General features: G+C 73.1%; 99 protein-coding genes (1 of these 99 cut by a window edge). 41 read left to right on the top strand and 58 right to left on the bottom strand.

Annotated features, from left to right (window positions below):
• Window positions 1-603, top strand: the 3' portion of a protein-coding gene (locus ACSUPR_RS27110) for an aldo/keto reductase (protein WP_436887609.1). 15 nt of this gene lie to the left of the window's left edge; 603 of the gene's 618 nt are visible here — the last part of the coding sequence; its start codon lies off the left edge, out of view; it ends in the stop codon at window positions 601-603.
• A 6-nt stretch (window positions 604-609) separates the two neighbouring features.
• Here the strand turns inward: ACSUPR_RS27110 and ACSUPR_RS27105 are convergent, their stop codons facing one another.
• A complete protein-coding gene (locus ACSUPR_RS27105) occupies window positions 610-1,233 on the bottom strand; it encodes a TetR/AcrR family transcriptional regulator (protein WP_436887607.1) in 624 nt (207 codons plus the stop codon).
• Between the two features lie 63 nt (window positions 1,234-1,296).
• On the opposite strand from ACSUPR_RS27105, the gene ACSUPR_RS27100 reads away from it, so the two are divergent.
• The gene (locus ACSUPR_RS27100) at window positions 1,297-2,703 is read left to right on the top strand and encodes a serine hydrolase domain-containing protein (RefSeq protein WP_436887605.1); all 1,407 of its coding nucleotides are present in this window, start codon (window positions 1,297-1,299) and stop codon (window positions 2,701-2,703) included.
• Here the strand turns inward: ACSUPR_RS27100 and ACSUPR_RS27095 are convergent.
• The 5 genes from ACSUPR_RS27095 to ACSUPR_RS27075 form a co-directional block, all read right to left on the bottom strand.
• A complete protein-coding gene (locus ACSUPR_RS27095) occupies window positions 2,654-3,415 on the bottom strand; it encodes an SDR family NAD(P)-dependent oxidoreductase (protein ID WP_436887603.1) in 762 nt (253 codons plus the stop codon). The genes ACSUPR_RS27100 and ACSUPR_RS27095 overlap by 50 nt on opposite strands.
• 77 nt (window positions 3,416-3,492) lie before the next feature.
• Window positions 3,493-4,257, bottom strand: coding sequence for an enoyl-ACP reductase FabI (fabI, locus tag ACSUPR_RS27090; RefSeq protein WP_436887601.1), 765 nt, complete (start codon window positions 4,255-4,257; stop codon window positions 3,493-3,495).
• Window positions 4,258-4,311: 54 nt separating this feature from the next.
• A complete protein-coding gene (locus tag ACSUPR_RS27085) occupies window positions 4,312-5,016 on the bottom strand; it encodes a beta-ketoacyl-ACP reductase (RefSeq protein WP_436887599.1) in 705 nt (234 codons plus the stop codon).
• A 185-nt stretch (window positions 5,017-5,201) separates the two neighbouring features.
• Window positions 5,202-5,861 carry a response regulator gene (locus tag ACSUPR_RS27080; RefSeq protein ID WP_436887598.1) on the bottom strand — a complete coding sequence of 220 codons (660 nt, stop codon included), beginning with the start codon at window positions 5,859-5,861 and terminating at the stop codon, window positions 5,202-5,204.
• The gene (locus ACSUPR_RS27075) at window positions 5,858-7,126 is read right to left on the bottom strand and encodes a sensor histidine kinase (RefSeq protein WP_436887596.1); all 1,269 of its coding nucleotides are present in this window, start codon (window positions 7,124-7,126) and stop codon (window positions 5,858-5,860) included. Before ACSUPR_RS27075 ends, ACSUPR_RS27080 begins: the two co-directional genes overlap by 4 nt.
• A 358-nt stretch (window positions 7,127-7,484) precedes the next feature.
• Here ACSUPR_RS27075 and ACSUPR_RS27070 point away from each other — a divergent pair, with 358 nt between their 5' ends.
• From ACSUPR_RS27070 to ACSUPR_RS27060, 3 genes are all read left to right on the top strand, one after another.
• On the top strand, window positions 7,485-8,252 hold the full coding sequence (locus ACSUPR_RS27070; RefSeq protein WP_436887594.1) for an ABC transporter ATP-binding protein: 768 nt from the start codon (window positions 7,485-7,487) through the stop codon (window positions 8,250-8,252).
• A 4-nt stretch (window positions 8,253-8,256) separates the two neighbouring features.
• Window positions 8,257-10,974, top strand: coding sequence for an ABC transporter permease (locus tag ACSUPR_RS27065; RefSeq protein WP_436887592.1), 2,718 nt, complete (start codon window positions 8,257-8,259; stop codon window positions 10,972-10,974).
• Window positions 10,975-11,143: 169 nt separating this feature from the next.
• The gene (locus ACSUPR_RS27060; RefSeq protein ID WP_436887590.1) at window positions 11,144-12,679 is read left to right on the top strand and encodes an MFS transporter; all 1,536 of its coding nucleotides are present in this window, start codon (window positions 11,144-11,146) and stop codon (window positions 12,677-12,679) included.
• Window positions 12,680-12,712: 33 nt separating this feature from the next.
• Here ACSUPR_RS27060 and ACSUPR_RS27055 read toward each other — a convergent pair whose 3' ends face one another.
• From ACSUPR_RS27055 to ACSUPR_RS27040, 4 genes are all read right to left on the bottom strand, one after another.
• Entirely contained in the window at window positions 12,713-13,132 is a 420-nt protein-coding gene (locus tag ACSUPR_RS27055) for a hypothetical protein (RefSeq protein WP_436887588.1), read from the bottom strand.
• A 256-nt stretch (window positions 13,133-13,388) separates the two neighbouring features.
• The gene (locus ACSUPR_RS27050) at window positions 13,389-14,207 is read right to left on the bottom strand and encodes a polyprenol monophosphomannose synthase (RefSeq protein WP_436887586.1); all 819 of its coding nucleotides are present in this window, start codon (window positions 14,205-14,207) and stop codon (window positions 13,389-13,391) included.
• 115 nt (window positions 14,208-14,322) lie between these two features.
• Window positions 14,323-15,129 carry a DeoR/GlpR family DNA-binding transcription regulator gene (locus ACSUPR_RS27045; RefSeq protein WP_436887584.1) on the bottom strand — a complete coding sequence of 269 codons (807 nt, stop codon included), beginning with the start codon at window positions 15,127-15,129 and terminating at the stop codon, window positions 14,323-14,325.
• A gap of 51 nt (window positions 15,130-15,180) precedes the next feature.
• Window positions 15,181-15,345, bottom strand: a complete 165-nt coding sequence (locus ACSUPR_RS27040) for a hypothetical protein (RefSeq protein WP_436887583.1) — start codon at window positions 15,343-15,345, stop codon at window positions 15,181-15,183.
• A gap of 104 nt (window positions 15,346-15,449) precedes the next feature.
• On the opposite strand from ACSUPR_RS27040, the gene ACSUPR_RS27035 reads away from it, so the two are divergent.
• Window positions 15,450-16,211, top strand: coding sequence for a 4'-phosphopantetheinyl transferase family protein (locus tag ACSUPR_RS27035; RefSeq protein WP_436887581.1), 762 nt, complete (start codon window positions 15,450-15,452; stop codon window positions 16,209-16,211).
• A 39-nt stretch (window positions 16,212-16,250) separates the two neighbouring features.
• On the opposite strand, the gene ACSUPR_RS27030 is transcribed toward ACSUPR_RS27035, so the two are convergent.
• On the bottom strand, window positions 16,251-17,411 hold the full coding sequence (locus tag ACSUPR_RS27030; protein ID WP_436887579.1) for an acyl-CoA dehydrogenase family protein: 1,161 nt from the start codon (window positions 17,409-17,411) through the stop codon (window positions 16,251-16,253).
• 526 nt (window positions 17,412-17,937) lie between these two features.
• Between ACSUPR_RS27030 and ACSUPR_RS27025 the strand changes: the two genes are divergently transcribed.
• Together ACSUPR_RS27025 and ACSUPR_RS27020 are read left to right on the top strand one after the other, a co-directional pair.
• Window positions 17,938-18,852, top strand: coding sequence for a LysR family transcriptional regulator (locus ACSUPR_RS27025; RefSeq protein ID WP_436887578.1), 915 nt, complete (start codon window positions 17,938-17,940; stop codon window positions 18,850-18,852).
• An 815-nt stretch (window positions 18,853-19,667) separates the two neighbouring features.
• On the top strand, window positions 19,668-20,993 hold the full coding sequence (locus ACSUPR_RS27020; RefSeq protein WP_436887576.1) for an ABC transporter substrate-binding protein: 1,326 nt from the start codon (window positions 19,668-19,670) through the stop codon (window positions 20,991-20,993).
• 49 nt (window positions 20,994-21,042) lie between these two features.
• Here ACSUPR_RS27020 and ACSUPR_RS27015 read toward each other — a convergent pair whose 3' ends face one another.
• From ACSUPR_RS27015 to ACSUPR_RS26990, 6 genes are all read right to left on the bottom strand, one after another.
• Window positions 21,043-21,702: a TVP38/TMEM64 family protein gene (locus ACSUPR_RS27015; protein ID WP_436887574.1), complete on the bottom strand. Its 660-nt coding sequence runs from the start codon at window positions 21,700-21,702 to the stop codon at window positions 21,043-21,045.
• A gap of 26 nt (window positions 21,703-21,728) precedes the next feature.
• Window positions 21,729-22,841, bottom strand: coding sequence for an AI-2E family transporter (locus ACSUPR_RS27010; RefSeq protein ID WP_436887573.1), 1,113 nt, complete (start codon window positions 22,839-22,841; stop codon window positions 21,729-21,731).
• Window positions 22,820-24,175 carry a sensor histidine kinase gene (locus tag ACSUPR_RS27005; protein ID WP_436887571.1) on the bottom strand — a complete coding sequence of 452 codons (1,356 nt, stop codon included), beginning with the start codon at window positions 24,173-24,175 and terminating at the stop codon, window positions 22,820-22,822. The genes ACSUPR_RS27010 and ACSUPR_RS27005 overlap by 22 nt, the downstream gene beginning before the upstream one ends.
• Window positions 24,176-24,375: 200 nt before the next feature.
• The gene (locus ACSUPR_RS27000; protein ID WP_436887569.1) at window positions 24,376-25,167 is read right to left on the bottom strand and encodes a TIGR03943 family putative permease subunit; all 792 of its coding nucleotides are present in this window, start codon (window positions 25,165-25,167) and stop codon (window positions 24,376-24,378) included.
• Window positions 25,164-26,231 carry a permease gene (locus tag ACSUPR_RS26995; protein ID WP_436887567.1) on the bottom strand — a complete coding sequence of 356 codons (1,068 nt, stop codon included), beginning with the start codon at window positions 26,229-26,231 and terminating at the stop codon, window positions 25,164-25,166. Before ACSUPR_RS26995 ends, ACSUPR_RS27000 begins: the two co-directional genes overlap by 4 nt.
• A 528-nt stretch (window positions 26,232-26,759) precedes the next feature.
• Window positions 26,760-28,310: an alanine/glycine:cation symporter family protein gene (locus tag ACSUPR_RS26990; protein WP_436887566.1), complete on the bottom strand. Its 1,551-nt coding sequence runs from the start codon at window positions 28,308-28,310 to the stop codon at window positions 26,760-26,762.
• Between the two features lie 215 nt (window positions 28,311-28,525).
• Between ACSUPR_RS26990 and ACSUPR_RS26985 the strand changes: the two genes are divergently transcribed.
• The gene (locus ACSUPR_RS26985; protein WP_436887564.1) at window positions 28,526-29,839 is read left to right on the top strand and encodes an MFS transporter; all 1,314 of its coding nucleotides are present in this window, start codon (window positions 28,526-28,528) and stop codon (window positions 29,837-29,839) included.
• A gap of 95 nt (window positions 29,840-29,934) precedes the next feature.
• Here the strand turns inward: ACSUPR_RS26985 and ACSUPR_RS26980 are convergent, their stop codons facing one another.
• The 6 genes from ACSUPR_RS26980 to ACSUPR_RS26955 all read right to left on the bottom strand — a co-directional run bounded on the left by ACSUPR_RS26980 (window position 29,935) and on the right by ACSUPR_RS26955 (window position 37,056).
• Window positions 29,935-31,689, bottom strand: coding sequence for a DEAD/DEAH box helicase (locus ACSUPR_RS26980; RefSeq protein WP_436887562.1), 1,755 nt, complete (start codon window positions 31,687-31,689; stop codon window positions 29,935-29,937).
• 321 nt (window positions 31,690-32,010) lie between these two features.
• Complete coding sequence (locus ACSUPR_RS26975; protein WP_436887560.1) at window positions 32,011-32,847, bottom strand: enoyl-CoA hydratase/isomerase family protein; 837 nt, start codon at window positions 32,845-32,847, stop codon at window positions 32,011-32,013.
• A 66-nt stretch (window positions 32,848-32,913) separates the two neighbouring features.
• On the bottom strand, window positions 32,914-33,120 hold the full coding sequence (locus ACSUPR_RS26970) for a helix-turn-helix domain-containing protein (RefSeq protein WP_436887558.1): 207 nt from the start codon (window positions 33,118-33,120) through the stop codon (window positions 32,914-32,916).
• Window positions 33,121-33,339: 219 nt separating this feature from the next.
• A complete protein-coding gene (locus tag ACSUPR_RS26965) occupies window positions 33,340-34,938 on the bottom strand; it encodes an ABC-F family ATP-binding cassette domain-containing protein (protein ID WP_436887557.1) in 1,599 nt (532 codons plus the stop codon).
• 222 nt (window positions 34,939-35,160) lie between these two features.
• Window positions 35,161-36,525 (bottom strand): AI-2E family transporter, encoded by a 1,365-nt coding sequence (locus ACSUPR_RS26960; RefSeq protein ID WP_436887555.1) that lies wholly within the window; start codon window positions 36,523-36,525, stop codon window positions 35,161-35,163.
• Window positions 36,526-36,648: 123 nt separating this feature from the next.
• The gene (locus ACSUPR_RS26955) at window positions 36,649-37,056 is read right to left on the bottom strand and encodes a YccF domain-containing protein (protein ID WP_436887553.1); all 408 of its coding nucleotides are present in this window, start codon (window positions 37,054-37,056) and stop codon (window positions 36,649-36,651) included.
• Window positions 37,057-38,012: 956 nt separating this feature from the next.
• Between ACSUPR_RS26955 and ACSUPR_RS26950 the strand changes: the two genes are divergently transcribed.
• A complete protein-coding gene (locus ACSUPR_RS26950; protein WP_014913398.1) occupies window positions 38,013-38,225 on the top strand; it encodes a WhiB family transcriptional regulator in 213 nt (70 codons plus the stop codon).
• Between the two features lie 132 nt (window positions 38,226-38,357).
• Here ACSUPR_RS26950 and ACSUPR_RS26945 read toward each other — a convergent pair whose 3' ends face one another.
• Both ACSUPR_RS26945 and ACSUPR_RS26940 read right to left on the bottom strand, forming a co-directional pair.
• Complete coding sequence (locus ACSUPR_RS26945) at window positions 38,358-39,665, bottom strand: phosphoribosyltransferase family protein (RefSeq protein ID WP_436887552.1); 1,308 nt, start codon at window positions 39,663-39,665, stop codon at window positions 38,358-38,360.
• A 127-nt stretch (window positions 39,666-39,792) separates the two neighbouring features.
• A complete protein-coding gene (locus tag ACSUPR_RS26940) occupies window positions 39,793-40,353 on the bottom strand; it encodes a GNAT family N-acetyltransferase (RefSeq protein WP_436887550.1) in 561 nt (186 codons plus the stop codon).
• A 296-nt stretch (window positions 40,354-40,649) separates the two neighbouring features.
• On the opposite strand from ACSUPR_RS26940, the gene ACSUPR_RS26935 reads away from it, so the two are divergent.
• A complete protein-coding gene (locus ACSUPR_RS26935; protein WP_436887549.1) occupies window positions 40,650-41,843 on the top strand; it encodes an MFS transporter in 1,194 nt (397 codons plus the stop codon).
• Window positions 41,844-41,962: 119 nt separating this feature from the next.
• On the opposite strand, the gene ACSUPR_RS26930 is transcribed toward ACSUPR_RS26935, so the two are convergent.
• The 5 genes from ACSUPR_RS26930 to ACSUPR_RS26910 all read right to left on the bottom strand — a co-directional run bounded on the left by ACSUPR_RS26930 (window position 41,963) and on the right by ACSUPR_RS26910 (window position 47,478).
• Window positions 41,963-42,670 carry a DNA primase gene (locus ACSUPR_RS26930; RefSeq protein WP_436887547.1) on the bottom strand — a complete coding sequence of 236 codons (708 nt, stop codon included), beginning with the start codon at window positions 42,668-42,670 and terminating at the stop codon, window positions 41,963-41,965.
• 30 nt (window positions 42,671-42,700) lie between these two features.
• The gene (locus tag ACSUPR_RS26925; protein WP_436887546.1) at window positions 42,701-44,140 is read right to left on the bottom strand and encodes a hypothetical protein; all 1,440 of its coding nucleotides are present in this window, start codon (window positions 44,138-44,140) and stop codon (window positions 42,701-42,703) included.
• A gap of 585 nt (window positions 44,141-44,725) precedes the next feature.
• Window positions 44,726-45,484, bottom strand: coding sequence for a hypothetical protein (locus ACSUPR_RS26920; RefSeq protein ID WP_436887544.1), 759 nt, complete (start codon window positions 45,482-45,484; stop codon window positions 44,726-44,728).
• A gap of 5 nt (window positions 45,485-45,489) precedes the next feature.
• Window positions 45,490-46,308, bottom strand: coding sequence for a hypothetical protein (locus ACSUPR_RS26915; RefSeq protein ID WP_436887542.1), 819 nt, complete (start codon window positions 46,306-46,308; stop codon window positions 45,490-45,492).
• Window positions 46,309-46,467: 159 nt separating this feature from the next.
• Window positions 46,468-47,478 carry a YihY/virulence factor BrkB family protein gene (locus tag ACSUPR_RS26910; RefSeq protein ID WP_436887541.1) on the bottom strand — a complete coding sequence of 337 codons (1,011 nt, stop codon included), beginning with the start codon at window positions 47,476-47,478 and terminating at the stop codon, window positions 46,468-46,470.
• Window positions 47,479-47,901: 423 nt separating this feature from the next.
• Here ACSUPR_RS26910 and ACSUPR_RS26905 point away from each other — a divergent pair, with 423 nt between their 5' ends.
• The 4 genes from ACSUPR_RS26905 (at window position 47,902) to ACSUPR_RS26890 (ending at window position 51,380) form a co-directional block, all read left to right on the top strand.
• A complete protein-coding gene (locus ACSUPR_RS26905) occupies window positions 47,902-49,599 on the top strand; it encodes a nitrite/sulfite reductase (RefSeq protein WP_436887539.1) in 1,698 nt (565 codons plus the stop codon).
• A 74-nt stretch (window positions 49,600-49,673) separates the two neighbouring features.
• On the top strand, window positions 49,674-49,868 hold the full coding sequence (locus ACSUPR_RS26900; RefSeq protein WP_436887537.1) for a hypothetical protein: 195 nt from the start codon (window positions 49,674-49,676) through the stop codon (window positions 49,866-49,868).
• A 2-nt stretch (window positions 49,869-49,870) separates the two neighbouring features.
• The gene (locus ACSUPR_RS26895) at window positions 49,871-50,572 is read left to right on the top strand and encodes a phosphoadenylyl-sulfate reductase (RefSeq protein WP_436887535.1); all 702 of its coding nucleotides are present in this window, start codon (window positions 49,871-49,873) and stop codon (window positions 50,570-50,572) included.
• Window positions 50,573-50,591: 19 nt separating this feature from the next.
• The gene (locus tag ACSUPR_RS26890; RefSeq protein WP_436887533.1) at window positions 50,592-51,380 is read left to right on the top strand and encodes a sirohydrochlorin chelatase; all 789 of its coding nucleotides are present in this window, start codon (window positions 50,592-50,594) and stop codon (window positions 51,378-51,380) included.
• Window positions 51,381-51,426: 46 nt separating this feature from the next.
• Here the strand turns inward: ACSUPR_RS26890 and ACSUPR_RS26885 are convergent, their stop codons facing one another.
• The 4 genes from ACSUPR_RS26885 to ACSUPR_RS26870 are packed head-to-tail and all read right to left on the bottom strand — an operon-like array spanning window position 51,427 to window position 58,009.
• Window positions 51,427-52,809 (bottom strand): lyase family protein, encoded by a 1,383-nt coding sequence (locus tag ACSUPR_RS26885; protein WP_436887531.1) that lies wholly within the window; start codon window positions 52,807-52,809, stop codon window positions 51,427-51,429.
• Window positions 52,806-54,782 (bottom strand): FAD/NAD(P)-binding protein, encoded by a 1,977-nt coding sequence (locus tag ACSUPR_RS26880; protein ID WP_436887529.1) that lies wholly within the window; start codon window positions 54,780-54,782, stop codon window positions 52,806-52,808. The genes ACSUPR_RS26885 and ACSUPR_RS26880 overlap by 4 nt, the downstream gene beginning before the upstream one ends.
• Before the next feature lie 13 nt (window positions 54,783-54,795).
• Window positions 54,796-56,367 carry a class I adenylate-forming enzyme family protein gene (locus ACSUPR_RS26875; RefSeq protein WP_436887527.1) on the bottom strand — a complete coding sequence of 524 codons (1,572 nt, stop codon included), beginning with the start codon at window positions 56,365-56,367 and terminating at the stop codon, window positions 54,796-54,798.
• A 34-nt stretch (window positions 56,368-56,401) separates the two neighbouring features.
• Window positions 56,402-58,009, bottom strand: a complete 1,608-nt coding sequence (locus ACSUPR_RS26870; RefSeq protein WP_436887525.1) for a zinc-binding dehydrogenase — start codon at window positions 58,007-58,009, stop codon at window positions 56,402-56,404.
• Window positions 58,010-58,616: 607 nt separating this feature from the next.
• On the opposite strand from ACSUPR_RS26870, the gene wrbA reads away from it, so the two are divergent.
• Together wrbA and ACSUPR_RS26860 are read left to right on the top strand one after the other, a co-directional pair.
• Window positions 58,617-59,228 carry an NAD(P)H:quinone oxidoreductase gene (wrbA, locus tag ACSUPR_RS26865; protein WP_436887523.1) on the top strand — a complete coding sequence of 204 codons (612 nt, stop codon included), beginning with the start codon at window positions 58,617-58,619 and terminating at the stop codon, window positions 59,226-59,228.
• A 151-nt stretch (window positions 59,229-59,379) separates the two neighbouring features.
• Window positions 59,380-61,737, top strand: a complete 2,358-nt coding sequence (locus tag ACSUPR_RS26860) for an ATP-binding protein (protein ID WP_436887522.1) — start codon at window positions 59,380-59,382, stop codon at window positions 61,735-61,737.
• Window positions 61,738-61,777: 40 nt separating this feature from the next.
• Here ACSUPR_RS26860 and ACSUPR_RS26855 read toward each other — a convergent pair whose 3' ends face one another.
• The 5 genes from ACSUPR_RS26855 to ispH form a co-directional block, all read right to left on the bottom strand.
• On the bottom strand, window positions 61,778-62,740 hold the full coding sequence (locus tag ACSUPR_RS26855) for a UbiA family prenyltransferase (RefSeq protein ID WP_436887520.1): 963 nt from the start codon (window positions 62,738-62,740) through the stop codon (window positions 61,778-61,780).
• Between the two features lie 41 nt (window positions 62,741-62,781).
• Window positions 62,782-63,939, bottom strand: a complete 1,158-nt coding sequence (gene ispG / locus ACSUPR_RS26850) for a flavodoxin-dependent (E)-4-hydroxy-3-methylbut-2-enyl-diphosphate synthase (protein ID WP_436887518.1) — start codon at window positions 63,937-63,939, stop codon at window positions 62,782-62,784.
• Complete coding sequence (locus tag ACSUPR_RS26845; protein WP_436887517.1) at window positions 63,936-65,798, bottom strand: 1-deoxy-D-xylulose-5-phosphate synthase; 1,863 nt, start codon at window positions 65,796-65,798, stop codon at window positions 63,936-63,938. The genes ispG and ACSUPR_RS26845 overlap by 4 nt, the downstream gene beginning before the upstream one ends.
• 65 nt (window positions 65,799-65,863) lie before the next feature.
• Complete coding sequence (locus tag ACSUPR_RS26840; RefSeq protein ID WP_436887515.1) at window positions 65,864-66,907, bottom strand: polyprenyl synthetase family protein; 1,044 nt, start codon at window positions 66,905-66,907, stop codon at window positions 65,864-65,866.
• Window positions 66,904-67,866, bottom strand: a complete 963-nt coding sequence (gene ispH, locus ACSUPR_RS26835; RefSeq protein WP_436892162.1) for a 4-hydroxy-3-methylbut-2-enyl diphosphate reductase — start codon at window positions 67,864-67,866, stop codon at window positions 66,904-66,906. Before ispH ends, ACSUPR_RS26840 begins: the two co-directional genes overlap by 4 nt.
• Window positions 67,867-68,193: 327 nt before the next feature.
• Here ispH and ACSUPR_RS26830 point away from each other — a divergent pair, with 327 nt between their 5' ends.
• The 5 genes from ACSUPR_RS26830 to ACSUPR_RS26810 all read left to right on the top strand — a co-directional run bounded on the left by ACSUPR_RS26830 (window position 68,194) and on the right by ACSUPR_RS26810 (window position 74,145).
• On the top strand, window positions 68,194-69,435 hold the full coding sequence (locus ACSUPR_RS26830; protein WP_436887514.1) for an IS701 family transposase: 1,242 nt from the start codon (window positions 68,194-68,196) through the stop codon (window positions 69,433-69,435).
• A 124-nt stretch (window positions 69,436-69,559) separates the two neighbouring features.
• On the top strand, window positions 69,560-70,726 hold the full coding sequence (locus ACSUPR_RS26825) for a 3-deoxy-7-phosphoheptulonate synthase (protein ID WP_436887512.1): 1,167 nt from the start codon (window positions 69,560-69,562) through the stop codon (window positions 70,724-70,726).
• Between the two features lie 28 nt (window positions 70,727-70,754).
• Window positions 70,755-71,525, top strand: coding sequence for a 2,3-dihydro-2,3-dihydroxybenzoate dehydrogenase (locus ACSUPR_RS26820; RefSeq protein WP_436887510.1), 771 nt, complete (start codon window positions 70,755-70,757; stop codon window positions 71,523-71,525).
• A gap of 50 nt (window positions 71,526-71,575) precedes the next feature.
• Window positions 71,576-72,259 (top strand): isochorismatase family protein, encoded by a 684-nt coding sequence (locus tag ACSUPR_RS26815; RefSeq protein WP_436887508.1) that lies wholly within the window; start codon window positions 71,576-71,578, stop codon window positions 72,257-72,259.
• Window positions 72,256-74,145 carry an anthranilate synthase family protein gene (locus tag ACSUPR_RS26810; RefSeq protein WP_436887507.1) on the top strand — a complete coding sequence of 630 codons (1,890 nt, stop codon included), beginning with the start codon at window positions 72,256-72,258 and terminating at the stop codon, window positions 74,143-74,145. Before ACSUPR_RS26815 ends, ACSUPR_RS26810 begins: the two co-directional genes overlap by 4 nt.
• 29 nt (window positions 74,146-74,174) lie before the next feature.
• On the opposite strand, the gene ACSUPR_RS26805 is transcribed toward ACSUPR_RS26810, so the two are convergent.
• From ACSUPR_RS26805 to ACSUPR_RS26795, 3 genes are all read right to left on the bottom strand, one after another.
• A complete protein-coding gene (locus tag ACSUPR_RS26805; protein ID WP_436887505.1) occupies window positions 74,175-75,491 on the bottom strand; it encodes an NDP-hexose 2,3-dehydratase family protein in 1,317 nt (438 codons plus the stop codon).
• A gap of 61 nt (window positions 75,492-75,552) precedes the next feature.
• The gene (gene rfbB, locus ACSUPR_RS26800; RefSeq protein ID WP_436887503.1) at window positions 75,553-76,506 is read right to left on the bottom strand and encodes a dTDP-glucose 4,6-dehydratase; all 954 of its coding nucleotides are present in this window, start codon (window positions 76,504-76,506) and stop codon (window positions 75,553-75,555) included.
• Window positions 76,503-77,510 carry a glucose-1-phosphate thymidylyltransferase gene (locus ACSUPR_RS26795; protein ID WP_436887501.1) on the bottom strand — a complete coding sequence of 336 codons (1,008 nt, stop codon included), beginning with the start codon at window positions 77,508-77,510 and terminating at the stop codon, window positions 76,503-76,505. The genes rfbB and ACSUPR_RS26795 overlap by 4 nt, the downstream gene beginning before the upstream one ends.
• Before the next feature lie 264 nt (window positions 77,511-77,774).
• Here ACSUPR_RS26795 and ACSUPR_RS26790 point away from each other — a divergent pair, with 264 nt between their 5' ends.
• Window positions 77,775-78,710 carry an oxygenase MpaB family protein gene (locus tag ACSUPR_RS26790; protein WP_436887499.1) on the top strand — a complete coding sequence of 312 codons (936 nt, stop codon included), beginning with the start codon at window positions 77,775-77,777 and terminating at the stop codon, window positions 78,708-78,710.
• Here the strand turns inward: ACSUPR_RS26790 and ACSUPR_RS26785 are convergent.
• Window positions 78,695-81,940: a BTAD domain-containing putative transcriptional regulator gene (locus tag ACSUPR_RS26785; protein ID WP_436887497.1), complete on the bottom strand. Its 3,246-nt coding sequence runs from the start codon at window positions 81,938-81,940 to the stop codon at window positions 78,695-78,697. The two genes, ACSUPR_RS26790 and ACSUPR_RS26785, sit on opposite strands and share 16 nt — an antisense overlap.
• A gap of 130 nt (window positions 81,941-82,070) precedes the next feature.
• Between ACSUPR_RS26785 and ACSUPR_RS26780 the strand changes: the two genes are divergently transcribed.
• Window positions 82,071-83,642 carry an MFS transporter gene (locus ACSUPR_RS26780; protein ID WP_436887495.1) on the top strand — a complete coding sequence of 524 codons (1,572 nt, stop codon included), beginning with the start codon at window positions 82,071-82,073 and terminating at the stop codon, window positions 83,640-83,642.
• A 99-nt stretch (window positions 83,643-83,741) separates the two neighbouring features.
• Complete coding sequence (locus tag ACSUPR_RS26775; RefSeq protein ID WP_436887493.1) at window positions 83,742-85,091, top strand: FAD-dependent oxidoreductase; 1,350 nt, start codon at window positions 83,742-83,744, stop codon at window positions 85,089-85,091.
• A 228-nt stretch (window positions 85,092-85,319) separates the two neighbouring features.
• Here ACSUPR_RS26775 and ACSUPR_RS26770 read toward each other — a convergent pair whose 3' ends face one another.
• The 5 genes from ACSUPR_RS26770 to ACSUPR_RS26750 form a co-directional block, all read right to left on the bottom strand.
• Window positions 85,320-86,252: an NAD-dependent epimerase/dehydratase family protein gene (locus ACSUPR_RS26770; RefSeq protein WP_436887491.1), complete on the bottom strand. Its 933-nt coding sequence runs from the start codon at window positions 86,250-86,252 to the stop codon at window positions 85,320-85,322.
• Window positions 86,249-86,872 (bottom strand): dTDP-4-dehydrorhamnose 3,5-epimerase family protein, encoded by a 624-nt coding sequence (locus ACSUPR_RS26765; RefSeq protein WP_436887489.1) that lies wholly within the window; start codon window positions 86,870-86,872, stop codon window positions 86,249-86,251. The genes ACSUPR_RS26770 and ACSUPR_RS26765 overlap by 4 nt, the downstream gene beginning before the upstream one ends.
• Window positions 86,869-87,609, bottom strand: a complete 741-nt coding sequence (locus ACSUPR_RS26760; protein ID WP_436887488.1) for a class I SAM-dependent methyltransferase — start codon at window positions 87,607-87,609, stop codon at window positions 86,869-86,871. Before ACSUPR_RS26760 ends, ACSUPR_RS26765 begins: the two co-directional genes overlap by 4 nt.
• 8 nt (window positions 87,610-87,617) lie before the next feature.
• The gene (locus ACSUPR_RS26755; protein ID WP_436887487.1) at window positions 87,618-88,739 is read right to left on the bottom strand and encodes a DegT/DnrJ/EryC1/StrS family aminotransferase; all 1,122 of its coding nucleotides are present in this window, start codon (window positions 88,737-88,739) and stop codon (window positions 87,618-87,620) included.
• A 78-nt stretch (window positions 88,740-88,817) separates the two neighbouring features.
• Complete coding sequence (locus ACSUPR_RS26750; protein WP_436887486.1) at window positions 88,818-89,924, bottom strand: nucleotide disphospho-sugar-binding domain-containing protein; 1,107 nt, start codon at window positions 89,922-89,924, stop codon at window positions 88,818-88,820.
• A gap of 199 nt (window positions 89,925-90,123) precedes the next feature.
• On the opposite strand from ACSUPR_RS26750, the gene ACSUPR_RS26745 reads away from it, so the two are divergent.
• The 3 genes from ACSUPR_RS26745 to ACSUPR_RS26735 all read left to right on the top strand — a co-directional run bounded on the left by ACSUPR_RS26745 (window position 90,124) and on the right by ACSUPR_RS26735 (window position 92,321).
• On the top strand, window positions 90,124-90,921 hold the full coding sequence (locus tag ACSUPR_RS26745) for a phytanoyl-CoA dioxygenase family protein (RefSeq protein ID WP_436887485.1): 798 nt from the start codon (window positions 90,124-90,126) through the stop codon (window positions 90,919-90,921).
• 6 nt (window positions 90,922-90,927) lie between these two features.
• Window positions 90,928-91,500, top strand: a complete 573-nt coding sequence (gene idi, locus ACSUPR_RS26740) for an isopentenyl-diphosphate Delta-isomerase (RefSeq protein ID WP_436887484.1) — start codon at window positions 90,928-90,930, stop codon at window positions 91,498-91,500.
• A 395-nt stretch (window positions 91,501-91,895) separates the two neighbouring features.
• Window positions 91,896-92,321 carry an Hsp20/alpha crystallin family protein gene (locus ACSUPR_RS26735; protein ID WP_436887483.1) on the top strand — a complete coding sequence of 142 codons (426 nt, stop codon included), beginning with the start codon at window positions 91,896-91,898 and terminating at the stop codon, window positions 92,319-92,321.
• A gap of 222 nt (window positions 92,322-92,543) precedes the next feature.
• On the opposite strand, the gene ACSUPR_RS26730 is transcribed toward ACSUPR_RS26735, so the two are convergent.
• From ACSUPR_RS26730 to ACSUPR_RS26720, 3 genes are all read right to left on the bottom strand, one after another.
• The gene (locus tag ACSUPR_RS26730) at window positions 92,544-93,728 is read right to left on the bottom strand and encodes an MFS transporter (protein ID WP_436887482.1); all 1,185 of its coding nucleotides are present in this window, start codon (window positions 93,726-93,728) and stop codon (window positions 92,544-92,546) included.
• Window positions 93,729-94,066: 338 nt separating this feature from the next.
• Window positions 94,067-94,435, bottom strand: coding sequence for a VOC family protein (locus tag ACSUPR_RS26725; protein WP_436887481.1), 369 nt, complete (start codon window positions 94,433-94,435; stop codon window positions 94,067-94,069).
• A gap of 28 nt (window positions 94,436-94,463) precedes the next feature.
• Window positions 94,464-95,081 carry a stage II sporulation protein M gene (locus ACSUPR_RS26720; RefSeq protein ID WP_436887480.1) on the bottom strand — a complete coding sequence of 206 codons (618 nt, stop codon included), beginning with the start codon at window positions 95,079-95,081 and terminating at the stop codon, window positions 94,464-94,466.
• Window positions 95,082-95,186: 105 nt separating this feature from the next.
• On the opposite strand from ACSUPR_RS26720, the gene ACSUPR_RS26715 reads away from it, so the two are divergent.
• Window positions 95,187-95,930 carry a MerR family transcriptional regulator gene (locus ACSUPR_RS26715; protein WP_436887479.1) on the top strand — a complete coding sequence of 248 codons (744 nt, stop codon included), beginning with the start codon at window positions 95,187-95,189 and terminating at the stop codon, window positions 95,928-95,930.
• Here the strand turns inward: ACSUPR_RS26715 and ACSUPR_RS26710 are convergent.
• Window positions 95,923-96,561: a stage II sporulation protein M gene (locus ACSUPR_RS26710; RefSeq protein WP_436887478.1), complete on the bottom strand. Its 639-nt coding sequence runs from the start codon at window positions 96,559-96,561 to the stop codon at window positions 95,923-95,925. The genes ACSUPR_RS26715 and ACSUPR_RS26710 overlap by 8 nt on opposite strands.
• 110 nt (window positions 96,562-96,671) lie before the next feature.
• Here ACSUPR_RS26710 and ACSUPR_RS26705 point away from each other — a divergent pair, with 110 nt between their 5' ends.
• Entirely contained in the window at window positions 96,672-97,412 is a 741-nt protein-coding gene (locus ACSUPR_RS26705) for a MerR family transcriptional regulator (protein ID WP_436887477.1), read from the top strand.
• Window positions 97,413-97,420: 8 nt separating this feature from the next.
• On the opposite strand, the gene ACSUPR_RS26700 is transcribed toward ACSUPR_RS26705, so the two are convergent.
• Window positions 97,421-97,915, bottom strand: a complete 495-nt coding sequence (locus ACSUPR_RS26700; RefSeq protein WP_436887475.1) for an ATP-binding protein — start codon at window positions 97,913-97,915, stop codon at window positions 97,421-97,423.
• A 131-nt stretch (window positions 97,916-98,046) separates the two neighbouring features.
• On the opposite strand from ACSUPR_RS26700, the gene ACSUPR_RS26695 reads away from it, so the two are divergent.
• Together ACSUPR_RS26695 and ACSUPR_RS26690 are read left to right on the top strand one after the other, a co-directional pair.
• Complete coding sequence (locus tag ACSUPR_RS26695) at window positions 98,047-99,009, top strand: helix-turn-helix domain-containing protein (protein ID WP_436887474.1); 963 nt, start codon at window positions 98,047-98,049, stop codon at window positions 99,007-99,009.
• Complete coding sequence (locus tag ACSUPR_RS26690) at window positions 99,002-99,181, top strand: DUF397 domain-containing protein (RefSeq protein WP_436887473.1); 180 nt, start codon at window positions 99,002-99,004, stop codon at window positions 99,179-99,181. The genes ACSUPR_RS26695 and ACSUPR_RS26690 overlap by 8 nt, the downstream gene beginning before the upstream one ends.
• 11 nt (window positions 99,182-99,192) lie before the next feature.
• Here the strand turns inward: ACSUPR_RS26690 and ACSUPR_RS26685 are convergent, their stop codons facing one another.
• Together ACSUPR_RS26685 and ACSUPR_RS26680 are read right to left on the bottom strand one after the other, a co-directional pair.
• On the bottom strand, window positions 99,193-100,005 hold the full coding sequence (locus ACSUPR_RS26685) for an alpha/beta hydrolase (RefSeq protein ID WP_436887472.1): 813 nt from the start codon (window positions 100,003-100,005) through the stop codon (window positions 99,193-99,195).
• A gap of 39 nt (window positions 100,006-100,044) precedes the next feature.
• Window positions 100,045-101,013, bottom strand: a complete 969-nt coding sequence (locus ACSUPR_RS26680; protein WP_436887471.1) for a helix-turn-helix domain-containing protein — start codon at window positions 101,011-101,013, stop codon at window positions 100,045-100,047.
• Window positions 101,014-101,065: 52 nt separating this feature from the next.
• Here ACSUPR_RS26680 and ACSUPR_RS26675 point away from each other — a divergent pair, with 52 nt between their 5' ends.
• Entirely contained in the window at window positions 101,066-101,470 is a 405-nt protein-coding gene (locus ACSUPR_RS26675) for a cupin domain-containing protein (RefSeq protein WP_436887470.1), read from the top strand.
• A gap of 19 nt (window positions 101,471-101,489) precedes the next feature.
• On the opposite strand, the gene ACSUPR_RS26670 is transcribed toward ACSUPR_RS26675, so the two are convergent.
• Window positions 101,490-102,449 (bottom strand): TIGR03557 family F420-dependent LLM class oxidoreductase, encoded by a 960-nt coding sequence (locus ACSUPR_RS26670; RefSeq protein WP_436887469.1) that lies wholly within the window; start codon window positions 102,447-102,449, stop codon window positions 101,490-101,492.
• Window positions 102,450-102,599: 150 nt separating this feature from the next.
• Between ACSUPR_RS26670 and ACSUPR_RS26665 the strand changes: the two genes are divergently transcribed.
• Window positions 102,600-103,256: a pyridoxine/pyridoxamine 5'-phosphate oxidase gene (locus tag ACSUPR_RS26665; protein WP_436887468.1), complete on the top strand. Its 657-nt coding sequence runs from the start codon at window positions 102,600-102,602 to the stop codon at window positions 103,254-103,256.
• On the opposite strand, the gene ACSUPR_RS26660 is transcribed toward ACSUPR_RS26665, so the two are convergent.
• The gene (locus tag ACSUPR_RS26660) at window positions 103,253-103,858 is read right to left on the bottom strand and encodes a TetR/AcrR family transcriptional regulator (protein WP_436887467.1); all 606 of its coding nucleotides are present in this window, start codon (window positions 103,856-103,858) and stop codon (window positions 103,253-103,255) included. The genes ACSUPR_RS26665 and ACSUPR_RS26660 overlap by 4 nt on opposite strands.
• 73 nt (window positions 103,859-103,931) lie before the next feature.
• Here ACSUPR_RS26660 and ACSUPR_RS26655 point away from each other — a divergent pair, with 73 nt between their 5' ends.
• The 6 genes from ACSUPR_RS26655 (at window position 103,932) to ACSUPR_RS26630 (ending at window position 112,089) form a co-directional block, all read left to right on the top strand.
• Window positions 103,932-105,116 (top strand): alpha/beta hydrolase, encoded by a 1,185-nt coding sequence (locus tag ACSUPR_RS26655; protein ID WP_436887466.1) that lies wholly within the window; start codon window positions 103,932-103,934, stop codon window positions 105,114-105,116.
• Between the two features lie 10 nt (window positions 105,117-105,126).
• A complete protein-coding gene (locus ACSUPR_RS26650) occupies window positions 105,127-106,017 on the top strand; it encodes an SDR family oxidoreductase (protein ID WP_436887465.1) in 891 nt (296 codons plus the stop codon).
• Between the two features lie 104 nt (window positions 106,018-106,121).
• Entirely contained in the window at window positions 106,122-107,753 is a 1,632-nt protein-coding gene (locus ACSUPR_RS26645; protein ID WP_436887464.1) for an acyl-CoA dehydrogenase family protein, read from the top strand.
• 353 nt (window positions 107,754-108,106) lie between these two features.
• Complete coding sequence (gene glgX, locus ACSUPR_RS26640; RefSeq protein WP_436887463.1) at window positions 108,107-110,275, top strand: glycogen debranching protein GlgX; 2,169 nt, start codon at window positions 108,107-108,109, stop codon at window positions 110,273-110,275.
• Window positions 110,276-110,382: 107 nt separating this feature from the next.
• The gene (locus ACSUPR_RS26635; RefSeq protein ID WP_436887462.1) at window positions 110,383-111,162 is read left to right on the top strand and encodes a dihydrofolate reductase family protein; all 780 of its coding nucleotides are present in this window, start codon (window positions 110,383-110,385) and stop codon (window positions 111,160-111,162) included.
• Window positions 111,163-111,324: 162 nt separating this feature from the next.
• Window positions 111,325-112,089: a GntR family transcriptional regulator gene (locus ACSUPR_RS26630; protein ID WP_436887461.1), complete on the top strand. Its 765-nt coding sequence runs from the start codon at window positions 111,325-111,327 to the stop codon at window positions 112,087-112,089.
• A 48-nt stretch (window positions 112,090-112,137) separates the two neighbouring features.
• On the opposite strand, the gene ACSUPR_RS26625 is transcribed toward ACSUPR_RS26630, so the two are convergent.
• Window positions 112,138-112,518: a hypothetical protein gene (locus tag ACSUPR_RS26625; RefSeq protein ID WP_436887460.1), complete on the bottom strand. Its 381-nt coding sequence runs from the start codon at window positions 112,516-112,518 to the stop codon at window positions 112,138-112,140.
• Window positions 112,519-112,781: 263 nt separating this feature from the next.
• Between ACSUPR_RS26625 and msrB the strand changes: the two genes are divergently transcribed.
• Window positions 112,782-113,219, top strand: coding sequence for a peptide-methionine (R)-S-oxide reductase MsrB (gene msrB, locus ACSUPR_RS26620; protein ID WP_436887459.1), 438 nt, complete (start codon window positions 112,782-112,784; stop codon window positions 113,217-113,219).
• The last annotated feature ends 107 nt before the right edge of the window (window positions 113,220-113,326 follow it).

The raw sequence follows: 113,326 nt of genomic DNA, 5'->3' as shown, positions 1-113,326 counted from the left end.
CTGGGCAACGGGCTGAAGGTGTCGGCCATCGGCCTGGGCGCGATGGGGATGAGCGCGTTCTACGGACCGGGCGACGAGAAGGAGTCCGTCGCGACGCTGCGGCACGCGGTCGACATCGGTGTCACGTTCATCGACACGGCCGAGGCGTACGGGCCGTTCGAGAACGAGAAGCTGATCGCCCGCGCCCTGGGGAGCCGGCGCTCGGAGGTGGTGCTGGCCACCAAGGCCTCCGCGGAGACCGACGACGACGGCACCGTGCACGGCCGCAACGGCACGCCCGCCTACATCCGGCGCGCCTGCGAGCGCTCGCTGCGCCACCTGGGCACCGACGTGATCGACCTCTACTATCTGCACCGGGTCGACCCGAAGGTGCCGATCGAGGAGTCGGTCGGGGCCATGGCGGAGCTGGTCCGCGAGGGCAAGGTGCTGCACATCGGGCTGTCGGAGGCGGCGGCCGGCACCATCCGGCGGGCGCACGCGGTACACCCGCTGACCGCGGTGCAGTCGGAGCGGGACGTGCGGCGGCTGGCCGACGCGGTCCCGGCCGCGGAGGTCAGCGGGGGCCGCGGCGAGCCCGAGGTCCCGGCCGGCACCGATCGCTGACGCCCGTCAGCGGCGGTACTGGCGGCACTCGCCGGTGAAGACCCCGTCGACCTCGGCCCGCAGGACCGCCAGGGCGCGGTCCCGCTCGCCGGGGTCGCGGTACAGGGCGGCGGCCAGGCCCTCGGTCGCGGCGGCCAGGCGGGCGGCGGCCAGGGCGGGGTCGGTGGCGGGGTCGACCTCGCCGCACTCGAACCCGTTGGCCACCGCGCGGGCGATCTCGGCGCGCAGGGCGGCGGCGGTGCGGGCGTCCACCTCGGCCAGGCGGGGGTTGTCCAGGGCGCGTCCGGCGAAGGTGCGGGTGACGCGGAACTCGCCGCGGCGGCGCACGTCCAGGGGCAGGTGCTCGGCCAGGGCGGCGGCCAGGATGTCGGCGATGGAGCGCTCGTGCCGGGTGCCCCCGGCGACGTGGTCGGCGACCCGGGCGGCGACGGCGGTGCCGACCCGCTCGAAGGCGTGCAGGAGCATGTCGTCCTTGGCCGGGAAGTAGTGCTGGACCAGGCCCACGGAGATGCCCGCGCGCTCGGCGGTGCGGGCGACCGTGACCGCGGCCAGGCCGTCGGCGGCGATGAGGTCGTACACGGCGTCGGCGATCTGGGCGCGGCGCCGGTCGTGGTCTGCGGTTCGTGGCACGGACTTGACCGTACCAGCATATGGTTATAACCATATGGGCATACGGTTATCGAAAGGACGCCGATGCGACTACCCCTCGCCCTGCTGCTCGCCCTGTCCCCCGCCCCGCCCTCCGAAGCCGCGGGCATCGGGGCCATGGACGCCCGGGCGGCGGAGCACGCCGCCGCGGTCGGCGTCCCCGGCCTGGCCTACGCCGTGGTGGGCCCCGACGGGGTGGAGCACGCCTTCCACACCGGCGTCGACGGCGCCGGGGAGCCGGTGGACGGCGACACCGCCTTCCTGTGGGGATCGGTGGCCAAGCCGGTCACCGCCACCGCCGCCGTCGTCCTGGCCGAGGAGGGGAGGCTGGACCTCGACGCCCCGGTCGGCGACCACCTGCCCGCCTTCGCCGGACACGGCATCACCGTCCGCGACCTGATGGCGCACACCTCCGGGATCCCCGAACGCGCCGCCTTCGCGGTGACCGACCACTACGGGCCGGACGCGATGGACCTCGACGCGCGGGTGGAGCACCTGGCCGGCGTCCGGGTCGCGGAGCCCGGGGTCCACGAGTACTCCAGCGCCAACCACCTGCTGCTCGGCGCGGTGATCGAGGAGGTCACCGGTGACCTGCACGGCCACCTGCGCGGGTCGGTGCTGGAGCCCGCCGGGATGGACGGCGCGGTCACCGGCGCGGAGGAGGCCCGGGCCGCCGGACTCGCCCCCGGGCACCGTTTCCTGTGGGGCCTGCCGGTGGCGGGCGCCGACGCCGGGAGGGTGGACGACGAGGGCGTCGCCTTCGGCTACCTCGGCGGGACCCTGGACGACCTGGCCGCCTTCGCCCGCCTCCAGCTGGACCCCGACCCCCCGCTGCTGGACGCCGACACCCTGGCCGGCATGCGCGAAGGCGTCGTGCCGGTGCCCGGATCGGCCCAGAGGTACGGGCTGAGCTGGCGGGAGACCACGCTGTCCGGAACGGAGGAGCCCCTGGTGTTCCACGGCGGCGCCACCCCCGGGTACGCGGCGATGGTGGTCCTGCTGCCCGAGCGCGACCGCGCGGTGGCGGTGCTCCAGAACGCCTACGCGATCGCGGCCGACGGGGAGATCCAGCGGCTCGCCTTCGACCTGGCCCGGATGCTCGCGGGCGCCCCCGTGGAGGAACCCGGGGGTGCATGGGCGCCCGCGGCCGCGGCGTGGGGGGCGACGGCCCTGACGCTGGGGCTGGGCGCGGCGGCCGTCCGGCCCGGCCGGGGCCGGACCCGGACCGTCCTCGGATCGGTCGGCGCGCTCGCCGCCGTCGCCGCCGCGGTCCTGCTGTCGTACATGGGGCCGCGGGCGTCCCTGCTGTGGTTCCCCGACCTCGCCGCGACCGCGGCGGTCGGCGGGCTGCTGGGCGCGGTCCTGGCCGTGCGCGGCCTGGCGCCCCTGCTGCGGGGCGGGATCAGACCCGGTCGAGGAAGCCGCCGTCCACCACGAGGTTCTGTCCGGTGACGAAGGACGCCGCCGGGGAGGCCAGGAAGGCGACCGCGCGGGCGACCTCCTCCGGGGCGCCCAGCCTTCCCAGGGGGATGCGCGAGCGGATGCCCTCGTAGAAGCCCGGGTCGTTCTCCCGGCGGCGGGCCCAGCCTCCGCCCGGGAACTCGATCGGCCCGGGCGAGACGGTGTTGACCCGAACCCCCTGCGGCGCCCAGGCGCGGGCCAGGGAGGAGGCGTGGTGGTTCAGCGCCGCCTTGACTGCCCCGTAGGAGCGGGCCCCGGCGGGCGGGGTGACGTGCAGCGCCGAGGTGGTGGAGATCAGCACCGCGGACCCGCCCCGGGCGGAGGCCGCCAGGTGCGGCTCGGCCGCCTCGGTGAGGCGCAGGAACGGCACCAGGTCGGTGTCGAAGGCCCGCTCCCACTGGTCGGGGGTGGGCGCGCTGCCGCCGGAGACGTTGGAGACCAGGACGTCCAGCCCGCCGAGGTCGGCGGCCGCGTCGGCCACGAACGCGGGCAGCGCGTCGTGGTCGCGGACGTCCAGGGGGAGGGCGAACACCCTGACGCCCTTGGAGCTCAGCTCCCCGGCCGCCTCGGCCAGGGGCACCGCGTCGCGGGCGCACAGCGCCAGGTCGGCTCCCTCGTCCGCGAAGGCCTCGGCGATGGCCCGGCCGATCCCCCGGCTGGCCCCCGTCACCATGACCTTGGCGCCCGACAGTCCCAGATCCATGTCCGCGTCCCCTCCCGGTGAAACGAGTGCGGTCGGCCCCCGGAGCGGGGACCGACCGCGTCAACCTAGCAGGGCCCTCAGGCGCCGGTGGAGTGGAACCCGCCGTCCACGTGGACGATCTCGCCGGTGGTGGCCGGGAACCAGTCCGACAGCAGCGCCACGACGGCCTTGGCCGCGGGCTCGGGGTCGCTGACGTCCCAGCCCAGCGGGGCGCGCTCGGGCCAGTGCTTGGCCAGCTCCTCGAACCCGGGGATGCTGCGCGCGGCCATGGTGCTCAGCGGGCCGGCCGAGACCAGGTTCACCCGGATGTTCTGGTCGCCGACGTAGCGGGCCAGGTAGCGGGCGGTGGAGGTGAGCGCGGACTTGGCGACGCCCATCCAGTCGTAGATCGGGTAGGAGACGCTGTTGTCGAAGTCCAGCGCCACCACCGAGCCGCCGTTCTTCATGAGCGGGCTCAGCGAGGTGGTCAGCGACTTCAGTGAGAACGTCGAGGTGTGCATCGCGGTGGCCACGTCCGACCACTGCGTGTTGAGGAAGTTGCCGCCCAGGGCGTCCTGGGGGGTGAACCCGATGGAGTGGACGATGCCGTCCAGTCCGTCGACGTGCTCGCCGACGCGCGCCGCCAGGGTGCCCAGCTGCTCGTCGTCGGTGACGTCCAGCTCCAGGACCGGGGGAGGCTCGGGCAGGCGCTTGGCGATGCGCTCCACCAGGCTCAGGCGGCCGTAGCCGGTGAGGACGACGGTGGCGCCCTGCTCCTGTGCCAGGCGGGCGACGTGGAAGGCGATGGAGGAGTCGGTCAGCACCCCGGTGACGAGGATGCGCTTACCTTCGAGAAGTCCCATGGTGTCGGGTTGTCCGTCCTGTTTCTGCTCTGCTGTGCGGTGGGCTGGGCCGGCTCAGTGGCCCATGCCCATGCCGCCGTCGACGGGGATGACCGCGCCGCTGATGTAGGCGCCGCCGGGCCCGGCCAGGAAGGCCACCGTGCGGGCGATGTCCTCCGTGGTGCCGTAGCGGCCCAGGGGGATGTTCTTCTTGATCTCGGCCTGGCGCTCCTCGGGCAGCGCGGACGTCATGTCGGTCTCGATGAACCCGGGGGCCACGACGTTGACGGTGATGTTGCGCGAGCCCAGCTCGCGGGCGAGGGAGCGGCCGAAGCCGACGAGACCGGCCTTGGAGGCGGCGTAGTTGGCCTGGCCGCCGGAGCCGAGCAGGCCCACCACCGAGGAGATGAGGACGATGCGCCCCGAGCGCTTGCGCATCATGCCGCGCACGGCGCGCTTGGCGACGCGGAAGGCGCCGGTGAGGTTGGTGTCGAGCACCGACGAGAAGTCGTCCTCGCTCATGAGGGCGAGGAGCTGGTCCTTGGTGATCCCGGCGTTGGCGACGAGGACCTCGACGGGGCCCTGCGCCTCCTCGACCTCCTTGAAGGCGGCGTCGACCTGGGCGGAGTCCGTGATGTCGCAGCGCACCCCGAACAGCCCCTCCGGGGGCTCGCCGGACCGGTGGGTCACGGCCACGCTGTCGCCGCCGGCGGCCAGTTCACGGGCGATGGCCAGGCCGATACCGCGGTTGCCGCCGGTGACCAGTACCGAGCGGGACATAGGGGCTCCTGTTCTACCCGCGGCCGTCCATGGGCGGACGCGGCACGTGACGGGGTCGGGGATCGCAATGCAGCGTACCGAGGCCGCGGGGGGTGGTCGCAATGCGGCCGGGTACAGGACTCCTCCCCGGCTTCCTGTGGGATTCCGACATGCCCGCCCCGGACCGGGTGACGGGGGTCACCCGGTCAGGCCCAGCCCGCGTCGTGGGCGAGGATGGCGGCCTGCACCCGGTTGGACATGCCGAGCTTGGCCAGGATGCGGCTGACGTGCGCTTTGACCGTGGCCTCGCGCATGCCCAGGGCGCGGCCGGCCTCGGCGTTGGACATGCCCTGGGCGATGGCGACCAGGACCGCCCGCTCGCGTTCGCTCAGCACCTCCAGGCGCCGCCCGGCGGTGGCCCGGCCCTCGGCGGAGTCGGCCGGGGCCGGGGCCGCGAAGCGCTCCAGCATGCGCTTGGTGACGCTGGGGGAGAGCATCGCGTTGCCCTCGTGGACGGTGCGCACCGCGGCGATGAGGTCGCGCGGCGGGGTGTCCTTGAGCAGGAAGCCGACCGCCCCGGCGCGCAGCGCGCCGTGCACGTACTCGTCCAGGTCGAATGTGGTCAGCAGCACCACGTGCGGCGGGTCGGGCAGGGCGGCCAGCCGGGCGGCGGCGGTGAGGCCGTCCACGCCGGGCATGCGGATGTCGAGCAGGACCACGTCGGGGGCGAGCTCCTCGGCGAGGCGGATCGCCTCGGCCCCGTCTCCGCCCTCGCCGACCACCTCGATGTCGGGCGCGGAGTCCAGGATCATCCGCAGTCCGGACCGGACCAGTTGTTCGTCGTCGATCAGGACGGTGCGGATCACGGAGCGGCCTCCTCGGCGCCTGCGGGTGTGTCGGTCGGCACGATAGCGCGCAACCGCCACCCGCCGTCCGGACAGACACCGGCGGTGAGGTCCCCGCCCGCCAGCACGACGCGTTCGCGCAGGCCGGTGAGGCCGAAGCCGCTGCGCGGCGCGGCCGGCACGGGGCCCGCCGGGACGGGGCCGTTGGCGACCTCCACCTCCACGCGGTCCGCGGCCCGGTGCAGGAGCACGGTGACGCGGGCCCCCTGTGCGTGCTTGGCGGCGTTGGTGAGCCCCTCCTGGACGATGCGGTAGACGGTGCGCTGCACGGGCCCGGGCACGGGGCGGTCCTCTCCGGTCCCGGTCCACTCGATCCGCATCCCGGCGGCGCGCCACTCCCGGATCAGGCGGTCCAGGTCGGCCAGCACCGGCTGGGGCGCGGTGGGCGCGGCCGTGCCCTCCTCGCGGAGCACGCCGAGGATGCCGCGCAGCTCGGACAGGGCCTCGCGGCCGGTGGTGCGGATGACCCCGGCCGTCTCGATGGTGCGCGGGTCCTCGGAGGAGACCTCCAGGCCCCCGGCGTGCAGGACCATGAGGCTCACCCGGTGGGCGACCACGTCGTGCATCTCGCGGGCGATGCGGGTGCGCTCGGCGGTGATGGCCTGCTCGGCGAGCAGGTGCTGTTCGCGCTCCAGGCGCTCGGCGCGCTCGTGGAGGCGGTCGATGAGCTGGCGCCGGGTGCCCACCCACAGGCCCATGACCGTGGGGGTGACCAGGAAGCCGGTGATGAGGAAGAAGTGGCCCAGGAAGAGCGCGTCGTAGGCGGCGACCATGGCCAGGCTCTGCGCCAGCAGCCAGGCGGCCAGGACGCGCCGGTCGGAGAAGTAGACCGCGTAGGAGTACAGGGCGATGGCAGCCGGGACGAAGTTGCCGAACAGCAGCAGCAGGGCGAGCGCGGTGGCCAGCAGCCAGCGGGGGTCGGTGCGGCGCAGCAGGACGACGGCGGCGGCCCACAGCGCGGGGACGACGTAGACCGCGAACCCGGCGAGGACGGCCGCGAAGGCGTTCACCGCGGCCAGCGCGTTCAGGAACAGGGCGGGCACCCCGCCCAGCAGCCCGATGCTCCCCGAGGAGCCGGACGAGATCTGGAGTACGCCGCTGAAGGGCAGCGGCGCCAGGGCGTAGACCCAGTCGGCCAGGACGAGTCTGCGCTCCCACCACCACCGGCCGCTGCGCCGCCCCAGGGAGCCCAGTGCCCTCCCCGACTCCTTGATCCAGGTCCACATGCTGCGGAGTCTACGGCGGGGCGCGCGGCGGGACGGCTGGCGCGCGGGCGGGGCGGCGGGCCGGTCCTCCCCCGCCGCCTTTCGTCGTGCGCGCAGGTCGGCACGGAGGAGCACGGGGGTCCGTGACCTTCGGTGGCCGGTCGACCCCCGACGAAAGTCGGGGGGACGACAGGACGAAGGAGTCGGCGCGCCCGCGCGCCTCCTTCCTTTGGACGAGGGAGGAAACCGTCCTGGAGGCCGAGGCTCCGGGCTTTTCCCGGGCCTAGCGTTGAGGGCACCGGCCGTGCGGCGGGGCGGGGGACCCCGTCCGGCCGCACCGCCTCCCGTCGTCACCGCACACCAGTCTGGAGCCGTTCCCGTGAACGCACCCGCAGTCGATCCCCTCTCCCCGGTCGCCCCGCCCCCGGTGGTCGTGGCCCGGGGGCTGACCAAGGTCTACGACACCGGCGAGACCCGGGTCCACGCCCTGGACGGGGTGGACGTGGAGTTCCACCGCGGCGCGTTCACCGCGATCATGGGCCCCTCCGGCTCGGGCAAGTCGACCCTCATGCACTGCCTGGCCGGGCTGGACACGGCCACCTCCGGGAGCGTGCACCTGGGGCGGACGCAGATCACCGGTCTGCGCGACGCCGAGCTGACGCTGCTGCGCCGGGACCGCATCGGGTTCATCTTCCAGTCGTTCAACCTGCTGCCGATGCTCACCGCCGAGCAGAACATCCTGCTGCCCTCCCAGATCGCCAAGCGGAAGGTGGAGAAGGAGCGGTTCGACCGCATCATCGACGTGGTCGGGCTGCGCGAGCGGCTGCACCACCTGCCCGCCAAGCTCTCCGGCGGCCAGCAGCAGCGCGTGGCCGTGGCCCGCGCCCTGCTCAACGCGCCCGAGGTGGTCTACGCGGACGAGCCCACGGGCAACCTGGACTCGCGTTCGGGAGCCGAGGTGCTGGAGTTCCTGCGCGCCTCCGCCGAGGACCTGCACCAGACCATCGTCATGGTCACCCACGACCCGGTCGCCGCCTCCTACGCCGACCGCGTGGTGTTCCTGCGCGACGGCCGCCTGGTGGACGAGGTGACCGAGCCCACCGCCGAGCTGGTCTCCCAGCGGCTGCTCAAGCTGGAAGAGGCCTGATCCGATGCTGCGCACCACACTGGCCGGGCTGCGCCTGCACAGGTCCCGCTACGTCACGACCGTGCTGGCGATCATGCTCGGCGTCATGTTCACCACCGGCACCATGGTCTTCGCCGACACCCTCGAGGCCGGGTACGAGAAGACCGTCATGGGCTCGGCCACCTCGGTCGACGCCATCGCCGTCCCGGCCGGGGAGGGCGAGGAGGAGCCCGCCCCCCTGACCGAGGAGGCCCTGACCGGGATCCGCGCGCTCCCCCAGGTCGCGGACGCCGACGGCCTGGCGGAGGGGCAGGTCGTACTGCTGGACGCCGAGGGCCGCGCGTCCGGCTTCGTGCCGCCCGCGGCGGTCTCCTTCGGCGAGCACACCCGTTTCTCCGCCGAGGAGGGCGCCCTGCCGGCCGGCGGCGACGAGATCGCCCTGGCCGTCTCCACCGCCGAACAGCTCGGGTTCGGGGTCGGCGACACCGTGACCGTCCTCGACCCGGACCAGGAGAAGCGGGAGTTCACCCTCACCGGCCTCGTCGAGTTCGGCGCCGACCCCCGGTACAGCTACAGCGGCGTGGTGGTCCTCGACCACGCGACCCTGGGCGAGATGACCGGGGCCGAGGGGTACGTCGAGATCGACGCCGTCGCCGCCGAGGGCTACACCGACCGGCAGGTCGCCGACGCGGTCGCCGGGGCGCTCGGGGCCGACGCCGAGGTGCGGACCGGCGAGGAGTTCGGGGTGGCCCTGGCCGAGAACTCCGGCGCCGACACCGCGATGCTGCGCGTCGTGCTGCTGCTGTTCTCCTTCATCGCCATGTTCGTGGCCGGGATCGTCATCTACAACACCTTCGCCATCCTCATCGCCCAGCGCCAGCGCGAGCTGGCCCTGCTGCGGTGCGTGGGCGCCAAGCGTTCCCAGGTGTTCCGGTCGATGCTGGCCGAATCCCTGATCGTGGGCCTGGTCGCGTCCGCCCTGGGAGTCCTGGCGGGCATCGGGATCGGGACGGCCGGGGCCACCTTCGGGGGCCCGCTGCTGGGCATGGAGGGGGCCGTGCTCACCATCACGCCCCTGGCCGTGGCCGTCGGCATGGTCCTGGGCACCGTGGTGACCGTGTTCTCCGCCCTGGTCCCCGCCACCCGGGCGACCCGGGTGGCGCCGCTGGCGGCGCTGCGCACCAGTGCCACCGCCACCGGGCTGGAGAAGGGCACCGGCTGGGTGCGGGTGGTCCTGGGCCTGCTCGCCTTCGCCGCGTCGGCGGCCCTGGTCGTGGTCAGCCAGCTCGCCGGCCCGAACCAGACGGGCCCGATCATCGTCACCGGCGCCGCGCTGGTCGCGTTCCTGGGCGTGGTGGTCCTGGGCCCGCTGCTGGTGCGCGGGATCGTGAACACGGTGGGCCTGCCGCTGCGCAGGGTGGGGGTGCCGAGCATGCTGGCGGTGGACAACTCCGTGCGCAACCCGCGCCGGGCCGCCACCGCGATGATCGCGCTGACCGTGGGCGCCACGCTCATCACCGGTTACTCGGTGGTCAGCGCCTCCACGGAGACGACCCTGACCAGGATGCTGGACGAGCAGTTCCCGGTGGACTACCAGATCATGGCCCAGATGGGCACCGAGGCGGCCCCGGCCGCCGAGGACGCCCCCGGGGAGGGGACGGACGAGGAGACCGCCCCCGGGGAGGGGACCGCCGAGGAGACCGCCCCCGGCGAGGGGACCGCCGGGGGCGGGACCACCGGGGACGGGACCGTCGAGGAGGGAACGGCAACGGACCCGGCCGCCGCGGCGGACCCCGGGGCCGAGGGCCTGGCCCTGCCCCTGGACCCGGGCATCCCGGCCGAGGTGCGGGACACGCTCGGGGAGCAGGACGAGCTGGAGCGGATCGTCGCCGACCGCAACGTGTACGTGGAACTCGGCGGGGACGAGAGCCTGCCGGTCACCACGTACATCAACGGCCGGATCGGCGTCGACCTGACCGCGGACACCGTCGAGGGCGACCTCACCGACCTCGGCCCCGGCGGGGTCGTGCTGTCCGAGGGCTACGCCGAGGGGGCCCGGGTGGGCGACACCTTCACCGTCCCGGGCCTGTGGGGCGCCGACGACCTGGAACTCGACATCGTCGCGATCACCGAGAACGGGGGCGGCCTCAGCGGCGCCACCCTCGACCCGCGGGACTTCGCCGCCGCCTACCCCGGGGTCCGCGAGGACCGGACGCTGTACGTGGTCGCCGACCCCGACGCCGAGGCCGACCGGGTGCGGGACGCCGTCCTGAGCTCCGTGGAGGACCACCCGACCCTCCAGGTCATGTCCGTGGCCGAGATGAAGGAGCAGTTCACCGGCATCCTCGACATCGCCTTCTACACGGTGGCGGCGATGCTGGGCCTGGCGATCATCATCGCGGTGTTCGGCATCGCGAACACCATGGCCCTGTCGGTGCTGGAGCGCACCCGCGAGTCGGCGCTGCTGCGGGCGCTGGGGCTGACCAGGGCCCAGCTGCGGCGGATGCTCAGCGTCGAGGCGGTACTGCTGTGCCTCATCGGCGCCGGCATCGGCATCGTGTTCGGTGTGCTGTTCGGCTGGGCGGCCGCGGACTCGGTGCTGCCGAACATGGTGTTCTCCGTCCCCTCCGGCCAGATCGCGGTGTTCATCGCGGTGTCGGTGGTGGCCGGGCTGATCGCCGCGGTGCTGCCCGCACGCCGCGCCGCGGGCACCTCGATCACCGGGGCGCTGGCGAGCGAGTGAACCCGGCCCGTATCCGGCGTCGACACGCGGAACGGAGGTGTTCGGGCCCCCGCCCACGGCGGGGGCCCGCGTCGTACCGTGGTGTCGGGAGGTGGGACCGATGGGCGGTTCGAGGACGAGGCCGGCGGCCGCGGGGGGTGTGGCCTGGGGAACGCCCGCGGCCCGGTGGATGCTGACCGCCACTGTGCTCGGCTCCGGGATGGCGTTCCTGGACTCGACGGTGGTGACGGTGGCGCTGCCCGCCATCCAGGGGGACCTGGGGACCGGGCTGTCCGGGCTCCAGTGGATCGTCAACGGGTACATGGTGACGCTGTCCGCGCTCATCCTGCTCAGCGGTTCGCTGTCGGACCGGTTCGGCCGGGTGCGGCTGTTCATGTGGGGCGTGGCGGTGTTCGCGCTGGCGTCGGCGCTGTGCACGTTCGCCCCCACCCTGGAGTGGCTGGTGGCGGGCCGGATCGCGCAGGGGGTGGGCGGCGCGCTGCTGACCCCGGGCAGCCTGGCCATCCTCCAGGCGGGGTTCCGGGAGGAGGACCGGGCCCGGGCGATCGGCGCCTGGTCCGGGCTGACCGGGGTCGCCTCGGCGATCGGCCCGTTCGTCGGCGGGTGGCTGGTGCAGATCGGCGACTGGCGGCTGATCTTCCTCATCAACCTGCCGCTGGCCGCGGCCGTACTGGCCATCGCCTGGTTCAAGGTGCCCGAGTCGCGCGACCCCGAGGCGGCGGAACGGCTGGACTACACGGGGGCGCTGCTGGGTGTGGTGGCCCTGGGCGGCACCACCTACGCGCTCATCCAGTGGGGGGCGGCGGGCGCCACCCCCGCCGTGTGGACGGGCGCGGGCGTCGGTGCGCTCGCGCTGGTGCTCTTCCTGGTGGTGGAGTCGCGGGTCGCCGACCCGATGCTGCCGCTGGGGATGTTCTCCTCCCGGGGGTTCAGCGTGACCAACGCCGCGACCGTGCTCGTCTACGGTTCGCTGGGACCGCTGTTCTTCCTGCTCGTGATCTACCTCCAGGAGGTCGCGGACTACTCGCCGGTCGCGGCCGGGGCCGCCTCGCTGCCCATCACCGTGCTGATGCTGGCGCTGTCGGCGCGCTCGGGCAGGCTGGCCTCGCGGATCGGCCCGCGCCCCCAGCTGGTCGCCGGTCCGCTGCTGGTGGCGGCCGGGCTGTGGCTGCTGACGCGGATCGGCTCCGACGCCCCCTACCTCACCGACGTCCTGCCCGGGGTGCTGCTGGTGGCGCTGGGCCTGTCCACCACGGTGGCGCCGCTGACCGCGACCGTGCTGTCGTCGGTGCCGGAGCGGCACGCCGGCGTGGCCTCTGGGGTGAACAACACGTTCGCGCGCGGCGCCCAGCTCATCGGCGTGGCCGCGGTACCGGCCCTGGCGGGGATCGCCGGGGGCGGGGAGACCGGGGGCACCGCCGACTCCGGTTCCCTGGTCACGGGGTTCGGTTCCGCGATGCTCATCCTGGCGGGGCTGTGCGCGGCGGCGGCGCTGTGCGCGCTGCTGCTGCCGCGCGGGCGGATGCCGGGGGCCGCCGAGGCGGCCCGGCCCGGCGCGCCGCCCGAGGAGGCCGGAGCGGTCCCCCCGCACACCGGGGAGGAGCCGCTGCGGTTCTGCGGGATGTCGGGGCCGCCGATGCACTCCTGCCCGGGATCGAGCGCCGGGCGGGTCGACGACGGCCCCTCCCGCGGGCGGGGCGGCTGACGGTCCTGCGGCCCCGCCGCGCGGGAGGCCGGATCAGACGCCTGGGGCCCCGGTGTCCCTGGGGTCCTCCGCGTCGGGGACGTAGCCGTCCGGATCCTCGGTGCGGTCGCTGCGCCCGCTGGGCGAGTCGGCCGGGTGTCCCTCCGACCGGTCCGGGCCCGGATCGCGGACCGCCGCCCCCGGCGCGTCCTCCTCCGCGGAGCCGTCGTCGTCGATCCGCAGGGCGGCCTCCTCCGCCGAGGGGCCCTCCACGTCCCAGCTCTGGCGGGGGAGGACGTCGCTGCGCTCGTCGGCCACCGCACGGTCGATACCGCGCCCACCGCGGCTGTCGTCGTCCTCGAACTCGTAGCCCTGGATGTCGTGGTCGTTCTCGACCCGCCGTTCGCGCTCCTCGACCAGGCTGCGCTCCGGGTCGTCCCCCATGTCGGTGTCCACGTCGTACGGTTCGGTCATCGTCTCCACCGTCCGTGATCGTCTGCGTCGTGGATCGCGCCCCGCACCGGGCCGGGACCCCGCGGACGTGTCCGGCCTCCCCCACGGGCCGGGTTCCGCGTTCGCCCCCGCGGCCCGTCGGCACCGCCGCCCGGAGGGACCCCCGGGCCGGCGCCGACGTGGTGCGGCCGATCCGTCATGGCATCCCTCCTACCCCTCCGGCCCCCTGATCATCACAACCCGGGTGAGGTTTTGCGGGAGGCGGGGGCGGCACCGGTCAGCGGCGGGAGTTCTCGGCGCGGCGCAGGCGCAGCGGGCGCAGTGCCGCCTCCAGGGCGACGGCGCCGTCCAGCTTGCTCCGACCGATGACGCGGTCCTCGAAGTGGATGGGGATCTCGACGATCTTCTGCCCGCGGCGGAAGGCCCGGTAGTGCATCTCCACCTGGAAGGCGTAGCCGGTGCTCTCGATGCTCGCCAGGTCGAGCACCTCCAGGGCGTCGGCCCGCCACACCTTGAAGCCCGCGGTGACGTCGCGGACCGGGATCGACAGCACCGTCTTGACGTAGGTGTTGGCCCAGCCGCTGAGCAGGCGGCGGCTCAGCCCCCACTGCTCGGACAGGCTGCCGCCGGGCACGTAGCGGCTGCCGATGACGACGCCGGCGTTGGTCGACAGCAGGGTGCCCAGCAGCTGGGGGATGTAGCCGACGGGGTGGCTGAGGTCGGCGTCCATCTGCGCCACGTACTCGGCGCCGTCCTCCAGGGCCCGGGTCATCCCGGCCACGTAGGCGCGGCCCAGCCCGTCCTTGGCGGTGCGGTGCACCACCCCGACCCGGCCGGGGAACTCCACGGCGAGCTTGTCGGCGACCTCACCGGTGCCGTCGGGGGAGTTGTCGTCCACGACCACGACCCTGAGCCCGGGCAGGCCCAGCGCCATGAGGCCGCGGACCAGCACCGGCAGGTTCTCGGCCTCCTCGTAGGTCGGCACGACCACCGTCAGCGCGGACCGCGACCACGGCTCGGGCAGGGCCACCGGAGCGGGGGTGACGCGCACCGGCGCGGGCGGCTGCTGCTCCGGGGGCGTCGATGATGAGGGCATGGAGGAAGGCTCCTGAGGGTGGGCGGCGGTGGGTGCGCCCAGGATCACTCATCGGGCACGGACCGCGCAATGGGCATGAACGGTAGGGTACGCCCTTTGTGGGTGCAACAGGGGCTCACTGACCGCGTTCGCGGGCCACCACGGCGACGTGCACCAGGGCTCCGGTCTCCTCCAGGGTCATGAGGACCTCGGGATCGGCGCTGCTGTCGGTGACGAGGTGCGCGATCTCCTCGGGCGGGACGGTGGCGACCATGGTGTCGGCGCCGATCTTGGTGTGGTCGGCCAGGACCACGGTCTCCTCGGCGCAGTCGGCCAGGGCGGCGTCCACGCCCGCGACGGCGGGGTTGGGGGTGCTCAGCCCGCGCTCGGCGCTGACGCCGTTGCCCGACAGGAACGCGCGGGTGACGCGCAGCCCCTTGAGGCTCTGCTCGGCGGCGGCGCCGACCAGGGCACGGGCGGGCCCGTACAGGGTGCCTCCGGTGACCACCACCTCGACACCGGTCGCGCCCGCCAGGGCCTCGGCGACCCGCAGCGAGTTGGTGACGACGGTGATGTCGGTGCGCGAGGCCAGTTCCCGGGCCAGGGCCTCCGTGGTGGTGCCGGGACCGATGGTGACGGCGTCGCCCGGTCGGACCAGGCGGGCGGCGGAGGCGGCGATGGCGGCCTTCTCGGCGGCGCACTGGTCGCTGCGGCCGCTGTAGCTCTGCTCGTGGCCGATGCGCCCGGGCAGGGCCACTCCCCCGCGGCGGCGGTCCACCAGGCCCTCGGCCTCCAGGGCGCGCACGTCACGGCGGACGGTGACCTCGGAGGCGTGCACCTTGACGGCGATGTCGCGCAGGGACATGGTGCCGTTGGCGCGCACGAGTTCGAGAATGCGCTCCCGCCGTTCGGCGGCGAACGCCGGACGGTTCTCCTCGACCATGGACTGACCTTCCGTGCTCCGGGCGGGACACGGGCGGTCCCCGTGCCCGGTCTAGAGTACGGACCGGTCGGCGACCGGGCGCTCCTCCCCGGGTTCCTCCGCGTCGAGGGTCTCGATACGGTCGGGGTCCTCGGTCAGGAGGGTCACGATGATGACCGCGGTGAGGGCCACCAGCCCGACGAGTGCTCCGGCTCCGAACAGCATCACAACGGACATCTCCGGCCTCCCCAGGGGACGGGCTGACCTGTCCTTTACCGGATTCCCGGTTCTGCTCCTCCTCAATCCCCGTTCACCGCACCACCGGGTCCACAATAAGAGGCATGACTCTCCCTCCTCTGGCGCCCGAGGTCTGGTGGGCGCACACCTCCTCGGCCACGGACCGGTTGTCGGACCTGCTGGACGAGCGCGAGCGGGCCCGGGGCGACCGGTTCCTGCACCGTGCGGACCGGGACCGGCACCTGCTGGCCCGCGCGATGTCCCGGCTCGTGCTGGCCGAGCGGGCGGGGTGCGACCCCCGGGAGGTGGTCTTCGAGCTGCGCTGCCGCTCGTGCGACGAGAAGGAGCGCGCGGGCGCGGAGCGGGACGCCGAGCCGCACGGCAAGCCGCATCCGGCGGGTCCGGCCCGGGGCTGGGAGATCTCGGTGAGCCACTCGGGCGAGTGGGTGGTGCTGGTGGTCTCCGACGGCGTTCCGGTGGGCGTGGACGTGGAGCGGGTGGCGGCCTCGCGCGACCTGGAGGGCCTGGCGGCCTACACCCTGTCCGACACCGAGCGCGACGTGTGGGCCGGGTTGTCGGAGGCAGAGCGCACGGGGGCGTTCTTCGGCTACTGGGCGCGCAAGGAGGCCCTGCTCAAGGCCACCGGGCTGGGGCTGGCCGGAGGGCTGCGCCGGGTGACGGTGAGCCCCCCGCACACCGGCGCGCGGCTGCTGGAGTGGTCCGGGGGCGGCGACCCGGCGGCGTCGTGGCTGACCGATCTGGACCGGGGCGAGGAGTACCGGGCGGCGCTGGCGGTGCTCACCGACCGCCCGGTGGAGCCGGTGCTGCACCCGCCGTCGGCCACCCGGGAGCTGCTGCGCCGCTGAACGGCCGCCGCGGCGCCCGGCCGCGGCGGCGGTGGCGCGTCAGGAGCCGGAACGGCGGGACAGGTGGCGGCTGATCACCATGCGCTGGACCTGGTTGGTGCCCTCCACGATCTGCAGGACCTTGGCCTCGCGCATGTAGCGCTCGACCGGGAAGTCGCGGGTGTAGCCGTAGCCGCCGAAGACCTGGACGGCGTCGGTGGTGACCTTCATGGCGGTGTCGGTGGCCATGAGCTTGGCCATGGCGGCCTGCTCGGAGAAGGCCAGCCCGGCGTCGCGGCGGCGGGCGGCGGCCAGGTAAAGCTCGCGGGAGGCCGCGACCTGGGTGGCCATGTCGGCGAGCATGAAGCCCACCCCCTGGAAGTCCCCGATGGCGGAGCCGAACTGGCGGCGCTCCCGGGAGTAGGCCAGGGCGGCGTCGAGCGCGGCCTGGGCGACGCCGACGGCGCAGGCGGCGATGCCCAGGCGCCCGGAGTCCAGCGCGGACAGGGCGATGCCGAATCCCCTGCCCTCCTCGCCGATGAGGGCGTCGGCGCCCAGCCGGACGCCGTCGAAGAGGACCCCCGCGGTGGTGGAGGAGCGCATGCCCATCTTGCGCTCGGGTGCGGCCGCCGACAGGCCGGGGAGACCCGCCGGGACGTGGAGGCAGCTGATGCCGCGGGCGCCGGAGTCGGGGGCACCGGTGCGCGCGAACAGGGTGTAGTGGTCGGCCTCTCCGCCGTGGGTGATCCACGCCTTGGCGCCGTTGACCACGTACTCCTCGCCGTCGCGCTCGGCTCGGGTGGTCAGGGCCGCGGCGTCGGAGCCCGAGGCGGCCTCCGAAAGGCAGTAGGCGCCCAGCCGGTCGCCGCCGAGCATGGCGGGCAGGTGTTCGGCCCGCTGGGCGTCGGTGCCGAAGGCCGCCAGGGGATAGCAGGACAGGGTGTGGACGCTGACTCCCAGGCCCACGGCGAGCCAGCCGCGGGCCAGCTCCTCCACGACCTGGAGGTAGACCTCGTAGGGCTGGCCTCCGCCGCCGTACTCCTCGTCGTAGGGCAGGCCGAGCAACCCGGCCGCGCCGAGGGTGCGGAAGAGGTCGCGGGGGAAGGCCCCCTCCTCCTCGTCCCGGGCGGCGCGCGGAGCGAGCTCCTTGTCCACCAGCTCTCGCGTCAGCTCCAGAAGCTGCTCCGCCTCGGGTGTGCGCAGCATGCGTTCGACCGCCATGAGTTCTCCTCACCGGTTCCGCGCCATTCCCCCGGGGTCCGCCGCGAGAATGTAGTAGGACGTCCAACTATAAGGTGACGCAGGGCACCATATCCCATGGTGACGCGCACCCGGGCGGACGGACCCTGGACACCGGCGCCCCGGGACCCGGCCGGGCTGCACGGCGCGTCCGGCTCGGACCGTTTCTGGAAGGCATCTGTACAGCGGCGCCCGGAGCGCCTAGATTCCACGCTGTGCCCCCTATCCGAGTTCGGAAGGAAGGCGGCGGCCACCCGGCGTCCGACGCGCCCGCGGCCCCCGCCGCCGGGCGGTGTGCGGCGGAGTCCCGTACACCCCCCGGGACCGGGCTGTACAGTCGGCAGTGGCCGCCGGGCGGCCCGGGCGGAACGGGGGACCGCGCGGCGGTGCCCCGCCGGAGCCCCGCGGGGCCGCTCCCCGCCGCCCGCGGCGGACCCGAACAGCACGCCCCCGCCCGGCCCGGCGCGGCACCCAGACCACCGTCCGACAGCCGGTACAGGAGGCCCTGATGGATCTCGAACTCCGCCATCTGCGCACCATCTGCCTCCTGGCCGACACCGGAAGCGTCACCAAGGCGGCCGCCGCGCTCTCCACCTCCCAGCCGGCGCTGACGACCCAGCTCCAGCGGATCGAGCGCGAGGTGGGCGGCGCCCTGTTCCACCGGGGGCGCTCGGGGGTGCGCCCGACGGAGCTGGGCGAGTTCGTGCTGGTCCGCGCCCGCGCGGTGCTGCTCTCCATGGACGACCTGCTGCACGACATCACGGCGCGCGGGTCCTCGCCCACCACGCTGCGCGTGGGCGGGGTGGGGCCGCTGGCGATCGACCTGGCGGCGCGGCTGCCGGAGATCTTCCCCGGCGTACCGGTCCACGTGCGCACCGAGTACTCCCCCAAACTGGTCACCGACCTGGTCCGGGCGGGGCGGCTGGACCTGGGCACCACGATCGACTACGTGGACCGCGACCTGTCCACGGACGGGCCGCTGTCGTGGGCCATGCTCGCGGTGGAGCCGCTGCACGTGGCCCTGTGGTCCGACCACCCGCTGGCGGACAAGCCGACGGTGGCCCTGGGCGACCTGGCGGACTGCCCGTGGGCCCTGACCCCGCCGGACGGGACCGGCTGGCCGGAATGCTTCTACCTGGCCTGCCAGCGGGCGGGGTTCACCCCGCAGGTGCCCTACCGGCTCTACGAGCGCTCGGAGATCCGCGACCTCATCGCCCGGCGCCGGGCGATCGCCCCCTGTCAGTCGGACTTCGACGCGGGTGAGGACGTGGTGATCCGCAGGCTGGAGGGCGAGCCGATCCAGCTGCGGCACCTGCTGGTCTGGCGGCGCGACAGCGCGGTCAACGGCGCCTCCGACGACATCGCGCGCCTGACGCGGGAGATCCTGGGCCGGGCGCCGCAGCCGGGGCGGCAGGGCGCCTGAGACCGGAGTACCGGGGGCGCGCCGACGGCACCTCGGGGACGCGGCACGTGCTCCCCGTCCAGGGCTCCCCGGGAGCCGCGGAGGCCGTCCTCCCGGCCCGGCGCGGCCGGGAGGAGGCCCCCTCGGGCAGCCGCCGAAGACCCCCGCCGAGAGCAGGGTCCCGGGCGGGCCCCGGGGCCGGCCGCGGCCCGTCCGCGACCGGCGCGGCGGCGATGAGGCAGGCGGCGAGCACGAAGGCCCTCCGGCCCAGGAGGGCGGGGGCGCCCCCCGCGGGTTCCGCACACCGCCGTACCGGGCACCGTTCCCCTGCGGGAGCGCGTGAGGGGGTGGGTCCGGCCGTCGGGCGGCCCGGACGCGGGAGCGGACCACGGTCACGGCGACCGTGTGCGCGAGCCGGGGTCGGGGCTCCGCCGGCCGCCGTGCCGGCCGCGGTGGGACCGGGACACCGTCGGGCGGACATCTCCGCCGTGCCGGGGACCCGGGCCGCGGGACACTCTTTCTCCCCCTTCCGCCCCGTGCGCGGGCGGCCTCCGGGAGCGGGGGCCGCGGACGGCTCCCGGACGCGTGGACCCGGTGCGGAGAAGGAGGTTCCGCATCGGCCGACTGTGGACAGCCGAAACCTCAGAAGTTCACTTGAGCCCCACCTGCAACATCCCGCGGTGTTACCGCTGGTCTCATGAACGCGTATGGTGTTTACTCCCGAGTAACGTACCGGCTAGTAGGTATTTTCCTGCCGGCGCCCGGTCACGGCCTCGCCCCCGCTGGGCCGCTCACGCCCGCTCCGTGAAGGTCACAACGAAGTCCAGGACAGCACCATGCGACCACTGCACATGATCGCCTCGGCACTGGCCGTCGCGGTACTCGCCACCTCCTGTTCCGAGGGGGACACCACGGACGAGGCGGCGGAGGAACTCGCCGCCGAGACCCGGGGCGTCAGCGACGACGCCATCGTCATCGGCACGCACCAACCGCTCACCGGGCCCGCCTCGCCCGGTTTCCGGCACGTGTCCACCGGTGCCCGCGCCGTGTTCAACTACATCAACGACAACGGCGGCATCCACGGGCGCCGGATCGAATACCAGGTGCAGGACGACTCCTTCGACCCGTCCCAGACCATCGAGGCGACCCGGTCCCTGATCGAGGACCAGGAGATCTTCGCGATGCTCGGCGGCCTGGGGACCCCCACCCACGAGGCCGTCATCGAGGACCTCAACGAGGCCGGCGTCCCCGACCTCTTCGTCTCCTCCGGCGCCCTGGCCTGGGACCAGCCGGACGTCTACCCCTACAGCTACGGCTTCCAGGTGGACTACTCCAAGGAGGCCAAGATCCAGGGGAGGTTCATCGCCGAGAACTTCCCCGGCGACCAGGTCGGCCTGCTCTACCAGAACGACGACGTCGGCCCCTCCTCCCAGGCCGGCCTGGAGCAGTACCTCACCGAGGAGATCGTCGCCTGGGAGTCCTACGACCCCGGGGTCCCCGAGCTCACCGGCCAGGTCGCCACACTGAAGAAGAGCGGCGCCGAGGTCGTCGTGTGCCACTGCATCCCGGCCTACCTGGGCATCGCGATCCTGGAGGCCACCGCCATCGGCTACGACCCGCAGTGGGTGGCGCCCAGCTTCGGCGGCGACGTGGAGATCGTGACCGCCCTCATCGAGGAGTACGCCGAGGGCACCCCGGCCGAGGACGTCCCGCCGGAGGTGTTCCTGGACGAACTCATCGTCACCGCGTTCCTGCCGATGGCGGCCCAGCGCGACGACCCGTGGACCGAGTTCTTCCTGGAGATCCACGAGGAGTACAACGCCGACACCCCGTTCACCGACACCACGGTCTACGGCATGGTGCAGGCGGTCCTGCTCGCCCAGGTGCTCATGGAGACCGGACCCGACCTGACCCGCTCGTCCCTGCTCGAGACCCTCAACTCTCGCGAGTGGACCGGCCCGGGGCTGGTGCCCTTCTCCGCCACCGAGACCGACCACAGCGGTTACGGCGGAGTCATGGTGGTCCGGCACAACGCCGGCGAGGAACCCGAGGTCCTCCAGGAGCCGATGGTCACCGACAGCGACGGCGGAGAGATCCTGCCGTTCGAGATGGACCGCCCCGAGCCCGGCGACGTGGCCATCTTCGGGGGCGCGGACTCCTGACCCGCCGCCGGACGGAGGGGGCCGCGGCCCCCTCCGTCCGGCGGGCCCCTCAGGTCCCGTCCGGCTGCGGCTCGGCCCGGCTGCCGCGGTGGGCGCGCACCCACCACAGCAGCCCCAGCAGGGCCGCCAGCCCGATCCCGCCGACCGCGGCCGGGAGCCCGAGGTCCGCTCCCCCGGACCCGAGCAGTACCATCGCCGCGGTCGCCGGGACACCACCCGCCAGCGTCCCCAGGGCGAACGGCCCGACCCGCATCCGGGTGAGGCCGCACCCGTAGTTGACCACCTGGTACGGGATGACCGGCAGCAGCCGCAGCTGGAGCACGGCCCTGAACGCGTGTCCCTCGGCCACCGCGTCCAGTCGCGCACGCGCCCCCGCGGGCAGCAGCCCGGCCACCGCGTCCCCGGCGACGTACCGGGCGACCGAGAACTGCGCCAGGGCCGCGGCCACCCCGCCGGCCAGGGCCAGCGGAAGGCCGGCCGCGATCCCGAAGAGCAGCCCCGCGGCCAGGTTCAGCGCGGGGCGGGGCACCAGGGCGAACACCGCGACCGCGTACAGGGCCAGGTAGGCGGCGGGGGCGGCCGGACCGGACGCCTCGATCCAGGCGCGCACCTGTGCCGGCTCGGGCCCGTACAGCAGTGCGGCCACCAGCGCCACCGCCCACACCACCACGAGCGTCGCCCGCACACGTCCCCCCCGTCCGTCCACCATGGCAGCCTACGCGCCGCCGGGGCGGGTCAGACCTCCTCCAACCGCGGGAACACCACCTTGTCGAGGATGATCGTCAGCGCCGCGGCGACCGGGATCGCCAGGAGCGCCCCCACCAGGCCCATCATGGCGCCGCCGACCAGCGCCGCGGTGATGTTGGCGGTCGGCGAGACGTGCACGGCCCGGCGCATGACCCTGGGCGAGATCACGTAGCTCTCGATCTGCTGGTAGACGAGGAAGAAGGCGAGGGTGAACAGCCCCAGCCAGGGATCCACCACCGCCATGGCCGCCGAGGCCGCCAGCGCGCCGATGGTGGTGCCCACCAGCGGGATCAGCGCCGTCACCCCCACCACCAGGCCCAGGGTCAGCGCGTAGGCGGATCCGACCGCCCACAGGAACAGGAAGCCCACCGTCCCCGTGATCGCCGCGACCACCAGCTGCCCGGCGATGAACGCGCCGATGCGCAGCACGATCTCGTCGCCGATCTCGCGCACCCCGGCCCGCCGCGACCGGGGCACCAGCCGGTAGCAGACGTCGAGGATGCCGTGCAGCGACGCCATGAAGAACAGGGTGAGGATGAAGACGGTGAAGGAGGCGACCAGGGAGTCGACCACCACCTGCCCCACCCCGACCAGGCCGCCGAACAGCCGGCGCCCCACGTCGGGGTCGGCGATCGCGCCCTGGAGCCTGTCCAGCACGTTGTAGCGCTCGTCCAGGTCGGCCAGGAAGCCGTTCTCCCGGAGGTCGTCGACCATCGCGGGCAGCCCCGTGGCGAGACCGGTGACCTGCTCGGTCAGCGGCGGGACGATCGCCCCGACGAACACGGCGACGAACACCACCAGGGCCAGGCACACGGCGAGGATGGCCGCCCAGCGCGGCAGGCGGGCGCGGTTGCGCAGGAACTCGATCATCGGGTTGAGCCCGACCGCGAGGAAGAGCGCCAGGAGGATGTAGACGAGCACCCCCCGCACGCCCACCAGCGCCTGGACCAACAGCCAGGCGGCGAGCACGCCCAGGGCTCCGACGAACCCGATCCGGAAGTACCCCGGGCGCCGGTCGGCGGGTCCGGCGACGGCGGCCTGTTCCTCCCCGGCCTTGCGCGGTTCCCGCTTCTTCCCGCTCAGTTCTTCTTCCCGGGGCATGCCGTCTCCGTCTCCGTCCGCGAGGGGATGCGCAGGGTGAACAACGCCCCGCCGAGCAGGTCGCTGCGCCCGGCCGTCAGTGTGCCTCCGTAGGCCTTCACGATCTCGCGGGAGATGGCCAGGCCCAGGCCGCTGCCCTCGGGGTCCAGATCGCGCGATTCACTCAGGCGGGCGAACCGCTCGAAGATCCGCTCGCGGTCGGCCTCGGGGACGCCCGACCCGTCGTCGTGCACCTCCACCACCGCGCTCCCGTCCCCGGCGCGGTCGACGACGAGGTCGATCCGCTCCTGCGCGTGGCGTTCGGCGTTGGCGACCAGGTTGGTCAGCACCCGGGTCATCCTCAGCCGGTCCATGCACACCGGGACCTCGCCCCGGGTGTGGACCTGCAGGTCGGCGACCTGCCTGCGGGAACCGAACTCCTGCCGTACCAGGGCGGCGAGGTCGAACGGCTCCCGGGAGGCCGCCAGGTCGCTGTCCAGGCGGGCGAGTTCGAGCAGGTCCGAGACGATGTTCTCCAGGCGCCCGGTGTCCGAGAGCAGGCCGGTGAGCAGGAGCTCGCGCTCCCGGGGGTCGGGCCGGGGGTCGGACAGCTCGACCTCCAGTTTGGCGCGCATCCCGGCGATGGGGTTGCGCAGTTCGTGGGAGGCGTCGGAGACGAACCTCCGCTGGCGGATGACGGCCTCCTCCAGCCGGTCGAGGCTGGCGTTGGCGGTGCGGGCCAGGTGGGCGATCTCGTCGTGGGTGCGCGGGATCCGGAGCCTGCGGTGCAGGTCGGTGACGGAGATGGCCTCCATCTGGTCGCTGATCGCCTTCACCGGGAGCAGCGCGCGCCCGACGCCCACCCAGATGACCAGGCCGGTGACGGCGAGCAGGACGACGGACGCGCCGATCAGCACCATTTCCAGGGAGTTGTTCGCCAGGCCGATGGGGGTGCGGGAGGCCGCCAGCACCATGACGTCGCCGTAGGCGGAGTCGGCGATGGCGTATCCGACGACGAGGAAGCAGTCGTCGGGCCCCAGCCCGGTGTACTCCGCACAGGTGGTGGTGTCCACCCGGAAGTCGCCTCGGGCGGGGTGGACGTGGGTCAGCGCGGGCAGGCCGCGCAGCGCGTCGCTGGCGGCGAGCACCTCACCGGAGTGCCAGTCGACGATCTGCAGCCGCAGCACCGGCTCGGAGGCCGGGATCGCGCCGGGGTAGCGCTCGGCGGTGATCTGTTCGGAGACGCGCCGGGCCGCCTCGGCGGCCCGGTCCCGGGCCTGGTCGGTGATGAGGTCGCGCAGCAGGAGGATGGCGCCGGTCATGCCGAGGGCGACGAACACCACGAGTACGGTCATCGCCCCCGCGGTGACCCGTCCCCTGATCGATCGGGGACGCACCCGCCTCCAGATCCGTCCGAGTCCACCGCTCCTGTCCGACACCCGCCCATTGTCACCCGCCGTGGTCGCGAACCACCGAATTCGGCCCGGTGTGGCGTAGTAGATGCACGGAGCGTGAACGACCGCTCTTCCGGGGCCCGCACCGCGGGCCCCGGGGGTCACTCGTAGGGGTCCGGCGGGTCGGTCACCTCCTCCATCTCGGTGACGGTGAACCGGTGCTCGTTGACGTCGTAGAGCTCTCCCTCGGGCTCCACCCAGGTGCCCCGGACGGTCCACCAGCTGTCCGCCTCCGGGGCGGGGACGTCCGTGATGAGCACCTTGTTGACCACCGCGTCGGCGGCGCAGCAGGCCATCTGGAGACGGGCCAGGTACCAGCCGTCGTCGGTGGGCACGGCGAACCCGGTGAGCTCGACGGTGCGCCCGGCCAGCAGGCGGTCCTCGTCGATCCAGGCGCGCATGACGAACTGGCGCAGGTCCATGGGGACGACCTCGCCGGGGGCGGCCTCCGCCAGGCCGTCGTCGAACTGACCGGACCGCTCCTCCCGGGGCGGTGGTGCGGAGGACTCCGAGGCGGTGCTCTGCACGGTGTAGGAGCCGAGCGCGGGCGGGGCCACCACGAACACGGCGAGCACCGGGAGCAGGAGCAGCCAGGCCACACGCGGGGCGCGGGAGTGGTCGTGCCCGTGGCCGCCGCCGTGTCCGTAGGCCTCGGCCACGGCGTCATCGGTCCCGGCGTGCGGGTGGTGGCCGTGCTCCTCCTCGGCGGCCTCCCCGCGCAGTTCGGCGACGACCAGCCACACGCCCAGCACGGCCATGGCCAGCCCGGCGGCGATGAGGAACGGCTGGAAGGCCGGCTGGACCCAGTTGAGGTACAGGTTGGTGGGCACGGTGGCGGTGAGCGCCGCCGCGCCCAGCAGCACGAGTGTGAGTCCTTGCGCGATGCGGTTCACAGGACGAGGCCTCCGATCAGGAAGGTGGCCGCCAGGGCGACGATCAGGCACAGGGGGACGAAGCGCACCGCGAACCGCCAGCCGAACATGCCCGCCTGCATGGCGATGAGCTTGAGGTCGACGATGGGGCCCACGACCATGAACGCCAGCTTGGCGGTGGGCGAGAAGTCGGTGAGGCTGAGCGCGACGAACGCATCCGCCTCCGAGCAGATCGAGAGCAGGATCGCCAGCAGGGCGAGCACGAGGACCGACACGACCGGCATCCCCGCCACGGTCAGCAGCCACTCCCGGGGGACCATGACGTTGATGGTGGCGGCCGCCAGCCCGCCGACGACGAGGTAGCCGCCGGCGTGCATCATGTCGTGCACCATGGACTCGCGGAAGACCCGCCACTTGGACTCGTCGGGGGACACCGTGCGCGAGGGCAGGCGCAGCCACTCGGTGCGGCCGAAGCGCACCCAGATCCAGCCGATGACGACCGCGGCCAGCAGCGAGGCGACGAACCTGGCCAGCACCATCTCCGGCTGCCCGGAGAAGGCCACCGCGGTGGCGATCATGACGACCGGGTTGATGGCGGGCGCCGCCAGCAGGAAGGTGAGCGCGGCGGCGGGGGCGACCCCGCGCCGGATCAGGCTTCCGGCGATGGGCACCGACGCGCACTCGCAGCCCGGCAGCAGCGCGCCGGACAGTCCGGCCACCGGAACCGCCCGGCTCGCCTTGCGCGGAATGAACCGCTGGTAGGCGGAGGCGGGCACGAACGCGGTGAGCGCCGCCGACAGGGCGACCCCGAAGACGAGGAAGGGCAGCGCCTGGAAGCAGATGGCGGTGAAGATGGTCGCCCAGGTCAGGAACGCCGGACCGGTGAACTGGTCGGAGAACCAGGCGTGACCGACGGCCATCGCGGTGATGAGCACCGCGAACAGCCAGACCGTCCCGGTGCGGCGTCCGCTCCGGCGGCGCCCCCAGTCGTCGGGCGGCAGCTCGCCGTCCCTCTCGGGGACGAACGGTTCGCCGGGCGGGGGTCCGCCCCCGTGCTCGTGCTGGGATGTGGTCCGTTCGGACACGGTGGCACTCCGTGATGGGTCGGGTGGGTCTTTCGGCATAGTACCGAAAACCGTTTTCGTCCTGGCACGGTCGGAGCGGACCTGTGGACGACCCCCCGGAACACGGGTCGGCCGGGGTGCACGGCGCGCCGCCCGGCGCAGGGCGGCGCGCCCCCGGCGGGGAGCGCGGGGCCGGGACGCCGGGACCCGCCCCGGACGGAACGGCACGGCCGGCCCCCGGTGATGACGGGGGCGGCGTGGTGGCCCGGCAGGGCCGCCCCTGGGAGGCGCGGCCTGGCCGGGCGCGGGGCGGCGGGCCTCCCGGAGGCCGGCTGGGATGGCGGTGCGGCCCCGTCCGGCCACCGCTTCCGGGCCGAGGTCCCCCGGCCGCCGGGGCGGGGCGGCGGCGGGGAGGGGCGGGCGCACCGGACAGGGGTCCGCCGGGGAGGCGACGGGCGGGACCGGCGGCGTGGGCGGCCGGGGACCGGAGACGGGGGAGTCCCGTCCGATCCCCGTACCGCCGGTCCCCGGGCCCCGGTTCGTGCGGGGTCAGTCGTCGCGGCGGTCGGGGCCCTCGGGTCCCTCACCGGGCCGGTCGTCGTGCTCGGCCAGGGAGTCGGCCGGGTCGGCGGGGGCGCTCCCCTCGCTGCGGTCCACGTCCTCGGGCAGGGCGCCGCCGGGCTCGCCCCAGCAGCGGACGTTGCGCAGGTCGGGCATCTTCGACAGGGTGAACTGGGGGTCCAGCCCGTTGCGCAGCTGGCGGCTGTAGTCGGCCAGCAGGCGGAAGGCGACCGCCGACAGCGGCGCCAGCGCCAGCAGGTTGACCGTGGCCATGACGCCCATCGCGATGTCCGCGAGGTTCCACACGAGGGTGAGCGGCGCGACGCAGCCCACGAACACGGCCGCCAGCACCGCGTAGCGGAAGTACGCCATATGCCGGGGGTCGCTGTCCAGGAACTCCAGGTTGGACTCGCCGTAGTAGTAGTTGCCCAGCACCGACGTGTACGCCAGCAGGAAGAGGATCACCGTCAGGGCGTGGACGGACCACCCGCCCAGCGAGCCCTCGAGCGCCTGCTGGGTGACCTCCACCCCGCCCGCCTCCCCGTACTCGGGACGGGACACCAGCACGATGAACGCCGTCACCGAGCACACCAGCCAGGTGTCGAAGTAGACGCCCAGCGCCTGCACCAGGCCCTGCTTGGCGGGGTGGGAGACCGACGCGGTGGCGCCGGCGTTGGGCGCCGACCCCAGCCCCGCCTCGTTGGAGAACATCCCCCGGCGCATGCCCTGGAGGATGGCCGTCCCGACGCCGCCGGCCACGAACTCGCGCACGCCGAACGCCCCGGCGAAGATGTCGCCGATCACCCGGGGCAGCTCACCGATGTTGAGGATGACGACCGCCACCCCGATGAGGATGTAGAGGATCGCCATCAGCGGTACCAGGGACTGGGCCACGGTGGCGATACGGCGCACCCCGCCGAAGATCACGCTTCCGGTCAGCCCCACCAGCAGCAGGCCCACGACGGCGTTCAGGATCCAGCCGCCGGTGATCCCCAGCGCCCCGGCCGAGGTCGATACCGCGCCCGCGATGCTGTTGGCCTGCACCGAGTTGAAGACCAGGCTGAAGGTGACCGTGATGGTGACCGCGAACAGCACGCTCATCCACCGGTTCTCCAGGCCGAAGCGGATGTAGTACGCGGGCCCGCCGCGGAAGCCCGTCGCGGTGCGGACCTTGTACAGCTGGGCCAGGGTGGACTCCACGAACGCGGCGGCGCCCAGCACACAGGACATCACCCACATCCAGAAGACCGCGCCCGGACCGCCCAGCATGATGGCGGTGGCCACGCCCACGATGTTGCCCGTGCCGACGCGGGACGCGGCCGAGATCGCGAAGGCCTGGAAGGAGGAGATCTCCTTGTGCCCGTCGGGGGCCAGGCCCGGGCTGCCGCGCAGGACGCGGAACATCTCGGGGAACAGCCGTACCTGGACGACACCGGAGCGGACCGTGAAGTACAGGGCCAGCAGGACCAGGAGGGGGATCAGGAAGTAGGTCCAGAAGACGTCGTTGACGGCGACGAGAAAGGTGTTGAGGACGGGCACGCGTTTCCCTTCCGGCGGCCGGTTGGCCCCGCTGACGACACCGGGGTCTCCCGCCACTGTGCACCGGGGTCCGCCGGGTGGGGATACGGACACGCGGAAGCGCGGTAAAGGTCCGTAATGTGAGCGCCACACGGTGCGATCACCCATAGGAGATCGGCCGCCTATGGTGGGTGTGACCATGGTCACTGGTGACGGGCGTCTCTACCGTTCGGGTCATGAGCACAACCACCCCGGACCCCGCCGCCGCACAGCGCACGCCCTTCCTGCGCGTGGTGACCGCCAGCCTGATCGGCACCACGGTCGAGTGGTACGACTTCTTCCTCTACGGGTCGGCCGCCGCCCTCGTCTTCAACCACGTCTTCTTCCCCGAGTCCGACCCCCTCGTGGGCACCATGCTGGCGTTCACCACCTACGCCGTCGGGTTCGTCGCCCGTCCGCTGGGCGGACTGGTCTTCGGCCACTTCGGCGACCGGATCGGCCGCAAGCAGCTGCTGGTGCTGAGCCTGCTGCTGATGGGCGGCGCGACCTTCGCCATCGGCCTGCTGCCGACCTACGCCGCCATCGGTGTGGCCGCACCTCTGCTGCTGACCCTGCTGCGGGTCGTCCAGGGGTTCGCCCTGGGCGGCGAGTGGGGCGGCGCGGTCCTGCTGGTCGCCGAGCACGGCAGACCGGAGAACCGGGGCTTCTGGGCGTCCTGGCCGCAGGCCGGAGCGCCCGGCGGCAACCTGCTGGCCACCGCCGTGCTGGCCGTCCTGGCCGTGGCCCTGCCCGACGAGGCCTTCCTGGCCTGGGGCTGGCGCGTCCCGTTCCTGCTGTCCGGGGTACTGGTCCTCATCGGCCTGTGGGTGCGCCTGGCGGTGACCGAGTCGAAGGTGTTCCAGGAGGCACGCGCCCGCGCCGAGGAGTCGGGTGAGCGGGAGCGGGCCCCCATCGTCGGGGTGCTGCGCCACCACTGGCGCGAGGCCCTGGTCGCGATGGGCGTGCGGATGGCCGAGAACGTCTCCTACTACGTCGTCACGGCGTTCATCCTGGTCTACGCGACCCAGCAGGCGGACATGTCCAAGGGCCTGGTGCTGAACGCGGTGCTCATCGCCTCGGCGGTGCACCTGGTGACGATCCCGCTGTGGGGCGCCCTGTCGGACCGGCTGGGACGCCGCCCGGTGACGGCGGTCGGCGCGGCCGGGGTGGCCCTGTGGGCCTTCGCGTTCTTCCCGCTGGTCGACACCGGGGAGTTCTGGGCGGTGACGCTGGCCGCGACGGTGGGCCTGGTGCTGCACGGCGCCATGTACGGCCCGCAGGCGGCGTTCTTCTCGGAGCTCTTCAGCACGCGGACGCGCTACTCGGGCGCGTCGGTGGGCTACCAGCTGGCGTCGATCGCGGCGGGCGGGGTGGCCCCGCTGATCGCGACGGCCCTGCTGGCCGGGTTCGGGTCGAGCCTGCCGATCTCGGTGTACGTGGCGGCGATGGGCGCGCTCACGCTGCTGGCGGTGGGGGTGGCCCGGGAGACCCGCGGCCGCGTCCTGGACTGAGCGGGGCGCTCCGTCCGAGAGGAGTCCCCACCCCCGGTGAAGGGCCCGGGCCCGGCAGGATCACCTGCCGGGCCCGGGTCGTGTCGGTGCCTCGCTCAGTACTGGCGGGCGGAGTCGAAGCGCTCGCCGCTCCGGCGGTTGCCGCGCGGGCCGCCGCGGGAGTCGTCGCGGTAGCCGCCCCGGCGCTCGCCGCCGCGGTAGCCGCCCTCGGGACGGTCGCCGCCACGGTAGCCGCCCTCGGGACGGTCGCCGCCACGGTAGCCGCCGCCCTCGCCACGCGGACGGTCTCCGCCGCGGAAGCCTCCCTCACGGCGCTCCCCGCCGCGGTAGCCGCCGCCCTCGCCACGCGGACGGTCACCGCCGCGGAAGCCTCCCTCGCGGTCCCCGCGGTAACCGCCCTCACGACGCTCACCACCGCGGTAACCGCCCTCGGGACGGTCTCCGCCGCGGTAGCCGCCCTCACGGCGCTCGCCGCCGCGGTAGCCGCCCTCGCGGTCGCCACCGCGGAAGCCGCCCTCACGGCGCTCACCACCGCGGTAACCGCCCTCACGGCGGTCGCCGCCACGGTAGCCGCCGCGGTAACCGCCGCCGCGCGGGCCGCCGCGGCCGCGGCGCTCGCGCACCGGCTCCGGCGGCTCGATCCACGGCTCCCAGGAGGGCTCCCGGGCACCGGTCACCTCGGTGAGCAGTTCGTCGCCCGGGTTGACCAGGTGCTGCTTGGCGTCGACGCCGGCGTCGCTGAGCAGGCGGCGGGCCATGCGGCGCTGGTTGGGCGCCACCAGGGACACCACCGAGCCGGAGGAGCCGGCGCGGGCGGTGCGGCCGCCGCGGTGGAGGTAGTCCTTGTGCCCGGTGGGCAGGTCGATGTTGACGACCAGGTCGATGCCGTCGACGTGGATGCCGCGCGCGGCGACGTCGGTGGCGACCAGGGCCTGGATGCGGCCCTCACGGAACTTGGCCAGGGTGCGGGTGCGCACGCTCTGGGTCTTGCCGCCGTGCAGGGACGCGCTGGGAACACCGGCCTCGGCCAGCTGCTCGCTGATCGTGTCGGCACGGTACTTGCTGCGCACGAACAGGATCGTGCGGCCCTCGCGCGCGGCGATCTGGGCGATGATCTTGTTCTTGTCGCGGGGCAGCACCTTGAGCAGGTGGTGCTCCATGGTGGTGACCTGGGAGACCGGCGGGTCCACCGAGTGGGTGCGCGGGTCGTTCATGTACTTGCGCACCAGCTTGTCGACGTCGCCGTCGAGCGTGGCGGAGAACAGCAGGGTCTGGCCCTCGGGCTTGACCTGGTCGAGCAGCTCGCTGACCTGCGGCATGAAGCCCATGTCGCACATCTGGTCGGCCTCGTCCAGCACCGAGACCTCGACGTCGCCGAGGTCGCAAGCGCCCTGCTCGATGAGGTCGGTGAGGCGGCCGGGGGTGGCGACCAGGACCTCGACACCGCGGCGCAGCTCGTTGATCTGGCGGGTGTAGGAGCTGCCGCCGACGACGTCGCCGACGCGGGCGCCCACGATGCGGGCGTAGGTGCGCAGGGCGTCGCGGACCTGGTGGGCGAGTTCACGGGTGGGCACGAGGATCAGCGCCCGGGGGCGGTTGGCGGCGGCCCGGCGCTCGGCGGCGCGGACCAGGACCGGCAGGCCGAAGGCCAGGGTCTTGCCCGATCCGGTGCGACCACAGCCGAGGACGTCGAGTCCTTCGAGGGCGTCGGGGATCGTGGCCGCCTGGATCGGGAACGGGGTGGTCACACCGTTCTTCGCCAGCTCGTCGACGATGTCCTGGGGAAGCCCGAGGCTGTCGAAAGCAGGCTCTACGGCAGTGTCCGTCAAGGTGACGTGTACCTTCCTCATCGGTTGGCGGCGTTTCGAGGAAGGCTCCACACGGACGGCATCGCGGTCCCGGCGAAGAAATCACACAAACGCGCCTGATCACACGCGGATGTGGACCCCGTCGTGAAACAGGGGGCTTCATCTCTTCGGGAAGAGTCGCGCCGAGGTGCTCGGCGTACGAGATCCGCGTCTTGAGCGGTCTCGGCGCGCCCTGATGCGCGCGGCATTGCGAACGACCGCTTGATGAAGCGTACTAGAGATCGCTCCGGCATGGGGACGGGACGGGCCTTTTTCACCGGTGATCCGGGTCTCCCCGCCCCGCCCCCGCCGTCAAAGGACGGGTCAGGCCCCGGCGCCCATGGCCTTGGCCAGGGAGGTCAGCCGGTCGACCTGGGCCCGGCGCTCGGCGCGCGCCTGCTCCTGGAGGGTGTTGCCGGCGGCCTGCTGGAGCAGCGCCTTGGTGGCGGTGGCCGCCTCGGGGTTGGTGGCCAGCAGCGCGGCGACGACGTCGTCGACTGCGCCGTCGAGCTCGTCCACCGGGACGACGAGCTCGGCCAGGCCCAGCTCGCGGGCTTCGGCGGCCTCCACCCGGCGGGCGGTCAGGCAGATCTCGACGGCGCGGTTGACGCCGACGATGTCGACCAGCGGCTTGGTGCCGGTGAGGTCGGGGACCAGCCCCAGGGCGGGCTCCTTCATCGTGAACTTGGCGTCCTCGGCGAGGATGCGGATGTCGCACGACAGGGCCAGCTGGAACCCCGCGCCGATGGCGTGGCCGCGGACCGCCGCGATGCTGACGATGTCGGGGCGGCGCAGCCACAGGAAGCCCTCCTGGAGCTCGGCGATGTGGCCCTCGATGTCGTCGGCGTCGGCGCTGCCGTCGAGGACGCCCGCCACCAGGGAGCGCTCGCCCTCGATCCCCTCGGGGGTGAACATGCCGAGGTCGATCCCCGCGGAGAAGATGTCGCCCTCTCCGGCGAGCACGACGATTCGGACATCCTCGGGAAGGGTCTGGCCGATGTGGGCCAGGGTGGTCCAGGTGCGTCCGGTCATCGCGTTCCGGCGTTCGGGGCGGCTGATGGTGATGCGGGCGACGTGCCCGTCCACCGCCAGCCCGAGACCGGCCCGGGAGAGCTCGTCCGCGCCGGGGAGTCCGCCGGCTCCGTTCGGGGCCTGTGCCATGGGGTTCCTTCCGTGGATGTGCCGTGTCGCCCCGAATATTACTCACGGGTAAGCGAGGTGCGGCGGTCAGGCCTTGCGCGTCGCCCCGCCCCGACCGCGCAGCTCCGCCCCGGCCTCACTGAGCAGGCGGTGGACGAAACCGTACGAGCGCCCGGTGGCCGCCGCCAGCTGGCGGATGCTCTCGCCCGCGTCGTAGCGCCGCTTGAGCTCGACGGAGAGTTCGGAGCGGTCATCACCGGCCACCCGTGCGCCCTTTCTCATCGCGTCGTTCACAGGTTCACTCCTCGAGGGGTCGACGGTCAGGGACCCTCATGATGGGACATCGTGATCGCGCACCGCCACATTGAAGCGCCGCCACGCCGGACACGCCGGAGGAGCCCCCGTTTTCGGAACGCCGCAAACAAGGACCGAAAAGAGAAGGGGTGAACCTCCCGGGTCGCCCGGGCGTCCACCCCTCGCCCCGGGCCGCCCCGGGAACGCGGTACCGCGGTCTCAGGCCAGGGCGATCAGGTCCTCGAACTCGGCGTTCCACACGTCCTCGACCCCGTCGGGCAGCAGGATGACCCGCTCGGGCTGGAGCGCGTCCACCGCGCCCTCGTCGTGGGTGACCAGCACGATCGCGCCCTTGTAGTTGCGCAGCGCCGCCAGGATCTCCTCGCGGCTGGCCGGGTCCAGGTTGTTGGTCGGCTCGTCCAGCAGCAGCACGTTGGCGCTGGAGACCACCAGCGTCGCCAGCGCCAGCCTGGTCTTCTCACCGCCGGAGAGCACGCCCGCGGGCTTGTCCACGTCGTCCCCGGTGAACAGGAACGAGCCCAGGGTGCGCCGCGCCTCCACCTCGGGCAGGTCCGGGGCGGCGCTCATCATGTTCTCCAGGACGGTGCGGTTCACGTCCAGGGTCTCGTGCTCCTGGGCGTAGTAGCCCAGTTTGAGCCCGTGTCCGGGGACCACCCGGCCGGTGTCGGGGGTCTCGATCCCCGACAGCAGGCGCAGCAGGGTGGTCTTGCCCGCGCCGTTGAGACCCAGGATGACGACCCGGCTGCCCCGGTCGATGGCCAGGTCCACGCCGGTGAAGATCTCCAGCGACCCGTAGGACTTGGACAGCCCCTCCGCCATCAGCGGGGTGCGCCCGCTCGGCGCCGGGTCGGGGAAGCGCAGCTTGGCCACGCGGTCGGCCTGGCGCACCCCGGCCACACCGCCCATGATGCGGTCGGCCCGGTTGAGCATCTGCTGGGCGGCGCGCGCCTTGGTCGCCTTGGAGCGGAACCGGTCGGCCTGCTTGCGCAGGGTGTCGGCCTGCTTCTCCGCGTTGGCCAGCTCCCGCTTGCGCCGGCGCTCGTCGGCCTCGCGCTGGGCCAGGTACTGCTTCCAGCCCATGTTGTAGATGTCGATGACGCTGCGGTTGGCGTCCAGGTAGAACACCTTGTTCACCACCTGGTCGACCAGGTCCACGTCGTGGCTGATCACGATGAGCCCGCCCTGGTGGGACTTGAGGAAGTCGCGCAGCCAGACGATGGAGTCGGCGTCCAGGTGGTTGGTGGGCTCGTCCAGCAGCAGGGTGTCGGCCCCGCTGAACAGGATGCGCGCCAGCTCGATGCGGCGGCGCTGGCCGCCGGACAGGGTGCGCAGCGGCTGGGCCAGCACCTTGTCGGGCAGGCCCAGGCTGGAGGCGATGGCGGCGGCCTCGGACTCGGCGGCGTACCCGCCCAGCACGTGCAGGCGCTCCTCCCAGCGGGCGTAGGCGCGCACGCCCTTGTTGCGGGTCTTGGTGTCGGCGCTGGCCATCTTCTTCTCGGCCTCGCGCATCCCGCGCAGGGCCTCGTCGATGCCGCGGGCCGACAGGATGCGGTCGCGGGCCAGCACCTCGAGGTCTCCGGTGCGCGGGTCCTGGGGCAGGTAGCCGATGCTCCCGGACGAGGTGACCGTGCCGCCGGTGGGCAGGCCCTCGCCCGCCAGCACCTTGGTCATCGTGGTCTTGCCCGCGCCGTTGCGCCCCACCAGCCCGATGCGGTCCCCGGCGGCGACGCGGAAGGTGGTCGGCTCCAGCAGGAGGCGAGGACCGACGCGCAGTTCGAGGTCGGTGGCGATCAGCATGATGGGGCTTCCTACGAGGTGGAGACGGGTGGGGCGGCCGGGCGCACCGGTCCGGCGCGGGTGCGCGGACGGGGGGCGGGGGCGGGCGGCCTCGGGGCCGCCCGATCCAGCCTAACGGCAGTGCTCGGGGAGGCCGCCAGGGGTTTTCCTCCCGGACGACGGCGTCCCCGTCCTGTCGAACAGGAACGGGGACGCCGGACATTCCCGGAGCGCGGTCCGTGATCAGTCGTCGGAGGCGGTCGCCGGGGGCTCCTCACTCCTGCCTGGCTTGGCCGCGGGCTCCCCCGGGGAGGGGGTCGAGGGCAGCGCGGCCGGCTTCCTCCCGGCCTTCTCCTCCGGCGGTCCGGGGTCGTCGGACACGGATGCCCCGTGCCTCTCCTGCGGCACCGTGGGCAGGTCGCGCAGCAGGGCGGCCAGCACCGCGGCCACCGGGGTGGCAAGGAACATACCGGGGACGCCGCCCAGGACCGCGCCGACCGAGATCGCGATGAGCACGATCGGCGAGGGCAGCTCCAGCGCCTGGCCGTAGATGCGCGGCGCGAAGACGTTGCTCTCCAGCTGCTGGATGAGGATCACCCAGCCGAGCACGACCAGGGCCCAGACCCAGTCCACGGTCACGAACGTCACCAGGACCGCGACCAGGCCGCTGAGGAAGGCGCCGATGATGGGCAGGAACGCGCCGATGAAGGTGAGCACGATCAGCGGGATCGCCAGGCTGGGGTCGAGGACGAACAGCAGGAGGAGCCCGATGCCGATGGCGTCGATGGCCCCGACCGCGGCCACGCCGCGCACGTAGTTGCCCATCACCCGGTAGGCGACCTGTCCGCCGTGGTGCAGCCCCGAGCGCGAGCGCGCCGGGATCAGGGTGAGCAGCCAGTCCATGAGCAGGTCGCCGGAGTGCACGAAGTACACGGTCAGGGCGATGATCAGGACGATGCCGACCAGGATCGAGATCACGGCGGCGCCGGCGGTCCAGGCCCCGCTGATGAGCTGGCTGCTGTTCTGCTCGATCAGGTCGGTGATCTGCCGGGTGGCGTCGGCGATGATCTCGTCGAAGTCGAACAGCTCCGGGCTCAGCCCGAAGGGCAGCTGGAGTTCCTGGAGCGCCTCCAGGCCCTCGGTGAAGCTGTCCACCAGGGCCTGCGACCCCTGGACGGCGGGCATGATGATCAGCGTCAGGACGCCGCCGAAGACGATGAGCGCCACCACGATGGAGATCGTGGTCGACAGCCCGCGCCCCAGCCCCCTGCCGCGCAGCCAGTTGGCCAGCGGCATGAGCAGGGCGGTGATGAAGACGGCGAGGACCACCGGCAGGGTGACCACGGACAGGTAGACCAGCGCGTAGATCAGCAGGCCGGCGACGACGCCTATGAGCAGCATCCGCCAGGCGACGTCGCTGACCGTGCGCAGCAGGTCGGGCTTGGTGGCGGCGGCCTCGGCGCGCGCCGCCTCCTCCTCGGCCCGGCGCCGGGCCTCGACGCTCTCGCGTTCCTCGGCCTCCAGCCTGGCGCGGCGCTCCTCGCGGGCTCTGCGCGCGGCGAGCCACTTGTTCAGGAGGGCCCACACTCCCGGCCGTTGGGCTTGCACATCGGCTCCATTCTCACTGCTGCATGTGCCCCCTCGCCGGGGTGGGAGGGGTGCACGGGGGTTCTGTTGGTGGTGATGCGTCCTGGGCCCGGGGGGTTCGCACCCATCGGCGTGAGAACGGCGTCAGAACTGCCAGGGTTCCCGGGGTCGGCCGCTCTCCACGATCTCGTTGCCGAAGGGGGCCAGCGCGACCGGGATCATCTTGAGCGACGCCCAGGCCATGGGGATGCCGATGACGGTGACGGCCAGGCCGATCGCGGTGGCGATGTGCCCCAGGGTCAGCCACCATCCGGCGACGATCACCCAGATGACGTTGAGGACGGTGCTGCCCGTTCCCGCGCCGGGCCTGCGCACGAGTTCGCGGCCGAAGGGCCACAGTGCGTACCCGGCCATCCGGAAGGAGGCGACGCCGAAGGGGATCGTCACGATGAGGATGAAGCAGATGATCCCGGCGAAGGCGTAGCCCACCGCGAGCCAGAAGCCCGCGACGAAGAGCCAGATGATGTTGAGGATGAACCGGAGGAGGCCCACGGCGTCCGAACTCCTTGGTGGTGGGTGCGGGAAGGCGCCCCGGTCTCGGGGGCGTCCTTCGATTTCTATCGCGTGTGACGGCCGTTCACCACGACCCGTTCCCACTGCGCGCCCCTGGTCCTTCCCCTAGGGGCCCGCCCGTCACCCACCACCACCCTCGACCGACGGCCCCCGGCCACAGCACCCCGCCCGTCACCCACCACCACCCTCAACCGACGCCCCCGGCGCAGCACCCCGCCCGTCACCCACCACCACCCTTGACCGACGCCCCCGGCCGGCCCTGCGACCCGTCGCCCCCGCTTTCGGAGGGCGGCCGTCGGCGGGCGCTCCTCCCCCGGCCGCCGCCCCGGGGGCGTCGACGGAGAGTGAGGACATACGGTCGCGCCCAATCGCGGTGACCTGCCGTGTCCGCAATGTGATCGGCGCATCACGGGGAGCCCCTAGGCAGGAGGGACATCGCGCCATACGATGTGCTGTGTCCTTCGCGAGGCACTCGTTCTTGCGATAAGCGACGAACTCGGACAAACGACCGGAGATCAGCCCCCAGGCATCGGTTTTCGGTAACGGTTGGGCGAGAAATTTCCCCACCCCCCGTGCACGATCGGGAGTGGGGATGGCATGATTACGTACCGGCTCGGACGGATGGCCGTCACCGCCTCCGAGAGCCGTTCGCGTGAGAGCACACCCGCAGTCGACGACCGTCACCGCATGGTCGCGTGCTTCTCGTGGTCTCAGCCACACCGGGGAACATCGCCTGTACCGTTCGGCGTTTGCGTCGTGCGGGGTCACTCACGCCGCATGACCGACTTTTAGGTGACTGAAGCTTTTTCCGACAGCTTACTAGTGATTTCAGTAGAGGTGGTTCAAGCATGTCTCAGGTACGTCGGCAGGCCGCGCTGCGCCCCCGCCCGAGCTGGGGGTGGCAGGATGCCGCCGCGTGCCGGGGCGAGGACCTTGTGCTCTTCTTCGGCCCGGACGGCGAACGCCAGCCGGAGCGGGAGATCCGCGAGCGCAAGGCCAAGGAGATCTGTGCGGCCTGCCCGGTTCGAACCGACTGCCTGGACTATGCGATCTCGCGTCCGGAGAAGTACGGGACCTGGGGCGGTCTGAACGAGGACGAGCGAGCCTCCGAGCGCCGTCGTCGTATGCGTCGCGCCAACGCCGCCTGATCCAGGCACCCGCGCACCGCGACCCGGTCGATCTTCTCCTCGGCGGCCCCGGCCCCGTGCGAAACCCGCGTCACCCCGACACCCGTTCGGCGGTGACGCGGGTTCTTCGTTCTCCGGGCCCGGTTCCGGGCCTCAACCGCGCCGACCCGGCAGGTACCGGTCGAACCAGTCCTGTGTCTCCACCGCGACCCGCCGCCACTCCTGGGCGCCCCGGAGCAGTTCCTCGGCGCCCGACATCACCTTCAGGTCCGTGGGCCCGCCCATACGCCCCCTGGCCCACTCCCCCAGTTCGCGCACGAACGAGTCGCGGCTCTCCAGCAGGACCAGGACCGGGGCCCGCACCTCCGGCAGTGCGGGCGCGGCCAGGTCGATCCGGCCGCCGTGCACCACCACCGCCGACACGTCGCCGGGCCGCAGCGCGGCGGTCGCCAGGGCGGCCGGGGCCGCCGCCCCCGAACCCAGCACCCCCACCGGCTCGCTGGCGGCGTCGGTGGCCCGGCGCAGCCAGGTGACGGCCGCGCTCAGCCGGTCGCCCAGCACCTCCGTCGCCGCGCCGCCGCCCACCGAGGAACGCTCGTCCCCCACCAGCAGGTCCAGCATGAGGGTCGCGTAACCCCTCCGCTGGAGCACCGAGGCGATCGCCCGCCACCGCGGATCGCCGCGGGCCTCCCCGAACGCCAGCACCACCGCGCCGCGCAGGACCGCCGGCAGGGTGAGGTCGGCGTCGAGGTAGACGTCGCCCGCGCGCACCCGGACTCCCCGGGCCGTCCCCGGCCTGCTGTGGCTGCGCCCCACCTCCGACATGATGGCGGTGACGTGCCCGTCGGAGAGCTGGCCGAAATCGCGGTACCACTCCCCCACCGCGCGGAAGTTGTCCGGGACGCCGAGCACCACCACGGCGTCGGCCTCCTCCTTGAGCATCGCGATCGCCTCCCGGGAGGCCACCGGGACGGCCAGCACCAGCTGGGCCGGACCGGCCTGGCGCACCATGCGCAGGGCGGCGCGGGCGGTGCCGCCGGTGGCCACCCCGTCGTCCACGATCACGCAGTCGCGCCCGGCGATGCGCGGGGGCGGGCGCTCCCCCCGGTAGACCCGGCGGCGGCGGTCGAGTTCGGCGCGCTCGGCGTCCACCGTCCCGGCCAGGGCCTGGCGGGGCACCCGCATCCGGGCCAGGGCCCGGTCGTCGAACAGGACCCGGCCGTCCTCGGCGATCGCCCCGACCCCGAACTCGGGGCGGCCCGGCAGGCCGATCTTGCGGACGACCAGGACGTCGAAGTCGGCGTCGAGGCGGCGGGCCAGCTCAGCGCCCACCGGGACCCCGCCCCGCGGCAGGGCCAGGACCAGGGGGTCCTCGACCGCATAGGGCCGGACCCGCTCGGCCAGGCGGCGCCCCGCTTCGGAGCGGTCGGTGAAGGGCAGGGAAACGGGTACCGGATTCATGTGCCTCACCGGCGCCGGGCTCGGGCGCCGCTCCTCTCGCCGTCTCGAAGGAGCCGATGGAAAAGTGGTACCGGACATACCCCGGTAGGCGGGGGTCGCAACCCCGGCCGCGGTCAAAACCCCCGGGTCAGGAGCTGCGGAACCCGTTCCTGAGCACCGCCATGAGCAGGGCGTCGTGGCGGCGCCCCTCCCAGAGCAGGGAATCGCGCAACCGCCCCTCCACGGAGAAACCGCAGGAGCGGTACACCGCGATGGCCCTCATGTTGAAGGCGTAGACGTGGAGCCACACCCGGTGCAGCCCCACGTGCTCGAAGGCGTACTCCAGCACCATCCGGGTGGCCTCCCGGCCCAGCCCCCGGCCGGCGAACTCCAGGGCGGACAGGGCGATGCGGTATCCGGCGCTCTCGTTCTCCGGTGCCACCGAGTACAGGGACAGCTCGCCCAGGTAGCGGCCGTCGCCGGAGGCGGTGATGGCGAGGTCCAGCCGGTCGGGGCGCCGGGGGCGGCTGCGGCACCACTCCCGGGCCTCCTCGTAGGTGATGTGGTGGTGGGTCCCGGTGAGTCTGCGGATCTCCTCGTCGAGTCCCGCCGCGAAGTAGGCGTCCGTGTGCTCGGGGCCCAGGGGCACCAGGTGCACATGCTTTCCTTCGAGTGTGGGCTTGTCTCGCAGCGCGCTCGCATTGATCATGGGCTCTTCCGGTTCCGCCCGGACGCCGCGTGGCGACGGCCGGGTCGAGGGAGTCGGCATCGGGGGCCCGTGCCCTGCGCGTGAGCGGGTCGCTGGGGCCGGGACCGGAGTCGGCGGGGACCTCGTGCGGTCGTGGGGGTGCTTCCCGGTTGCGGAGCAGAGCCTCCATGTAAATCGGGACGACGGCGGATGGCAAGCCCCGTCGGGCGATCGCGGGTGCCGGGAACGGGATGGCCTGGCACGGACCGGAGTCGATAGCATCCGCGGGCATCGAACGGCCACTCCGCGGGAGACCCATGAACAGCCCCAGGACCACAGCCCCGCCCGCGCAGGTGCGCAAGGCCAGGCTCGCGGTCTCCACCCTCTTCTTCGTCAACGGCTTCACGTACACGAACGCGGTCCCCTGGCTTCCGGCGATCAAGACCGGGCTGGGGCTGAGCAACGCCGAACTCGGGCTGGCGATCGCGGCGATGCCGACGGGGGCGATCCTGACCGGGATGCTCGCCGGACCGCTGATCCACCGGTTCGGCAGCGGCCCCACCGCGGTGGGGACCAGCCTGCTCTCGCTGGGGGCGCTTCCGTTCATCGCGCTGGCGCAGAACTGGTGGGCGCTGGCGGGGGCCCTGTTCGTGATGGGATGCGCGGACGCCTGGACGGACTCGGCGCAGAACTCGCACGGGCTGCGGGTGCAGCGGCGGTACGGCCGGACCATCATCAACACCTTCCACGCCGTGTGGAGTCTGGCGGCGGTCTCCGGCGGCCTGCTCGGAGCGGTCATGGCCGGTTCGGGGGTGCCGATCCTGTGGCACCTGGGCGGCACGGCCGTGGTGCTGGTGGCGGTGAACCTGACGGTGAGCCGGATGCTGCTGCCCGGTCCCGAGGACAGCGAGCGCGCCGACGGTGCCGGGACGGCCGACGGCCGACGGCCGCGCATGCCCGGTCGGGGGGTGCTGCTGCTCGTCCTGCTGGGTGTGCTGCTGATGCTGGCCGGGGGCATCGAGGACTCCGCCGCCTCCTGGGGCGCGGTGTACATGGCCGACGAACTGGACGCCCCGCTGTTCCTCGCGGCGATGCCGTTCGTGGCCTGCCAGGCGATGATGGTGGTGGGCCGCCTGCTGGGCGACCGGGTCACCGACCGGTTCGGCGCCGCGACCGTGGGCCGGGCCTGCGGGCTGCTGGCCGCGGGCGGGGTCGCGCTGGCACTGGCGCTGCCGCACCAGGCGACGACGGTCATCGGGTTCGGGGTGATGGGCCTGGGGGTGTCGACGCTCTTCCCGCTGACGCTGGCCGCCGCCGGGAACGTGCCCGGGGTGCGCACCGGCGACGGGGTGACCGTGGTGGGGTGGCTGGGGCGCGCGGGTTTCCTGGCGTTCCCGCCGGCGGTGGGCCTCATCGCGGACGCGACGTCGCTGGGGACGGCGCTGTGGGTGATCGCGGCCGCCGGGGTGTGCGCGTTCCTGCTCGCGCCGGTGCTGCGTCCGCGGGTCTGAGAGCGGCCCCGGGGGTCGGGGGAACGGTGCGGGCCCCCGGACGCCGAAGCGTCCGGGGGCCCGTGCACGTGGTCCGCGACCCGTGGGGCCGCGGCCGGCGGGTGTGCCGATCCGCCTTGTTACTCGGCCGCCAGCGGGGAGGGACGACGCGCGCCCGCCCACAGGGCGAGGGCGCCGATGCCCGTGACGATCGCGCCGCCCAGGACGAAGCCCTCCATGTCGACACCGGTGGTCGGCAGGGTCGGGGTGGACCCGCCGCCGGAGGTGCCGGCGGCGCCGGCGGTCACCGGGCTGGTGCTGCCGGGGGTGGTGGTGCCGGGAGCCTGGCTCTCGTCACCGTCGCCGCCACCGGGGTTGGTGCCGGGGTCGCCGCCCTCACCCGGGTCGGGACCCGGGTCGGGGTCGGGGTCCGGGTCCGGGTCCGGGTCCGGGTCGGGGTCAGGATCCGGGTCCGGATCGGGGTCCGGGTCGGGGTCAGGATCCGGGTCCGGATCGGGGTCCGGGTCCGGGTCGGGGTCCGGATCGGGGTCCGGGGGAGGCGTCTCTCCCTCGTCACCGCCAGGCGGCGGGTCCGTGGGCGGAGGCGTCTCTCCTTCGTCACCGCCAGGCGGAATGTCGTACGTGATGGCGTCGACGACCTCTTGGACAACGTCGGTGACGACCGGAACCTCAGGCAGGACCTGGGGCTCGGTGACCTCCGCAGCCGCGCCGGGCGCGGCCTCGGGAGCGGTCTCCTCAACGGTCTCGGCGTACGCCGGACCGACGGAGAACCCGGCCATGAACAGGCCGGCCGCGGTCACGGTCAATGCCCGCTTCTTGGGGGACATCCCACTCCTTTCTTCTTTTATCGGGGGTGATCACTGAGAGGGGATGGCATAGAGGTGGTCCTCGTGGACCACGATGGCGTTGCCGCCGAGCAGGCCGACGGGCTGGGCCGAGGCCGGGTCCGGCTCGCGGACCTCGCCGGCGGCGTCCACCGCCACCGGGGTCCCGTCGAGCTGGCCGAACACCGTGGAGCCCACCGCCATCTGCGGCTCGAACCCGGGGACGACCGCGGTGTCGCCGCTCTCGGGGTCCATCACGACCGGACCGTAGGAGACGACGTCGGTACCGATGGGACCGGAGCGGTGCCGCACGCCCTCCAGGTCGGCCGGGTCGATCTCGGCGGCGCCGATGACGGAGCCGTCGCGGCTGTCGTGGAAGGCCAGCACGGCCCCCTCGCCGCGCAGCGGCTCCCAGCGGATGATCACGTACTCGCGCAGGGCGGTGACCACGGCCTCCATCTCACCGGCGTTCTCCGGACGGCGGGCGGTGACCTCGGCGACCTCCCCTTCGGGGTCGACCCAGGTCCAGGCGCCGGTGCGGACCGCGGTGAGCACCTCGGGGCCCTCGGCGAGCATCGGGGCCGCGCCCTCGGGGACGTCCACCGGTTCCAGCTCGCCGCCGGTCGGGATGAGGGCGTCCTCGCCGCCGCGGACGAGTGCGGAGGTGCCCACGTACTGGGTGGAGGCGTCCTCGGGCAGGGTGATGCTGCTGTGCGCGCCGCCCGCGACCGGCCAGAACCACAGCGTCCCGGTGGTCTCCATGACCACCGCCTGCTCGCCGTCGTAGTCGACGAACCGGGGCGGGCCCAGGAACTCGGCGGCGGCGGCCGGGAGGGCGGCCGACCACAGGCGCTCCCCGGAGGCGTCGAACAGGGTGAGCCGTTCGTCGGGGCCCGTGAACGCCATGAGTCCGCCGTCCCGTGAGACACCGGGCTGGCTGCCGGGGGCGAGCTCCTCGGAGAACTGCACCGTGTCGCCGTAGCCGGGCGGTGCGGGGTGGCCCAGCACCTGTGCCTCGGTCGTGGTGGTCTGCGCGGCGGTGTCGTCGCCCGGGATCAGGTTCCAGGCGGCGATACCGGCACCGCCCAGGAGCACCAGGGCGAGCAGGGCCGCACCCGCGATGACCAGGCCCCGCCTGCCGCGCCGGGAGCCGGCCGGTGTCGGCGGACGGGCCGCGGCCGGTGCGGCCGCGGAGACCGGCGGGAGCCGGTCGGCGGCCTGGACGACGCCGTCGGGGGTGGCGACCAGGTTCCAGTAGCCGTTGCTGTCGCGGGCGTCGATGAGCACCGGCTGGCCGATCCTGGCGGCGTAACCGGTGGCGACGTCCAGAGCCGCGCGCCGGGTCTCCTTGGGGACGCTGCCGGTGACGACCTGGCGCTGTCCCTCGATGACGATCTCGGCGCTGCGCTCGTCGGGGGCGATGGCGATGACGGCGGTGGGCCGGGGATGCCCCGGACGGGACGCCCGGCTCATGGTGCCTCCGAAGGCATGGGAAGGGTGGACCTGTTCGTGTGCGGATGACGGGGAACGTCGGTCGGGGGCGGCGGGACCGGGCCCGGGGTGTCACCGAGCGCCGGTGCCGACGTACGCAAAGTCAATGCTGAACGCGATGATACTGATCGTGACGGACACGGCCCACCCGGGTACGGGCGGCCGGTGGCGGACACGGCGCGCTGTGCGGTCAACGGTGTTCCCGCTCCCCTTCCCCTGACCTGGCATGTCTTCGGAAACCCGGAGGGCCGCTCGACCCGCCCTTCCGGGACCACCTCCATGTGGACACGCGGATGTGTCGATGAGTTCACACCGTAATTGGCCGAATCCGGCCACCCGACCACCACGGTTCACGCCTGGCTCTGGTCCCCCGTGGACACCGTGACGTGCGGAACCGGGTGGGAGAGGCCTCCGGGCGGGCCGGGGGTCGCGATGGTTTCGACCGTGAAGTGCACGATACCGGCAGGTACGACCGAAAAGGCGCACGAAGGGGCGCCACTCCATCGGATGCGAGCGGTGTGCCCGCCGGCACCGGACGGCGGCCGCGGGCGGTACGGGCAGGCGGGTTCATACGGCGTGCTCCTGCCGCGGCGCGGGCGGGTTCCAGGGGGCGACCCGGCCGGACGCCGTGACGAAGAGGTGGACGGTCCTCCCGGGCACCGCGGCGAAGGGGAGCGGCGAACCGGCGAGCAGGTGGCCGGAGGAGGTCCAGGCCGTGTGCTCGCCGGGCGGCAGGCCGATGACCAGGGTCTCCCCCGGCGCGATCGCACCGACCGGGGCACCGTCCACCTCCAGCGGGTGGTCGGTGAGGGCGTCCAGGTACGCCGCGGGCCGGTGGACGACCACCGGGACCCAGCCGGGCGGCATCCGGGCCGGATCGCGCAGACCGAGGAGTCTGGGCGCCTCCCGGCCGCCGCCCGCCGTTTCACCGGGGCGCCGGGAAAACTGCCACAGCAGGGCCGCGAGAGCCGCGAGCCCGAGGGCCTGAGCGGTCACGAGCAGGGGCAGCAGGCCCCAGCCGCCGTTCAACACGGTGTACCAGAGACCGAGCGGCAGGAACACGGCATGGCAGAGGACCAGGCACAGCATCCCCGGAACGATCGCCGCGATGGTCCTGGCCTCGGAGGAAACGCCTCCGGTCCGCCTCCTCACCAGGGGCGCGGTGAAGAACACGGCCACCACCAGCAGGAACGAGCCCAGATACACCCCGGCCCCGGCGGTGATCGCCCGTGCCGCGGCGTCCATGGAGGAGAGGACCGAGGTGTGCAGGACCGTGCCCGAGAGCGCGCACAGCGTCGCGGCGGGGAACCACCGCACGTCCTTCACGGGTCTCACCTTCCGGACCGGGGCTCGGGGGCGGGCTCCGCGGCGGGCTCGCCGGGAGTGAGGAGGATGTGCTCCTCCGGTCGGGGCGTGTGCCCGGCGTAGGGGACGCCTCCGGGGCCGCCGGGTTCGACGGTCAGGTGGGTCACGGTGTCCGCCGCGGCGGCGACCGTCACCGGGGCGCCGGTGCGGCGGCCGAGGCGGCCGCGCACCCGGTGCCCTCCGGGCGGCAGGCCGACCACGAGCGCCTCGCCCGGGCCCACCGTTCCCACCCGGTCGCCGTCCACGTGGATCCGGTAGTCCGCGCCGGCGTCCCGGATACCGCGTTCGGGCCGGTGGACCACCAGAGTCGCCCACCCCGCGGGGACCTCCTCCGGGGAGCGCAGGCCGACGATCTTGGGCCCCGTCAGCAGCGGCTCGGCCAGGGACTCGGCGAACTCCCTCCGCTCCCGCCGCGCGCGGGCCACCGCGAGGGCGCAGCCCGCCAAGGAGACGAGTGCGAGGGGCAGCAGGCTCGGGGAGGGGTCGGGCAGCGTGAGCACCACCGCCGCCAGCAGGTTCAGCCCGATGACGGCGAAGTCCGTCCGCGGCCGGTCGGTGAACGGCCAGGGCATGGCCCCCGTGTGCAGGCGTCGGTGCTCCCCCGGTGCGAGCTCCGGGTCGGCCTCCGCGGCCTGGGCGAGCGCCAGGCCCAGGAGGAGGGCGGGCAGCACCGTGGCCGGCCACGGGACCGTGGCGGAGAAGAAGGCGCGGAAGGACGCGGCCAGCATCACGGCGGCCAGGGCGGCCGCCATCGCGATCAGCCGCGACCACTGGGAGGTCTTCACCGGCGGCACCGCCGGACGGGGGCGGGGGTCATGGGGGACGGACCTTTCCAGCCGCCGGGCGCGGGGCGGCGGGGGCGCGGCCCGCCCGCCGGAGGCACCTCGAACATACCCACGCGTCGCCGGGTTCCGGTATACGGCGTAGGCGGTGACCGGAACCGGTCAGCGGTTCCCGCTCTCGACGATGGTGTCGATGACCGCCTGCTCGCGCCGGCGCACCAGGCGGTCGGCGCGCTCCAGGCGGCGGTTGGCGATGTCGGCGCGGGCCGCGGCGGTGCGCGCCGTGGGCCACATGGCGTCGATCTCGGCGTTGAAGGACGAGCCCACCAGCACCGCGACCGCCATCACGAACAGCCAGGCCAGGATCGCGATCGGCGCGGCCAGCGAACCGTAGAGGTTCACCTGCCCCAGCGAGGCGTCCAGGTAGGCGCGCAGCCCGATGGACCCGGTGATGAGCACCGCCGTCGCCAGCAGCGCCCCCGGCAGGTGCCGCCACAGCGGGGTGCGCACCGGGATGCTCAGGGCGTAGAGCATCGTCACGGCGGTGGTGGCCAGCACCGCCACGGTCGGCCAGTACAGCAGGTTGAGCCGCCCCACCGTGATCGGCAGCAGGCCGTGGACCAGGTCGGGGCCCGCGACCAGGACCGGCAGGACCAGCAGGGCGAACGCCAGCCCGCCCAGGTAGGCCAGGAACGCCAGCACCCGCTGGACGAACCAGCCGCGCAGCTCCTGGAGCCCGTAGGAGATGGTGATGGAGCGGATGAACACGTTCATCGCCCGCGACCCCGACCACAGCGACACCAGGAACGTCACCGACAGCACCCCGCCCTGGACGCCCTGGAGGAGGTCGTCCACCAGCGGTGCCACCACGCTCTCGACGGTGTCGGGCGTGAGGATCTGTGCGGTGCTGTCCAGGATGAGCTGGCGGATCTCCTGCACCGTCCCCTCCCCCAGCACCGGCGCCAGCGGCACCAGCGCGCCGAGCAGCCCGAGCAGCAGCGCGGGCAGGGAGATCAGGGTGAAGAAGGCGGATTCGGCGGCCAGCCCGACGACCCGGTCGCGGGAGAAGGCGCGGATCGTGCGCAGCACGAGGAGCAGGCCGCCGCGCAGCGCGGGGCGCCGTCCCAGCCAGGCGTCGGTGATCCGCCAGAGCCCCTCCCAGAAACCCACCACGGGGAGAACGTTAGCGGTACGGGGCTCGGCACCGGGGCCGCGGAGCCCCGGGCGGCCGGCCTGCGCCGCCCCGGGTGAGTGACGTGACTCACTCCGGGGCCCTCCACAGCCGCCTGGACAAAGGCCGCGGGCACATGACATTCTCATTTCATGATCGCTGCCCTGGACCCCATGCTCTGCGTGCGTCGCCACGTGGACTTCCTTCGGGTCCGCAGTGCCATCTGTTGCAGCGTCGGTTAATCTCGCCGCCTTTTTGACGCACCCCAGGGGTGCGCGCGGCACCGGCGCTCTCCCCTTTTCTTCGCATCCCACACACGCGGATTCCGACCCGTGGCACCTGCACGACGAAGTGCGGCGCCGACGGGCCGGTGGTGCGGGCGCCGGGGTCGTACGGACCCCGTGACCCCATCGGAGACACCCGCGATGCCTCCCTCTTCCGCGCAGAACGGTCGGACGGCGACCGCGGCCAAGCCGCGTCGCCGCCGCGGTGAGGGCCAATGGGCCCTCGGCTACCGCGAGCCGCTGAACAAGAACGAGGAGAACAAGAAGAACGACGACGGACTCAACGTCCGCGATCGGATCATCAACATCTACTCCAAGCGCGGCTTCGACTCGATCGATCCCGCTGATCTGCGCGGCCGTTTCCGGTGGTTCGGCCTGTACACCCAGCGCGCCCCCGGCATCGACGGCGGCAAGACCGCCATCCTGGAGCCGGAGGAGCTGGACGACCGCTACTTCATGCTGCGGGTGCGCATCGACGGCGGCCAGCTGTCGGTGGCCCAGCTGCGCGCCGTCGCGGGGATCTCCCGCGACTTCGGACGCGACACGGCCGACATCACCGACCGGCAGAACGTCCAGTACCACTGGATCCGGGTCGAGGACGTGCCGGAGATCTGGGAGCGGCTGGAGGCGGTGGGCCTGTCCACCACCGAGGCCTGCGGTGACACCCCCCGCGTCATCATGGGCTGTCCGCTGGCCGGGGTGGCCGAGGACGAGGTGCTGGACGGGACGCCGGAGATCTTCCAGGTCTACGAGGAGCACATCGGCAGCCCGCTGTACTCCAACCTGCCCCGCAAGTTCAAGACCTCCATCGCGGGCTGCTCGGTGTACTGCACCAACCACGAGATCAACGACGTCGCGTTCGTGGGCGTGCGCAACGAGGCCGGTGAGGCCGGGTACGACCTGTTCGTCGGCGGCGGCCTGTCCACGAACCCGATGTTCGCCCAGCGGCTGGGCGCCTTCGTCCGCCCCGACCAGGTGAGCGAGGTGTGGGCGGGGGTCTGCTCGATCTTCCGCGACTACGGGTACCGGCGGCTGCGCACCCGCGCCCGCATCAAGTTCCTCATCAAGGACTGGGGCGCGGAGAAGTTCCGGCAGGTGCTGGAGGAGAAGTACCTGGGGTACGCCCTGCCCGACGGCCCCGCCCCGGTGCTGGACGAGGGGCTGCGCCGCGACCACGTGGGCGTGCACCGCCAGCGCGACGGCAGGTTCTACGTGGGCTTCGCGCCCCGCGTGGGCCGGGTCTCGGGCACCTCGCTGGCCCGGATCGCCGACATCGCCGAGGAGCACGGCTCCGACCGCATCCGCACCACGGCCGACCAGAAGCTCGTCATCCTCGACATCGAGGAGGACCGGGTCGAGTCGATCACGGCGGCCCTGGAGGCGGAGGACCTCCAGGTGCGGCCCAGCACGTTCCGCCGCCAGACGATGGCCTGCACCGGTATCGAGTTCTGCAAGCTGGCGATCGTGGAGACCAAGGGCCGGGCGTCGACCCTCATCGACGAACTGGAGCGGCGGCTGCCCGACTTCACCGAGCCGCTGACCATCAACCTCAACGGGTGCCCGAACTCGTGCGCGCGCATCCAGGTCGCCGACATCGGGCTCAAGGGCCAGCTGGTGATGAACGAGCGCGGCGAGCAGGTGGAGGGCTACCAGATCCACCTGGGCGGCGGCATGGGCCTCGACGCGGCCTTCGGCAAGAAGATCCGCGGCCTGAAGTCCACCGCCGACGAGCTGCCCGACTACGTCGAGCGGGTGCTGCGCCGGTTCCAGGAGCAGAAGAAGGACGGGGAGTCGTTCGCGGCCTGGGTGGGCCGGGCCGACGACGGCGACCTGAAGTAGTCCCGGGCGGGCCGGGCGTCCCCGCCCGGCCCGCCCCCACCATCCGCGACATCCCCGATTCGAGGAGGTGCGCCGTGTCCGAGAGGGCCGCACCCTACTACTGCCCCTACTGCGGAGACGAGGACCTGGTGCCCGAGGAGGGCGCCCCCGTCAAGGGCGAGGGCTACCCCTGGGCCTGCCTTTCCTGCGCCCGTGTTTTCCGCGTCAAGTACGTGGGCCTGCGCTCCGCCTCGCTGGGCGGCGCACCCTCCAGACCGACGGAAGGGTAGGAATGAACGCCACCATCACCCCTGTGGGCGGCCCCGAGCTCGCCGAGCGCGCGTCGCGCGAGCTGGAGGAGGCCACCGCCCCCGAGATCATCGCGTGGGCCGCCGAGACGTTCGGCGACGGCCTGTGCATGACCTCGTCCATGGCCGACGCCCTCATGGTCGACCTGGCCTCCAAGGTGGTCCCCGGTATCGACGTGATCTTCCTGGACACGGGCTACCACTTCGCCGAGACCATCGGCACCCGCGACGCCGTGGCATCGATCTACGACATCACCCTGGTCAACGTCGAGCCGACCCGCACCGTGGCCGAGCAGGACCTGGCGCTGGGCCCGCGGCTGCACGGGCGCGACCCCGGCATCTGCTGCCACCTGCGCAAGGTGGAGCCGCTGCAGAGGGCGCTGGCGCCCTACAGCGCCTGGCTGACCGGGCTGCGCCGGGAGGACTCGGCGACCCGGCGCGACACCCCGATCGTGCAGTGGGACCGGCGCAGGCGGATGACCAAGGTCAACCCGATCGCCCGGTGGACCCAGGAGGAGGTGGACTCCTACATCGAGGAGAACGGCGTGATCGTCAACCCGCTCCAGTACGACGGGTACCCCTCCATCGGCTGCGAGCCGTGCACCCGCCGGGTGGCTCCGGGCGAGGACCCGCGCAGCGGCCGGTGGGCGGGCAGCGGCAAGACCGAGTGCGGGATCCACCTGTGATCCCGGGAGGGCGGCGAGGATGAGCGGATCGCGGCGGCGTACGCCGGGGACGGGCGCACCGGTCGTGCCGGGTGTTCCGCTGCTGGCGGTCGCGCACGGCAGCCGGGACCCGCGGTCGGCGGCGGCCGTGGAGGCGCTGTTCGAGCGGGTGCGCGCGCTGCGGCCGGGGGCCGACGTGCGGGTGTCCTACCTGGACCACACGGCCCCGTCGGCGCAGGACGCCCTGGCGGCGCTGGCCGCCGGGGGCGCGGGCGAGGCCGTGGTGCTGCCCGCCCTGCTGACGGCGGCCTACCACAGCAAGGTGGACCTGCCCGGGGTGCTGGCGCGTGCGCGCGCGGCCGAGCCTTGGCTGCGGGTGCGCTACGCCGACACGCTCGGCCCGCACACGGGCCTGGTGGCGGCGGCGGAGCGGAGGCTGGCCGAGGCCGGCGCGGCCCCGGGCCCCGACACCGCGCTGGTGGTGGCCTCGGCGGGGTCGAGCGACCCGGAGGCCAACGCGACGGTGGAGTCCGTGGCCGCGGAGCTGGCGGCGCGCGGGCCGTGGCGGGAGGCGGTGGCGGCGTTCGCGTCGGCGGCGCGTCCCACCCCGGCCGAGGCGGTCGCGGCGGCGTACGCCCGGGGGGCGCGGCGGGTGGTGGTGTCCACCTACCTGCTGGCCCCCGGGTTCTTCGCCGACCGGGTCCGCGAACAGGCGCTGGCCGCGGGTGCCGCGGTGGTGTCCGAGGCGCTGGGCGCGGCGCCGGAGCTGGCGGAGATCGTCTGGGAGCGGTACGGGGCGGCCCTGGCGGCACGGCACGCGCTGGTCTAGGGCACAGGAGCGGGGCGGGGTCCGGCCGGGCCCCGCCCCGCGCCTGTCACCGGTCGCCCAGGGCCGTGTCCACCAGGGCCGCGGCGGCCCCGGTGTAGTCCCGGGGGTCGCACAGCTCCCGGAGCAGCGCGGCCGGGACGTCCTTCAGCTCGTCCTCCTCCGCGAGGATCCGGGCCAGGGGGCGGCCGTCACGGGCGGCCTCGGCCGAACAGCGTTCGAGCAGGCGGCGCGCCGGGCCGCGGCCCAGGCGGGGGGTGAGGAACGCGGCGACGCGTTCGGCGGAGACGGCCGAACCGGTCAGCCCGAGGTTGTGCTCGGCCTTCACGGCGTCGACGTCCATACCCCCGACCAGTTCGACGAGGGTGTGCGCCGCTCCCCCGGTGAGGCGCAGGCATTCGCGCAGCGGCATCCACTCGGCGTGCCACGCCCCGCCGGAACGCTCGTCCTCGGCGAGCATGCACCCGGTCAGCCCCGCCGCCAGTGCGGGCACCTGGAGCGCGGCGCTGCGGACCATGGTGGCGAGCACGGGGTTGCGCTTGTGGGGCATGGCCGAGGAGGCCCCGTGTCCCGATGGTCCGGGCTCGGCGACCTCGGCGACCTCGGTCCGGGACAGGTTGATCACGTCGACGGCGATCTTGCCCAGGGCTCCGGCCGTGAACGCCGTGACGGCGGCCAGGTCGGCGATCGGGGTGCGCAGTGCGTGCCAGGGCAGGACCGGGGCCGCCAGCCCCGTTTCCCTGGCGAACTCGCCGACCAGGGCGGCGGTGTAGGCGCCCGGGGACTCGCGGTCCCTTTCGGAGGCGTACTCCAGGTACCCGGCGAGTGTCCCCGCCGCCCCGCCCAGGGACACCGGAAGGCCGCCGTCCAGCAGCCGCGCGACCCGGGCACGGGCGTCCTCGACGAGCCGGAACCAGCCCGCGGCCCGCAGGCCGAGGGTGGTGGGCACGGCGTGCAGGGCCAGGGTGCGGGCGACCGCGGGGGCGTCGCGGTGGCGCCGGGCGAGTGCGGCCAGGTGCGCGGAAGCGGTGCGCAGGTCCTCTCCGACGGCCTCCAGGGCACGGGAGGCGACCAGCATCGCCCCGGTGTCGAACACGTCCTGGCTCGTGGAGCCCCGGTGCACGTACTCGGCGGCCTCGGGGGCGCGCTCGGCCACGATCCGGGTCAGCTCCCGGACCAGTGCCACGACCGGGTTGGCGTTCTCACGGGCGGCCACCGCGATGGCGGCCGGGTCGAAGTACTCGGCACGGGCCGCCCGGGTGATCTCCGCGGCGGCGGACTCGGGCACCGTGCCCAGACGCGCCTGGGCGCGGGCGAGGGCGGCTTCGGCGTCCAGCATGGCCTGGAGCCAGGCCCGGTCGGAGACGAGGGACTCGACCGGGGTGCCGGCCCGGACGGGTGACAGCAGACCGGTGTCCGCGAGCGGGTTCATACGATCACTCCGGTCAGGTGGTCGGCGGAGCCGGAACGTGCGACGGAGGCGGGGGCGAGGTCGAGGACGGCGCGGGCGATGGCGTCGGAGTCCCCCAGCGTCACCGAGTCCACCCCCGGGCGGATGCCCGCCGCGGTGACCCAGTGGACCGCCTCGGTGGGGACCCCGTAGGCGAACCTGCGGGGGTGGGCCCTGCCCCGCGCGTCGATGGTCCGGTACGGGCGCCCGGTGACCGCCAGGCCGCCGGTCTCGAGGGGAGGCGCACCGTTGACGGCGATGCGGTGCGTGGAGATCTGGTCGCTTTCGAGCAGGTGGCGCATCAGGGGGTCGGCGGTGCGGCGCAGGTCGGGCTCGGGCAGGCGGGCCTCGATGAGCACCTTCGAGCGCACGGGCGGTCCGGGCGCGCGGGTGGAGCGGGCCACGAAGTCCGGGGCCGCGGTGTCCAGGCGCACCTGGGTGCCGGGGCCGAGGATCTCCACGACGCCCGCCTCGATGAGGGCGATCAGCTGCCGGACGCGGGAGACGGGGGGGCCGATGGAGAGGTAGGCGTTGAGGGGGGTGTACCAGCCGTCCAGTTCGTCGCGGTGGGAGATGCCCTCCAGCCCACCGTGGTCCACGGCGAGCCGGACCTCGTTGCGCAGGTCGCGCAGAACGTCCAGGGCGGCCTTGGTCGGGTCCTCCACGTTCCCGCGCAGGGCCATCCGGACGTCCTCGCGCAGGTGTTCCAGCAGCCAGGCCCGGAAAGCGGCGCGGTCGGCGAAGTCGCGGCCGGCGCAGGGGTTCGCCACGCGGCCCCAGTCCCACCGGTCCCGGGGGGCGATCCGGTACTCGTCCAGGAGCGCCTCGGGTTCGGCGGCGGTGAGGTAGCGGGAGACGAACTCCTCCTCGTCCGTACGGCCCCGGGAGCGCAGGAGGGTCCCGTAGTAGACGGACTCCACCTCGCGGGCGATGAAGGGCCACAGGTCCCGTTTCATGCCCAGCCCCCCGGTCGCCCTGGCGCGCATGCGCTCGACGCGCTCGGCGGTGAGCAGGCGCGGCAGGTACCGCCCGGAGGCGCCCTTCTGGTTCTCGCCCCGCGCGTGGTAGGGCACGCCCCTGCGGGAGAAGGCGTACAGCTTCGGCTCCTCACCACCGGGCAGGTAGACCAGGCGGCCGTCCCTCTCGCGGTAGGAGCCGCCGCGGCCCTCCGTGAACAGGGCCATGTGGTCGAAGAAGTTCAGGCCCAGCCCCCGCAGGAGGACGGGGGCCCCGCCGGGCACCCGGGTCGTGTCCACGTCGGCCGGGTTGGCCGGGGGGATGTGGGTGAGGTGGTGGATCCTGGCCAGGCTGGCGGTGCGCGCCTCTCCTGGGCCGAGCCGCACCGGCAGGTGGCCCAGGGCCAGCACGATCGCGTCGAGGTGGTCCAGGCGCACACCGTTCTCCAGGCGCAGGCCCTGGGGGCCGTCCGCGAAGCCGCGGGTGTCGGCCATGGCGACGGCCCTGGAGCGGTGCACCCTGATCTCCACGTGTCCGGGGGCCCCGGCCGTGATCCTGTCGAGGCAGGCCTTCAGGTAGTGGCCGTAGAACGCCCTGGTGGGGTAGGAGTCGGGGCCGAGGCGGCGGGCCTCGTCCACGGTCCGCGCGTCGTGTCCGCCGAAGAGCGCGACTTCGCGGGCCCAGTCCGCCAGGGACGGTCCCGGCTCGACGGGCCCGTCGATGTCCGCGCTCTCGTCGGTGAACACCGTCACCTGCGAGGCGACCGTGTTCATGAGCAGCACACGGGACTGGTCCGTGCGCCACACCGCACCGGCCCCCGCGGGGTGCGGGTCGATGAGGTGGATCCTGACGTGCGGACGGGAGGGCCGCGCCCGCTCGTTCGCGCAGAGCCGTTCGACCACCGACAGACCGCGCGGTCCCGCCCCGACGACGCCGACCTCCAGCCGGTCCGCGTCCACCCGGTGCCGGGACGGGACCCCGTCGGTACCAACGGTCATGTTCCCTCCTCCTTCACCCGGCACCGTGGCCCGACTTGAGCATTTCGACCAGCTCGCGCCGCTTGATCTTGGTGGTGGCGGTCTGGGGCAGGTCCTCCAGCCGCCAGTGGAGCGGCGGTTCCATGGCGGGCAGGTCCGCGGTGGCCGCCCGCCAGGCGGTCTCGTCGAGCGGGGAGTCGCCGCGGGTGCACACGACGGGCACCGGCCGCCCCTCCGGGGAGGGGACGATGATGACCTCGACGAGGTCGGGGAGGCGGTCGAACAGCCGGTCCTCGATCTCCAGGGTGCTGTCGACGCCGTCGATCTCGTCGATCTCGCGGTCCAGCAGGTGCAGGCAGCCCCACTTGCTGAGGTAGCCCACGTCTCCCATACGCCACCAGCCCCCGTTGACCTGCTTGCGCCAGCGCTCGTGCTCACCGAGGTAGGTGACGATGCGGCCGTCGCTGCGCACCTCGATGTGGCCGGGCGAGGTCCGGGTGGGGGGCCGGCCGTCGCGGGAGACCACGCGGACGTCGGTCATACCGGGGAAGGGGCGGCCCACGCAGCGGCCGTCGGCGTTCGCACCGCGGGCTCGGGTGTAGGTGCGGGCGGCGATCGGCCCCACCTCGCTCTGGCCGTAGGCCTGGGCGAACAGGGGGAGGTCGCGGTGGGAGGCGCTCAGCATCCTCTGCACGGTGCGGGGGTGGATGGCGTCGAAGGTGCTGCTGAAGTACTTGACGTTGGCCAGTGGCCGGCGGGGGTCGTCGGCGAGCGGCTCCCAGCGCAGGAAGGTGTTGGGGTGCGCCTCGATGAAGCCGGGGCGCACCCGGGCGAAGAGCGCGGCCACGTTCTCCTCGTCGTCGTCCCGCAGGATCACGAGGGGGTGCCCCTGGAGGACGGAGATCGGCATGGCCGTGTACATCCGCGAGTGCACGAAGGAGACGTGGATGGCGATGGGTTCGCGGCGGCGCACCGCGGCCCCCACCACCAGGCTCTGGGGACGGTAGCGCGCCTGGAAGGTCCGGCCGGTGTGCAGGGCCAGTTTGGGCAGACCGGTGGTGCCGGAGGTGTGGGTGACCATCGTGGGGTGGTCGGGCGGCATGGTGACGGGACGGACCCGGGCGACGCCGGCGAGGGAGGCCAGGGACACCGCGCCCTCGTACTCCCCCGCCGCGAGCAGGACCCGCTCGCTGAGGTCGAACACCTCGGCGGGCAGCTCCTTCTCCAGCTTGGCCTGGTCCGTGAGGAGGTAGGGCCGGTCGACCCGGTGCAGCAGCGCCGCGACGGTGGCGCCGTCGAGCTTGGGGGACAGCATGACCGGGATCGCGCCGATCCGGGCGGTGGCACAGGCCAGCAGGGAGATGTCGAAGGCGTCGGACTTGTGCACGACGACGTGGTCTCCGGGGCGGACCCGCAGGGACCACAGCCGCGAGGCGAAGTCGTCCACCAGGTCCGCGATCTCGGTGAGGGTGAGTCGGCGCCCCCGCTCGGGCGCGATGTCCAGTTCGTGGTCGAGGATCACGGGGTTGGCCGGGTAGCGGGACGCCGCCCGATCGAAGAGGGTTCCCAGTCGGATACCCCGGTTGGCTATGCGCTGAAGGAACACGGCTCGTCCGTTCTGTCGGTCGGGGGTGAGGGGGTCAGCCTTCTCGGATCACGCGCTCGATCCGGGCCAGGGTGACGTCGAGGTCCCGCTCGAGCTTCTCGGTCCACTCGGTGACGAAGCGCTTGCGCTGCTCCTCGTCCAGGTCGGCGGTGATCTTGTGGATCCCGGCCGTGGCCCGGCCCATCCGGAAGTGGTGGGTCAGGACGGATCCGCCGTCGTCGGTCGGTTCGATGTCGAATCCCCAGACGCTCTCCTGGTCCGCTCCGGCGTGGGAGAGCATCATCCAGCGGAAGGTGCGGCCGGGGTCGGCCTCCGTGACGCGGGCCTCGGTGTGCCAGACACCGCGGACCAGGGGCGCCCAGCCGACGACGTCGTCGGCGCGCAGGTTCTCCCCCCGGAAGACCGAGCCCACCTGCCGGGGCTCTCCGGAGACCCACACGCCGCCACGGCATTCGGGGCTCCACTCGGAGCTGCGCGGCAGATCGCTCACGACCTCGTACACCTGCTCTGGGGGGGCGGGCACCCGGAGGCTCGCCCGCAGGTCGAAGAGGGGGGTGGTGTCGATGATGGATGCGCTCATGGCTGGAAGGTTCGCAAGCCCCGGCGAGGCGGCGCCAAGCATCGGCCCAGAGTTGGTCAGGTCCGCCCGGCGACGGGCTCCGGCGCTCACGGCGATGACGAACCGGCGTCCGCGCGCTTCCCCCTCCTCGACGGCGCGGTGGACCCGCGCGGTGTGGTCCAGGGGCACGATGTCGTGGCGGCGCGGGCGCAGGACGCCGCTCGCTGCGAGCCTTCCCACCTGTTCGGCGGCCTCGGCCAGTTCGTCGACGGTCGCCTGGGAGATGGCGAAGCCCAGGATGGAGCGGTCCAGGAGGTAGAGGGATCCGACCGGTAGGACGGGGCGCGCGCCCATCCCGGCGAGCAGGACCAGCCGACCGCGCCGGGCCAGGACGGCCAGGGCCGGCCCGACCTCGTTTCGGCCTGCGGCGTCGACGTACAGGTCCACGCCCCGGGGGCGCAGGTCCGCGATCCGCCCGTGGAGGTCGGGATCACGGCGGTCGAGCACGGCGTGCGCTCCGGAGTCGCGGCAGTGGTCGGCGTCCGCGGCGGAGGCCACGGCGGTGACCCGGGCCCCGGCGTGGGCGGCCATGGCGACCAGTGCGGTGCCGACGTTGCCGCCGGCGCCCACGACGACCACGTCCTCCCGCGGGCGCAGCCGGCCGTGCGTGAACAGGGCCAGGTGGGCGGTGGCGGCGGGATGCGCCAGGGCCACGAGTTCGGCGGGGTCCACCCCCGGAGGAACCGGGTAGAGGCGGTCGGCGGGGACCGCGACCCGTTCTGCGGCGGCTCCCGGCCTGCCGTCGTACCCCATGCTGAGCGACCAGACGGGAGCCCCCCTGCCGGGGGCGTCCGGGGCGTCGGCCGCGGCGCGGGCCACGGTGCCGACGAGGTCGCGGCCCACCGCGAAGGGGAAGGTGAGGGGCGTTCGCCAGGCCCCGGAGCGGACGAAGGTGTCCACGTGGTTGACGGTGGCGAAATCCACCTCGACGAGGACCTCCCCCGGCCCGGGGAGGGGGTCCGGAAGCGTGCCGTGGCGGATCAGTTCGGGCCCGCCGAGCCGGTCGATGTATGCGGCGTACATGGCACCGAGTCTGGGGGTCCGGGCGGGGATCCACAGAAGCGCGCCGAGGCTGTGTCACCTTCCGCCCGCCCGGCGGCCGGAGATTCGAATAGAGAACGCCGCGCACACCGGCCACTTCCGAAGCCGAAGCCCCAGGTGAGCCCGGGAAATCGGTGATTCCACGTATGCCCCTCCCCCCGAACGACCCCGGGAAATAGACGATCAGAGGATTTACAAAAATCTCGATAATCGAGAAAGCGAAAAAAAGACGCCCACCAGGCACGACGGACCCGAGAGGTCCCGCGACCCACGACCCCGCGGGGACCCCCGCCCCCGTAGGGAAACGAAGCGATCCTTGCACCCAAAAGGGACTGGATGCCAAGTAACTCGAGAAACAAGTACAACACAAGTCACTCAGATCACACAAAGAACAGCCTCAACACGACACAAAGAAGAATCTTGCACCAGATGAAAGCTCTTCGCGCGGACCAAAAACTCCGAGCTCAAAAAAATGACACTTGCCTCATAGCGCCATCGCCAACTAGCATTCCATCAGGACTCCCCCTCCAGCACATTGCTCACGCAAAGTGACCAGCGAAATTACCACCACCTTGAATAAAAAGGAACAATGACCGCTCGCATCTCTGTCATCTATTATTCGTCCACCGGAAACGTGCATGCCATCGCCGAGGCGGTCGCGGAGGGCGCGGAGGAGGCCGGCGCCGAGGTCCGCCTGCGCCGCGTCGCCGAGCACGCGCCGGAGGAGGCCATCGACTCCAACCCGGAGTGGCGGGCCCACCTGGACGCCACCGAGGACGTGCCCGTCGCGACACTGGAGGACCTGGCCTGGGCCGACGGCTTCGCCTTCGGGAGCCCCACGCGGTTCGGCAACATCAGTTCCCAGCTGAAGCAGTTCATCGACAGCGCGGGCGGTCTCTGGGAGGCGGGCGAGCTCGCCGACAAACCGGCCACCGGGTTCACGAGCAGCTACGAGATGCACGGTGGGCAGGAGTCCACCCTGCTGTCGCTCTACAACGTGATGCACCACTGGGGCTGCCTCATCGTCCCCACCGGCTACGTGGACTACGACATCGTCCACGAGGCCGGGGGCAACCCCTACGGTCTGTCCAGCCCCTCATGCCAGGGCGCGCCGTCGAAGTCCGTCCTCAGGGCCGCACGTTTCCAGGGCGGGCGGATGGCGCGCGTCTCCGGCCTGGTCCGCCCCCTGCGCACCGTGTAGGCGCCGGGTGCCCGACCTCGCACGGGGTCGGGCACGGGTGACCCACAGGATCGGGCATCACGCCGCCGGAGGCCCCCGGACGTCTCGGCGGGGCCCCTGTGCCACCGGCATTGCCCCGTAGAAGGGCGGCGAACGAGAAAGCAGGCCGAAAGTGCTCACCCCGTCCCAGAGCATCTCCCATCACTCACGATCCGAGCCACATCCCTTCACTCCCTGGAACCACTTCCCCACCCCGCTCATCGGCCGCGAGAGCGAACTGGAGACCCTCGGACAGAAGCTGGCCGAACCGGGCACCCGCATCGTCACCGTCACCGGACCGGTGGGAGTGGGGAAGAGCAGGTTCGCCGCGACCGCGTTCAACGACGTGGTGCCGACGTTCGCCGACGCGCTCTCCCTGGACCTGAGCCCGCTGGGCTCCCGGGCGGAACTCGAGCAGACCGTGCACGACGTCCTGGCGGAGAACACGGCCCGGCCGGGACGGCCGGACGGGGGGCGCTTCCTGTTGGCCCTGGACGGTTGCGACCGTTTCATGGAGCGGCTCCCCTCGCTGCTGACCGGTCTGCTGGCCGACCACCCCCACCTGTCGCTCCTGGTCGTCGCCCCCTGGTCGCTGGGGGTGTACGAGGAGCAGGTGCTGCGCCTGGCCCCGTTGGAGACCCCTTCGGCGAAGGGGAACGAGGGCCTGGAACAGACCCGCAGGCTCCCGTCCGTGCAGCTGTTCGTGCGCCGCACGCGGACCGTGCGCCCGGAGTTCGAGCTGACCCCGGAGAACCACGACGCGGTCGCCCGCCTCTGTGCCCTGACGGACGGCCTGCCCCTGGCCATCGAACTGGCGGCCGCGCAGATGAAACTGTGCTCCCCTCAGGTCGTCCTGTCCGGACTGGCACGGGACCTGGACGTGCTCTCGGTCGACGGAGGCGGCACGCTGTCCTCGCACACCAGCATGCGCTCGGCCATCTCCCTGGCCCTGAGCCGCCTGCACGACCTCGACCGGGAGTTCCTGGGGCAGGTGGCGGCGTTCCACGAGGGCTTCGACCTGCCCTCGGCGGTCGCGGTGACCGGGCTGCCCGCGACCCGCGTCCAGTACCTGATGGAGCGGCTGGTCGACATGAACGTGCTGTACACGGGCGAGTGCGAGGACGGTGACGTGACGTTCCGGCTGTCGTTCCTGACGCGCCGCCACGTCCTGGACCGGCTGCGCGAGACCGGCGGGCTGGAACAGGTCCTGCGCTCGCACGCCGAGTACTTCCTCCAGCTCACCGATTCCCTCCACGGCCCCCCGGGGACCGACGAGCGCGAACGGCTGCTGCCGCGCCTGCGCCAGTGGACGACGGACACACGTTCCGCGATGGGCTTCCTGCTGGACCACGGCGACCACGCGGGCGCGCTCCGGCTCGCCTTCGCCCTGCGCGGCTACTGGCACGGCAACGGCCGGGTCCGCGGGATCACCGAGATGCTGGAGCGGGTGCTGTCCGGGCCCGGCGTCCCCGAGCGGGTGGTCGTCGAAGGCCGGGGCATCCTCGGTGAGCTGTTGGTGTGGGTGAACGAGCACGACCGCGCGCAGGCGCACCTGCGAGCTTCCCTGGAGGGCTACGAGGCCGCGGGGGACTCCCGGGGCGCCGCCACCGGGCTGCGGCGCCTGGGCTCGCTCGCGATGTACCGCGGTGAGGCGGGGACCGCCGCGGATCTCCTGGAGAGGGCCGCGTGGGGTCTGGCGGCGCTGAACGAGGGATACGAACAGGCCCTGGCCCTGCGCGACCTGGCGCTGTGCCAAGTGATGGCCGGCGACCACGAGTCCGCCGCGGCCACGGCGGAGCGGGCCCGCCGGGAGTTCACCCGGTGGGGCGACGACCGGGAGGAGGCGCTGACCGACTGCGTCCTGGCCGAGGCGGCCTGGGCGCGTGAGGGCGCCGAACGGGGCCTGCCCCGCTACCGTGCCGCCCTGGAGGCGCTGCACGCCTCCGGCGACCGGCCCTCGTGCGCCACGGGGATGGAGCGGGTGGCCGTGCTGCTCGCCCGTGAACAGGACGTCACCGAGGAGGGCTGGCGCACCATCGCCCACGCGCTGGGCGCGGCGGCCGCCCTGCGGTCGGGCACGGACTGCTCGCCTCCCGCCCCCTTCCTCGCGGCGGTGTCCGACACCCTCGAGCAGGCCAGGCTGCGGCTGGGCGGCAGGGTGTTCGCCGAGTGCCGGGCCCGGGGCCTGGCCCTGACCCCGGAGGAGACGATCGGCGAGGTGCTGGCCTCCTCCGGGCTGGCGGCTCCGGCCGGGCGGTCGGCCCCGCCCGGGAACGGGCCGCTGACCAGGAGGGAGTTCCAGGTGGCCGAACTCGTCGCACGCGGCATGACCAACCGGGAGGTGGCCCGCAGTCTGGGCATCTCGGAGTGGACCGCCGTCAACCACCTGCGGCGGATCATGCGCAAGCTCGACTGCTCCTCCCGCGTCCAGGTCGCCGGCTGGTTCACCCGGCAGGGGCGGCCGGTCGGGTCGGCCGGTCGGCCGACCTGACCGTTCGCCCCGGATCGGCGCCCCCTCACAGGAAGCCCCCTCACAGGAAGAGGTGCAGCAGGTTGAACGCGACCGTACAGGCGACGACGGTCCGAAAGGTCGCGATGCCCCGGCTGCGGGCTACCAGCGGGTCCCCGGTGGCGAGGAAGCCCACGTACTGCCGGATCCGCAGCACGACGAACGGCGCGAGGACGAGCGCGAACCACCAGGGGGCGGCACCGGCGAGCGGCGGAACGGCCACGAGCAGGAGGTTGGCCGCCGTCAGGGTCCCGAGGAACACCCGGTTGCCGCGTGCGGAGGTGAGCACGGCCACCGTGCGCCGTCCGGCCGCGGCGTCTCCGGGGATGTCGTTGGTGTTGGAGTAGCCCGCGATGAGGAGCTGGCCGAAGCCGAACAGCAGCCCCTGGACCACGACCAGGAGGGGCAGTTCCCCCGTGGCGAGGCCGTAGGGGGCCAGCAGGAAGGCGGTGGCCGAGAACAGCAGTACCGCCTCCCCCAGCCCGTGGTAGCTGAGCTTCAGTCCCCAGGAGTACTGGACGCTCAGGAACAGGAGCAGAGCGGTCAGGACGGCCACCCCGGGTGTGGGGTGCGGGGTGACCAGTAGGGCCAGGGCCCACCACACCGCACCCCACACCAGGCTGAGGTGGCCGAACCGCCGGGCCTGTGCGACGGTCAGCTCCCCGGTGAGCAGGGGTTTGCGTTCGAGGGGCCGCAGCGCGGTGTCCTCGACCTCGACGTAGTTGGCGGTGTCGCTGCCGTCCTCGGCCCCGGTGACGTCGTCCAGGGTCATGACGGCGGACAGGACGCCGAGCATGCCGAGTGCGAAGAACAGCAGGGTGAGCGGTACGCCGTCGGCGGTGAGGCCGTCCACGCCCAGGAGGGTGGCGACGATGACGAGGGTGAGCAGGAAGTCGATGACGAACTTGTACTTGACCAGCCGGGCGTAGCGCCCCGCGGTGGTGAGGAGGCCTGCCCCGGAGGGGGTGCGCGCGTCGATGCTCATTTCGCTCCGTGATGGGTGGGAAGGGGGGACGTGTACGCGGTTCAGCCGGCGACGGCGACGGTGGGCTCGCCCGGCCCGACACCGGCCTCGCCCATCTCCTCGGCGATGCGCATGGCCTCCTCGATCAGCGTCTCCACGATCTTGGACTCGGGCACGGTCTTGACGACCTCGCCCTTGACGAAGATCTGCCCCTTGCCGTTGCCCGAGGCCACACCCAGATCCGCCTCACGGGCCTCACCCGGACCGTTGACCACACACCCCATCACCGCCACCCGCAACGGCACCTCCAGACCCTCCAGCCCCGCGGTGACCTCCTCGGCCAACGTGTACACATCCACCTGCGCCCGCCCGCAACTGGGGCAGGACACGATCTCCAACCCCCGCTCACGCAGACCCAGGGACTCCAGGATCTGCGTACCGACCTTGACCTCCTCCGCCGGAGGCGCCGACAACGACACCCGGATGGTGTCACCGATCCCCTCCGACAACAGCGCACCGAACGCCACCGCCGACTTGATGGTGCCCTGGAAGGCCGGACCGGCCTCGGTCACCCCCAGGTGCAGCGGATAGTCGCACGCCGAGGCCAGCTGGCGGTAGGCGTTGACCATCACCACCGGGTCGTTGTGCTTGACCGAGATCTTGATGTCGCGGAACCCGTGCTCCTCGAACAGGGAGCACTCCCACAAAGCCGACTCCACCAAAGCCTCGGGAGTGGCCCTGCCGTACTTGGCCAGCAGGCGCTTGTCCAAAGACCCGGCGTTGACACCGATACGGATCGGGGTGCCCGCCGCGGAGGCGGCCCTGGCGATCTCGGCGACCTTGTCGTCGAACTTCTTGATGTTGCCCGGATTGACGCGCACCGCCGCACACCCGGCGTCGATGGCCTGGAACACGTACTTGGGCTGGAAGTGGATGTCGGCGATCACCGGGATCTGCGACTTCCTGGCGATGACCGCCAACGCGTCGGCGTCGTCGTTGGTGGGCACCGCCACCCGCACGATCTGGCAGCCCGAAGCGGTCAGCTCCGCGATCTGCTGCAACGTGGCGTTGATGTCGGAGGTACGGGTGGTGGTCATGGACTGCACGGACACCGGCGCGTCCCCGCCCACGGGGACGTTGCCGACCATGATCTGCCGGGTCTTGCGCCGGGTCGCCAGCGGGCGCGGCGGGGTGGCGGGGATACCGAGATCGACCGTCATCGTGCCTCTCCCTCGGGTGCCTGGCTCGGGGTGGGGATCGCCGTGTCGTCGGTGAGGCCGCGCAGCCCGGCCGCGAACTCCGGGTCCCGGTCGGCGCCGCCGATCACGGCCATGTCCTCGGCGGCCGCCGTCGAGACGTCCTCGATGGTCAGCCCGCACAGGGACAGCACGTCGGCGCGGCCGCCGTGGTCCAGGAAGCGGCGGGGGATGCCGAACTCGCGCAGCGGCGTGGTGACGTCGGCGTCGCGCAGCGCCTGGGCGATGGTGGAGCCCACCCCGCCCACCCGGCTGTTGTCCTCCACCGTGATCACCAGGCGGTGGCGGCGGGCCATGTCCGCCAGGCCCGGGGCGACCGGCGAGACCCAGCGCGGGTCCACCACCGTCACACCGTGGCCCAGGGCGGTGAGGCGGTCGGCCACGCCCAGGGCCACCCGCGCCAGGGCGCCGATCGACACCACCAGGACGTCCAGGGGCCCCTGGCGGTGCAGGACGTCCATACCGGCGAAGACCGCCTCGGTCGGGATGTCGGGCCCGACGGCCCCCTTGGGGAAGCGCACCAGGGTGGGCCCCTCCTCCCAGGAGACGGCCTCCTCCAGGAGTTCGGCCAGCCGGGCCCCGTCGCGGGGGGCGCAGATGCGCAGGCCCGGCACGACCTGGAGGACGGACATGTCCCACATGCCGTTGTGGCTGGGGCCGTCGTCGCCGGTGACCCCCGACCTGTCCAGGACGAAGGTGACGGCCCGCCGGTGCAGGGCCACATCCATGAGGAGCTGGTCCAGGGCGCGGTTGACGAAGGTGGAGTAGATGGCCACCACGGGGTGGACGCCGCCCATGGACAGGCCTGCCGCCATGGTCACGGCGTGCTGTTCGGCGATGCCGACGTCGATGACGCGGTCGGGGAAGCGCTCGCGCAACGGCAGCAGCCCGGTGGGCTCGGTCATCGCCGCGGTGACGGCGACCACGTCGGGGCGTTCGGCGGCGATGCGGGTGATGTGCTCACCGAACACGGCGCTGAAGGAGGGGCCGGAGGACGGTGACAGCGGTCGCCCGGTCCGCGGGTCCATGGGGCGGATGGCGTGCCCCCTGTCCAGCTCGTTCTCCTCGGTGGGGACGAAACCGCGCCCCTTCTCGGTGACCGCGTGCACGACCACCGGGCCGGGGGTCTCCCTGGCCCGGGTGAGCGCGTCCCTCAGCGCGGGGATGTCGTGGCCGTCCACCGGGCCCAGGTAGGCCAGTCCCAGCTGCTCGAAAACGCTGAGGTCGGTGTCGCCGCCGCGCAGGCGCGCGAAGTGGTCGGCGAAACCTCCGAGAGTGGGGTCGTAGGAGCGCTCGTTGTCGTTGAGGACGATGACCAGGGGGCGGTCGGGGCCGCCTCCGATGTTGTTGAGCGCTTCCCAGGCCATTCCCCCGGTCATGGCCCCGTCGCCGATGACGGCGACCACGGCCCGGTCCGCGGTCCCGGTGAGGGCGTCCGCGCGGGCCAGCCCGTCCGCGTAGGACAGAGCGGTCGAGGCGTGGGAGTTCTCCACCAGGTCGTGCTCGGACTCGGCGCGGGAGGGGTAGCCGGACAGGCCGCCCGCCTTGCGGAGCCGGTCGAACCCGTCACGGCGCCCCGTGAGCAGCTTGTGGACGTAGGACTGGTGCCCGGTGTCCCAGAGCAGCCGGTCCCTCGGGGAGTCGAAGACGGTGTGCAGGGCGATGGTCAGTTCCACCACCCCGAGGTTGGGGCCCAGGTGGCCGCCGGAGGCGGTGACCCGGTCGACGAGGAACTCGCGGATCTCCCCGGCGAGCTCGCGGAGCCGTTCGTCGGACAACCCGCGCAGCGACGCGGGTCCCTCGATGGTGTCCAGTAAGGCCATGTGTTCACTCCTCGGGACCGCGGCGCGGTCCGGATCTACGGGGCGGAGCGGTGGGTGTCACCCGTTCAGCTGTCGCGGTAGGCGACCTCGTGCGCCATGGCGGTGAGTTCGTCGCGCCAGCCGGAGTCCAGGGACGAGCGGTCGAGCGCCTGGACGGCGTCGGCGACCAGTTCGCCGATGCGTTCTTCGATGACGTCGCCGATGCCCAGGGAGTCGAGTCGGTCGCGCAGTCGGGGCACGTCCCACTCCGGTCGCTCCACCAGGGCGCGCACCTGGGCGTCGCGGCGTACCGCCAGGGCCAGGAGCAGGGTCATCTTGTGGGTCTCCAGGTCGTGGCCGACCGGTTTCCCGGTGTGTCCGCTGTCCCCGAAGAGGTCGATCAGGTCGTCCCGGAGCTGGAACGCCTCGCCCAGGGACTCCCCGTAGCGCTCGAAGACCGGTGCCAGGTCGGCGCGTCCGGCCAGGGCCGCGCCGAGCAGCAGGGGCCGGTGGATGCTGTAGCGGCCCGACTTGCAGACGGCGATCCAGCGGGACAGTTCGGGGTCGACGACGGAGCGGGCCGCGACGTCGACGTCCAGGTGCTGGCCGATGACGATCTCGGTGAGGAAGGCGTTCCAGATCGTGCGCACGTCGGGCGGCAGTTCGGTGGTGAGCCGGTCGGCCAGGATGTCGGCGAAGTCACCGGACAGCACGGCCACCCCCTCACCGTAACGGCGTGCCTCCCCCCGCCAGCGGTGGCCGACGTGGTCGCGCAGGTGGCGCACGTGGGCGGTGACGCGCCCCCGCCGCAGGTCGGAGTCGTCCAGGACGTCGTCGTGCAGGAGCGCGCCGACGTGGACGAGCTCGACGGCGGCCGCGCAGTCGACGGCCCGGGGGTCCTCGGGGTCGCCGCCGGCGGCCAGGTGGCCGCTGAGCAGGAACGCGGGGCGCAGGCGCTTGCCGCCCGCGGCGACCAGGGCCGCCACGTCGTCCACCGGTACGCAGGCCCGGGGGTCGACCCGGGCCCACCGTTCGCGCTCGGTGCGCAGAAGGGTGTCGAGCCGGTCCTCGACGCGGTCCAGCAGGCGGACCCGCAGCTCCCGGACGTCGTCGACGGTGGGTGTCGTCATGGGGTCCCCTTCGCGGGTGCGGGCCGCCCGTCGGCGGCTGCGGTGCGGGAGAGCCGTGTCGGCGGGGAGAAGACGATGTCCTCCCGGGCGACGCTCTCCAGTTCGGTGTCCCGGAAGCCGTGGTCGGCGAGGAGGTCGAGCAGCTCCTCGACCAGGACGTCGGGGGCGCTGGCCCCGGCGCTCACACCCACCGTGGAGACCCCGTCGAGCCACTCCTCGGAGAACTCGCCCACATCGGGGACCAGGTGGGCGGCGGTGCCGGACCGGCGGGCCACCTCGACCATGCGCACGGAGTTGCTGGAGTTGCGCGAGCCCACCACGAGGACGAGGTCGCTCCGCGGGGCGATGGCCTTGATGGCGTCCTGGCGGTTCTGGCTGGCGTAGCAGATGTCGTCGGTGCCGGGTCCGGTGAGGTCGTGGAACCGGTCCCGGAGCACCTCGACGATCTCGCGGGTCTCGTCGACCGACAGTGTGGTCTGGGTGAGGTACGCCAGCGGGGCGTCGGCCGGCAGGTCCAGGGCCCGGGCGTCCTCGACCGTCTCCACGATCACGGTCCGGTCGGGTGCGTGCCCGTGGGTGCCCTCGACCTCCTCGTGCCCGGAGTGGCCGATGAGCAGGATCGTGCGGTCGTCCCTGGCCACGCGCAGGGCCTGCTGGTGGACCTTGGCCACCAGGGGGCAGGTGGCGTCGATGACGTCCAGCCGGCGCCTCCCGGCGTTGCGGCGCACCTCGGGCGAGACGCCGTGCGCCGAGAAGACGCAGACCTCCCCCTCGGGGATCTCGTCCTCGGAGTCCACGAACACCGCGCCGCGCCCGCGCAGCACGCGCACCACGTAGTGGTTGTGGACGATCTCCTTGCGCACATAGACCGGCGGACCGTACCGCTCCAAAGCGATCTCGATTATGGATATCGCTCGGCGGACGCCCGCGCAAAAACCTCGCGGTTCAGCGAGGATCACTTTCTTCCGCTGCACCTCAACGCCACCTCCAGTGCCCCGGGCCCGGTTTTCACCGGACACCGGGAGGGTCGCCCTCCGGTGTTATCCGTCTCTTCGTTCACGCTCACCCGACTCTGCAACCGGGGCCGATGACCGGTCAATACAGGGGCAGGGGAAATAGCAGGAACCAGCTACATGTGGCCGAGTTCTGCTGGACAGACCGCTGTCAAACTCTTGTCATTCACAGAACAACGGGTCGGTTCTTAGTGTGAGAAGCGCTTCAAGAACAGGAAAAACGACCGATCCCCTGCTCGGGTCGAGCGAAGCGCACCGAAGCGGAGAATCCGCGTGAATATCGTGATCGAACCCGTGGAGAACGGGATCCCGCAGCCGCCCGTCCTCCCGTCGCAGACCACTCCCCCGCCGGCCGCCGTCCACGAGGAGGACGCGCCGCTGAGCGAGCTGGTCGACGAGCTTTTCGCCTCCCTGACACGCAGCGACCAGCGCCGCAAGGGAACGGACTACCTTCGTGGACTGCTGAACACCCCGGGCCGCAAGTCGGTCCGGAACATGGCGGCCGCTCTGGGCGGCGCCGGGACCGGGCAGAGCCTGCACCATTTCGTGTGCAGCTCCACGTGGGAGTGGTCGCCGGTGCGCCGCGCGCTGGCCCGGTACACGATGCGCGAATCGCCGCCCCAGGCGTGGGTGGTGCGGCCCCTGGTCATACCGAAGGTGGGCCGGCACTCGGTGGGCGTCAGCCGCTACTTCTCCGCGGACCTGGGCCAGGTGGTGAACGCGCAGCGCGCGGTGGGGGTGTGGCTGGCCTCCGACCGGTCGAGCATCCCCGTGGAGTGGCGGCTGCACCTCCCCGGGCGGTGGCGCGGCACGCTGGACTGCGGTACCCCCACCCCGGCGATGGCCAGGGCGGAGACCCTGGTGGGATGCGCCGCCGAGGCCAGCCTCGGCATGATCGAGAACTGGGGGCTGCCTCCGCGCCCGGTCATCCTGGACCTGGACGACACCGACCCGCTGCCCGCGTTCCGGCGCCTGTGCGCGGCCGGTCTGCGCCCCGCGGCGAGGATCCGGCCGGAGCTGGCGCTTCGGGTGAGCGATCCCGCCCTCATCGGCCACCGGGGGCGGACGCTGCCCGCCGGCCTGGTGATGAGGGCCGCCCAGGAGCTGCGCCGACCGCTGCCGAGCCCCTCCGCCGGCGGCCGTGTCCAGTGGGCCGCGGCGGTACGGGTGTCCCGGCCCGTGGCCGCACCGGCCTCCGGGGCGGCGTCCGAGGAGGACCTGCTGCTGGTCGGGATCGGCCGGGGCGGGCGGCCCTGGCCCCAGGAACTCTGGTTGGTCCGGCAGCCGGAGACCCACGCGGGCCCCGCCGCGCTGTGGGCGAGCGGCCTGGTGGACGGGGTCGAACGTTCCCTGGTGCAGATCGGCGACCGGGTGGGCATGCGGGACTACGCGGGCCGCTCGTTCAACGGGTGGCACCGCCACATCACACTCGCCTCGGTGGCGCACACCTACCGCTCCCTGTACCCGGTCGGTGCCGGACGGACCCGGCCCGCGGCGGTCCCCGCCACGACATGACCAAGTACAGCCGACTTCCCCTGGCCGCGGCGAAGCCCCCGGCACACTCGAACGGTCCGTGGCGGGCAGTCCGATCCTCCTCCGCCACGCCGAAGCACCGATGTACCCGGATCATGGAGCAGCCGTGAAGACCGAGTCGCCCGACCTGCGCCGCCTACCCGCGCCCCAGCAACCGGAATGGGCCGACGACCCGCGGCTGCCCGCGGTCCGCGAACGGCTCCGGGCCCGCCCCGGGCTGGTGGGGATCGAGGACGTGGACCGGCTGAGCGGACTGCTGGCGCGGGTCGCGGCGGGAGAGGCCCGGGTGGTCACCGCCGGGGACTGCGCCGAGGACCCCGCCAGGTGCGATCCGGGGACCCTCTCGGCGCAGAGGGCCCTCGTCGACGGCGTGGCCGAGGTCCTGGAGTCGGCGACCGGGCGGCCGGTGGTGCGGGTGGGCCGGATCGCCGGCCAGTTCGCGAAACCGCGCTCGCGGCCCACCGAGGTCGTCGAGGGGCGTGAACTGCCGGTGTACCGGGGACACCTGGTGAACGGCCCGGAGGCGACCCCCGACGCCCGTGTGCACGACCCCGGACGCCTGTTGGTGTGCCACGACGCGGCACGCACCGTGCTGGACCACCTGGGCTGGCGCCCCGGCGGCGGTCCTCCCCCGGCGCCGCCCCTGTGGACGGCCCACGAGGCCCTGGTGCTCGACTACGAGGTCCCCGCGCTGCGCCGTACCGCGGACGGCCGCACCCTCCTGACCTCCACGCACTGGCCGTGGGTGGGCGACCGGACCCGTCACCCCGAGGGGGCGCACGTGGCCCTGTTGGCGGAGATCGCCAACCCGGTGGCCTGCAAGGTCGGTCCGTCGGCGACCGTCGAGGAGGTCCTGGAGCTGTGCGCCCGCCTGGACCCCGCCCGGACGCCGGGTCGGCTCACCCTCGTCTCCCGGCGGGGGGCGGGCGAGGCGGACGGCCTGTACCGCCTGGTCCTGGCGGTGCGCGCGGCGGGCCACCCCGTGATCTGGATGAGCGACCCGATGCACGGCAACACCGTCAGGACGCCCTCGGGGCTCAAGACCCGCTACGTGTCGGCGATCGTCCGGGAGGTCCGGGAGTTCCAGGCGGCGGTGCGCGCCGCCGGCGGCGTCGCGGGCGGGCTGCACCTGGAGGCCACCCACGAACCGGTCACCGAGTGCGTCTCCGACGCCTCCCGGGCCGACCGGGTGGGCGACCGGTACACGAGCCTGTGCGATCCCCGGCTCGACCCGGCCCAGGCGGTCGCGGTGGCGTCGGCGTGGAACACGTGAGAACCCCTGGGAACGAGAGGAATCGCCGATGGAGGCAAGGGTGGCCCTGGTGACCGGGGCCGCGGGCGGTATCGGAGCCGCCGTGGCACGCGCCCTGGGCGGGCCGGGCTCGGCGGTGGCCCTGGTGGACCGGGACGGCCCCGGTCTGGCGGAGGTCGCCGCCGGGCTCACGGCCCGGGGGGCGCGCACGGTGGCGATCACCGCGGACGTGGCGGCCCCGGGAGCGGCCGATCGGGTGGTCGCCGAGGCCGAGGACGCCCTGGGTCCTCTGGACCACCTGGTCAACGCCGCCGGGGTGCTGAGGACGGGCGGTGCGTGGGAGCTGGACGACCGGCAGTGGTCCGAGAGCATGGAGGTGAACGCCACCGGGGTCTTCGCGATGTCCCGGGCGGCGGCGCGCACGATGGTGACGCGCTCGACCGGGTCCATCGTCACCGTGGCCTCCAACGCCGCGGGCACGGCGCGCGCCGGCATGGCGGCCTACGCCGCCTCCAAGGCCGCGGCGGTGGCGTTCACCCGCTGCCTGGGGCTGGAACTCGCCGGCCACGGGGTGCGCTGCAACGTCGTGGCCCCCGGTTCCACGGACACCCCGATGCTGCGCTCCATGTGGAAGGACGCCTCCGGTCCCCGGGCGACCCTCGACGGCGATCCCGAGGCCTACCGGGTGGGCATCCCCCTGCGGCGGATCGCCGACCCCGACGACGTCGCGGAAGCGGTGGTGTTCCTGCTGTCCGACCGGGCCCGGCACATCACCATGCAGACGCTCACCGTGGACGGCGGGGCCACCCTGGGCGTGTGAACGCGCCCGTGTCGGGACCGCACCGGACGACCAGCAGCAGGAGGACGAGCATGCCAGGCATCCCACCCATCCAGCGGTACGCCATGCCCACAGCCGACGAACTGCCCGCCAACACCGCGCGGTGGGACCTCGACCCCGGTCGGGCCGTCCTGCTCGTCCACGACATGCAGCGGTTCTTCCTCCGGCCGTTCGCCGCCAACTCGGAACCGTACGGGACGCTGATGAAGAACTGCGTCCTGTTGCGCGAGTACGCCTCGCGGGCCGGGATGCGGATCGCCTACACGGCCCAGCCCGGCCGGATGACCCCGCGCGAACGCGGCCTGCTCCACGATTTCTGGGGCCCGGGTATGACCACCTCCGCCCGGGACCGCGAGGTGGTGGAGTCACTCGCCCCCGAAGCCGACGACTGGGTGTTCACCAAGTGGCGGTACAGCGCGTTCCACCGCTCGGACCTGTTGGAGCGCATGCGCGCCGAGGGCCGCGACCAGATGGTGCTGTGCGGTGTGTACGCGCACGTGGGCGTGCTGATGACGGGTGTGGACGCCTTCAGCCATGACATCCGTGTCTTCCTGGCGGCCGACGCGGTCGCCGACTTCGACATCGAACACCACCGTCTCGCCCTGGACTACGCCGCGACGCGGTGCGCCCTGGTCGCGCCCACCGAGCGGCTGCTCGACCGCATGACCGCCCCCGGGGCCGAACGGAGCCCGGCCGAAGTGGAGGAGGAACGATGACCGCGCATCCCCGCGACCCCGGCTCCGGGGATCTGCTCGACCGGATCGTCTCCGGCGCCGTGCCCGCGTTCGCGCTCGTGCACCGCCCCGAGTCGGGTCCCGGAGGGGTCGAGGTGCTGACCGGTGAGGTGTCCCTGCACGACTCCCTCGCCGACATCCCCCTGAGGCAGGCCGCGGACGCGCCCCCCGCCCCGGGGTGGGACGTCCTGGCGGCCGTACCGTACCGGCAGATCTCGGAGCGGGGGTTCGAGCACGTCGACGACGGCGCCCCGATCATCTCGCTGAAGATCTCCGAGTGCCGCGAGGTGCCCGTGGAACGGGTGCTGGAGCGGGTCCCCGACACCGGGCTGGTGGTGGACGGGGGCGGCTTCGACATCGACGACGGCACCTACTCCGACACCGTGCGGCGGGTCATCGCCGAGGAGATCGGACGGGGCGAGGGCTCCAACTTCGTTCTCCGCCGCTCCTTCACCGCGCGGATCGAGGGGTTCGGCCACGCGAGCGCCCTCACCCTGTTCCGTCGTCTCCTGGAGCAGGAGTCGGGCACCTACTGGACGTTCGTGCTGTTCACGCCCGACCACGTCCTGGTGGGCGCCACCCCGGAACGGCACGTCAGCCTGGAGGCCGGGGCGGCGGTGATGAACCCCATCAGCGGCACCTACCGGTACCCGGTGGGCGGCCCCAGCCTGGACGGGGTGGTCGGGTTCCTGGCGGACCGCAAGGAGGCCGACGAGCTGTACATGGTGGTGGACGAGGAACTGAAGATGATGGCCCGGATCTGCGACTCCGGGCTGCGGGTCGTGGGGCCCAGGCTCAAGGAGATGGCCCGGCTGGCCCACACCGAGTACCTGATCCGGGGCGAATGCGACCGGGACCCCCGGGAGATCCTGCGCGAGACGATGTTCGCCCCCACCGTCACCGGCAGCCCGCTGGAGAACGCCTGCCGGGTGATCGCGCGGTACGAGGCCTCGGGACGGGGCCACTACAGCGGGGCGCTGGCGCTCATCGGCCGCGACTCCCGGGGGGCCGCGGCGCTGGACTCGGCGATCCTCATCCGCACCGCCGAGATCGACCGGAGCGGCCACCTGCGCCTGTCGGTGGGGGCGACCCTGGTGCGCCACTCCGTTCCGGAGTCGGAGGTGGTGGAGACGCGGGCGAAGGCGGCCGGGATGCTGAACGCGCTGAACTCCGACCGCCCGGGGACCCTGGCGGACCACCCCACGGTGCTGGACGCTCTGGCCGAGCGGAACGCGCGCCTGTCGGGTTTCTGGCTGGGCCGGCCCTGCCCCGCCCCCCGGGTGACCCTGGACGGGATGGAGATCCTGGTGGTCGACGCCGAGGACACCTTCACCGCGATGCTCGCCCACCAGCTGCGCTCCTCCGGGGCGTCGGTGCGGGTGCGCGGATTCGCCGAGGACTTCTCACCGGACGGGTACGACCTGGTGATCATGGGCCCGGGGCCGGGCGACCCCCGGGACGCGGGACACCCCAAGATCGCCCGGATCCGGGCGGGCGTGCGGACCCTGCTGGCGCGGCGCTCCCCCTTCCTGGCCGTGTGCCTGAGCCACCAGGCGCTCAGCCTGGAACTGGGCCTGCGGGTGTCCCGCCGGGAGAACCCCAACCAGGGGACGCAGCACCTGATCGACCTGTTCGGCCACCAGGAGCTGGTGGGCTTCTACAACACCTTCTCGACGCACTGCGAGGAGGACAAGATCCACTGCGAGGGCGTGGGCGCGGTCGAGGTGAGCCGCGACCCCGCCACCGGCGAGGTGCACGCGTTGCGCGGGCCGTGGTTCGCCTCGGTGCAGTTCCACACCGAGTCGGTGCTGACGCGCAACGGCGTGGGGGTCATCACCCGCCTGATCACCGACCTGACGACGGGCTGAGGCCCCCGCCGGGCCCGCCGCGGCCGCCCTCACAGGCGCAGCGCACCGGTGGTGAGCGCGGCCAGCAGGGTACGGGCCTGGACGTTGAGGTAGTGGCCGTGGCGGGCCAGCCCGACGAGCTGGTCGGGCGTGGCCCACAGGCGGTCCCCGGGTTCGGGCCCCGCGTCGGGGCGGGGGTCCTCGACCACCAGGCAGTGGGTGCGGGCGTTGAGGAACCGGCCGCCCTCCTCGGAGTGCACGGCCCGGTAGAGCAGCCGTCCGGGCGGGGCGGACAGCACCTCGTCCAGGAGGGGCGGCCGCAGGCCCGGGGGCGCGGTCGCCTCCTCGTGGGTGCACTGCACCGTCGGCCCCAGCTCCACCGTGTCCAGGAAGCCCGGTTCGACCCGGGCGTGGACCAGCAGGTGCGGTACCCCGGCCACCCTGCGGGTGAGGAAGGCGGCCACGCCCGGCCCGCGCGGGGCCAGCAGCGGCTGGGACCAGGAGGCGACCTCCCGGGCCCGGGCCCGGACCGACACGCCGACCACGTCGAAGTCGCGTTCCTGCTCGTGGTGCAGCCGGTCGGACGTGCGCTCCCAGCCGGGCAGGGAGCCCAGGGGGACGCGTTCGGCGGCCAGGGTCCTGGACGCGCGCTGTCCGGTGAACCAGGAGAGCAGTTCGACGTCGGAGTGGAGGGGGCGGCCGGTGCCGAAGGACACCGGAGCGCAGGCCAGGACCGTGCGGGTGTCCATGTTGACGGTCTCGTCCCTGAGCATCAGCTCGCCCAGGGTGCCCAGGGTGACCCAGCGGAAGTCCTCGTGGGGTTCGACCTCGCGGTCGGTCTCCACGATCATGTTGCGGTTGCTCTTGTGGTGGAACCACCAGCCGTGCTCGGACTGGAGGACGTCGGTGAGCACACGGCCCCGGCCCGGCCCGACGAAGTGCTCGATGTGGCGTACGGGGCGACCGCGATGGGCGCGGGTGTAGTTGCTGCGGGTGGCCTGGACGGTCGGGGAGAGCTGGACCACGCCCGGGTTCCCGGGCTCCATCTTCGCCTGGACCAGGAAGTGCAGGACCCCGTCGAACTCCTTCGCCAGCAGGCCGAGGACGCCCACTTCGGGCTGGCGGATGATGGGCTGGTGGCGGAGGGTGGCCGGGTCGTCGTCCACGATGCTGCGCAGCCCCGTGATCGAGAAGAACCGCCCGCTGTCGTGGACCAGGTCGCCGGTGCCGGGGTGGAAGCCCCAGGCGTCCATCTCGGCGAAGGGCACACGGGTGACGGAGAACCCGCCGGCCGCGGCGCGCTCGGCCGCCCAGGCGGCGACGTCGGCCGGGCCGTCACAGGTGCGGGCGCCGTCGGGGCCGCGCACCGCGCGCACCCCGGCCGAGAGGGCCAGCCGCTCGGGGTCGGTGCGGCCCGGCCCCCGGGGGTCAGGAGGTGAGGGGTTTCCACCAGTCGGGACGGTCGCGGTACCAGGCGACGGTCTCCCGGAGGCCTCGGTCGAAGGGGACACGGGGTTCATACCCCAACTCCTCACGGATCACGGTGTCGTCGATGCAGTAGCGCAGGTCGTGCCCGAGCCGGTCGGGGACCCGCTCCACGGCCGTCTCGTCGGCGCCGCACAGCTCCAGCAGGCGGCGGGTCATCTCCAGGTTGGTCAGGCCGTCGCCGCCGCCGACGTTGTAGACCGCGCCGGCCCGCCCCCGGGTCAGCACGAGGTGGACGGCCCGGCAGTGGTCCTCCACGTGCAGCCACTCGCGGACGTTGCGGCCGTCTCCGTAGAGGGGGACGCGGCCGCCCGACATCAGCGCGGTGACGAACCGGGGGATGAGCTTCTCCGGGTGCTGGCGCGGCCCGTAGTTGTTGGAGCAGCGGGTGATGGAGACGTCGAGGCCGTGGGTGCGCCAGTAGGCGCGGGCCATGAGGTCCGACCCCGCCTTGGAGGCCGCGTAGGGGGAGTTGGGGGCGAGCGGGTGCTCCTCGCTCGCCGCGCCGGTCTCCAGGGAGCCGTAGACCTCGTCGGTGGAGACGTGCACGACGCGTTCGACCCCGTGGGCCACCGCCGCCGCCAGCAGGGTCTGGGTACCGACGACGTTGGTGCGGGCGAAGGCCGAGCCGTCCGCGACGGAGCGGTCCACGTGGCTCTCGGCGGCGAAGTGCACCACCGCGTCGTGCCCGGGGAGCACCTCGTCCAGCGCGCGGGCGTCGCACACGTCGGCCCGGACGAAGTCCATGCGCGGATGGGAGCGGGGCAGGTTGTCCCTGTTGCCCGCGTAGGTCAGCAGGTCCAGGGCGGTCACCCGGGGGGCGTCGGCGTGCGCCAGCAGGAACCGGACGTAGTGGGATCCGATGAACCCGGCGGCGCCGGTGACCAGGACCCTCATATCCTGACCTCCGCGCGGCCGTGGTCGCCGATCACGAGGCTGGGGCCCTGAGCCGAGGTGCCGGTGGGGCGGACCGAGGCGGACCTGCCGATGATCGAGCTGTGCAGGCCGGGCACCCCGACCAGCTCGGCCCCGTCCAGGACGATGGAGTCGGCGATCCCGCTCCTGCGGACGACGCAGTCCCTGCCCACCGAGGTGTGCCGCCCCACGTGGCCGTCCTCGATGACCGTGCGGGCGCCCACGATCGCGGGCCCCTCGATTCGCGAGCGCACGATCCGCGCCCCGGGCTCGACCACCACGGGTCCGGTCAGCACGCTGGCCTCGTCCACCCGCCCCTGGATCCGGCTCCGGGTCCCGTCCAGGAGCCACCGGTTGCACCGCAGCACTCCCTGGATGTCGCCCGCGTCCTGCCAGAACCCGGTGTGCTCCACGGCCCGGACGGGGCGTCCGGCCGAGACGAGCCACTGGACGGCGTCGGTGATCTCCAGTTCCCCGCGCGGGCTCGGCCGGATGGCGGCCACGGCCTCGTGGACGGCGGGGGTGAAGAAGTAGGCGCCCATGACCGCCAGGTCGCCCGGCGGCTCCTCGGGCTTCTCCTCCAGGCGCAGCACGGCTCCGTCGTCCCCGACCACGGCGACCCCGAACTCGCGGGGGTCCGGGACCCGGTGCACGGCCAGCTGGGCGTCGGGGCGGTCGGCGGCGAACGCACGGGCCATCTCCGAGACGCCGTCGGAGAGGATGTTGTCGCCCAGGTACATGAGGAAGTCGTCGTCCCCGAGGAAGTCCCGGGCGAGGAGGACGCAGTGGGCCAGTCCCAGCGGCGCGTCCTGGTGCAGGTAGGTCAGGCGCAGCCCCAGCCGGGATCCGTCTCCGACCGTCCGCTCGATCTCCGCGGCGTGCTCGCCGACGACGACGCCGACCTCGACGGCGCCGGCCCGGCGGACGTCGTGCAGGACGTGCTCCAGGACGGGCCGGTTGGCGATGGGCATCAGTTGTTTGGGCATGGAGTGGGTGAAAGGACGGAGCCGGGTTCCCATCCCCCCGGACAGAACCAGAGCCTTCATCGTCGTTCCCTTCGGAGCCGATCCACGCTGATGGCGCGGCCAAGGACACCGGAAGCATCGTGCGTTCCCGGGAGCCGGGCAACGGCGGTCACGGGAATCTGTCAGGTCAGACGACTTGACACAGTGCCGACGGGCGGCTTCGGGCGGGCGCCGTGGGCGCGCATGATGCGGTGTGCACGGACCGCGGAGAGGGAGGGGCCGATCATGGCCGGGGCACGGAGGCGGGCGCGCCGTTACGAGCGGCTGCGGGCGATCGAGGCCATGGACGTGGAGCGGGACCACAGCAGGATCTGGCTGCTCGACATGGCCTACGAGTTCCCGTGGGACATGCAGGTCGGCGGGAGCGTCGGCTTCTACCACAGCCTGGCCCCGCCCCGGATGGCCCGGCTGCTGGCGCGGACCGGTGAGCTCACCGGGAACACCCGGCGGCGGTTGGACGACACCAACATCCTCATGTGGGAGATGTTCCGGCACGGGTTCACCGGGACGCGGGGCCGGGAGGCGGTGCGCCAGATGAACCGGATCCACCGCAACGCCGTGCGGCACGTCAACACGCTCGACGGTGAGGACCGGTGGTCGATCACGAACGAGGAGTACCTGTTCGTGCTGGCGGCCGTCATGGTCCACATGGTCCGGGCGGTGGACCGGCACGGCTGGCGGCCCTTCGGGGAGGCCGAGCGGCGGGCGGCCTACCTGCACTTCCGTTCGATGGGCGAGCACATGGGGATCAAGGACCTCCCCGAAAGCTACGAGGGCTTCGAGAGGTTCCACGACGAGTACGTGCGCGCCACGTTCGACTACTCCCCCGAGGCCGAGGCGCTGTGGCGGGCCACCCGGGGGCTGTTCGTCGAGGTGCTGGTGGGCTGGCTGCCGCCGCGGCTGCACGGGATCGCGGGCCGGGCCGTGGGCCCGCTCCTGCCCGCCCTGCTCGGCCCCGACCTGTGCCGGGCCTTCGGGCTGCGGCCCGCGTCACCGCTGCTGGCCCGGGCCGTGCGGACGGCCCTGCGCGCGCGTTCGGTCTACGTGCGCTGGAGCCCGCCCCGCCGGGAGTCCGCGATGCCCGACCGGATACCGACAGAGCGCTTCCCCGAGGGCGAGTACGAGTTCCCCCAGGTGGGACCGGATCACAGCACCGGCTGAACGGCCACGGGCTCCCGGTGCCGCGCGTACCAGCTCCGGACACGGTCCACCGTCTCCTCCAGCGGCTCCCGCGCGCCGCGCTCCCACCCCCGGGAGAACGCCTCCTCCCCCAGGGCTGCCACCGCCGCCTCCCGTACCCGCTCCACGTCCCAGCGCTCGGCGGGCGGCAGCGGGGTGTGCACCGAGGCCCGCGCGGCCGAGGCCGCGCCCAGCAGGCGGGCGGCCCGCAGCGGCAGGCCCGCAAGGGCCCAGGCGCCGGCCGCCCCCTCCAGGGCCAGGGCGATCTTGCGGGGGCTGCCGGTGGTGAGCGCGGCGGTGAGCCCCTCGTGGTGCAGGCGCAGCGCGGTGCCGGCGTCGCCGCGCTGCTCGGCGACGAAGCCGAGTTCGGCCAGTACCGTGGCCTCGGCCGCCGGGGCGTTGATCCCCCGGAGCCGCTCCAGCCAGCCCGACAGGTACCGCTCGGCCCGGTCGAGCCTGCCCTCGCGGCGTGCGCCCAGGCCCAGGCCGAACTCGGCGAAGCGCTCGCCGAACCGGTCGCCCTGCTCCACCGCCAGCCCGCGGGCCCGTTCGTGGAAGTCCTCGGCCTGGCGGTACTCGCCGCGCAGGAGGGCGTTGCGCCCCAGCTCCGAGAGCCGGTAGGACACCTCCGACCACAGCCCGAGCTCCTCGGCCAGTCGCAGCCCCTCCCGGTGCAGCCGGGCCGCCTCCGTGTAATCGCCGTCGATCTCGGCGCGGCTGCCCAGGACCGGCATGGCCTGCAACCGGCCCCAGCGGTCGCCGATCTCGCCGAAGAGCTCCAGGGAGAGCCTGCCGTCGGACTCGAACCCGGTCATCCGGCCCCGGGCCTTGAGGAGCCAGGCGCGGGTGCACAGGGCGGCCGCGGTCCCCCAGCGGTCGCCCTCGCGGCGGAAGACCGCGAGGGAGCGCTCGACGAGCTCGCCGCTCACCTGGAGTTCGCCGAAGTCCAGCAGAGCGGTGCCCAGGAACCACTCGACCCGGGCCCACTCGCGTTCGGGGACGGAGTCCGGCCGGCCCGCCAGGGCGGCGCGTACCAGGGCCACCGGGTCGTCGGGTTCGTTGACCATCAGGGCCATCCCCACCCGCCACGCCTCCGCGAGGGCGCGCGGGGCGGGCGCGCCGCCGGACACCTCCAGTGCCCGGCTCAGGGAGCGATGCGCCTCGCCGGTACGGCCGCGCAGGTAGCGGTACCAGACCAGGTCCAGCGCCAGCCCCAGAGCCGTGTCGGCCTCCCCGAAGCGGGCGGCGGTGTCCTCGGCCGCGCGCAGGTCCGCGCTCTCCTCGTCCAGGCGGCGGAGCCAGAGGTGCTGGTGGCGGCCGCGCAGGTGGGGGTCCGCGGCGGCGGCGAGCGCCGCCAGGTGGCGCAGGTGGCGCAGGCGCACCGCGTCTGCCTCACCCGCCGCCTCCAGGCGCTCCCGGGCGTAGGCGGCGATGGTCTCCAGCAGCCGGTAGCGGACCCCGTCGGGCCCCTCGACCGCGATGGCCAGGGACCGCTCCACCAGGCGGGCCGCGATGTCCACGACCTGTTCGGGGTCCAGGCCGTCGCCGCCCACGACGGCCTCGGCCCCCTCGGGGGTGCAGCCCTCGGCGTGCACGGACAGTCGGCGCAGGACGGTCCGCTCGGACTCGTCGAGCAGGTCCCAGCTCCAGTCGATGACCGCGCGCAGGGTGCGCTGGCGCCCCGGTGCGCCCCGGCTGCCCACCGCCAGCACCCGGAAGCGGTCGTCCAGGCCGTCGGCCAGGCGGCGCACCCCCAGGGCGCGCACCCGGTTGGCGGCCAGTTCCAGGGCCAGCGGCAGACCGTCGAGGCGGCGGCAGATCGACGCCACGATCGGGGCCGTGTCGTCCTCCAGGGTGAAGCCGGGGGCACCCGCCGCGGCACGCGAGGCGAACAGGCGCACGGCGGCGAAGGAGCGCGGGTCGGCGGAGCGGACGGGATCGGCGGGGCCGGGGAAGTCGAGCGGCCGGACCTCGTACAGGTGCTCGCCGTCGGTCCCCAGCGACTCGCGGCTGGTCACCAGCAGGCTCAGGCCCGGGGCGGCGCGCAGGAGTTCCCGGGCCAGGGCGGCCACCGACTCGACGACGTGCTCGCAGTTGTCCAGGACCAGGAGGGTGCGGGCGGTGCTCAGCGCCTGGACCAGGTCGCGGGCACCGGTGACGGACGCGACCGCGTCGGCCACCCGGGCGGCCGCGCCCGGGTCCCGCCCCCGCTCCGGCGGGACGCCGCCCAGTTCCACGAACCACACCCCGTCGGGGTGGCGGCCGGCCTCCTCCGCGGCCACCTCCAGGGACAGCCGGGTCTTGCCGACACCGCCAGGGCCGGTGAGGGTGACCAGGCGGGCGCTCCGCATGAGGGTGCGGACCCGGTCGACGTCGTCCTCGCGGCCGATGGTGTCGTCCACCGGGGCGGGGAGGTTGGTGCGCGGACGCAGGACGGCCCGGAGCAGGCCGGGGTCCACCGGGTCCAGTGTGGCGTCCTGGCGCAGGATCCGGGCGTGCAGGCCGGTGATCTCGGGACCGGGCGAGGCACCCAGCTCCTCCTTGAGGAGGCGGCGCAGCCGGTCGAAGGCGCCCAGCGCCTCGGCTTGGCGGCCGGAGCGGTACAGGGCCCGCATATAGGCGGCGCACAGGCGCTCGCGGAGCGGGTGCAGAGCGGCCAGCTCGCCGAGCTCCTCCACCCACAGGTGGTGTTCGCCCAGGTCGAGCCGGGCCGAGGCGTGCTCCTCGAAGGCCGACAGGCGTTCCTCGTCCAGCCGGAACGCGGCCCTGGCCAGGCGGGGGGTGTCGGTGAGGCCGGCGAGGGCGTCCCCGCGCCACAGGGCCAGCCCGTCGTTGAGCGCGACCGCCGCCGCGCGGCGGTCGCCGGCGACCCTGGCCCGTTCCACCAGGGCCCGGAAGCGGGTGAAGTCCACTTCGTCGGGCTCCACCCGGAGCCGGTAGCCCCCCGGGGTGCGCAGGACGCGGTCGCGGGCGCCGGGCTCGGCCTCCTCCAGGACGCCCCTCAACCGGGAGAGCTTGGCGCGCAGGACGCGCGCGGGGTGGGCGGGGAGGCGCTCGCCCCACAGGTCGTCGATCAGGGTGTCGGCGGTGACCGGCCGCCCCTCCTCCAGGAGGAGCGCGGCCAGCAGTACGCGCACCTTGGCCTCGGGGACGCGGACCGCCTCTCCGTCGTCGCCCCACACCTCCAGCGGACCGAGAATCCCGAAGCGCATGGGATCACCGTAGTGCACGGAGGCGTCCCGGAGCGCGACCGGAGCCTTTCCGGAACACCGGGACGCCAGGGTGGTGGACGAGGCGTGCCCGCGTCACGGCACCGCGACCCTGGAAGGACGGACACCACCCATGTCCCCCGACGAAACGACCGGCGCTCCCGCCCAGAGGGCGGGAACGCGCGAATGGCTCGGCCTCGCCGTCCTGGCGCTGCCGACCATCCTGCTGTCCCTGGACTTCACGGTCCTGCACCTGGCGCTGCCGCACCTGGCGGCGGACCTGGCTCCGACCAGTGCGCAGCAGCTGTGGATCCTGGACATCTACGGCTTCATGATCGCCGGGTTCCTCATCACGATGGGCACCCTGGGGGACCGTATCGGCCGACGCCGGCTGCTGATGATCGGTGCCGTGGCCTTCGGCGCGGCCTCCCTGGTGGCGGCCTACTCCACCAGCGCCGAGATGCTCATCGCCGCCCGCGCCTTCCTGGGCGTGGCGGGCGCCACGCTGATGCCCTCCACCCTGTCCCTGATCACCAACATGTTCCACGACCCCAAGCAGCGGGGCGTGGCCGTGGCGGTGTGGCTGAGCTGCTTCTCCGCGGGCGGGGCCGTCGGGCCGATGGTCGGCGGCGTCATGCTCCAGTGGTTCTGGTGGGGTTCGGTGTTCCTGATGGGCGTGCCCGTCATGGCGGTGCTGCTCATCGCGGCCCCGCTCCTGCTCCCGGAGTTCCGCGATCCCGCCCCCGGGCGGCTGGACCTGGTCAGCGTCGCGCTGTCCCTCGCGACCATCCTCCCCGTCGTCTACGCGATCAAGGAGGCCGCGGCCGAGGGATGGAACCCGGTGGTGGTCGCCCTGCTGGTCGGGGGCGCGGTCTTCGGCTGGCTGTTCGTGCGGCGCCAGCGCAGGCTGGAGAGCCCGCTGATGGACCTGGCCCTGTTCCGGCTGCCGCCGTTCACCGTGGGCCTGGGCGGACTGCTGCTGGGCACGGTGGTCCTGGGCGCGTTCGTCCTGCTGTTCGCCCAGTACCTCCAGCTGGTCCTGGAACTGTCCCCGGCCGTCGCCGGCCTGTGGATGGTCCCCTACGCGGTCGCCAACATCGCCGGCGCGATGCTGGCCCCCATGGTGGCGGCACGGCTCAAGGCCGCCAACACGATCGCCCTGGGCCTGCTGGTGGCGGCCGTGGGCCTGATCGTGTTCACCCTGAGCGGGGTGGAGGCGGGCCCGCTCCCGGCCGTGGTGGGCAGCATGCTGATCACCTTCGGGCTGAGCCCGCTGATGGTGCTGGTCATCGACCTGGTCATCGCGTCCGCGCCCAAGGAGAAGAGCGGTTCGGCCTCGTCCATGTCCGAGACGTGCAGCGAGATCGGCATGGCACTGGGCATCGCCACCCTGGGCGCGCTGGGGACCGCCGTCTACCGCTTCCTGATGGCCGACTCCGTGCCCTCCGGTGTGCCCGAGGAGGAGGCCGGCGCGGTCCGCGACAGCCTGCCCGGCGCGGTGGCGGCGGCCGAGGACCTGGAACCGTCCCTGGCGGCGGAGGTCCTGGACGCGGCGGAGCGGGCTTTCATGACGGGGCTGTCCGTGGTGGGCTACACCGGTGTGGCCATCGTGCTCGCCGTCGCCGTCATCACCTTCCTGTTCCTGCGCGACGTCCCCGAGGAGACCGAGGAGGAACAGCAGGAGGAACAGCACCAGGAGAGCTGACGGCAATATCCTGCTATTCATCGCAGCGCCGTCGAAAAATAAAATGGGAAGGGCAGAGGAAATCTCCGCCCTTTCCATTCTTTTTCGGAGGCCTGACGCATGCCGGAGCACAAGAGGATCGCCGTTGTCGGCGGAGGAATGGCGGGCTGTGCGGCCGCCCGGGAACTGACGGCGGCGGGGAGGGAGGTCGTGCTCTTCGAGGCGGCCGACGGCCTGGGCGGCCGGGCCCGGTCCTGGCGCCGGCCGGAGATCGAACCCGAGGTCGGGATCAACCTGATGTGCGCCAGCATGTACTCGACCATGTGGGGGATGATCCGCGAGTACGGCCTGGAGGGGGAACTCGAGAAGATCTCCAGCAACCTGCTCGTCTCCGACGGCGGCGCCGTGGCCCCGCTGCCCTCCGACTCCATCCCGGCGCTCCTGCGCTACCGGCACGTGGGGCTGCGCGACCGGCTGGCCTTCCTGTACTCGTCGATGCGGGAGATGCTGGTGAACGGGCGGACCGGTCGGATCGACCTGTTCGAGCCCGAGCGGCTGGCCGAGTTCGACGACGGCACCACGGCCACCGAGTACGGCCGGAGCCTGATGTCGCACCGGGGCTTCGACTACATGCTGCGATCGCAGATCGAGGGCTTCTGGAACTTCGACTGCGACGGGATCTCCGTCTCGCACGCCCGGGCGATGCTCGCGCAGATGGGCGGTGCCGAGTTCTTCGTGTTCCGGGAGGGCATGCAGGTCCTGGCGGAGCGCAACGCCGCCGACGCCCGGGTCCTGCTGCGCCACGAGGTGTCGGAGGTACGCCTGGAGCACGGCCGGGTGGTCATCTCGTCCCAGGGCGCGGAGGGGGAGGACGGCGGGGACTTCGACGCGGTGGTGGTGGCGGTGCCCGCCCCGTTCGCGGCCAAGATCATCGCCTCGCTGCCCCGAGAGGCGGTGGACGACCGGATGCGCGACTACCTGGAGAGCCAGGAGTACGAGCCCGCGCTGTCGATGTCCTACCTGGTGGACGCCGGCGCCCTGCCGCCGGAGACGCACATCATGGCCGGCGGCGCGCAGGATCCCCGGATCCGGAACATGATCACCTATCCGCGCCGGGTGAGGGGGGCCGACGGAACCGTCCGCGACCGGCTGCTGGTGTTCGCCTACCCGGGGCGGGCCGTCACCCGCCGCCTGCTGGGGCGCACGCCCGAGGAGCAGTACGCGGCCGTCACACCGCTGCTGAGCAGCCTGTGGCCGGACTTCCCCAAGGACCCGGAGCCCTTTCAGGTGGCCGAGCGCCCCTACGGGTTCCCCATCCCCTCGCCGGGCCGGTACCGGGCCTCGGTGGCCGCCACCCGGGGCCAGCGGCCGCCCGTGGTGTTCGCGGGCGACCACTTCAGCTCCCCCACCACCGAGGCCGCCATGCGCTCGGGCATCCGGGCCGCCCGCAGCCTCCTGAATGCCGGCTAGGACCTGTTCTTCGAGTGCCGTCCTGCTCCGCGGGGGGTGTGTGAGGCGCCGGCGGGGTTCTGGGGGCCCGGAGGGGATGTCCCAGGAACGGGGATGCCCCCGTGGGGCCGGGGGTTCCCGCCCTCCGGGGGCGCCGAACGCGGACCGGAGCGGAGCGGAGGTTCGAAAAACACGGCCCAGCGGCCGGGCCCGGCGGTCGCCGCCCCGCTGAGGCGTCGACCGCCGGGCTCAGGCGTACCACATGTCGTGCAGGGAGTCCCGGACCGGGACGACGGGTCGCCATCCCAGGAGGCGCCGCGCGGCCCCGATGTCGGCGAGCATCCAGCCGCCGCCCATGCCGGCGACGGGTTCGAGCACCTCGCGCACCCGTTCCGGGGCGACCTCGGAGGTCCGGCGCAGCCAGGCGACCATCTCCCCGATGCCCACCGCCCGGCCTCCGCCGACGTTGAGGGCGTGCCCGGAGGCATCCGGCCGGTCCCCGGCGAGCACCACCGCCCGGGCCACGTCGCGCACGTCGACGAAGTCGCGGCGGTCCCCGGTGACGCGCAGGGAGACCGTCTCCCCCGCCACGGCCCGCCGGAACCGGTCCAGGAGCACACCGGGGAAGGAGGCCGGCGAGGGGTGCGGTCCGCAGACGTTGGCCACGCGCAGGACCACGGCGTCGACGCGGCCCTCCCGGGCGGCGCGGACGACGGTGTCCGAACCCGCGTGCTTGGTGCGGGCGTAGGCGTTGGCCGGCCTGGGCGTGGCGTCCTCGCGAACGGCCGTCCCCTCGGGGACCGGACCGTACTCGTGGAGGGTCCCCAGGTGCACCAGCCTGGGCGGGCGCGCCATCGCCCCGACGGCCTCGACCAGGGAGGCGACCGCCCGGACGTTGCACTTCTCCAGTTCCCGTTCGGACCGGTGCCAGCCGTCGCGGGAGTTGGCCGCGTCGGTCGCGTTGACCACCACCCGGGCGTCGTGCTCGGCCAGCAGCCGCGCGATCTCCCCCGGGCCGGCCTCGGCCAGGTCGAGACGGTGGAAGGGGATCCCCCGGACGTGCGGTGCCGGCCCCCGGGCCACGGCCACGACCGGGCGACCGGTGCGGGCGTGGGCGGCCAGCACGTGCCGGCCGATCCAACCGGTGGCCCCGAGTACCACCACCGTCCCGGATCCGCTCATACCGGGGCCTGCCGGCTCCACAGGGCCTCCTCCAGTTCGACGCAGGTGCGGTGGTCCGGCAACCCGCCCTCCTCCATGACCCGGGCCAGGCGTGGCGCCGTCCGGTCCCGCTCGGACAGGATCGGGGCCGGGTCGTCGGGCAGGTCCAGCCCCAGGTCGGGGTCCAGCGGGTACAGGGCCCGCTCGTTGCGGGGGTCGTACTCCACCGACAGGGAGTAGGTGACGATGGTGTCGTCCTCCAGGGCGACGAACAGGTGGCCGACCCCGACGGGCAGGTAGAGCGCCACGGGGTCCGTACGGTCCAGCAGGACGCTCTCGTGGTGGCCGAAGGTCGGCGAGCCCATGCGAAGGTCGACGGCGATGTCCAGCGCGCGGCCGCGGGGGCAGTGCACGTACTTGGCCATGCCGGGCGGGGCCTGGGTGTAGTGCACGCCCCGCACGACGCCCCGGCGGGAGACGCTGTAGCTGGTCTGCACGACGGGGAACAGGTCGTGGCCGGAGACCCGGCGCAGCTCCGCGCCCTGCAGGGGTGTGGCGAAGAGTCCGCGCTCGTCGTCGAAGACCTCGTAGGGCAGCAGGTAGGCCCCCTCGATGCCGAGGGGGCGGGCACGACGGGTCACGCCTCTCCCCCGGCGACACCGACGAACAGGCCGGGCCCGGAGCCGGGGAGGTACTCCACCGAGCAGCCGGCGGCGGCGAACGCCTTCTCGTAGACCTCGCGCCGGTGGACGGCCAGGACGTGCACGTCGACGAAGTGCTCCGCTCCCTCCTCGGGGGAGGCGACGGTGTAGTGCACGTCCATGTGGTGGGCGTCGTCCCGGTACACGCTGTGGGACACGCGCGCGATGGTGCGGTCCCCGGCGGTGACGAGCGCGCTGGAGACGTGGTGTTCGGTGGCCCTCTCGGGGAAGTACCAGGGCTCCAGCACGATCACACCGCCGGGCTCGGTGTGGGCGGCCAGCCGGGCCAGGGCCGCCTCGACCTCGGCGGGCCCGGACAGGTGGGCGATGGAGCTGAACATGCAGGTGACCGCGTCGAAGCGGCGCCCCAGGTCGAAGGAGCGCATGTCTCCGCGGTGGACGGGGACGCCGGGCAGGTTGGCGCGGGCCAGCCGCACCATGTCCTCGGCCAGGTCCACCCCCTCGACGCGGTCGAAGGAGGCGGCCAGGTGGCCCAGGTGGGTGCCGGGGCCGCAGGCGACGTCCAACAGGGAGGAGGCGTCCGGGCGGCGCTCGCGCACCAGGCGCTCCATCTCGGCCGCCTCGGCCGCGTAGTCCTTGCCCCGTCCCAGGTAGACGGCCTCGTAGATCTCTGCGCGGCGGTAGATCGCGGTGAGGCGGTCGTCGTGACTGGTCATGCTTCTCCTCAGAGTTCGTCCAGGACCTTGCGCAGGGCGGTGATGACCCGCTCCTGGTGCTCGCGGGGCAGGCTGGGGTACATGGGCAGGGAGAAGATCTCCCCCGCCAGGGCCTCGGTCACGGGCAGGGAGCCCGGCTCCACCCCCAGGTGCGCGAAACCCGACATGGTGTGGACCGGCCAGGGGTAGCTGATGTTGAGGTGGATGTCGTGCTCGCGCAGGCGCTCGATGATCGTGTCGCGCTGGGGGTGGCGGACGACGTAGACGTAGTACACGTGCTCGTTGCCCTCGGTGGTGACGGGCAGGCGCAGGCCGTCGGGGGACACGAGGTCGCCCAGGCCCTCGGCGTAGCGGCGGGCCACATCCCGGCGCCCCGCCACGTAGTCGTCCAGGCGGGTCAGCTTGCGCCGCAGGATCTCGGCCTGGACCTCGTCCAGACGGCTGTTGTGCCCCGGCGTGGCGACGACGTAGTAGACCTCCTCCATGCCGTAGTAGCGCAGTCGGCGCAGGGCCCGGTCGACCTCGGGGTCGTCCGTCACCACCGCCCCGGCGTCCCCGTAGGCCCCGAGGACCTTGGTGGGGTAGAAGGAGAACGCGGCCGCGTCCCCCATGGTCCCGGCCGGCCGGCCGTGGTGCAGGGCCCCGTGCGCCTGGGCGCAGTCCTCGAGGACCGCCAGGCCGTGGCGGTCGGCGACGTCCCGGACCGCCGCCATGTCCACGCACTGGCCGTAGAGGTGGACCGGCAGCAGCGCCCTGGTGCGTTCGGTGACCGCGGCCTCCAGCAGGCCGGTGTCCATGAGCTGGTCGCTCTCCCGGACGTCCACGAACACCGGGGTGGCGCCCACGGCGTCGATGGCGACCACGGTGGGGGCGGCCGTGTTGGACACGGTGACCACCTCGTCGCCCGGGCCCACGCCCAGTGCGCGCAGGCCGAGGGCGACCGCGTTCGTGCCGTTGTCCACTCCGACGCAGTGGGCGAGGTCGTGCCGGGCGGCGAACTCCCGCTCGAAACCGAGCACGCTCTCACCGAGGATGAGCCTCCCCGAGGCGAAGACGGTGCGCACGGCGTCGAGGACGTCGTCGCGCTCCTTCTCGTATTCCGGCAGGTAGTCCCATACACGGATGGTCATGTCGTCCTCACTCCTGTTCCTCCTCCACCGGATGCGGGGCCCTCCGCGTCCGGCCGCGGCCGGACGTCGCACGGAGGGTCATCGGGAGAACTTCTCCAGCAGGCCGACGATCTCCGCCGGCGAGGGCAGAGCGGCCATCTGCTCCGACAGTCCGCGGGCGCGCTCACGGTAGGAGGGCTCGGACAGGAGCCGTCCGCAGGCGGCCGCGATGTCCTCGGTCCGCTGGGAGCCCGGTTCGAGGAGGATCCCCGCCCCGTGGTCCGCCAGGCGGCGCATGGCGTCGGCGGAGACGTCCTGTTCGACGATGAGCTGGGGGACCCCGGCGCGCAGGGCGGCCATGTCGGTCACGCCGCCGCCGTGGTGGAGGATCACGTCGCAGGTGGGGGCGACCACGTCCAGGGGCGCCCAGCCCACGTGGGCGCCGGGCAGGTCGTCCCGCACCTGGGCGGCGACGTGCTCGGCGGCCCCGAGCACCACCTCGACGCCGAGGTCGGCGACGCCGCGGGCCATGTGGACCAGGGCGCCGGGGTCGGGCACCCGGGCCCCCGCGGTGATGTAGACACGCGGCCGCTCGTCCCTGGTGTACATCCACGGCTCCAGGGGGCGCTGGGGGTTGACCGGCAGCCAGCGCATGGGCTGCCGCCCGGCCTCCTGGCCCGGGACGCGCAGCCCCGGGGGGCAGATGTCGATCCACAGGTCGGGGTCGGGAACGGCGTCCAGGCCGCGCCGCCGGAGCTCGGGGGCCAGGACCTCGCGGGCGCCGGGGGCGTAGATGGCGGAGTCCGTGCGGTCCCACTCCAGGCGCACGGACGGCACTCCCAGGGTGTGGGCCAGCAGCGGGGCGGAGTAGAACATCGAACCGCCGACCACCAGGTCGGGCCGCCACTGCTCGGCCAGTTCGAGCAGCGCCGGCTGGCTCCGCAGGGCGATGTCGGCGTAGATGCGGCCGACGGCGACGGCCTGCTGGACCGGGTCCGCGGGCGCGCTGCCCATGAACTCGGCCACGTCGGCCCCCGTGACGGGGGCGATCGTGAAGGGGGTGAGGCCGATGGCGGCGATGTCCGGGACCACCCATTCGATGCCCCCGACCACGACCTCGTGGCCGGCCCCGCGTGCGGCGTAGGCCAGGGCCGCGTGGGAGAAGATCGGCGAAGGACTGTTCCCCGGTATGAAGAGAATGCGCATGGGAATTCACTTTTCTGCGGCAGGTGAGAACTCAGCCCAGGTTGGTCGCGGCCCCGGGGCGGGACAAGGGGCGCGAATCCGGTTTGTCATGTCGTCCGGTCGGGCGGAAATCGCGACATGACACAGTGAGCGCCGCATTCCCTCCGCCGGGGTGTCCGGGCGTTAGAAACGGGGTGAACGCCTGGAAGGGAGAACGGCCGTGACCGACGACACGGAACTGACGACTCCGGAGAACCTGACGGAGGAGGCGATCCGCAAGTACCGCGAGGAGGGTTACCTCCACATCCCCCGGGTCCTGACGGACGAGGAGGTCGCCGAGTGCTACGCGGACGCGAAGAAGCTCATCGAGGAGGAGAAGGGGGGTGTGTGGGACGACTCGGTGGACGAGATGGTCAAGGACAAGGGCGCGACCGTCATGCAGTGGCTGGAGGAGGCCGAGACCCGCAGCGAGGCCCTGCGCCGCCTCGCCCTGCACCCCCGGGTGACCACCATCGCCGAGATGATCTCCGGTCGCCCGCTGCGCATGTTCCGTTCGGAGATCCTGCGCAAGCCCAGGGACAACTCGGCGGCCACCCCGCCGCACATCGACGAGCCGTACTGGCCGTGGCAGGGCGGTGTCACGATGACGGCCTGGGTGGCCCTGGTGGACGTGCCGGTGGAGCGGGGGTGCATGTCGTTCGTGCCCGGTTCGCACAAGATCCCGCAGCCCGGCCCCGGTGACTGGGACATCTTCTCCAAGTACCCCGAACTGGCCTGGCGGCCCCGGGTGACGGTGCCGCTGCGGGCCGGCGGGTGCACGTTCCACAACGAGCGGGTCGTGCACATGGCCGGGGCGAACCTGAGCGACTCCGACCGCCTGTCGCTGGGCACGGTCTACATCGACGCCGAGACCCGGTTCGACGCCGACGCGGGCTTCTCCGAGGAGGACCTGGGGTTCGGCCCCGGCGACCTCATCGTCGGGGACAAGTACCCGCCCGTGGGCACGTTGGCCGGTTGACCGGCCGTGTCCGAGAGCACCGGGCACAGGCCCGGACGATCCGCGATCCTGGTCGAACTGGTCGACGGCGCCGGGGCGACGATCGCCACACGGGAGAAGCTCGCGGCACACCGGCCGCCGGGCCAGCCGCACCGGGCGTTCTCGGTGTTCCTCTTCTCCCCTGACGGCCGGATGCTGCTGCAGCGCCGGGCGGAGGGCAAGTACCACTCCCCCGGCGTGTGGTCCAACACCTGCTGCGGCCACCCGCTGCCGGGGGAGCCGCCGTTCCTGGCGGCGGTCCGGCGCACCGTCGAGGAGCTGGGGGCGGCGCCCCGGACCCTGGCGGCGGCGGGCACCGTCCGCTACGACCTGGAGGACCCGGTCTCCGGACTGGTCGAGCGGGAGTTCAACCACCTCTTCGTGGGCCGGATCGCGGACGTCCCGCGACCCGACCCCGCCGAGGTGTCCGAGACGGCCCTGGTCACCCCCCAGGAGCTGAGCGGGCTCCGGGAGGACTCGGCCTTCTCCGTGTGGTTCGGGACGGTCCTGACCGCGGCCGCACCGGAGATACGACGGCTGGTGCCCGAACACCCCTGGTGAGGGTTCCGCCACCGCGCCCCGGGCCCCGCGACGTTGCGCCAGACGTCGCGGGGCCCGGCACCGTCGTGGGGTCTGCGGGCCCGGAGCCGCCCGTGGGGCCTGGCAGCGTCGGTGGTTCCGGCACCGTCCGGGGGACCTCCGAAGGTGGCTGAAGGCGGCACCGGCGGCGGGGCCCGGCACCGCCCGGGGAGGCGGCCGCGGGCGAGGGCCGCGGGACCGCAGGGAGCGGCGGCCGGGAGGGGGCGGGGGGAGGAGCGGGAGGGAGCGGGGACCGGGGGTTCTCTCCCGGTTTTTACCGTCCGCAGACTTGACAAGCCCAAGGTGGTCAATAAAGTTGAGTGTGTTCGCATCAAGTCATCGACATTGAAGTCGAGGGTACTTGGAGGTGACGAGCGATGCTGATGCGTACCGACCCGTTCCGGGAGTTCGACCGGATCGCCCAGCGGCTGCTGGAGAACGGTCGGCCGACCGTCATGCCGATGGACGCCTACCGTGAGGGCGACGACTTCGTGGCCCACTTCGACCTGCCGGGGGTCACCCCCGAGAGCATCGACCTCGAGGTCGAGCGCAACGTCCTCACCGTCAAGGCGGAACGCGCCGGACTGCGGGATGACGACCTGGAGCACATCGTGAACGAGCGGCCCAGCGGCACGTTCACCCGCCAGGTCTTCCTCGGTGACACCCTGGACACCGAGCGGATCACGGCGGACTACGCCGACGGCGTGCTCACCCTGCGCATCCCGGTGGCCGAGCAGTCCAAGGCCCGCAAGATCGTGGTCGGCCACGGCTCCGGTCACGAGCAGTCCGCGATCAAGGCGTGACGGGCGGACGCCTCTTCCCTTCCTCTCCTGCGGGGGCCGCGTGCGGGCGCGGCCCCTCTCCGCGTGTCACCGGTCGCGCGGGCGATGAGCTCCCCGATGTCGGCGTCGGTGAATCCGTGTGCACGGGCGATGTGGAAGAAGTCCGATCCGACGGATCCGCGCAGTGGGCGGGCGGGTCCGGGTGGCCGGGAGGAGGGCCCGCGCAGGGAGCAGGAGGGCCGGTCAGCGTGCGGTGGCGGCGGCCGTGATGAGGACGGCGGCGGAGAACAGCAGGGCTCCGGGGGCTCCCACCGCTCCGGCGACGGCGGACGCGGCGGCGGGGATGGCGACCTGGCCCAGCCGGTTGCCCCAGATGCGCAGGGCCAGTGCGGAGCCGCGCGCCCCCTCGGGGGCCAGGGTGGTCACCTCGGCCATGGTGAGCGGCTGGCCCAGGCCCAGGAGGAACCCGCCCAGGCCCAGCACCAGGGCCAGCACGGCGAACCCGCCCAGCGGCAGGGCCACCAGCGTCAGTGACAGCCCGGCGACGGCGGTGCTGGCGGCGATGAGGGTGGTACGCGACCAGCGGCGCAGCATCCACGGCAGGGTCAGCCGGGAGAGCAGGGAGGAGCCCGCGCGCAGGCTGAGCAGGACGCCGACGAGCACCGGCGGGATTCCCCGGCTCTCGGCGATGAGGGGCAGGTAGGCGGTGAGGATGTCCACCGCGGACAGCAGCGCCAGGCTGGCCAGCAGGGCGGAGGGCATCCGGCGGCGGCGCAGCAGGTCCAGGGTGGGCACCGGCGGCGCCGCCTTCTGCTCGGCGGTACGCCGCACCGGGCGCAGCCGCAGCAGCGGCAGCAGGGGCAGCGCGCCCAGGGCGGCGACGGCCCCGGCGACGACCAGGGCGGTGGAGGTGGACGCGAGCAGGGCGGCGCCGGAGGCGTCGGCGAGGATGGCGCCGGAGACCAGGGGTCCGGCGAGCTGGCCCAGGGAGGCTGCGGCGGTGAACCAGCCGAAGTCGCGGTCCAGGTGCTCCGGGCGCGAGTGGCGGGCGATGAGGCCCTGCCCGGCGACCATGCACAGCAGGTGGCCGACGCCGACGACGGTGCTGGCCAGGGCGAGACCCGCGAGTCCGCCGGCCAGGGACAGCAGCAGCCCGCCCGCGGCGAGGATGAGCGAGCCCAGGCCGACGATCCAGGCGATGCGCGCCGAGCGGTCGGTGGCCCGGCCCAAGGGGACGGCGATGACCAGGGGCAGGAGGGCGTAGGCGGCGGTGATGAGGCCGACCTCGACGGCGTCGCCGCCGACGGCGATGGTGCGGTAGGAGATGAGGGGGCGGGTGAGGTTGAGCGCGGTGTGGGTGAGCACCACGCTGCCCAGCAGGGCCCAGAGCCAGCGTGTGCGTTCCGGGGGTTCCGCCGCGTCCGCCATGGTCCCCTCCCGCGCCGTGCTCCGCCGCAGCACCCCGCACGTGGTCCCATGACGGGATCACTCACTTCTCGGCGCCGAACGACAGGGGCATCGTATCGGGGACACGGAGGGTGAAAACGGGCGGGGCGCCCCGCCGCTCGTCCCCGCGGTCCCCGTTCGGCTCCGGACTCCCAGGCGCGGGGACGCACGCGGAAGGTGTACCCCCGGCGTCAGCGGGATGCCGATGATGAACACGTCCACCGCGAGGCCTCCGTCCATGGCCTCGGGCATGTCCCCGTCCACGGCGAACGGGCCGGTCGGCAGGGGTACTCCGACGGAGGCGGAGACCGGAGGGACGTTCAGGAGCGGCCGGCGTCGATGACGCAGAAGCGGTTGCCCTCGGTGTCGGCGAGGACGACGAAGTCGGGGTCTTCCGGGTAGAGGTCCCAGTCCACGCGCTCCGCGCCCAGGGCCACGAGGCGGTCCACCTCGGCGGCCTGGTCGGCGGCGTCCTCCGCGTAGAGGTCGAGGTGGACCCGGGGGTGCTCCTGGACGGGTACGTCACTGAGGCCGAGGGCGATGTGGGTTCCCGGGCCGCGGGCGGGGACCAGGACGACCCAGCGGTCGGTGCCGGGCTCACGGGGGGTGTAGTCGAGGGCCGCGGTCCAGAAGGCCGTCGCGCGGGCCACGTCGGAGACGCCCAGCACGACCGTTCGGAGGTTCAGCATCCCCCGATTCTGCCCGACGCCCCGGCGTTCACGGCCGGAACATCAGCGGGACGAGGTAGACCAGCTCGAAGGCCTCGTAGACGGCACCGACGATGAACAGCGCGAACGCGGGCAGGCTCAGCCAGCCGGCCTGCCGGAGCCCGTGGAGGTAGCCCCGGCGGCGGTTCGGGGCGCCGACCGCCGAGGGCTTCACCCAGGCCAGGCCCAGCAGGTAGGCGGCGAGCATGACGAGGATGTAGGCCTGGAACTCGATGATGATGGTCGGAATGTGCGGCACCATGACCTTCGCCGTGACCGCGTCGACAGGGGCGAGGGCCACCCCGAAGGTGAACGCCTTGTAGGCGGCGAGGGCGATCCCGGAGAAGGGCACCACCATCGAGGGCAACAGGATCATCGGCAGGGCGACCGTCAGGAGGTTGACCCCGAGGATGGTGAGCGCGAACAGCCAGACGTTCTCCAGCAGTCTGACCACCAGGTCGGCGGTGCCGTCCGCCTCCATGGACGCGGTCCGCGCCGCGTGCAGGTCGGGGAAGGCGAACGCCGCGGCGACGCCGATGAGGAACAACCCGAACATGATCGCGTTCATGGCGAGGTAGGCGCGCAGGTTCGCGCGGATGATGCGGAGGGGCTCTCGAAGGCGGTGCATGGTGTCCTGTCTCCGTGCTCGGGGACGCCTGGTCGGCCACCACTTCAGACCATGCCCCCGGGGCATGGTCAAGCCCGGCGCGGGAACGGAATCGGAGGAGGGCGCATGACGTGGAGCACCCGGCAGATCGCCGAGCTCGCCGGAACGACGTTGAAGGCCGTGCGGCACTACCACGAGATGGGGCTGCTGGACGTACCGGAGCGGACGTCGAACGGATACAAGCAGTACGGTGTCCCGCACCTGATCCGCCTGGTGCAGATCAGGCGGCTGAGCGAGCTGGGGATCCCGCTGTCGGAGATCGCGGCGCTGGAGGACGAGAGGCGGGAGCCGGAGGAGGCGATCCGCGCGCTCGACGCGGAGCTGGAGGCGAAGATCGACCGGCTGACCCGGGCGCGCGAGGAGCTGGCCGACCTGCTGCGCCACCGCGCCCCGGTGCACACCCCGCCCGGGTTCGCCTCGGTCTACGGCGACCTGTCCGAGCGGCAGCGGTCGCTGCTGGCGGTCTACTCGACCGTGTTCAGCGAAAAGTCCATCGAGGAGTTCCGCGCGCTCATCAGCGAGCCGGATGCGACGGAGCAGGAGTTCGAGGCGCTGTCGGCGGACGTGGACGACGCCGCGATCGCCGATCTCGCCGAGCGTCTGGTGCCGGTGGCCCTGCGTGCGCGCACGGGGAGCCCCGGGGCGGCGGACCCGGTGTCGGACTCGCCGCGGGGCCCCCGTCAGGCGGCGCGGGCGATGGCCGCGGCCGCCGCGGAACTGTACAACCCGGCGCAGCTGCGCGTAATGAAGCGCCTGGTCGAACTCCTGGCGGAGGTCCCCCCGGACACGGACCCCGAAGGGCTCACATGAGGTAGGTGATGGAGAGGGCCTCGTACACCGCGCCGACGGCGAGCAGCGCCAGCGCGGGCAGGCTCAGCCATCCCGTCCGCCTCAGCCCGCGGACGTACCCCTGACGGCGGGTGTCGGCGCCGATCGTCCGGGGACGCAGCCAGCCCAGGCCCAGGATGTAGGCGCCGAGCATGACCAGGACGTAGGCCTGGAACTCGACGAGGAGCGTCACCGAGTGCGGGACCAGTGTCCGCGCCGTCTCCCCGTCGACCGGGGCGATGATCACGCCGACGGTGAACGTGCTGTACGCGAACAGGGCGATGCCGGAGAAGGGCACGACCATCGAGGGCAGCACGATCACCAGCAGGGAGGCCCGCAGCACGTTGTTCACGAAGATGGCCAGGCCGAACAGCCAGGGCGTCGCGAGCAGCGGCTCGACCAGGTCCGCCGTACCGGCCTCCTCCAGTGCGGCGTGCTGGGCGGCGTACAGGTCGGGGAGGAGCAGCCCGGCCCCGACGCCGAGGAGGAGGGCGCCGTACACGAGGGCGTTCATGGCGAGGTAGGCGCGGAGGTTCTCGCGGATGATCCGGAAAGGTGTGCGGAGGAGGCGCATGGTGTTCTGCTCCGTGGTCGGAGGTGCTCGGGTCGCCACCACTGGAACACCTGCCCTCGGGGCAGGGTCAAACCCGGTTGGAACGCCTTGACCCTGCCCCCGGGGCAGGGTGTGGACTGGATGCGACCGGGCGGAGAAGGAGGGGGCACATGGCGTGGAGCACTCCGCAGCTCGCCGAGCTCGCCGGAACAACGGTGAAGGCCGTGCGGTACTACCACGACATCGGTCTGCTGGACCTGCCGGAGCGGGCGGCGAACGGCTACAAGCAGTACGGGGTCGCGCACCTGCTCCGGCTGCTCCGGATCAGGCGGCTGAGCGACCTGGGGGTGCCGCTGTCGGAGATCGCGGCGATGGGGCGCGCGGACGAGCAGCCGGAGGAGGCGATCCGGGTGCTCGACGCGGAGCTGGAGGCGACGGTCGACCGGCTCAACCGCGTCCGGGCGGAGCTGGCCCTCATCCTGCGTCACCGCGCGCCGGCGCACGTGCCGCCCGCGTTCGCCCCGGTCTCCCGCGGCCTGTCGGAGCGGCAGCGGTCGCTGCTGATGGTCTACTCGACCGTGCTCAGCGAGAGGTCCGTGGAGGACATCCGCGCGCTGCTCGGCGAAGCCGGCCCGGTGGACGAGGAGTTCGAGGCCCTCCCCCCGGACGCGGACGACGCCGCGGTCGAGCGTCAGGCCGCGCGCCTGCTGCCGGTCGTCCGCGCGGTGTACGAGGGGAATCCCGGGATGCTGGACCCGGTGACGGACTCGCCGCGGGGCGCACGCACGGCCGAGACGGCGTTGAGCGAGGCGATCGTGCAGCTGCACAACCCCGCGCAGCTGCGCGTGGTGGAGCGGGTGATCGCCCTCCTCACAGAGGAGGGCACGGGCCCGGACGACGACGCGCGCTGAGCCGACCGTCACCGGGGGCGGCGGACGCGGTGGTCGGCGGCGCGGCTGAACACGGCCCGCACGGTGATCGGCCCCCCGGCCTCTCCCGTCCAGTCCCAGTAGAGGGAGAGGGATTCGAGCAGCCGCAGCCCGTGCCCGCCCACGGCGGGGAGTTCCCCGGCGCGGGCGGCCGGGAGGGCGATGGGGACGCCGAAGGGCACGGAGGTGTCCGGGCCGTTGTCGGTGACGTAGAGGATGTGCACGAATTCCTGGCGTTCGAGAACGACGCGGACGGTGCCGCCGGGTTCTCCGGAAAGGGAATGGCGCAGGCAGTTGGTGTGCAGTTCGCTCAGCGCCGAGACCAATGCGGAGGACACCGAGGGCCCGCTCTGGGAGGACTGGGAGATCCACCGCCGCGCGATGGCGACGTGCCGGGGGTCGCTGCCGCACAGCAGGCCGGTCTTCGCGGGGTCGGTGAAGGGAATGCGCCGGGGCAGGGTCGGGGTGGGCGTTGTAGCCTGCATGGGTCTCTCCTCGTGTGCCGGTGTCGAACCGATGGCAGGGGGCGGAGGCCGCGCCCCGGGGCTGTCGACAACAGCCGCCGGGGCTCCTCCGTTGCCCACCGGCAGCAGGCCGATGGGCGCGACTCGGAAGAATGCACAGCTTCAGCATTTTTCCGCTGTCTCACAAGAGGACGATCCCATTATTGATCTGCAGATTCCATGACTCCAGCCACAATGCAGGTAGGTGCCAACTACCTGTTGTCATCTGTTTTCATCTGTGCTTACCTGGATTCATGGACAAGCGGTCGAAAAAAGATCCAACTTTGCATAGGTTCGCCAGGGAGTTATCTCGACTACGTCGAGATTCCGATTTATCACAGAATGCCCTTGCTGCGAAACTTCGCATGAGCGGAGCCACCATCGGGCACTATGAGCGGGCGGAACGGGCTCCAACCAAGCGAACGGTGGCGCTCCTGGACGAAGTTCTTCATGCTCAGGGAGAACTCCTCGCACTTTGGCCACAGCTCAGCCATACGCACGCTCCCGCATACGCGACCACGTTCTTCGGCGCGCTTCCCCATGCCAGCCTGTTGCGGGACTACCACCCACTCCTGGTGCCAGGACTACTCCAATCCGAGGCCTACGCCCGGGCCACTATCAAGGCCGGGAGTGTGCGCGCGACGGAGGAAGAGATCGAAAAGCTGGTGGAAGCCCGCATGCAGCGCCAAGAGGAGGTGGCACGGTCGAGGCTGGCGATGTGGGCGATCGTCGCCGAGCAGGTGATCCGGCATTTGGAGCAGGACCCCGACCTCCTGGAGTCGCAGGTGGAGCGCCTGCTCTCTGCGGTCGACACTGGCCGTGTCGAACTCCAGGTCCTGCCCTCCACGCTGAGCATTCGGCGGCATCCCGGTCTGTCCGGTGCTTTCAGCGTGTTGACCTTCTCCTTCCAGCCGGACGTCATGTACGTCGAAGGCCCCGGGAGTGGCACGATGATCACCGATGCAGCAGTGGTCGAAGAGACCACCTTGGCATTCGGAAAGATCCAGGCTGCGGCCCTCTCCCCGGAGCAGACCGTGGACTTTCTCAAGCAGATCAGAGGAGATTTCCATGAGTGACGCGACGTGGCACAAGTCCAGCTACAGCAACCAGCAGGGCGGTCACTGCGTTGAGGTGGCCGAAGGTGCTGTCACCGGCATCCGCGACACCCGGAACCGACACCTCGGGCACCTCGAAATCCCCGCCGCCGAGTGGACCGCCCTCCTCCGCACGGCCACCGTGCACGACTGACGGCACCGCCCCTAGAGAGCCCGGTCGGCCAGGCGGACGAAGGCCGCGACCACCTCGGGGCCGTGCACGAGGTCGGCGTCGTTGTGGCCCGCGCCCGGGAGGACCACCTCCTCCACCAGGTTCGGGCTGGCGGCGGCGACCTCCCGGCTCTGCTCCGGCGGCACGACGCAGTCGGCCTCCCCGATCACCACGGTGGTGGGGACGTCGATCCCCGCCACCTGTTCGGCCACCGGGTAGCGGTCCCACAACAGCAGCCGCACCGGAAGGAACGGGTACTGCCGCTCCCCCATGTCCGCCAGGGAGCTGAACGGCGAGCGCAGGAACAGCGCCGCCGGCGGTCGGCCGACCGCCAGGCCGGTCGCGACGGCGGCGCCCAGGCTCTCCCCGAAGTAGAGCGTGCGGTCGGCGGTGAACCCCCGTTCGGCCAGGTGGTCGGCGGCGGCGTGGGCGTCGGCGGCCAAGCCCTCCTCCGAGGGCGAGCCCTCGTTGCCCCCATAGCCCCGGTAGTCGAACAGCAGCACCGAGAAGCCTTCGTCGGCCAACGCCCGGGCCAGCGGCGCCCGGCCCTCCCGGTCGCCCGCGTTGCCGTTGGCGACCAGGACGGCGGCCCCGCGGTCGCGCCCCGGCGGCGGCACGAACCAGCCGTCCAGCCCGAGCCCGTCGTCGGTGGTCAGGCGCACCGCCTCGGCACCCGGGAGCACCTCGGCGGCGAGCGGCGGGGCTCCGACCGAGGGCAGGTAGATGACCGACCGCTGCCCCGCCCACAGGAATCCCACCAGGATCAGGACCAGGGCGACGGGGACCAGCACCGCGGTCACGGGCACGCGACCTCTCTTCACGGAACCTGGGTATCACACACGCCGTCACCCTCGGGTGAGGCGGAAGCGGGACCGGTACGCCGACGGGCTCACGCCGGTGTGCGCCCGCACCGCCTCGCGCAGGTTGGCCGTGGTGCCCAGGCCGCTGACCCGGGCCACGGCGGCCAGGTCCAGCTCCGTGCCCTCCAGCAGCCGCCGGGCGGCGAGCACGCGTTCGGCCCGCAGCCACGCCAGCGGCGTCGTCCCCAGCTCGGCTCGGAAGCGCCGGTGCAGGGTCGCCTGGCTGACCGCGGCGCGGGCCGCCAGGTCGGCGACCGCGAGCGGCCCGTCCAGGCGCTCGCGGGCCCACTCCAGCACCGGCGCCAGCGACACGCCGGCGGTCTCGGGGACGGGCGCGGGCACGAACTGGCGCTGCCCGCCCTCCCGGTGCGCGGTGAACACCAGCCGCCGGCTCACCGACGCCGCCGCCTCCGCGCCGTGGTCGCGCCGGACCAGGTGCAGCCCCAGGTCCAGGGCGGCGGCGCTGCCCGCCGCGGTGAGCACGTCGCCGTCGTCCACGAACAGCACGTCGCGCTCCAGCCGCACCCGCGGGTACAGCCGGGCGAACAGCTCCTCGTGCCGCCAGTGGGTGGCCGCCCGGCGCCCGTCCAGCACCCCCGCGGCGGCCAGGGTGAAGCTCCCCGTGCAGAAGCTCACCAGCCGCGCCCCGCGCGCGTGCGCCGCGCGCACCGCACCGACCACCTCCGGCGCGGGAGGCTCCCAGGGGTCGGGGCGGTTGGGCACGATCACCGTGTCCGCTCCGGCCACCGCGTCCAGGCCCGCCAGGCCGGACAGGGTGAACAGGCCCAGGTGCACCGGCACCGCCGGGGCGGCCGAGCACACCGTGAGCGTGTACCACTCCCGGTCGATCTCGGGCCGGCGCAGCCCGAACAGCTCGGTGGCCACCCCCATCTCGAACGGGTTGGACCCGGCGTCCACGATCAGCGCCACCCGGTGCGAGGAATCTTGCGACATGTGCGATTCCTAGCACTTCCCGTGCCCGCGCACCACCGCGAGGATGGCGGGCATGAGCGAGAACCCCATCGACCTGACCGCCGCGCTGGCCTCCTTCGAGCAGCTGTGGAGCCCGCGTGTCGTCACCCGGGTCAACGACTACGACGTCCGGGTCGCCAAGGTGCGCGGCGAGTACGTCTGGCACGCCCACCAGGACACGGACGAGTTCTTCCTGCTGATCGAAGGCGACCTGCGCATCCGGTTGCGCGACGGCGCCGGCGCACCCGAGCGCACCGTCACCCTGCGCCCCGGTTCGGTGTTCGTGGTGCCGCGCGGGACAGAGCACCGGCCCGAATCCGACGGCGGCGCCTCGATCCTGCTGTTCGAGCCCACCGGGACCCTGACGGTGGGCGACCACCGGGGAGAGGTCCCCGACCACGTCGACGCCACCGCAGGCCACCCCCTGGAGGTCTCCTGAGCGCCCGGGCGGCCCGGGCTCAGGAGGCGGACGTGAGCTCGGGGAGCAGGTTCTCCGCGGCGTAGGCGAAGAAGTCGTCCGCGTCGGCCCCCGCGTTCATCAGGACCAGGTGGTCGAACCCGGCCTCGGCGAAGGTCCGGACCTGCTTCAGGTGCTCCTGGGGGTCCGGGCCCGCCGACGCCATCTGGCGCATGTCCTCGGGACCGCTGAGCGAGGTGGCCGCCTCGAAGTTGATCGGGTTGGGCAGTTCCGACATCACCTTCCAGCCGCTGAGGCCGAACCGGAACCCCTCCCAGGCCCGCTGGAGGGCGGTGTCCACATCGTCGGCGACGGCCAGCGGCACCTCCACGTACCGGGGCCCGTCGCCCCCGGCGGCCTGGTAGGCCTCCACCAGCTCCGGCTTCGGCTCGGTCGCGAACAGCCCGTCGCCGTGCTCCGCGGCCAGGGCCGCGGCCTGTTCGCCGCCCGCTGCGACGATGATCTCGGGCGGGGTGTCGGGCAGGTCGAACACCCGGGCGTCGTCCAGGGTCAGGTACTCCCCCTCGAAGGAGTGGTACCCCCCGGTCCACAGCATGCGGATGATCTGGAGCGACTCCCGGAGCATCGCGTGCCGGACGGTGACCGAGGGCCACGCGTCCCCCACCACGTGCTCGTTGAGCCGCTCCCCCGAGCCCACGCCCAGGAAGTGCCGCCCGCCCGACAGCACCGCCGTGGTGGCCGACATCTGGGCGACGATCGCCGGGTGGTACCGCATCGACGGGCAGGTCACCCCGGGGCCGATGCGGATGCGCTCGGTGGCCTGCGCGATGGCCGCCATCACCGACCAGGCGAACGGCGAGTGCCCGTGCTCGAACAGCCAGGGGTGGTAGTGGTCGCTGATCTCCACGAAGTCGAACCCGAGTTCCTCGGCGCGCACCGCCTGGCGCACCAGCTCGGGGACGCTGTACCGCTCGGCCATGAGCTTGAACCCGATCTCCACGATCGCTCCTCTCGGTCGGATGACGCAGGGGTGCCACTGCCCCGCACCGGCCGCGGGAACACACGCGGTCCGCGGGCCTTGGGCGAGTTTTGGGCTGCCGTTTCTGCGTCCGGTCCGTATCGTGGGGCCCGCCGATCCGAGAGGAGCCCCATGTCCATCCGGGACCTGCTGCGCGGCCTGCCCGTCTTCGCCGGGGAACTGCCCGGGTTCGACCCCTCCGCCGCGCCGGACGACCCCCTCGCGCTGTTCACCTCGTGGTTCGAACGTGCGGTGGCCGGGGGTGTGTCCGAACCGCACGCCATGGCCGTCGCGACGGCGGACGAGACGGGGGCGCCCTCGGCGCGGGTGGTCATCCTCAAGGACCTGACCCCCGAGGGCTGGTGGTTCGCCACCACGACGACCTCGCGCAAGGGCCGGGAGCTGGCGGTCGACCCGCGGGCCGCGCTGCTGTTCCACTGGCGCGAGCAGGGCCGCCAGGTGCGGGTCGGGGGCACCGCCGAGCTCGCCTCCCCCGAGCGGTGCGCCGCGGACTTCCTGGAGCGCCCGCCGCAGTCGCGGGCCGCCGGGCTGCACGGCCGCCAGAGCGACCCGCTGGCCGACCCCGCCGAGGTGGGCCGGGCCTTCGAGGAGAGCCGGGCCCGGGTGGAGGAGGATCCGTCGCTGGTGCCCGGGGACTGGGGCCTGTACCTGGTGCGTCCGGTGGAGGTGGAGTTCTGGCAGGGCTCCCCCGACCGCCGCCACGTCCGCCTGCGCTACCGGCGGGAGGAGCCCGGCGGCCCCTGGGAGCGCGGTCTGCTCTGGCCCTAGCCGGAGCCCGTGATGGCGGCGACGGCGGCGTCGACCGCCGCGCGCTGCGGGGCGGGGGAGGCGCCCGGGGGCTGGCGGGCGGCGGTGATCCAGATCCCGTCCACGAGCACGAGCAGGAGTTCCGCCGCCGACCCCGGGTCCAGGCCCGGGGCGAGTTCGCCCTGTTCGGCGGCGTAGGCCAGGGCCGCCCGCAGGGCGGCGCGCGCCCGGGCGTCCAGTTCGGCGAGGGTGTGCGCGAAGTCGGGGACGACGGCCGCCCGCGCGTAGAAGGCCGCCCAGGCCCGGGCCTGGGCGCGCCGCTCGTCATCGGCGGGCAGCAGGTCGAGCAGGACCGCCCGCAGCCCCTCGGCGAAGGTCGCCTTCCCCGGTCCGATCCGGATGCCGGAGAACCGCGCCTCGACCGCCTCGACCGCGTCGCGGAACGCGAACGCCAGGAGTTCGTCCTTGGTGGCGAAGTCGCGCTGGACCGCCCCCGCGGACAGTCCGGCCTCGGCGGCGACCGCGCGGATGCTCACGCCCTCCAGGCCTTCGCGGGCGGCGATGCGCCGCAGCGCCGCGGCCACCTCGCGGCGGCGGGCGTCCTTGTCGACGTACTTGGGCACCGGCCCATTGTGGCACGCACCCTCTTGCGATACGTTCGTATCAATACGAGCGTATCGAACATGGGATGCCGACATGATCCGACTCCTCGCACTGCTGCTCTCCGGGGTGACGGCCCTCCTCGTCGCCGCGGCGGTCGCGGTGGTGCTGCTCCCCCCGCCCTCCTGGGAGTTCTGGCAGTACGGCCTGCTGCTCCTGGAGTTCGCGCTGCCGTCCGCCGCGGTCGCCGCACTGGGCGTGCTCCTGGCGCTGGCCGGGCGCACCGCCCGCCCCCGCCTCTCCGCGGTCCTGGCCGCCGTGAACGCGGTGGCCCTGGCCGCCGCCCTGGTCCCGCCCGCCTCCACCTGGTGGGCGGCACGGCAGGCGGGAGCACCGGTCTCCCTCGCCGGCTACGCCGACGGCCTCGCCACCTCCGCCGACCGGGAACCGCTCACCCTGGTCTACGCCTCACCCGGCGGCGAGGACCTGGAGATGGACGTCTGGCGGCCGCGGGAGCCCGCGGACGGGCCGCTGCCCGTGGTGGTCAACGTGCACGGCGGCGCCGAGGACCTGCCCCAGAGCCTGCTCCCCCGCTGGGACACCTGGCTGGCCGACCGGGGCCACGTGGTCTTCGAGGTCGACTACCGGTTCTTCCCCGACGGCGAGGGGACCGCCGCCGTCGCCGACGTGCGCTGCGCGCTGGGCCGGATCCGCGAGGGCGCCGCCGGGTACGGCGGAGACCCCGACCGCATCGTCCTCACCGGCCAGTCCGCCGGGGGCCTGATCGCCCTGCTGGCCGCCTACGCCCCCGCCGGGGACATCCCGCCGAGCTGCCCCGTGGAGCACGTGCCGGTGACGGCCGTCGCGGCCTGGTACTCGGCGGCCGACGGCACCGCCGACGCCGCGCCCTACCCCTGGCGGCTGCGCAACTCGCCCATTGCGGCGGACCTGGACCGGGAGAGCGAGAGGATGACCGGCGGCGACCCCGCGCTGTACGCCGCGATGTCCCCGCTGCACCACGTCTCCCCCGGGGCCCCGCCCACGCTCCTCGTCACCGCCGGACACGACCTGTTCCTCCGCCCCGAGGACAACCGCCGCCTGGCCGCCCGGCTGGCGGAGGCGGGCGTGGAGCACCGGCTGGTCGAGATCCCCTGGGCGGAGCACATGTTCGACCTCAACTGGGGCGGCCTCGCCTCGCAGTGGGCCCGCCACGAGCTCGCCGGGTTCCTCGACCGGCACACCGGGGGAAAACCCGGTGCGGAGCACGGCCGCGGTTCCTAGGATCGCGGCCATGACGAACTCGGAACACCTCCCCCTGCACGGCAGGACCGCCCTGGTCACCGGCGTCTCCCGGCGCAGGGGCATCGGGTACGCGATCGCCGCGCGGCTGGCCGGGCTGGGCGCCGACCTGTTCATCCACCACCACCGGGCACACGACACCGGCCAACCTTGGGGCGGCGACGACCTCGACGAGGTGCGCGCGGGGCTGCGGGCCGCCCTGCGCCCCGGCGCCGCCTTCGGCGACCTGGGCCTGGACCTGGCCGGACCGGACGCGCCCGAGCGCCTCATCGCCGCCGCCCGGGACCTGACCGGCTCCCTCCACGTGCTGGTGTGCAACCACGCCCGTTCGGGCGGGGACGGCTCCCTGCTGGACATGACCGCCGAGAAGCTGGACGGCCACTGGTCGGTCAACACCCGCTCCACCCTGCTGCTGACGTCGCACTTCGCCCGGGTCTTCAGCGGGTCGGAGGAGGCGCCCGCGGCCCGGCCCGGGGACCGGCGGGCTCTCTCCGGACCGCTGGACGAGCACGCCACCGGCCGGGTGTTCTGGACGACCTCCGGGCAGATCCACGGCCCCATGGCCGGCGAGGTGGCCTACGCGGCGAGCAAGGCGGCGCTGGCCGGGCTCACCGCCACCGCGGCCGCCGAGCTGCTGCCGCTGGGGATCGTGCTCAACACGATCGATCCGGGGCCGGTGAACACCGGCTACCTGGACCCCGGGTCCACCGACCGCGACCCGGCGGTCATCGGGCAGGTACTGGCGGCCACGCCCTTCGGGAGGTTCGGGCACCCGTCCGACCCGGCCCGGCTGGTGGGCTGGCTGGCCTCGGACGAGGGGCGCTGGGTCATCGGCCAGGTGATCACCACCGACGGCGGCTTCTCCCTGGGCGTCGGCCGCTGATCCTGCACCCCCACGGAACCGAACCCGATTCTGTTATCCCTGCTCGCAAGGGGATAGGATGCGCGGCACCCGGCCGCCTGCGAACAGGAACGGAAAAGTACGCCATGCCCCCGACACACGAGGTGTTCAACCAGGCCGCCCCGCTCGGTGACCACAACGCCGCCGACGACCCGGCCCTGCTGGAGGGTGTGCGGCGCGAGGGCGCCGCCTGGGCCGAGCCCGAGGTCCGCGAGGTCGGCGACGCCGCCGGAACGGAGCGGGTCCGCTCCTGGGGCGAGTCCGCCAACACCTACCCCCCGGTCCTGCGCACCCACGACCGCTACGGGCACCGCATCGACGAGGTCGACTACCAGCCCGCCTACCACGTCCTCATGGACCAGGCCGTGGAGTTCGGGCTGCACGCCGCCCCCTGGGCAGACGAGCGGCCGGGCGCCCACGTGGCCCGGGCCGCCAAGTTCTACCTGTGGTCCCAGCCCGAGGCGGGCCACGGGTGCCCGATCTCCATGACCTACGCGGCGGTCCCCGCGCTGCGCCACGCCCCGGAACTGGCGCGGCGGTACGAGCCCCTGCTGGCCTCGCGCACCTACGACTTCGGGCTGCGCGCCCCGCACACCAAGCGCGGCCTGATCGCGGGCATGTCCATGACCGAGAAGCAGGGCGGCTCGGACGTGCGCGCCAACACCACGCGCGCCGTGCCCACCGGCGAGGGGCACCACCTGCTCACCGGCCACAAGTGGTTCACGTCCGCGCCGATGAGCGACCTCTTCCTCACGCTGGCGCAGGCGCCCGAGGGGCTGAGCTGCTTCCTGGTGCCGCGGGTGCTGGAGGACGGCACCCGCAACGGGCTGCACATCCAGCGGCTCAAGGACAAGCTCGGCAACAGGTCCAACGCCTCGGCGGAGCTGGAGTACGACGGCGCGGTCGCCCACCTGGTGGGCGAGGCGGGCCGCGGGGTCCCGACCATCATCGAGATGGTCAACAGCACCCGGCTGGACTGTGTGATCGGCTCGGCGGCGGGGATGCGGGCGGCGCTCACCCACGCCCTGCACCACGCCGGGCACCGGTCGGCGTTCGGCAGGCCGCTGGTGGAGCAGCCGCTCATGCGCAACGTGCTCGCCGACCTGGCCCTGGAGTCGGAGGCGGCCACGGCGCTGATGATGCGGCTGGCGGGCGCGGTGGACCGGTCGGTGCACGGTGACGGGGCCGAGACGGCGTTCCGCCGGCTGGCCGTGGCCGTGAGCAAGTTCTGGGTGACCAAGCGCCAGCCCGCGCACGCCGCCGAGGCCCTGGAGTGCCTGGGCGGCAACGGGTACGTGGAGGAGTCGGGCATGCCCCGGCTGTTCCGGGACTCCCCGCTCAACTCCATCTGGGAGGGCTCGGGCAACGTGGCCGCCCTGGACGTGCTGCGCGCCATGGGCCGCAGTCCGGAGTCCGTGGAGGCGTTCTTCGCCGAACTGGGCGCCGCCCGCGGTGTGGACGACCACTACGACACGGCCGTCAAGCGGCTGGAGCAGGTCCTGGGCGACCCGGAGGAGGCCGAGTACCGGGCGCGGTCGGTGGTGGAGCTGATGGCGCTCACCCTCCAGGCGTCGGTGCTGCTGCGCCACTCCCCCACCCCGGTGGCCGAGGCGTTCACCGCCTCCCGGCTGGGCGGCGAGTGGGGGCACGTCTTCGGCACCCTGCCCCGGGGAGTCGACACCGACCTGATCCTGGACCGGGCCCGGCCGCGGGTCTGAGCGCCGTGCCGCCCCCTCCCGGTGCGGGAGGGGGCGGCGTGGCCCCCGGGGTCCTTTCGTGGACCGACCAGTGGTGCGCGTCTACAATTCTTCTTCCGGACCGCCCCGCATATCATCACAAATCATGATCTCCACCGGCGCCGAGCCCGGGTTGAGACGTCCGATGAATGATCATCGGCCCAGTCCGGCATACTTCTGCGGCCGGAGCGGAAGAAAGAAGTCGTCACGAACACGACCATCCGCTTTCGGACCATCGCCGGATCGTCCGCGCACCCGTCCGCAACTGGGAGCGCTCACGGACATAACGTTCGATACGGTACGAAAGCCCTGATTTCAAGAGACAGCTAACGCCTATGGTGGAAGTCTGGCCAGGTAGTTCCTATCCTCTGGGTGCGACCTACGACGGATCCGGTACCAATTTCTCGCTCTTCTCCGAGGCAGCCGAGCAGGTCGAGTTGTGCCTGTTCGACGACGACGGCGAGGAGACCCGTATACCCCTGACCGAATACGACGGATTCGTCTGGCACGGGTACCTTCCCGGCATCGGCCCGGGCCAGCAGTACGGGTACCGCGTCCACGGTCCCTACGCACCCGAGCGCGGACTGCGCTGCAATCCCAACAAACTGCTCACAGATCCCTACGCCAAAGCACTGAACGGCAATCTCACCTGGCACGAATCGCTGTTCAGCTACCACTTCTCCGACCCCGGCCGCAAGAACACCGCGGACAGCGCCCCCTACGTGCCCAAGTGCGTGGTGGTGAGCCCGTTCTTCGACTGGGGCAACGAGTCCAGACCGCGCACCCCGTACCACCAGACGGTGATCTACGAGGCGCACGTGCGCGGCCTGACCATGCGCCACCCCGGCATCCCCGAGCACCAGCGGGGGACCTACTCGGGGCTGGCGCACCCGGCGGTCATCGACTACCTCACCTCGCTGGGGGTGACGGCGGTCGAGCTCATGCCGGTGCACCACTTCGTGCCGGAGCACGCCATGGTGGCCCGCGGACTGACCAACTACTGGGGGTACAACACCCTCGCCTTCCTGGCCCCGCACAGCGGGTACGCGGCGCGCGGATCACGCGGGCAGCAGGTCCAGGAGTTCAAGGCGATGGTGAAGTCGCTGCACGAGGCGGGCATCGAGGTGCTGCTCGACGTGGTGTACAACCACACCGCCGAGGGCGACCACATGGGGCCGACCCTGTCGCTGCGGGGCATCGACAACCTCAGCTACTACCGCGTCGGGGACCAGGACCAGCGCTACTACCTCGACTACACGGGGTGCGGCAACAGCCTCAACGTCCGGCACCCGCACTCGCTGCAGCTCATCATGGACTCGCTGCGCTACTGGGTCCTGGAGATGCACGTGGACGGGTTCCGGTTCGACCTGGCGTCGGCGCTGGCCCGGGAGTTCCACGACGTGGACCGGCTGAGCACGTTCTTCGACATCGTCCAGCAGGATCCGGTGATCTCGCAGGTCAAACTGATCGCCGAACCCTGGGACGTGGGCCCGGGCGGCTACCAGGTGGGCAACTTCCCGCCGCTGTGGACCGAGTGGAACGGCAAGTACCGGGACACCGTGCGCGACTACTGGCGGGGCGAGCCGGTGCTGGGCGAGCTGGCCTCGCGCCTGTCGGGCTCCAGCGACCTCTACCAGGACGACGGCCGCCGCCCGGTGGCCTCGATCAACTTCTTCACCTGCCACGACGGGTTCACCCTGGCCGACCTGGTCTCCTACGACCACAAGCACAACGAGGCCAACGGCGAGGACAACCGCGACGGCACCGACGACAACCGGTCCTGGAACCACGGGGTGGAGGGCCCCACCGAGGACCCCGCGATCATCACGCTGCGCCGCCGCCAGGTCCGCAACTTCCTCACCACGCTGTTCCTGTCCCAGGGAGTGGTGATGCTGTCCCACGGCGACGAGGTGGGGCGCACCCAGGGGGGCAACAACAACGCCTACTGCCAGGACAACGAGATCTCCTGGATCGACTGGAAGGCGGCCGGTCTCGGCGAGGGGGAGGAGCCCGAGAACGACCTGCTGGACTACGTCCGCAAGCTCGCGCGGCTGCGCAGGGAGCACCCGGTGTTCCGGCGCCGGCGCTTCTTCCGGGGGAGCTCGGTGGAGGGCGGCGGCTCCCCGGCCGCGGGCGGCCGGCAGGGGCCGCCCGACATCGCCTGGCTGCGCCCCGACGGGAAGCCGATGAACGGGGGCGACTGGAACGGCCCGGGGCGCGCCCTGGGGGTGTTCCTCAACGGTGACGCCATCACCGAACCGGACCCGCGGGGGCGGCGCATCCGGGACAGCTCGTTCCTGCTGCTGCTCAACAGCGGCCCGGACGCGGTGGACTTCACGGTGCCGGGCACCGAGTACGGGATGGCGTGGGAGACGGTGCTGGACACCGCCGAGCCGGACGTGGTGGACCGGCCGTTCGTGACGGCGGGCGGCCCGGTCCGCGTCATCGACCGGGCGCTGGTCCTGCTGCGCCGGGTGTCCCACCGCACGGGCGGCAAGGCCTGAGAAGAGGCCGACGGACCGGTCGGCCCCGGCGCGTGCCGGGGCCGACCCGCGACACGGGGCCCGGGCGGAACGGCCGCGCGCCCGCACAGGCCCTACGCTGGTGGACCATGGTCGGCAACGATGCGCACCCGGTGTTCCGCGAGCTCCTCCCCTCCCCCGGCGGGGAGGTGGACCTGGCCGACGCCTACGCCCACCCCGTCGGCCTGGACCGGCCCTGGGTACGGGCGAACATGGTGGCCAGTGTGGACGGCGGGGCCATCGGGCCCTCCGGGCGCAGCCGTGACCTGTCCTCCCCCGCGGACCGCCGGATCATGGGCGTCCTGCGAGGCCTGTGCGACGTGGTGCTGGTGGGCGCGCAGACCGCGCGGGTGGAGGACTACGGCCCCGTCAAGGACCGGGCCTCCTGGGCCGCCCTGCGCGCCGGGCGCCCGGCGACCCCCGCCGTCGCCGTCGTCTCACGCACCCTGGACCTGCCCGGCCACCTGCTCACCGACGCCCCGGCGCACGCGCGCACCATCGTGTTCACCGTCGCCTCGGCCCCCGCCGAACGCCGTGCGCAGGTGGCCCGCCACGCCGACCTGGAGGTCGTCCGCGGGGAATCGGTCACCCCCGCGCACATCGTCAACGCCCTGGCGGGCCGGGGGCTGTACCGCGTCCTCACCGAGGGCGGACCGCACCTGCTGGCCGAGTTCACCGCCGCGGGGCTGCTGGACGAGCTGTGCCTGACGCTGAGCCCGCACCTGCTGGGCGCCGGGGCCCCGCGCATCGTCGCCGGCGGGCCGGGCACCCCCGGCGCCCCCGGACACGTCTCGGTGCAGAGCACGCCCGTGCGGATGGCGCACCTGCTGAGCGCCGAGGACACGCTGTTCGCGCGCTACGTGCGCTGACGCCGACCGCCGCGGGCTCTGACCATAACCGGTCGGTTTCGGCCACCACGCAATCACGCATGAACCTTCCCGCAACCGGACATACCCGAGATGTGCCACCCAGTGGACACAACGCATCAACGGGGCTGACCGGGCCTGCCCCCGGCCGAGAGGAAGAACGTGGTGCCGACGTCCGAAAACGGACCCCCTCCACCGCTTTACAGGGAGATCGCCGAGGAACTACGGGAGCAGATCCGCTCCGGAGGGTTCGCCGACGGCGACCGCCTCCCCGGGGAGAACATCCTCATGGAGCGCCACGGCGTCGCACGGGCGACCGCGCGCCAGGCGCTCTCCGTGCTCATCAACGAGGGCCTGGCCGTGGCCGTGCGCGGCTCGGGCGTCTACGTGCGCCTCTTCCGGCCGGTGCGAAGACACGGGGCCCGGCGCCTGTCCCGTGAGCTGTGGGGCAACGGGCGGGCCATCTGGCAGACCGACAGTGAGACCCGCGGCTACGAGGTGGACCGCCTGCGGGTGGAGGAGGCGGCCGCCCGCGACCACGTGGCCCGCGTCCTGGGACTGGCCGAGGGCGATGCGGTACTGCTGCGCTCGCGGCGCTACCTCGTCGACGGCCGCCCCGTGCAGACCGCCGTCTCACACCTGCCGCTGGCGGTGGTGGGCGACGAGCCGCGGTTCCGCGAACACGACACCGGGCCCGGCGGTATCTACGCGCGGCTGGCCGAACGGGGGCTGGCCCCGGCGCGCTTCACCGAGGAGATCCGGGTCCGCATGCCCACCCCCGAGGAGACCGGCGCCCTGGCCCTGGCGCCTGGGACGCCGGTGCTGGAGGTGGCGCGCACCGCGCTGACCGCCGAGCACCGCCCCGTGGAGTTCAACGCGATCACGATGGACGGATCGGCCTACGTGTTGCAGTACGACTTCGAGGCCTGAGGCCGACCCCGGCGGTGGGGCGCCCGTGCGGGCGCCCCACCGGGGTGTTCACTCCCGCTCCCGCACCGGTCGGCGGCGCCGCCGGGAGGCGAACACCAGGTAGGCCAGGGACAGCAGCAGCGCCCCGACCGCCACGGCACCCGCCCCGGCGATGAGCAGCGCGCTCGGTTCCGTCCGCATCCAGTCGGCCACCCCGAACCCCAGCAGCAGGGAGAGGGCCACCGCCCCGACGGCGAACACCGCCAGCCCGGTGAAGAGTCTGCGGTCGTCCCACGGCTCGGCCTCGGCCCTGTCCAGGTCGATCGGGAGGGACCTCGCGGCCAGCCCGACGGCCCACTTCACCTCCCGGACCACCCCCCGGGCGAGGGAGCGGACCCCGGCGCGCGCGCCCGCCGCGGTCTGTTCGGACCGCCGGATCCCCTGCCGCACCCTACTGACTCTGTGTGTTCCCTTTTTTGCTCTTAGTGACTGTTGCGCTGTAGCGGCCATTTCACCTGCCTTGTTGCGCTTCGACCACTGAACCCTGTTCATGGCCCTACCCGGACGGAAGGAGAGCGAACGTGACCGATGGTGAAGTTAGGTGTATGCCGCGGCTAAGGACGATCTACCCACCGGCCGCCCCGGTGGCGCGGGGGACACGGGCGTCCGACGCGAGGAGACACGGGTGTCCGATTCCGGATAACGTCGAGGACATGGCTGACACAGCGGACAGGGCCCCGCACGGCGGGACCGACGGCATCCCGAAGACCGACCGGGAGTGGCGCGAGCGGCTCGGCGAACAGGCGTACTCCGTGCTGCGCCTGGGTGCCACCGAGCGCCCCTGGACCGGGGAGTACGTGGAGACGAGGACGGAGGGCGTGTACCGCTGCCGCGGCTGCGGGAGCGAGCTCTTCCGGTCCAGTGAGAAGTTCGACTCGCACTGCGGGTGGCCGAGCTTCTTCGACCCGGCGGACTCCGAGGCGGTGACCCTGGTCGAGGACCGCTCGCTGGGCATGGTGCGGACCGAGGTCCGGTGCGCCACCTGCGACTCCCACCTGGGGCACGTGTTCCACGGTGAGGGGTACGACACGCCGACCGACGACCGCTACTGCATCAATTCCGTGGCCCTGACCCTGGAGCCCACGGAGTAGGTTGGCGTACCATCCTGGTTCCGGGCGTACGCCTGCGGGCCGCCCGAGGGCGGCCCGGTGTTCACCCGATCGCCGCCCCCGGCGGATCAGGGATAATCGCATGCAAC

It is taken from the genome of Nocardiopsis dassonvillei, assembly GCF_964273065.1.
GTDB classification, from domain to species: Bacteria; Actinomycetota; Actinomycetes; order Streptosporangiales; family Streptosporangiaceae; genus Nocardiopsis; species Nocardiopsis dassonvillei_B.
The sequence above is the reverse complement of the archived record's forward strand: the minus strand, read 5'-3'. Positions and strand labels throughout refer to the sequence as shown.

Coding starts and splice junctions, on each gene's coding strand:
- ACSUPR_RS26935 (WP_436887549.1), top strand. CDS start 40,650: ATGAACAGCCCCAGGACCACAGCCCCGCCCGCGCAGGTGCGCAAGGCC.
- ACSUPR_RS27050 (WP_436887586.1), bottom strand. CDS start 14,207: ATGCCCTCATCATCGACGCCCCCGGAGCAGCAGCCGCCCGCGCCGGTG.
- ACSUPR_RS26695 (WP_436887474.1), top strand. CDS start 98,047: ATGCACAGCTTCAGCATTTTTCCGCTGTCTCACAAGAGGACGATCCCA.
- ACSUPR_RS26930 (WP_436887547.1), bottom strand. CDS start 42,670: ATGTCCCCCAAGAAGCGGGCATTGACCGTGACCGCGGCCGGCCTGTTC.
- ACSUPR_RS26680 (WP_436887471.1), bottom strand. CDS start 101,013: ATGTCGCAAGATTCCTCGCACCGGGTGGCGCTGATCGTGGACGCCGGG.
- ACSUPR_RS26755 (WP_436887487.1), bottom strand. CDS start 88,739: ATGACCATCCGTGTATGGGACTACCTGCCGGAATACGAGAAGGAGCGC.
- ACSUPR_RS26730 (WP_436887482.1), bottom strand. CDS start 93,728: ATGGCGGACGCGGCGGAACCCCCGGAACGCACACGCTGGCTCTGGGCC.
- ACSUPR_RS26650 (WP_436887465.1), top strand. CDS start 105,127: ATGACGAACTCGGAACACCTCCCCCTGCACGGCAGGACCGCCCTGGTC.
- ACSUPR_RS27045 (WP_436887584.1), bottom strand. CDS start 15,129: ATGGTCGAGGAGAACCGTCCGGCGTTCGCCGCCGAACGGCGGGAGCGC.
- ACSUPR_RS27040 (WP_436887583.1), bottom strand. CDS start 15,345: ATGTCCGTTGTGATGCTGTTCGGAGCCGGAGCACTCGTCGGGCTGGTG.
- ACSUPR_RS27005 (WP_436887571.1), bottom strand. CDS start 24,175: ATGACCGTACTCGTGGTGTTCGTCGCCCTCGGCATGACCGGCGCCATC.
- ACSUPR_RS26750 (WP_436887486.1), bottom strand. CDS start 89,924: ATGCGCATTCTCTTCATACCGGGGAACAGTCCTTCGCCGATCTTCTCC.
- ACSUPR_RS26895 (WP_436887535.1), top strand. CDS start 49,871: ATGAACGCCACCATCACCCCTGTGGGCGGCCCCGAGCTCGCCGAGCGC.
- ACSUPR_RS27025 (WP_436887578.1), top strand. CDS start 17,938: ATGGATCTCGAACTCCGCCATCTGCGCACCATCTGCCTCCTGGCCGAC.
- ACSUPR_RS27065 (WP_436887592.1), top strand. CDS start 8,257: ATGCTGCGCACCACACTGGCCGGGCTGCGCCTGCACAGGTCCCGCTAC.
- ACSUPR_RS26945 (WP_436887552.1), bottom strand. CDS start 39,665: ATGAATCCGGTACCCGTTTCCCTGCCCTTCACCGACCGCTCCGAAGCG.
- ACSUPR_RS27010 (WP_436887573.1), bottom strand. CDS start 22,841: ATGCCCCGGGAAGAAGAACTGAGCGGGAAGAAGCGGGAACCGCGCAAG.
- ACSUPR_RS26705 (WP_436887477.1), top strand. CDS start 96,672: ATGGCGTGGAGCACTCCGCAGCTCGCCGAGCTCGCCGGAACAACGGTG.
- ACSUPR_RS26725 (WP_436887481.1), bottom strand. CDS start 94,435: ATGCTGAACCTCCGAACGGTCGTGCTGGGCGTCTCCGACGTGGCCCGC.
- ispG (WP_436887518.1), bottom strand. CDS start 63,939: ATGACGGTCGATCTCGGTATCCCCGCCACCCCGCCGCGCCCGCTGGCG.
- ACSUPR_RS27015 (WP_436887574.1), bottom strand. CDS start 21,702: ATGGTGGACGGACGGGGGGGACGTGTGCGGGCGACGCTCGTGGTGGTG.
- ACSUPR_RS26905 (WP_436887539.1), top strand. CDS start 47,902: ATGCCTCCCTCTTCCGCGCAGAACGGTCGGACGGCGACCGCGGCCAAG.
- ACSUPR_RS26700 (WP_436887475.1), bottom strand. CDS start 97,915: ATGCAGGCTACAACGCCCACCCCGACCCTGCCCCGGCGCATTCCCTTC.
- ACSUPR_RS26820 (WP_436887510.1), top strand. CDS start 70,755: ATGGAGGCAAGGGTGGCCCTGGTGACCGGGGCCGCGGGCGGTATCGGA.
- ACSUPR_RS26965 (WP_436887557.1), bottom strand. CDS start 34,938: ATGCTGATCGCCACCGACCTCGAACTGCGCGTCGGTCCTCGCCTCCTG.
- ACSUPR_RS26985 (WP_436887564.1), top strand. CDS start 28,526: ATGAGCACAACCACCCCGGACCCCGCCGCCGCACAGCGCACGCCCTTC.
- ACSUPR_RS26770 (WP_436887491.1), bottom strand. CDS start 86,252: ATGAGCGGATCCGGGACGGTGGTGGTACTCGGGGCCACCGGTTGGATC.
- ACSUPR_RS27085 (WP_436887599.1), bottom strand. CDS start 5,016: ATGTCCCGCTCGGTACTGGTCACCGGCGGCAACCGCGGTATCGGCCTG.
- ACSUPR_RS26775 (WP_436887493.1), top strand. CDS start 83,742: ATGCCGGAGCACAAGAGGATCGCCGTTGTCGGCGGAGGAATGGCGGGC.
- fabI (WP_436887601.1), bottom strand. CDS start 4,257: ATGGGACTTCTCGAAGGTAAGCGCATCCTCGTCACCGGGGTGCTGACC.
- ACSUPR_RS26690 (WP_436887473.1), top strand. CDS start 99,002: ATGAGTGACGCGACGTGGCACAAGTCCAGCTACAGCAACCAGCAGGGC.
- ACSUPR_RS27100 (WP_436887605.1), top strand. CDS start 1,297: ATGCGACTACCCCTCGCCCTGCTGCTCGCCCTGTCCCCCGCCCCGCCC.
- ACSUPR_RS27095 (WP_436887603.1), bottom strand. CDS start 3,415: ATGGATCTGGGACTGTCGGGCGCCAAGGTCATGGTGACGGGGGCCAGC.
- ACSUPR_RS26655 (WP_436887466.1), top strand. CDS start 103,932: ATGATCCGACTCCTCGCACTGCTGCTCTCCGGGGTGACGGCCCTCCTC.
- ACSUPR_RS26675 (WP_436887470.1), top strand. CDS start 101,066: ATGAGCGAGAACCCCATCGACCTGACCGCCGCGCTGGCCTCCTTCGAG.
- ACSUPR_RS26720 (WP_436887480.1), bottom strand. CDS start 95,081: ATGCACCGCCTTCGAGAGCCCCTCCGCATCATCCGCGCGAACCTGCGC.
- ACSUPR_RS26845 (WP_436887517.1), bottom strand. CDS start 65,798: ATGGCCTTACTGGACACCATCGAGGGACCCGCGTCGCTGCGCGGGTTG.
- ACSUPR_RS26795 (WP_436887501.1), bottom strand. CDS start 77,510: ATGCCCAAACAACTGATGCCCATCGCCAACCGGCCCGTCCTGGAGCAC.
- ACSUPR_RS26885 (WP_436887531.1), bottom strand. CDS start 52,809: ATGAACCCGCTCGCGGACACCGGTCTGCTGTCACCCGTCCGGGCCGGC.
- ACSUPR_RS27075 (WP_436887596.1), bottom strand. CDS start 7,126: ATGTGGACCTGGATCAAGGAGTCGGGGAGGGCACTGGGCTCCCTGGGG.
- ACSUPR_RS26665 (WP_436887468.1), top strand. CDS start 102,600: ATGTCCATCCGGGACCTGCTGCGCGGCCTGCCCGTCTTCGCCGGGGAA.
- ACSUPR_RS26840 (WP_436887515.1), bottom strand. CDS start 66,907: ATGACGACACCCACCGTCGACGACGTCCGGGAGCTGCGGGTCCGCCTG.
- ACSUPR_RS26980 (WP_436887562.1), bottom strand. CDS start 31,689: ATGAGGAAGGTACACGTCACCTTGACGGACACTGCCGTAGAGCCTGCT.
- ACSUPR_RS26645 (WP_436887464.1), top strand. CDS start 106,122: ATGCCCCCGACACACGAGGTGTTCAACCAGGCCGCCCCGCTCGGTGAC.
- ACSUPR_RS26810 (WP_436887507.1), top strand. CDS start 72,256: ATGACCGCGCATCCCCGCGACCCCGGCTCCGGGGATCTGCTCGACCGG.
- ACSUPR_RS27030 (WP_436887579.1), bottom strand. CDS start 17,411: ATGGCGGTCGAACGCATGCTGCGCACACCCGAGGCGGAGCAGCTTCTG.
- glgX (WP_436887463.1), top strand. CDS start 108,107: ATGGTGGAAGTCTGGCCAGGTAGTTCCTATCCTCTGGGTGCGACCTAC.
- rfbB (WP_436887503.1), bottom strand. CDS start 76,506: ATGAGGGTCCTGGTCACCGGCGCCGCCGGGTTCATCGGATCCCACTAC.
- ACSUPR_RS26760 (WP_436887488.1), bottom strand. CDS start 87,609: ATGACCAGTCACGACGACCGCCTCACCGCGATCTACCGCCGCGCAGAG.
- ACSUPR_RS26635 (WP_436887462.1), top strand. CDS start 110,383: ATGGTCGGCAACGATGCGCACCCGGTGTTCCGCGAGCTCCTCCCCTCC.
- ACSUPR_RS26715 (WP_436887479.1), top strand. CDS start 95,187: ATGACGTGGAGCACCCGGCAGATCGCCGAGCTCGCCGGAACGACGTTG.
- ACSUPR_RS26870 (WP_436887525.1), bottom strand. CDS start 58,009: ATGTACGCCGCATACATCGACCGGCTCGGCGGGCCCGAACTGATCCGC.
- ACSUPR_RS26880 (WP_436887529.1), bottom strand. CDS start 54,782: ATGACCGTTGGTACCGACGGGGTCCCGTCCCGGCACCGGGTGGACGCG.
- ACSUPR_RS26785 (WP_436887497.1), bottom strand. CDS start 81,940: ATGCGCTTCGGGATTCTCGGTCCGCTGGAGGTGTGGGGCGACGACGGA.
- ACSUPR_RS27055 (WP_436887588.1), bottom strand. CDS start 13,132: ATGACCGAACCGTACGACGTGGACACCGACATGGGGGACGACCCGGAG.
- ACSUPR_RS26890 (WP_436887533.1), top strand. CDS start 50,592: ATGAGCGGATCGCGGCGGCGTACGCCGGGGACGGGCGCACCGGTCGTG.
- ACSUPR_RS26925 (WP_436887546.1), bottom strand. CDS start 44,140: ATGAGCCGGGCGTCCCGTCCGGGGCATCCCCGGCCCACCGCCGTCATC.
- ACSUPR_RS26735 (WP_436887483.1), top strand. CDS start 91,896: ATGCTGATGCGTACCGACCCGTTCCGGGAGTTCGACCGGATCGCCCAG.
- ACSUPR_RS27060 (WP_436887590.1), top strand. CDS start 11,144: ATGCTGACCGCCACTGTGCTCGGCTCCGGGATGGCGTTCCTGGACTCG.
- ACSUPR_RS26790 (WP_436887499.1), top strand. CDS start 77,775: ATGGCCGGGGCACGGAGGCGGGCGCGCCGTTACGAGCGGCTGCGGGCG.
- ACSUPR_RS27035 (WP_436887581.1), top strand. CDS start 15,450: ATGACTCTCCCTCCTCTGGCGCCCGAGGTCTGGTGGGCGCACACCTCC.
- ACSUPR_RS26855 (WP_436887520.1), bottom strand. CDS start 62,740: ATGAGCATCGACGCGCGCACCCCCTCCGGGGCAGGCCTCCTCACCACC.
- ACSUPR_RS26815 (WP_436887508.1), top strand. CDS start 71,576: ATGCCAGGCATCCCACCCATCCAGCGGTACGCCATGCCCACAGCCGAC.
- ACSUPR_RS27020 (WP_436887576.1), top strand. CDS start 19,668: ATGCGACCACTGCACATGATCGCCTCGGCACTGGCCGTCGCGGTACTC.
- ACSUPR_RS26940 (WP_436887550.1), bottom strand. CDS start 40,353: ATGATCAATGCGAGCGCGCTGCGAGACAAGCCCACACTCGAAGGAAAG.
- msrB (WP_436887459.1), top strand. CDS start 112,782: ATGGCTGACACAGCGGACAGGGCCCCGCACGGCGGGACCGACGGCATC.
- ACSUPR_RS26975 (WP_436887560.1), bottom strand. CDS start 32,847: ATGGCACAGGCCCCGAACGGAGCCGGCGGACTCCCCGGCGCGGACGAG.
- ACSUPR_RS26780 (WP_436887495.1), top strand. CDS start 82,071: ATGTCCCCCGACGAAACGACCGGCGCTCCCGCCCAGAGGGCGGGAACG.
- wrbA (WP_436887523.1), top strand. CDS start 58,617: ATGACCGCTCGCATCTCTGTCATCTATTATTCGTCCACCGGAAACGTG.